Genomic DNA, 112,926 nt, shown 5'->3' on the forward strand with positions numbered 1-112,926 from the left:
GAGCTTCGTGCTTTCCGCTCATTCTTAAGTTCCTGACATTGGCCGCAGGCACACCCCCACTAAGCACAGCCCGGAGCCCGCCAGGCGCGAAGCGCCCCAAAAGGCGAAGGCCCACGCTTTTGAAGCCCCCGAACCCCTCGAACCCCTAAAGAAGCCCCAGCCCCCTCAAGAAGCCCGGAACCCTACAACCCCTGCGCCAACCTGTAATACGCCTGATTCCAGCGCAACTCCTTGCTGAACTGCCGGATCGTGGTGTCCGCGTCGATCACCAGCAGCTCCACCCCCAGCATGTCCGCCAGGTCGGTCAGCTCCTCCGTCCCCACGGCCGTGGACAGCACCGTGTGGTGCGGCGCCCCGGCGGTGAGCCACGCCTCCGCCGAGGTGCGCAGGTCCGGCCGCGGACGCCACACCGCGCGCGCCACCGGGAGCCGGGGCAGCGGGTACGGCGGCGCCACGATGTCGATCTCGTTGGTCACCAGGCGGAACCGGTCGCCCATGTCCGCCAGGCCCGCGACGACGGCCGGTCCCGGCGCGGCGTCGAAGACGAGCCGCACCGGGTCCTCCCGGTTGCCGATGCCCAGCGGGTGGATCTCGCACGACGGGGTGTCCGCGGCGATCGACGGGCACACCTCCAGCATGTGCGCCCCGAGGATGAGCTGCTCCCCCGGCACCAGGTGGTAGGTGTAGTCCTCCATGAAGGACGTGCCGCCCTCGGGCGCCATCGCCTTGAGCGTGCGCACCAGCACGGAGGTCTTCCAGTCGCCCTCGCCGCCGAAGCCGTACCCGTCGGCCATGAGCCGCTGGACGGCCAGGCCGGGCAGCTGGCGCAGCCCGCCGAGGTCCTCGAAGTTGGTGGTGAAGGCCCTGGCGCCGTGCTGCTCCAGGAACCAGCGCAGGCCCAGCTCGATCCGCGCGGCGTAGCGCAGCGACTCGTGGCGCCCGTCCAGCAGCTCGGGCGCCACCCGGTAGCGCTCGCCGTACTCCTTGACCAGCGCGGTGACCTCCGCGTCGGTGGCCGCCTCCACGGCCTGGACCAGGTCGTTGACGCCGTAGGTGTTGACCGAGACGCCGAAGCGCAGCTGGGCCTCGACCTTGTCGCCCTCGGTGACGGCCACGTCGCGCATGTTGTCGCCGAAGCGGACGAGCTTGAGCGTGCGCAGCTCGGCGGCCCCGGCGGCGGCGCGGGCCCAGGCGAGGATGCGCGAGGCCACGGACGGGTCGCTGACGTGCCCGAAGACCGTCTTGCGCGGCACGCCCAGGCGCGTCTGGACGTACCCGAACTCACGGTCGCCGTGGGCGGCCTGGTTGAGGTTCATGAAGTCCATGTCGATGGTGTCCCACGGCAGCTCCAGGTTGGCCTGGGTGTGCAGGTGGAGCAGCGGCTTGCGCAGGGCGTCCAGGCCCGCGATCCACATCTTGGCCGGGGAGAAGGTGTGCATCCAGGCGATCACGCCCGTGCAGGAGTCGTCGGCGTTGGCCTCCAGCATGATCCGGCGGATGGCGGCCGCGTCGGTCAGCACCGGCCGCCAGTCGACGGGCACCGGCAGGGCGTCGGCGATCTGCCGGGACTGCGCCGCCACCTGGGCGAGGGTCTCCTCGCCGTACAGGTGCTGGCTGCCGGTCAGAAACCAGATGGTCAACGCGGGCTCCTCTGTCCATAGACGTTCTGGTAGCGGTCGTAGAGGCGGTCGATGTCGGCCTGCGCGATGGGGATCGGGTCGCCCAGCTGGCGCGCGATGTGGACGGTGCGGGCGACGTCCTCGCACATGACCGCGGCCTTGACCGCCGCGCGCGGGTCCTTGCCGATGGTGAAGACGCCGTGGCTGCGCATGAGGACGGCGGGCGAGCGGTGGCCCTTGAGCGTCTCGACGATGCCGCGGCCGATGGAGTCGTCGCCGATCAGCGCGAACGGGCCGACGGGGATCTCCCCGCCGAACTCGTCGGCCATGGCGGTCAGCACGCAGGGGATGGGCTCGCCGCGGGCCGCCCAGGCCGAGGCGTAGGTGGAGTGGGTGTGCACGACGCCGCCGACCTCGGACATGTTGCGGTACACGTAGGCGTGCGCGGCGGTGTCGCTGGAGGGCGCGTGGTCGCCTTCGACGAGGTTGCCGTCGAGGTCGCAGACGACGATCTTGTCGGGGGTGAGCTCGTCGTAGGAGACGCCCGAGGGTTTGATGGCGAACAGGTCCTCGCCCGGGATGCGGCCGGAGACGTTTCCGGCCGTCCAGGCCACGAGGTTGTTGCGCACCAGTTCGGCGTGCAGGTCGCAGACGATCTCTTTGACGCGGTCTTTCACGCGGTGGCCTCGTTTCTCATCGCGCGCAGGGTGTGCAGGAGCCTTCCGTCGGCGAAGTGGTCGTGCAGGTCGCGGTAGACGGCGTAGAGCCGGTCGTAGGCGTCGGCGCGCGCCGGGTCGGGCAGGTAGGCGTTCTCGGTGCGCTTGCCCATGGCGGCGGCGGCCTGCCGGATGTCGGGGTAGGCTCCGGCGGCCACGGCGGCGTGGACGGCCGAGCCGAGCGCGGGGCCCTGGTCGGAGCCGATCACCGACAGCGGGCGGCGCAGCACGTCGGCGTAGACCTGCATGAGGAAGCGGTTCTTGATCAGCCCTCCGGCGGCCACGAACTCGGTGATCGGCACGCCGGAGCCCTCGAAGGTCTCCACGATGACGCGGGTGCCGAAGGCGGTGGCCTCGATGAGCGCCCGGTAGACATCCTCGGGCCGGGTGGCCAGTGTCTGGCCGACGATCACGCCCGACAGGTGGTGGTCGACCAGGACGGAGCGGTTGCCGTTGTGCCAGTCGAGGGCGACCAGCCCGTGCCGGCCGACCTTCTGCCGGGCGGCCAGCTCGGTGAGCTGCTCGTGGGTGTATCCGGGCGCGTGGGTGCCCACGAACCAGGCGAAGATGTCGCCCACACCGGTCTGCCCGGCCTCGTACCCCCACAGGCCGGGCACGATCCCGTCGCGCACCACCCCGCACATGCCGGGCACCTCGGCCAGGTGGTCGGAGGAGACCACGTGGCAGGTCGAGGTGCCCATGATCGCCACGAGCTGGCCGGGCCGTACGGCGTCCGCCGCCGCGGCGGTGACGTGGGCGTCGACGTTGCCGACGGCCACGGCGATGCCCTCGGGCAGCTTGGTCCACTCGGCGGCCTGCGCGGTGAGGCGTCCGGCGGCGCCGCCCAGGGGGGACAGGACCGGCTCGCCGTCGAAGGTGAGCTTGGCGGTGAAGCCGGCGAAGGCGGGGTTCAGCGCGGCGAGGTAGTCACGCGACGGATACCGCCCATCCTGAAATATCCCTTTGTATCCGGCGGTGCAGACGTTGCGCGTCTCCACCCCGGTCAGCTGCCAGATGATCCAGTCGGCCGCCTCGATCCAGCGCTCGGCCCTGCCGTACGTCTCCGGGTCCTCCTCCAGCACCTGCAGGGCCTTGGCGAACTGCCACTCGGAGGAGATCTTGCCGCCGTAGCGGGGCAGCCAGCTCTCGCCGCGTTCGGCGGCCAGCCGGTTGATGCGGTCGGCCTGCGGCTGGGCCGCGTGGTGCTTCCACAGCTTGGGCCAGGCGTGCGGGCGCTCGGGGGTCAGCTCGCACAAGGGGGTGCCGTCGGCCGTCGCGGGCAGCACCGTGCAGGCGGTGAAGTCGGTGCCGATGCCGATCACCTGCTCCGGGTCGATCCCGGCCGCCGCGACCGCCTCGGGTACGGCGTGGCGCAGCACGTCCAGCCAGTCCTGCGGCGACTGCAGCGCCCAGTCCGGCCCGAGCCGCACGCCGGAGTCCGGCAGGCGCTCCTCGATCACGCCGTTGGCGTACTCGTGGACGGCACTGGCCAGCTCGGCGCCGTCGCCGACCCGCACCACCACCGCGCGGCCGGACAACGTCCCGAAGTCCACCCCCACCACGTATCTGTTAGCGTTCACATCTCTCCTGACGATCACCGGGTACGGCTGCCGCCGCCTACTTCCGCCGGGCGGTGATGAGCCGCTGGAGCAGGATGAAGACGAACAGCAGCAGGCCAATGAAGATCTTGGTCCACCACGAGCTGAGCGTGCCCTCGAAACTGATGATCGTCTGGATCAGCCCGAGGACCAAGACCCCGAGCACCGTTCCGAGGACGAAGCCGCTGCCGCCGGTCAGCAGGGTGCCCCCGATGACGACGGCCGCGATGGCGTCGAGCTCCATCCCGACCGCGTGCAGGCCGTACCCGGACAGCATGTAGAACGACAGCAGCAGGCCGCCGAGGGCCGAGCACACCCCGCTGATCGTGTAGACGGCGATCTTCGTGCGCCCCACCGGCAGGCCCATGAGCACCGCCGACTGCTCGCTGCCGCCGACGGCGTAGACGGTCCGGCCCAGCCGCGTGTAGTGCAGGACGTAGCCCGCGGCCAGCACCACCAGCAGCGCGATCAGCACGCTCGGGGAGATCCACAGGTCGGCCACGAGGTCGATGCGGGTCTGGGCGAGCGCGGTGAAGGCCGGGTCGGTGATGGGCACGGAGTCGGTGCCGATCGTGTAGCACAGGCCACGGGCCAGGAACATCCCCGCCAGCGTCACGATGAACGGCTGGATCTCGAAGTGGTGGATGATGCTGCCCATCGCCAGCCCCAGGGTGGCGCCGACGGCCAGCACCAGCGCCATCACCGGCAGCGGCGGCCAGCCGGCCCGCAGCAGCGTGGCGGCGATCATCGTGGACAGGGCGACGACCGCGCCGACCGACAGGTCGATGCCGCCGGTCAGGATCACGAACGTCATGCCGACGGCGACGACGAGCAGGAAGGCGTTGTCGATGAAGACGTTCAGCACGACCTGGCCGTGGGCGAAGCCCTCGTAGCGCACGCCGCCCGCGACGAACATGGCCGCCAGCAGCGCGCCGGTCACCAGCACGGGCAGGTACTTGCGTGGTACGGCCGGCCGGGCCCTGCCCAGCGTGACGGCGGTCATGCGGGGACCTCGGCTTTCTTCTCGGGCGCGGGCTCGGCGGCGGGCCGGCCGCGGCGGCGGAAGACCTTCGCGCGGAAGGCCGGGGACTGGATCAGGCACACGGCCGCCACGACCAGCGCCTTGAACAGCAGCGTGGTCTCCGGCGGCACGCCGATGGAGTAGACGGTCGTGGTGAGCGTCTGGATGATCAGCGCGCCGAGCACGGTGCCGCCGAGCGAGAAGCGCCCGCCGGCCAGCGAGGTGCCGCCGATGACCACCGCGAGGATGGCGTCCAGCTCGATCCACAGGCCCGCGTTGTTGCCGTCGGCGCTGGAGACGTTGGAGCTGATCATCAGCCCGGCGATCCCGGCGCACAGCGCGGCGAAGGCGTAGACGGTGACGACGATGCCGCGGGAGCGGATGCCGGCCAGGCGGCTGGCCTCGGCGTTGCCGCCGACCGACTCGATCAGCATGCCGAGCGCGAGCCGCCGGGTCAGGAACGCGGTCACCGCCAGCACGGCCAGCACCAGCAGGACGCTGAAGGGGACGGCCAGCAGGTAGCCGCCGCCGATGAGCTTGTAGGAGGGGCTGTTGACGGTGATGATCTGGCCGTCGGTGACGAGCTGGGCCAGGCCGCGCCCGGCGACCATGAGGATGAGCGTGGCGATGATCGGCTGGATGCCGACGCCGGCGATGAGGAAGCCGTTCCACACGCCGAGCGCCAGGGACAGGGCGAGCGCGACCGCCACCGCCGTGAAGACCCCGGCGTCCTGGCTGATCTGCAGGCACGCCAGCGCACCGGAGATCGCCACGACCGAGCCCACCGACAGGTCGATGCCGCCGGTGGCGATGACGAGCGTCATGCCCAGCGAGACCAGGATCAGCGGCGCGCCGAAGCGCAGGATGTCGACGAGGCTGCCGTACAGGTGGCCGTCCTTGATCTGGACGGCCAGGAAGGCGGGGTTGACGGCCACGTTGAGGGCCAGGAGCAGGGCGAGCACCAGCAGCGGCCACAGCAGGCGCCTGGTCATGAGCGGCCTCCGTCCCCACGGTCGTGCCTGCCACTGCCGGGCACGGCTCCCCCTCCGCTGGCGATGGTCTCCATCAGCACCTCCGTCGTGAGCGCCGCGTCGTTGGGCAGCTCGTCGATCAGGCGCCGGTCGCGCAGCACGCCGACCTTGTGGCTCAGCCGCAAGACCTCCTCCAGCTCGGCGGAGACGAACAGCACCGCCATGCCGCCGTCGGACAGCTCGGCCACCAGGCGCTGGATCTCCGCCTTGGCGCCCACGTCGATGCCGCGCGTCGGCTCGTCCAGGATGAGCAGCCGCGGCTCCAGGATGAGCCAGCGGGCCAGCAGGACCTTCTGCTGGTTGCCGCCGCTGAGCGTGCGGACCGGCACGTCGGGGTCCGGCGGGCTGATCCGCAGCGCCTTGACGTACCGGCCGACCAGCTCCTCCTGCTGCTGCCGCGGCACCGGCCGGGTCCAGCCGCGCATGGCCTGCAGGGCGAGGACGATGTTCTCCCTGACCGTCAGGTCGGGGATGAGCCCGTCGGCCTTGCGGTCCTCCGAGCAGAACGCGATCTTGTGGTTCATCGCCGCGTGCGGGGTGCGCAGGTGCACCGGCCTCCCGTCGACCTTCAGCGTGCCGGAGGTGGCGTGGTCGGCGCCGAACAGCAGCCGGGCCAGCTCGGTACGGCCCGAGCCGAGCAGCCCCGCCAGCCCGACGACCTCGCCCTCCCGGATGGTGAGGGAGAACGGCTCGATCGCCCCGGCGCGGCCCACCCCCTCGGCCTGCAGGAGCGTGCCGGTCGTGCGGGCGGGCGGCCGGTCCTCCAGCCGCTCCAGCTCGGCCAGCTCCCGGCCGATCATCTTGCCCACCAGCGCCCGCTGGCTCAGCTCGCTGGTGCGGTACTCCCCCACCAGCCGGCCGTTGCGCAGGATCGTCATCCGGTCGGCGATCTCGTAGACCTGGTCGAGGAAGTGCGAGACGAACAGGATCGCCAGGCCCCTGTCCTTCAGGCGCCGCATGACGCGGAACAGCTGGGCCACCTCGCCCGCGTCCAGGCTGGAGGTCGGCTCGTCGAGGATCAGCACCCGCGCCTCGACGTCGACGGCCCGCGCGATGGCGACCATCTGCTGGATGGCCAGCGAGTAGTCCGCCAGCGGCGCGGTGACGTCGACGTCGAGCTCCAGCCGGGACAGCAGCTCGGCCGCCCGCCTCCGCATCGCCCCCCATTGGATGCGGCCGAAGCGGCGCGGCTCCCGGCCGATGAGCACGTTCTCGGCGACGGAGAGGTTGGCGCAGAGGTTGACCTCCTGGTAGACGGTGCTGATCCCGGCCCGCTGGGCCTCCTGCGGGCCGGCGAAGGCCACCTGGCGCCCGGCCAGCGTGACGGTCCCGGCGTCGGCGGCGTGGACGCCGGTCAGCACCTTGATCAGCGTCGACTTGCCCGCGCCGTTCTCGCCCATCAGCGCGTGCACCTCGCCGGGCCGCAGCCGAAGGTCCACTCCGTCCAGCGCCCGCACGCCGGGGAACTGTTTGCCGATCCCGGTCATCTCCAGGATCGGGGCGGGTTCGGCCATCTCACCTTCTTTTCGTGGCTCTTTTCATGGCTGCGGGTACGGCGCGGCCGCGCGGCCGCGCCGTACGCGCCGGGTCAGTACTGGCGGCTGGGCAGGGCCTGCTTGGCCTGCTCCTGGGTGAAGGTGGTCTCCTCGGTCACCACGCGGGCGGGCACCTGCTCGCCCTTGACGACCTTCTTGGCCAGGTCCATCAGCTGCGGGCCGAGCAGCGGGGAGCACTCGACGATGAAGTTGATCTTCCCGTCGGCCAGGGCCTGCATGCCGTCCTTGACCGCGTCCACGGAGACGATCTTGATGTCCTTGCCTGGTGTCTTGCCCGCGCCCTCGATGGCCTCGATCGCGCCGAGCGCCATGTCGTCGTTGTGGGCGTACAGCACGTCGATGTCCGGGTGGGCCTTGAGGAAGGCCTCCATGACCTCCTTGCCCTTGGCGCGGGTGAAGTCGCCGGTCTGGGAGGCGATGACCTTGAACTTGGGGTCGGCCTGGATGACCTCGGCGAAGCCGGCCTTGCGGTCGTTGGCGGGCGCGGAGCCCGTGGTGCCCTGCAGCTCGACGATGTTGACCGTGCCGGTGGCGTCCTTGAACTCCTCCACCAGCCACTTGCCGGCCTTGCGGCCCTCCTCCACGAAGTCCGAGCCGAGGAAGGTCTTGTAGAGGCTGGTGTCGGGCGAGTCGACGGCGCGGTCGGTGAGGATGACGGGGATCTTGGCGTTCTTGGCCTCCTTCAGCACGGTGTCCCAGCCGGACTCCACGACAGGCGAGAAGGCGATGACGTCGACGCGCTGCTGGATGAACGAACGGATGGCCTTGATCTGGTTCTCCTGCTTCTGCTGGGCGTCGGAGAACTTCAGCTCGATACCGGCGGCCTTGGCGGACTCCTGGACCGACTTGGTGTTGGCGGTGCGCCAGCCGCTTTCGGCGCCGACCTGGGAGAAGCCCATGGTGATCTTGTCGTCGCCGGCGGCGGTTCCGCCGCCGCCTCCGCCGCCGCAGGAGGCCATCGCCATGGCCGTCACGCCGGCCAGGACGAGCATGGAGATCCTCTTCAACACGGGGGGTCGTCCTTCCTTGCTGTGAGCGCTAACAGCGGCGCCCGCGTTCAGCTTCGGTCATGGGATTGTGGGTGCGCCCGTGGCGCGACCCTGGAGCGGCACTCGTGGCCCCCCGAGAGTCACGGGCCTTGGGCAAGACTGTGAACGCTAACAACAGGTGTCGTCAACCGTTTGCCCGGTTACGGTCCGGTTACAGGCCGAGTCTTGACCCGAGACGATGAGAACGCTAACAATCATCCGGACCCAACCTTCCCGGGAGCTCTGCACAGTGCACGAGGCACACATCACCATCGACCCGGCCTTCCGCGTCGCACCGGTACGGCGCCGCACGTTCGGCACGTTCGTCGAGCATCTGGGCCGGTGCGTGTACACCGGCATCTACGAGCCCGGCCACCCCTGCGCCGACGAGGACGGCTTCCGCACCGACGTCCTGGACCTCACCCGCGAGCTGGGCGTCTCCACCGTCCGCTACCCGGGCGGCAACTTCGTCTCCGGCTACCGGTGGGAGGACGGCATCGGCCCGCGCGAGCGCCGCCCGCGCCGCCTGGACCTGGCCTGGCACAGCACCGAGACCAACGAGGTGGGCGTGGACGAGTTCGTCCGCTGGTGCCGCAAGGCCGGCGTCGAGCCGATGATGGCGGTCAACCTGGGCACCCGCGGCGTCGAGGCGGCGCTGGACCTGCTGGAGTACTGCAACATCGACTCCGGCACCCACCTGTCGGACCTGCGCGTGGCCAACGGCGCCAAGGAGCCGCACGGCATCAGGATGTGGTGCCTGGGCAACGAGATGGACGGCCCGTGGCAGATCGGCCACAAGAGCGCCCGCGAGTACGGCAGGCTCGCCGCGCAGACCGCCCGGGCGATGCGCATGCTCGACCCCGGCCTGGAGCTGGTGGCCTGCGGCAGCTCCGGCTCCTCGATGCCGACCTTCGGCTCGTGGGAGGCCACGGTGCTGGAGGAGACCTACGACGTGGTGGACTACATCTCCTGCCACGCCTACTACGAGGAGAAGGACGGCGACCTGGGCAGCTTCCTGGCGTGCGCGACCGACATGGAGCACTTCATCTCCTCGGTCGTGGCCACCGCCGACCACGTGGGCGCCCGGCTCAGGTCGCGCAAGAAGATCCACATCTCCTTCGACGAGTGGAACGTCTGGTACCTGTCCCGCTTTCAGGCCGCCGAGCCGCCCCGGGACTGGCCGGTCGCCCCGCCGCTGCTGGAGGACCACTACCACCTGGCCGACGCGGTGGCCTTCGGCGGGCTGCTGATCACGCTGCTGCGCCACAGCGACCGGGTGGCCGCCGCCTGCCTCGCCCAGCTGGTCAACGTCATCGCGCCCATCATGACCGAGCCGGGCGGCCGGGCCTGGAGGCAGACCACCTTCCACCCCTTCGCGCAGGCCTCCAGCCTGGCCGCGGGCGAGGTGCTGCACCTGGAGCCGGTCTCCCCGCTGTATGAGACGGCCGCCTACGGACAGGTGCCGGTGCTGCACGCGGTGGCCACCCACACCGGCGACCAGACCGTGGTCTTCGCCGTCAACCGATCCACCGACCGGCCGCTGGCGCTGGACGTCGACGCCCGCGCGCTGGGCCCGGTGCGGGTCCTGGAGGCCACCACACTCACCGGCCCGGACGTCTACGCGCGCAACACCGCCGACGACCCCGGCCGCGTCGCGCCCCGCGCCAACCCGGACGTCGAGCAGGACCCGCTGCGCGTGGTGCTGCCACCGGTGTCCTGGAACGTCATCCGGCTGGGCCGCTGACCGTCACCAGCCCGAGGCCGGCCAGCCGGCGCTCCAGGTGGAGCACCCGCGACGTGGCCAGCGCGGGATCCGCCGCGGCGACCGCGATCATGCCCCACCTGCGGGGCACGGACGCGATCACCCGGGCGCACCACCCGTCCGCGGCCTCCTCGACGTGGCGGCCGAGCGTGGCCAGGCACGCGGCGGCGCCCGGCCGCACGACCTTGGTGGCGGCGTACCGGGCGCCGTCGTCACCCGGCCGGTCGCGGCGCGCTTCGGCCAGGAACAGGCGCAGGTATTCGGCGCCGCAGGCCAGCAGGTTGAGGTCCTGCATCGCGACCAGGACGGCGTCGCCGAACCGTCCTCCCACCCGGGTCACGGCGAAGTCGATGCCGCCCTTCACCAGCCGCATGTCCTCGCCCCTGCCGGCGAAGGCGGCCATGAAGAGCGCCATCTGCGATCTGAGGTGCGCGTACCGGTCGCGCGACACGCCGGCACGCTCGCAGACCGCCTCGTCGAAATACACGTTGCCCTGCCAGGCCGTGCCGTTCATGATCTGCAGAGTCGCGCCGTCGGCCGGCTCGCCGCCCTGGATGTGCAGGGACGGCGCCAGGATGAAGGCGTGCCCGCCGAGGGCGTGCCGTACATAGTCGGCCTGCGCCTCCAGGACGTAGTCCTCCTCGCCGTCCGCGGCGGCCTCCTTGCCGAGGCGGGTCAGGAGGGCGTGGTCGTCGAGCGGGAGGCCGGGGCGGATGCGGGCGCCGGTGCCGGCCCTGGCCGGCTTCAGGCAGCCGCGCCGCAGGCCGTAGCGCTCGCGGAGCATGATCGCGGCCCGGACGAGCTGGTCGGAGACGTCGCCGGGCTTCGCACCGGCGGCCTCGACCGTGTACCCCGGCAGCCTCGGGATGCGGAAGCCCAGCTCCATGCTGAAGGGCGTCAGCTCCGTCTCCGCCGCGAGGAGCCGGAAGGGGTCCTCCGGCCCGCCTGCGGCGAGCCGGGAGGCGGTCTCGACGGTGGGATGCAACGGCGCCTTCTGGCTCCACCGGTCCGCCACCTGGCTGCCGTTGGCCTCGACGCGAAGGACGGGAACGCCCGCGGCGCGCCTGAGCCACAGGAGGAAGAGCTTCATCTCGTCGTCGAGGACGTAGACGCGCACGACCGTGTCCGGCGCGGCGCGCAGTTCGCCGATCAGCGTGTCGAGCACGGGGCTGCCCTGCTCGCCGTGCGCGAGCGCCTGCTTCAGCAGGGCGTGGGTCATGTAGTAGTACTCGATCCCCGGTACGGCGAGCGACCGGACGCCCCGGGCCGCCACCGCCTCGCGCCACGGCCGCGTGCGGCCCACGCACAGGTCGAGCGGCCCGGCCAAATTCACGGCACGGGCTTCGATATACGTCGCCACCTCCTCTGGCGCGCCGCCGGCCCTGACGGACGAGAGATCGGCCTCGAAGCATTTCTTCAACGGCGTCGCGCAGTACAGGATCACGGCCGGGCGGTCCTGCCGGCTGACCGACGGTTTCAATTCCCGGCGCACGGCGTCGGGCAACTCCTCCCGGCGGAGCCCCAGCAGGCTCCCGCCGATGGCGTCGATCTCGGACGCGGTCAGGACGACGGGGCCCACGGAGAAGTCACGCCACTCCAGCGGCCTGCCGTCCCGGGGAAGCAGCCGCCACGACGGCCCGGTGTGGCCGCCGCCCGCATTTCGCCCCTCGATCCGCTCGACCTCGAACAATGGATCGCCTCTTCCTCACGAGAAATAGCAAATCCGCACGGCGTGGTTCATCGTATAGCGAGACCGCTCCCTTTCAAATGAGACCTTTGTTACCCTCTATTCGGCCCGTCACTATTCGAATTGACCAATTCCCTTTACGGCCGACTGTTTTTCAAGTTTGCGGCGGATCACTGTCACGCGCGCCGGAGCCGCTCCGTCCAGATAGCGACGGGATCCCGGGGGTAGGAAGACCGCATGCGTCTCGTCGACACCGAATGCGTGCGGAAGCTGCTGGAGTCCACCGATCCGGACGCCACGCTGGTCTTCGTCTGCGGGGAGTGCGTGGTCCTGCCGGGCGGCCAGGTGGACGAACGCCACCAGGCCCTGGTCGTCGCCAGACGCGAGGACCTGGTCTCCCTGCTGTCCGACAGAACCCTCACGGACCGGGATCTGGAGGAGCTGGCGCACCGGCTCGACAACACGGTGCGGGATCTGGGGGCGTGAGATGCGGATACTGGTCACCGGCGGCACGGGCGTCCTGGGCAGGCCGGCCGTGCCCAGGCTGGTGGAGGCCGGCCACGAGGTCAGGGCGATCAGCAGGTCGCCGCGGAGCGGCCGGGCGGTCGACTGGAGGGTGGCCGACCTGGCCTCCGGGCGCGGGGTGCGGGAGGCGCTGGAGGGCGTGGAGGCCGTGGTCCACCTGGCCACGCTCGCCCACCGGGGTCGCAGGACGGCCTCCGTGGACGTCGAAGGCACCAGGCTCCTGCTGGACGCCGCGCACGACGCCGGGGTGGGCCACCTGCTGTTCCTGTCGATCGTCGGCGTCGAGCACGCGCCCGTCGGCTACTTCGGCCACAAGCTCAGGGCCGAGCAGCTGGTCAAGGAGGGCGGGGTGGACTGGACGATCCTTCGGGCCACGCCGTTCCACCAGTGGCTCGACCAGTGGCTCGCCCGCCTGCCCGTGCACCCCGTGGACCGCACGGTGCCCTGGCAGCCGGTCGACGCCCGCGACGTGTCCGGCCACCTGGTGACCCTGCTCTCGCAGGGTCCCAGCAAGACCGTCGAGGAGTACGGCGGGCCGCAGGTCATCGCGACCGACGAGCTCGTCGCCCGGTGGCGGCGGGCCAGGGACAGGCGCCCGCCGGCCCTGATGGTGCGCTGGCCGGGCAGGGTCGCCGCGGCGCAGCGGGCCGGGCTGCTCAACGCCGGGCCGTCGGCGCCCAAGGGGCGGATCACGTGGGCCGAGTACCTGCGCCCCGCCGGGCGTGCCGTACCCGCCGCCGAGGAGGAGCCGGACATCGCCGGGGAGTACGGCGGACCCGACGTGGAGCCGCGGGGCCGCAAGGACCGCGTCTACGGCCAGGACGAGGGCTACCAGCCGCCCACGCAGGTGTAGGCGGTCACTCGCGGGCCCACGGGTCGTAGTCGGCCTCGAGCGGCTCCTGGGGCGGCCGGCGCTCCTCGGGGACGTGCTGGAGGTTGACCCGGATGCGGTACCAGACGCTGCTGCGCCCGCGCATGGCGTCGACCAGCACGTTGGCGGGCGCCAGGAGCGCGGCGACGTCGGGGTGGCGGGCCTTCCAGCGCTCCAGCCCGGCCAGCGCCTCGTCCTTGTGCCGCGCCCTGGCGATCTCGATGACGGGCACGAGCCGCCGGCGGCCTCCGGTGCCCTTGGGCGGCCTGGGCGCGGGACCGAGCCGTTCGGCCAGCTCCAGCAGGCCGTCGAGGGAGCCGGGGTGCCGGTCCATGTCCTCCCAGGGGTCGCCGCGCTCGGCCAGCCGCCTGGGCACCGTCTCGATCGTGTGCTCCTCCGGGCGGCAGCCGGGCACCTCCTCCCAGGTCAGCGGCGTGGAGACGCGGGCGTCGGGGACCGCCCTGACCGAGTAGGCGGACACGACGGTGCGGTCGTAGGCGTTCTGGTTGAAGTCGACGAAGACGCCGTGGCGCTCCTCCTTCCACCAGCGGCTGGTGGCCACGTCGGGAATGCGGCGCTCCACCTCGCGGGCGACCGCCTCGGCCGCCTTGCGCACCTGGGCGAACGGCCGGCGCGGCTCGATACGGGCGTAGATGTGGAAGCCCCGCGAGCCGGAGGTCTTGGGCCAGGCGGTCAGGCCGTGCTCGCCCAGCACCTCGCGGGCCACCTGGGCGGTGGTGAGGATGTCGGCCCAGGCCACGCCGGGCACCGGGTCGAGGTCGATGCGCAGCTCGTCGGGGTGGGCCAGGTCGGCGGCGCGCACCGGGTGCGGGTTGAGGTCGACGCAGCCGAGGTTGATCACCCACAGCAGCTGCGCGAGGTCGGAGACGACCACCTCCTCGGCCGACAGCCCGGAGCGGTAACGCAGCTCGGCCACCTCGATCCAGTCGGGCCGCCTGCCGGGCGCGCGCTTTTGGAAGAAGGCCTCCTCCTGGATGCCGCGCACGTACCGCTTGAGGATCATGGGCCTGCCGGACACCCCGCGCAGCGCCCCCTCGGCGACCGCCTGGTAGTAGCGGACCAGGTCGAGCTTGGTGTGCCCGGTGTCGGGGAAGATCACCTTGTCGGGGTTGGTGATCCGGACCTGCCGCCCGGCGACCTCGATATCCGGCATGTGGTCACCATACGAGGTTTGCCGCGCGTTCACCGTGAACCCCTAGGGTCCCGGCCATGAACCGCCTCTGCGTCGCGCTCGGCGCGATCCTGCTCTCCGGCTGCGTCGTCGCCGGCGGCCTGGCCGCCCCCGCGGCCGCCGACCCCGCCCCGGGAGACCGGGCCGTGCTGACCGGCTTCGCCTCCCTCCCCGCGCTCACCTTCGTGCCCGGCAGCGAGCCGTCCGGCGCGCAGCTGGGCACCTCGCCGATCAACGGCGTCACGCCGCCCTTCTCCGGCCAGCCCGTCCAGGGCTTCAGCGGCGTGGTGCGCAACCGCGACGGCAGCTTCGACGTGCTGTCCGACAACGGCTACGGGGCCAAGGCCAACAGCGCCGACTTCCTGCTGCGGATCCACCGCATCCGGCCTGACTTCCGCACCGGGACCATCACCGTGCCGGGCGGGGTGAACCTGAGCGACCCGCACGGCAAGGCGCCCTTCCCGCTCACCCGCTCCGACCGCACGCTCACCGGCGCCGACTTCGACGTGGAGTCGATCGTGCGCACCTCGGACGGCACGTACTGGATCGGCGACGAGTTCGGCCCCTTCCTGCTCCACTTCGACGGCCGCGGCAGGCTGCTGGAGGCCCCGATCGAGCTGCCCGGCGTGCGCGCGCCGGAGCATCCGAACCTGGGCGGCGAGCAGCCCAACCTGGCCCGGAGCAAGGGCTTCGAGGGCATGGCCCGCTCGGTCGACCAGCGGCGCCTCTACCCGCTGCTGGAGGGCACCGTCGCCGGCGACCCGGCGGGCGACCTGCGCATGTACGAGTTCGACCTGCGCCAGCGCCGATACACCGGCCGCGTGTGGACCTACCGGCTCGACGACCCCGCGCACGCCATCGGCGACGCCGTCGCGATCGGCGAGCGCCGCTTCCTCGTCATCGAGCGGGACAACCTCCAGGGCGACGCGGCGCGGGTCAAGAAGGTGTACCTGGCCGAGATGCGCGGCAAGGAGCTGGTCAAGACCCTCGTCGCCGACCTGCTGGACCTCTACGACCCGCGCGACCCGGCCACGCCGTTCCGCTTCCCGTTCCAGACGATCGAGGACATCGTCCTGCTCGACGACCGGACCATCGGCCTGCTGGACGACAACAACTTCCCGTTCTCCAGCGGGCGCACGGCGGGGCAGCCCGATCCGAACGAGTTCATCACGGTACGGCTGCCGCGCCGCCTCGACGCCGACCGGCGCGCCTACCGCTAGAACGCCCCGTGGCGGCCCTCGCCGGCGGCGAAGCGCCGCGCCCCGCGCAACGCCTCGCCCAGCGAGGCCATGCCGTGGCGCAGCTCACCCGCCATGGCCTCGGCCTCCGGCAGGCCGTCCTGCTCCAGCGCCGACATGCGGTCGCCGCGCAGGCAGGCCTGCGGGAAGCGGGCGATGTCGTGAGCCAAGGCCTCGGCGTGCTCACGCGCGGTCCCGGTGGGCACGAGCCGGTTGGCCAGGCCCCATTCCAGGGCCTCTCGGGCCGAGACGGGGCGGCCGGTGAGGATCATGTCCATGGCGCGCGACAGGCCGATGAGCCGCGGGAGCCGTACCGTGCCGCCGTCGATCAGGGGCACGCCCCAGCGGCGGCAGAACACGCCGAAGACCGCGTCCTCCTCGGCGACCCGCAGGTCGCACCACAGGGCCAGCTCCAGCCCGCCGGCCACGGCGTGCCCGGCGACGGCCGCGACGACCGGCTTGGACAGCCGCATCCTGGTCGGCCCCATCGGCCCGTCGCCGTCCTCGCCGACGTGGTTGTCCATGGCCTTGAGGTCCGCCCCGGCGCAGAACGTGCCGCCCTCGCCCCACAGCACCGCGACGGCCGCGTCGGAGGCCTCGACCTCGCGGAAGGCGGCGGCCAGCGCCTCGGCGGCGGCCCGGTCGACCGCGTTGCGCGCCTGCGGGCGCGAGAGCACGACCGTGGCGACCGGGCCGTCCCGTTCGATCCGTACGGTCATCCGATCCTCCTCACCGCGGCGGCAGCAGCCGGACCGCGTCCAGCGCCAGGGCCAGCTCGACGATGTCGCGCGGACTGGTCAGCGAGCGCCCCGTCAGCTGCTCGATCCGGCGCACCCTGTTGATGATCGTGTTGCGGTGGCAGTACAGCCGCCCCGCGGCTCTGACGGCCGAGCCGTCGCAGGCCAGCCAGGTCTCCAGCGTGGTCAGCAGCGTGTCGCGGTCGGCCGGGTCGAGCGCGAGCAGCCGGCCCAGCACCCCGTCCACCAGGTGGGCGGCGATGTCGGGCTGGCTGACCACCAGGGCCTGCGGGACGCGGCGGTCCAGCCGGGCGATCTCGGGCCCGCCGTCGGCGCAGGTGCGCATGGCCAGGAACGCCAGCTCGTGCGCGGCGCCCAGCTCGGCCAGCCCGTCCACGACCGGGCTCACGCCCGCCACGCCGCCGACCAGGAGGCTCAGCTCCCGGCACAGCTCGTCGAGACCGGCCTCGCCGAGCGCGACCACGGCCACCTCGTGGCCGGTGCGCATCCGCCACAGCAGCCGCGCCGGCCCGACGGCGGCGGGCAGGCAGGCGTCGTCCTGGTCGCGGCGGCGGGGGAAGCGCACGGTCACCACGGCGTAGCGGCCCCGCTCGGGCAGGTCCAGGGCGGCGGCGGCCGAGCGCACGACCCCGGTGTCGGCCGCCCCGTTGAGCAGCGCGTCCAGCAGCGCGTCGACCCGCTCGCGGCTGCGTCCCAGGATCTCCTTCTCGCGCCTGCGGTAGGTCTCGGCGGCCACCATGGCCTGCCGGTCGATGGCGTGCCAGACGTGGCTGGCCGCGCGGACCATCACGCCCAGCCGGTCGGGGCACTCGCGTTCCAGGTGGTCGACCATCGCCGACCAGGTCACCTGGCCGGCCAGCCGGTACATGCGCAGCAGGGAGTCCAGCGGCAGCCCCTGCTCGGCCCGCCGGCGGGCCATGGCCTCGGTGAAGGCCAGGTCGCGGCGCTCGGCACGGTCCTGGAGGATCGCGCTGATGCCCAGCCGCATGCCCTCCAGCGTGCTGTGCCAGTGGTCGTCGAAGGGCACGCGGGCGCAGTAGGCCTCGTCGCCGCCGCGGACCCGCGTGACGAGCTCGTCGGCCAGCTCGGGCAGGCGGTCCAGCAGGGCCCTGGCGGTGGCGCGCAACGTCTGGCGGACGTCGTCGTCCACGGCTGTGGGGGGACGCATTCTCCCGAGGGTGCCACCAGCCGTGACCGCAGAACAAGGTTCTGTAGCGTTTTGTGACTTCCCGTTGTGCGGCTGCACAACGAGCCCGCCGCCGGGGTGGGCACGCGGCTCGATTTCACCCCGCCATCTGGACGGCCGTGCACGCCGGAGGTTGGGTGAGCCTGCATGGGGTCCTGGAAGAACACGCAGAAGGACAGGGCATGGCCGAGCTGACGGTCGGCGATCTCGTGGTGGACTACGGTCCCGTGCGCGCCCTTCGCGGGGTGTCCATGCGGGTGCCGTCCGGCTCGATCGTGGCCGTGCTGGGCGCCAACGGCGCGGGGAAGTCGACCCTCCTGCGCGCCGTCTCGGGAACGCTCCGCTTCCACCGCGGCCGGGTGGCGCGGGGCGAGATCGCCCTGGACGGCACGCGGATCGACGAGCTGGCGGCGGCGGCCGTGGTACGGCGCGGCGTCACGCAGGTGCCGGAGGGGCGCCGGGTGTTCGCCCGCATGACGGTGGAGGAGAACCTGCGCGCCGGCGGCCTGGGCACGCCCCGCCGGGCCGCCGCCCGGGCCAGGGAGCGGGTGCACGAGCTGTTCCCCGTCCTGGCCGAGCGCGCCCGCCAGCGGGCGGGGCTGCTGTCGGGCGGCGAGCAGCAGATGCTCGCCATCGGCCGGGCGCTGATGGCCGAGCCGTCGGTGCTGCTGCTGGATGAGCCCACGCTGGGCCTGGCTCCCCAGATGGCGGCCAGGATCGCCGGCACGATCAAGGCGATCAACGCGGCGGGCACCTCCGTGCTGCTGGTGGAGCAGAACGTCGCCATGGCGCTGGCGCTGGCCTCCCACGCCTACGTGCTGGAGGTCGGCTCGGTGGCGCTGGAGGGACCGGCGGCCACGCTCGCCGACAGCGACGAGGTCAGGCGCCGCTACCTCGGCGTCAGCGACGAGTCGCCCGGGCTGGAGGCCAGGGCGGGCCTGTCGAGGTGGTCCGCGTGACCGGGACATACCAACTGGACGGTATGCCGCCGTTGGAGGTCCGCGACGTGACGGTGCGCTTCGCGGGCCTGACCGCGCTCGACCAGGTCAGCTTCACCGTCGAGCCCGGCACCGTGCACGCGGTCATCGGCCCCAACGGCGCGGGCAAGTCCACCTGCTTCAACGTGCTGTCGGGCGTCTACAAGGCCACCTCGGGCAGCGTCAGGTTCGGCGAGGCCGAGCTCACCGCGCTGCGCCCGCACGAGGTGGCCGCGCTCGGCGTCGCCCGCACCTTCCAGAACATCGCGCTCTCCCCGCACCTGCCGGTGCAGGCCAACCTCATGCTCGGCCGCCACCGGCTGACCCGCTCGGGCTTCCTGTCGGCCGGGCTGCGCCTGCCGGGCGCCCGCCGCGAGGAACGCGCGCACGCCGCCCGCGTCGCGGAGATCGCCGAGTTCGTCGGGCTGACCTCCGTGCTGGCCACGCCGGTCGGGCTGCTGCCGTACGGCGTGCAGAAAAGGGTGGAGCTGGCCAGGGCGCTGGCCATGGAGCCGCGGCTGCTGCTGCTGGATGAGCCGGTGGCCGGGATGAACAGCGGCGAGCGCGTGGAGATGGCCGAGCTGATCGTCTCGGTGAAGGCGAGCCTGGGGATCTCGATCCTCCTGGTCGAGCACGACATGGGCATGGTCATGCGGCTGGCCGACCGGGTGACGGTGTTGGACTTCGGCCGGCGCATCGCCGACGGCACCCCCGCCGAGGTGCAAAGCGACCCCAAGGTCATCGGCGCGTACCTGGGCACGGAGGAGGGCTCGTGATCACGTTCCTGGAGCTTCTCGTCAACGGGATCTCCATCGGGGCCGTCTACGCGCTGATCGCGCTCGGCTTCGTCGTCATCTTCAAGGCGACGGAGGTGGTCAACTTCGCGCACGCCTCGCTGCTGCTGGCGGGCGGCTACGTGGTGGCGCGCCTGCACCCCCACGTCGGGTTCTGGCTCGCGCTGCTGATCGGCGTCGCCGCGGCGGCCCTCATCGGCGCGCTGGTGGAGTTCCTGATCATCCGCCGGTCCAAGGCGAGCTCGCACGGCGTGCTGGCCATCGTGACCATCGGCGTGGACATCGTCCTGACCACCGAGCTCACCCGGCAGATCGGCGCCGAGGTGCTGGCCATGGGCGACCCCTGGGAGTCCGGCGTGTTGCACATCGGCGGCGTCACGATCGCCGAGACCAGGATCGTCGCGCTGGTCACCGCCACCGTGCTGATCGCCGCCTTCCTGCTGGCGTTCAAGTTCACCGGCTGGGGCGTGGCCATGCGCGCCACCGCCGAGGACCCGGAGACCGCCGCCCTCATGGGGGTACGGCTGGGCCGCGTCTCGCTCAGCGCCTGGGCGGTCGCCGGGGCGCTGGCGGCGGTGGCCGCGCTGTTCCTGTGCGTCTTCCCCACGCCGGGCCTGGACCGCAGCTCCTCGCTGGCGGCGCTGAAGGCCTTCCCCGCCGCCATCCTCGGCGGCCTGGACTCCACCACCGGCGCCCTGGTCGGCGGCCTCATCGTGGGCGTCACCGAGGCGCTCATGACCGGCTACCAGGACGACCTGTCCTTCCTGGGCCGGGGCATCGGCGACGTCGCGCCGTTCCTCGTCATGATCGTCATCCTGCTGCTGCGGCCCGCGGGCCTGTTCGGAACCAAGGAGCTGGCCCGTGTCTAGGATCGTCGTCTGGGCGGCCGTGCTGGCCGCCTTCGTGGCCGTCCCCTTCTACCTGGAGGGGTTCTGGCTGCAGACCGGCCTGTTCGCCATGTCGGCGGCGGTCGGCGCGATCGGCATCAACCTGCTGACCGGCGCGACCGGGCAGCTGTCGATGGGGCACGCCTTCTTCCTGGCGCTCGGCGCCTACGCGTACGTGTACTTCGCCGCCGAGCCCACCAGGACGCTGGGCGGCCTGGGCCTGCCCACGCCGCTGGCCGCCGTGCTGGCCGTCCTGCTGGCCGGGGCCGCCGGCGGGCTGTTCAGCCCGATCGCCGGGCGGCTCAAGGGCGCCTACCTCGGCATCGCCACGCTGGCGCTCATCTTCGGCGGCCAGCACGTGCTGTTCAACGCCGAGCCCGTCACCGGCGGGTTCAACGGCCGCGCCGTACCGCCCCTGGAGGTCTTCGGCTTCGTCTTCGCCGACACGCCCGAGCTGGTCGTGCTCGACGTGCCGTTCGGCGTGCTGGAGCGGCTGTGGTTCCTGGGCGGCCTGGCGCTGCTGGGGTCGGCGCTGTTCGCCCGCGGCGTGCTGCGCGGCCGGCCGGGACGCGCCATGAACACCATCCGCGACCACGAGATCGCCGCCGGCGTGATGGGCGTGCCCGTCACCCGCTACCGGGCCGCGGTGTTCGTGCTGTCGTCGATGTACGGCGGGCTGGCCGGCGTGCTGCTCGCCCTGGTCTTCCAGCGGACCGTGCCCGACTACTTCGGCATCCTGCTGTCCCTCGACTATCTGGCGATGATCGTGATCGGCGGGCTGGGCTCGGTCGGCGGCGCGGTGATCGGCGCGGCCTTCGTCTCGCTGCTGCCGCAGCTGCTGACCCGCTACAGCGACGCCCTGCCCCTGGTGGCCCCGCCCGGCTCGGGCGGGGTCTCCCCCGCCGAGGCGGCCCGCATCCTGTACGGCGCCGCCATCGTCGCCGTCGTCCTGTTCCTCCCCGGCGGTCTGCTCGGCCTGCTGCGCTCCCTGCGCCAGAGACTGCCCGGCCTGCGGCTGTCCCCCCTGCCCACCCCGTCTCCCGAAACCAGGAGCTCCCATGTCCGTTGACCGCACCGCCGTCGTCGCCGCCCTCGCGGCGCTGACGCTGGCCGCCACCGCCTGCGCCAGCGACAAGGCCACCGGTGGCGGCCAGGCCCCCGCCACGGCAGCCGCCGGCGGCGACGGCGTCAAGACCGGCCCCGGCGTGACCGCCGGCACCATCACCCTCAGCATGCTCACCGACCTGACCGGCCCCTACGCCTCCTTCGGCAAGAGCCTCACCCAGGCGCAGCAGCTCTACTTCGAGCAGGTCAACCAGGCGGGCGGGATCTGCGGGCGGAAGGTCGAGACCGTGGTGCGCGACCACGGCTACGACGCCCAGAAGGCGATGGCCTCCTACGCCGAGGTCGCCCCGAAGACGGCCGCCATCCCGCACTTCATCGGCTCGCCGATGGTCACCGCGCTGAAAGAGAAGATCACCTCCGACAGGATCCTCACCATCCCCATGGCGTGGGCCACCGGCCTGCTGGGCAGCCAGGCCATCCAGGTCACCGGGACGACCTACGACATCGACATGATCAACGCGGTCGACTTCCTGGTGAAGGAGAAGGGCATCAAGGCCGGCGACAAGGTCGGCCACCTGTACTTCGAGGGCGACTACGGGCAGAGCTCGCTCGACGGCTCCAAGTACGCCACGGGCAAGCTCGGCCTCACCCTGGTCGAGCAGAAGGTCAAGGCGACCGACCAGGACATGACCGCCCAGGTCGCGGCGTTCAAGAAGGCCGGGGTCAAGGCGGTGCTGGTCTCCGTCGGGCCGCGGCAGACCGCCTCGCTCGTCGGCGTCGCCCTCGCCTCCGGCATGGACGTGCCCTTCGTCGGCAGCAACTCCGCCTACAGCCCGCAACTGCTGGCCACCCCGGCCGCACCGGCGCTGCTGAAGGACTTCTACTACGTGACCTCCGGCGCGCCGATCAGCGCGCCGCTGCCCGCCTACGAGAAGCTCATCGCCGACTACCAGGCCAAGTACGCCGGGCAGCCCCTGGACAGCGGCGTCTCGGCGGGCTGGACGGCGGCCCTGATCGTCGGCGACGCGCTGAAGAAGGCCTGCGAGGCCAAGGACCTCAGCCGGGAGGGCATCATCGCCGCCCACCGCTCGCAGAAGGCCTGGGAGGCCGGGCTGGGCGGCTCGCCGATGGACTTCAGCGTCTACGACCGGCCCGCCTCCCGCGCCTCCTACGTCGTCAAGCCGGACAAGGACGCGGTCGGCGGAGCGAAGATCCACAAGGAGGCGGCCGTGTCCGACCTGGCCAAGGACTACACGGTGCCGTCGGCGGGCTGACCCGTGGCGGCATTACTCGAGGTCGACCGGCTCACCATGCGGTTCGGCGGGGTCACGGCGCTGTCGGGCGTCGGCCTCGCCGTCCGCGAGGGCGAGCTCGTCGGCCTCATCGGCCCCAACGGCGCGGGCAAGAGCACGCTGTTCGACTGCCTGACCCGGCGCTGCACGCCACAGGAGGGCTCGATGCGCCTGGACGGCGAGGACCTGGCCGGCCTGCCCGCGCACCAGGTCGCCCACCGGGGCGTCGCCCGCACCTTCCAGAACACCGGCCTGTTCCCGGGCCTGTCGGTGCGGGAGAACGTCATGGCGGGCGCGCACCGGCACGGCCGGGCGGGCTTCTGGTCCGCGGCGCTCGGGCGGGCCGCCGCGGAGGAACGGCGGCTGCGCGGCGTCGCGGACGAGCTGCTGGACCGGTTCGGCCTGGCCGCCTACGCCGACCATCCGGCCGCCGGCGTGCCGTACGGGATGGCCAAACGCATCGAGATCGCCCGCGCGCTGGCGGCGCGGCCGCGGCTGCTGCTGCTCGACGAGCCCGCCGGCGGCCTGGCGCCCGGGGAGGTGCCGGCCTTCGCCGACCTGATCGGGCGCATCCACCGCGAGCGGGGCATCGCGATCATCGTCGTGGAGCACCACATGGAGTTCGTCCTCGCGCTGTGCGGCCGGATCGTCTGCTTCGAGCGGGGCCGCAAGATCGCCGACGGGCCGGCCGCCGCCGTGCGGCACGATCCCGCCGTCGTCGCCGCCTGCCTGGGGGTGGTCTCTTGACCGGCCTGCGGGTGCGGGAGCTGCGGGCCGGGTACGGCGCGGCCCGGGTGCTGCACGGCGTCGAGCTGACCGTGGACGAGGGCGAGGTCGCCGTGCTGCTCGGCCCCAACGGCGCGGGCAAGACCACGCTGCTGCGCGCCCTGTCCGGGCTGGTCAGGGCCCGCGGCACGGCCGGCTTCGACGGCGTGGCGCTCCTGGGCCGCGCCCCCGACGAGATCGCCAGGCTCGGGGTGTCGCACGTCACCCAGGAGGACGGCACGTTCGGCCCGCTCACAGTGGAGGAGAACCTCCGGCTGGGGGCGATGGCCCGCCGCCGGCCGCGGCACGGCGTGAGCGAGGACGTGGCGCGGGTGTTCACCTACTTCCCGGTGCTCCAGGCGCACCTGGGCCAGCCCGCGGGCACGCTGAGCGGCGGCGAGCAGCGGATGCTGGCCATCGGCAGGGCGCTGATGGCCAGGCCCAGGCTGCTGCTGCTGGACGAGCCGACCCGCGGCCTGGCGCCGCAGGCGGCCGTCAGGCTCTTCCGCGTCCTGCGGTCGATCAACAGGCACGAGCGGACCACCATGATCATCGTCGAGCACAACGTGACGGCCGTGGAGCTGGCGCACCGGGCCTACCGCGTCGAGTCGGGCCGGATCGGCGATCTGCGCCGATCGGGGAGGTGGTGACCCGGTGTTCTTCCAGCAGCTGGTGGAGGGCCTGGGCGCGGGCGCCGGGTACGCCGCGCTCGCCCTGGCCCTCGTGCTCACCTACCGCTTCACCGGCATCGTCAACTTCGCCCAGGGCGAGCTGGCCATGCTGGCCACCTACGTGGCCTGGCAGCTGGTGGAGTCCGGCATGCCGTACTGGGTGGCGCTGCCCGTCACCGTCGCCGTCGCGTTCGCGGCCGGGGTCGCGGTCGAGCGGACGGTCATCCGGCGGGTGGAGACGGGGGCGGGCGAGCTGACGCTCGTGGTGACGACGATCGGCCTGTACGTGCTGGTCAACGCGCTCGCCGCGCTGGTGTGGACCTCGGCGCTGCGGGCCTTCCCCAGCCCGTTCCCCGACGCCCCGGCCGGGCTGTCCGCGCTCGGCGCGGCGGGCGTGGCCGGCCTGGTGCTGGGCGCGGTCGCCCTGGTGGTGCGCCACACCGGCCTCGGGCTGGTGATGCGCGCGGTGGCCGCCGACCCGCGCTCGGCGCGGCTGGCCGGCGTCCGCGTCGGCCGGGTGCTGGCGCTGGGCTGGGGCGCCGCCGCGGCGATCGGCGCCCTGTCCGGCGTGCTGCTGGCTCCCACGCTCTTCCTGGAGCCGGCCATGATGACCGGCGTCCTGGTCTACTCCTTCGCCGCCGCCACGCTGGGCGGCTTCGACAGCCCTCTGGGCGCCGTCGCGGGCGGGCTGCTGGTCGGCGTGGCCGAAACCCTGGCGGGCACCTACCTCGGCTTCGTCGGCGCGGACCTGAAGATCGCGGTACCGCTCGCGCTCATCGTGGCGGTGCTGCTGCTGCGACCGCGGGGCCTGTTCGGCTCGGCGCCCGTGGAGCGGGCATGAGCGCGCCATGGGCCGGGCCCGGCGCGGGCGGGCCCGCGGCGGGGCATCGCCGGCTCGCCGTCGGCGAGGTGGCCGGGGACCGCAGGCGGGCCTGGCCGTGGCGGCGGACCGGGCTGGCGGTGCTCGCGGCGCTCGCCCTGGCGCTGCCGTTCGCGCTGCCGCCCTACCGGCTCTTCCAGGCCACGCTCGTGCTGGTGTACGCGGTCGCGCTGCTCGGGCTGGACCTGGTGGTCGGCCACAGCGGGCAGATCTCGCTGAGCCACGGCGCGTTCTTCGGCGTGGGCGCCTACACCGCCGCCGTCATGATCGCCAAGCTCGGCCTGCCGTACCCGCTGACGCTGCCCGCCGCCGCGCTGGTCACCTACGGGCTCGGGCTGGCGGCCGGGCTGCCCGCGCTGCGGCTGCGGGGACTGTACCTGGCCATGGTCACCTTCGCGGTCGCCGTGGTCGTGCCGCCCCTGCTCAAGCGCTTCCCCGCCGTCACGGGCGGGGCCATGGGGCTGCCGGTGCCCACCCCGCGGGCGCCGTTCCTCGACGACGACCAGTGGCTGTACCTGCTGGTGCTGGCGGTGACCGTCGTGGCCTTCGCCGGGGTGCGCAACCTCACCGGCTCGCGGGCGGGCCGGGCGCTCACCGCGATCAGGGAGAACCCCGCGGCGGCCGAGGTGCTCGGCATGCGGCCGGCCACCCACATGACCAGCGCGTTCGCGTGGAGCGCCATGTACGCCGGCGCGGCGGGCGCCCTGTACACCTGGACGGTCGGCTTCGTCTCCCCCGACTCCTTCACCCTGTCCCTGTCGGTCACGCTGCTGGCCGGGGCCGTCATCGGCGGCCTGGCGACCCTGGCCGGGCCGCTGCTGGGCGCCCTGGTGGTGATGGCCGTGCCGGCCGTGGCCCAGGAGCTCAGCCCCGCCGCTCCCGGCATCGTCTCGGGCCTGCTGATCGTGCTCGTCGTCCAGGCCGCGCCCACCGGCCTGGCCGGCCTGCTGCGCAGGGCGGCCTGGAGCCTGGCGGGGAGGCGCGCGTGAGAAGGACGCCAATCGGAAAGACGCCGGTCAGGAAGGCCGCGCTTGGAACGTCGCCGGTCAGGAAGGCTGTGGTGGGAACGTCGCCGGTCAGGAAGGCTATGGCGGCGGCGGCCGTCGCGGGCCTGCTGGCCTCGGGCTGCCGGCTGGGCTCGGCGGAGGTCACGCTCGCCGCTCCGCCGGGCTGCGCCGGCCAGACGGCTACCGGGATCACGCCCGCCTCGGTGAAGGTCGGCGGCATCTACCCGCTGTCCGGGCCCGCCTCCGCCTACGCGGCGGTCGCGCAGGGCGCCCGCGCCTACTTCGATCACGTCAACGAGCAGGGCGGGGTCGACGGGCGGCGGATCGAGTTCCTCGTCCGCGACGACGCCTACCAGCCCGCCCGCGCGGTGGAGGAGGCCCGCCGCCTGGTGCTGCACGACCGGGTGTTCGCGCTGTTCCAGACGCTCGGCACGCCCTCGACCATGGCCGTGCGCGAGTACGCCCACCGGCGGCGGGTGCCACAGCCGTTCGTCGCCACCGGCGCCACCGAGTGGGGCGTGGGCACCGCCCGCCCCTGGACGATCGGCTTCCAGCCCAGCTACGTGGCCGAGGCGCGGGTCTACGCGCGCTACCTCGCCGAGGTCAGGCCCCGCGCCCGGGTCGCCGTGCTGTACCAGAACGACGACTTCGGCAGGGACCTGCTGGACGGCTTCCGCGAGGCGATCGCCGGCACGTCGGTGCGGATCGTCGCGGCCCGCAGCTACGAGGTGACCGACCCCGGCGTGCAGGGCCAGCTGGCCAACCTCGCCGAGTCGCGGGCCGACGTGCTGCTCGACGTCAGCACGCCCAAGTTCGCCGCCCAGGCGCTGGCCGCCGACGCCGCCATGACCGGCTGGAACCCGCTGCACATCCTCAACAGCGTCGCCGCCTCGCCCGCCGTGCTGAAGCCGGTCGGCCACGACAAGGTCCAGGGCGTCGTGACGGCCGGGTACCTCAAGGAGCCGACCGCGCCGGAGTGGGCCGACGACCCCGGCGTGCGCGCGTACCTGGCGGCGCTGGCCCGCCACGCGCCCGGCGCCGACCCCGCCAACCAGCAGGTCCTGTACGGCTGGACGGCGGCACAGGCGTTCGCCGAGACCCTCCGGCGCATGCGCTGCCCCTCCCGCGAGGGGCTGCGTGAGGCGATGCGCAGCCTGCCCGGCGTGAAGCTGGACACGCTGCTGCCCGGGATCACGCTCACCACGGGGCCGGGCGACGGGTTCCCGATCGAGTCGATGCAGCTGGCCCGCTTCAAGGGCGACCGCTGGGTGAGCTTCGGCGACGTCATCGACACGCGCGCCGGGTTCCCTCCGGTGACCGCGCGCCGCCCGTGAGCCTTCCGGACGCCGTCCTCGCCTCTGTTAGCTTGTCGTGTAAAACTCTAAATTCGCGACATTCAGGAGAATGTCGTTTTTCGGCGCTGCGATATACCGGTTTTCGACGCTGCATTTCATGCCCGTCAGCGACTGGAGGCGATGTGGACCTGCGGCAGCTGGAAACGTTCCGCAAGGTCGCCAGCGTGGGGAGTTTCACGCGGGCGGCGGCCGAGCTCAACTACGCGCAGTCCACCGTGACCGCCCAGATCAAGGGCCTCGAGGCGGAGTTCAACGTTTCGCTGTTCCAGAGGAACGGCCGGGGCGTCCAGATCACCGCCGCCGGCAGGCAGCTGCTGCCCTACGCCACCAAGATCCTCGACCTGGCCGCCGAGGCCCGCCACGCCCTGCAGCCCGACCGGGAGCCCAGCGGGATGCTCGTCGTCGGCACGCTGGAGAGCATCACCTCCTACCGCCTGCCGCCGCTGCTGGAGCTGTTCCGGTACCGCTACCCGCGGCTGCGCCTGTCCCTGCGCGCCACCCCTGGAGCCGAGGCGCTGGCGGCGCTGCGCGCCGGAACCTTCGACGCCGCCTTCCTCATGGACGAGCAGTGCGAGCACCGCGGGCTGACCACCGTCGTGCTGCGCGAGGAGCCCCTGACCCTGGTCGCCGCCCCCGGCCATCCCCTGGCCGCCGAGCCTGAGATCACCCTGGACCAGCTGCGGCGCACCGACATCCTCAGCACGGAGCCGGGCTGCAGCTACCGGGACAAGCTCGCGGAGCTGCTGAGCGACGCCGACGGCGAGCAGCTGCCGATGCTGGAGTTCGGCACGATCGAGGCCGTCAAGCGCACCGCGCAGGCCGGTCTGGGCGTGGCGTTGCTGCCGCGGATCGTGGTGGCCGCCGAGCTGGCCGAAGGATCGCTGGTGCGGCTGCCCTGGCGGCCCCCGTTCCGCGTCTACAGCCAGCTGGCCTGGAACGAGAAGGCGTGGCTGTCTCCCGAGCTGCAGGTGTTCGTCTCGGAGGCCATCCGGGTCGTCAACGAGGGCCCGGAAGGCTAGCGGGTCCCGGCCGGCGCGGCCGGGACCCGCCGGTCGTCAGGCCATCACGCGGCGGTCGCCGGTGGTCAGGCGGTAGCGGATGGTCCACAGGCTGCGGCGGACGTAGGTGCGCTGCAGCCACCGGTCGGTGCCGTCGTACCTGGCCGCGAACTGCGACCGGGCGTGCAATCCCTTACGGTTGTTGATCAGCAGGGCGGTGCCGGGCGCCAGCCGTACCTGATGGGCGACCTCACGGCAGGCGGCCTGCAACCGGTCGAACGCCTCCTGCGCCGTGCCGGTCAAGGCGAGCACCCCGTTGGCCGACACCGCGATCTCGGGCGTGTCCTCAGGGCCCGAGATGATCGGCATGGGGTCGGCGTAGACCGGCTCGCCGCCGGCGTGCTCGCGGCAGTAGTTCCCCGGAGCGTTCAGCCGGAACAGCGGCTTGCGCAACACGTCCGTCATCTCGGCGGGCAGGGCGGCCACGACGTCCCGGGCGTCGGCGTAGTAGGTGACGGCCTTGCCGTCCGGGTCCTGCCGCAGGCAGCTGAGCACGAGGAAGTCGGGGTTGGACACGTCGTAGCGCCCGATGGCGTCGTAGACGATGTCGTTGTGGAAGTTGAGGAACACGGCCGAGCCCATGTTGGTCTGGGACGTGGCGCCCGTGGCCACCGGCACCACGTCGTGGACGAACCGGCCGGCCTTCTCGGTGGTGATCCCGACCGGCTCGCCGAGCAGCCCGCTGAGCCCGAGCAGGACCGACTCGGCGACGAAGGTCTTCTTGTCGGCGGCGGGCCCGCCGTCGACGGGCGTGGGCGGCAGCTCGGGGTCGGCCGGCAGGTTGCGCACCAGCGTCACGCCCGGGGTGTCGACGTGGCGGCCGAAGTCGAGCAGCTGCCGCAACTCGTCGACGGGCAGGCGGGCGAAGATCTGGTGTACTCGGGTCATGGAGTAGTCGATGTCGTGCGCCGGGTCCGGCAGCCCGATCAACTCCTCTCCCATCGCGTCACGAACCTGGTCGGGGATCTCCACTTCGGCGAAAGTCTTGACTGTCACTGCTTCCTCCTCTCGGTCACCAGCTTTCGATGCAGTTCGCGGGCCAGCTCCACGCCGGATTCGATGCCGGGCGCCAGGTGCGTCCGGGTGGCGCCGCCGTCCACCTCGGTCACCGGGATCTCCTTGGTGACCTTGCCGGGCAGGTCGTGGTCGGCCAGGAAGCCCTCGGCGTCGACGTGCCCGTTGGCGATGACCACCACGGGCTCGGAGTCCAGGCGCAGCGCCTCGATGCCGGCCTGGCTGAAGGCGGCGTGGGCGCGGTCGGAGTCCAGGGTCGTGGGGAAGCGCACCACCATTGAGCTGGGGTTGACCACCACGGCCGCGACGGGGGCGCCGCTTTCGGTGATGACGGTTCCCGACGCGAAGGGCGGGCGGTTGGCGCGGCAGACGATCGCCACGCCGTGCCTGTGGGCCATGCGGACCGCCCGGCCGTGCAGCACCCGCGCGCCGCGCAGGGACAGCATGCCCACGGTGTCGTAGGAGATCTCGGGCACCAGCCGCGCCTCGGGCACCAGCCGGGGGTCGGCGGTGTAGACGCCGTCGACGTCGGAGTAGATCTCGCACCGGCTGACGCCGAGCGCCGAGGCCGCCGCGATGGCGGTCAGGTCGGAGCTGTTCTTGCCCAGCCAGGTGGGCCGCCCGGCGGCGTCGACGGCCTGGCCGCCGGGCAGGAGCACGACCTCGTGCTCGGCCAGCGCCGCCTCCAGCGGCCCGCGGTCCATCCGCTCCAGCCGCGCCCACATCGGGGAGCCCGCCGTGACGAACCCCATCTGGTGGCCGGCCAGGACGACGGCGGAGCGGCCGGCCGCGCCCAGCGCCCCGGCCAGCAGGTGGGCGCTGATCGTGTCGGCCAGCGTCAGCAGCCCGGCCACCGTCGCCTCGCCGGGCCGGGCGGTCACCTCGTGCAGCCGGCGGCGCAGCTGCTCGGTCTCCCCCGGGGCCGCGCTCACGGTGACCACCAGCCGCTCGCCGGCGGCGACCCGCTCGGCCAGGTGCTCGGCCACGGTCCGGTACGCCGCCGGGCCGGGGAAGCTGGAGCCGCCGAACTTCAGCACGGCCGTGCTCATGGCGTCGCCTCCTCCCGTGGCGTCCAGTCCACCTGGCGCAGGTGCTCGGCGATCTGGATGGCGTTCAGCGCCGCGCCGATGCGCAGGTTGTCGGAGACGAGCCAGAGCCAGAAGGCGCGCGGGTTCTGCGGCGTGACGCGGACGCGGCCGACGTGCACGAGGTCGGCCTCGGCCGCCGTGCGCGGCGTCGGGAACCGGCCGGGCCGCTCCAGGTCGTGCACCTTCACCTCGGGCTGGGCCGCCAGCAGCGACACCAGCTCGGCCCGGTCGACCGGCTCGGCGCACTCGACCCACACGGCCTCGCTGTGGCAGTTCAGCACCGGCACCCTGACGCAGGTCGCGGTGACGTCCAGGTGCGGCAGCCCCAGGATCTTCCTCGACTCCTGCGTCATCTTCTGCTCCTCCAGGGTGAAGCCCGTCTCCAGGAGCCGGTCGATGAACGGCACGACGTTGAACGCCAGCGCCGGCTGGAAGCGCTCGCCCGCCACGACCTCGCCCGGGTCGGCCAGGCTCAGCCGGGTCGTCTCGCGCAGCTCCTCCATGCCGGCCAGGCCGCGGCCGGAGGCGGCCTGGTAGGTGCTGACCACCGCCCTGGTCAGGCCCCAGCGCTCGTGCACCGGGCGCAGGAGCCGTACGAGCGGGATGGTGGAGCAGTTGGGGTTGGCGATGATCCCGCTGCGCGGGCGCCGGGCCAGCTCGGCGGCGTTGACCTGCGGCACGACCAGCGGGGTGGCGGGGTCCATGCGGAAGGCGTTGGTGTTGTCGATGACCAGCGCCCCGGCCCGGGTGGCGACGGGGACCCACTTCTCGCTCACCGTGGTGCCCGCCGAGAAGAAGGCGATGTCGACCGCGGAGAAGTCGAACGCGCTCAGGTCGTGGACCGTGTGCTCGGCTCCCTCCACCTCCAGCCGCCTTCCGGCGGACCGGGAGGAGGCGACCAGGGCCAGCGACCGGTACCGGTAGTCGCGCTCGGCGAACAGCCGCAGCAGGGTCGTGCCGACCGCCCCGGTGGCTCCGACGATCGCCACCCTGGGCGCCGTGGCGTCGGTTGTCGAAGGCATGGCAGTCTCCTCGTCCCTTCTCGTCGTCGTCTCGTGTCGTCGGTTGCCGTCAGCGGGACGCCTGGGCCGGAGCCTTCCGCTCGGCGTCCGGCTCGCTCGCCGGGGCGTCCACGGCCGGGGTCCTGCGGGCCGGCCACAGCCGCCAGCCGAGCGAGATGCCCAGGCTCGCGCCGACGATGAACGGGATGCCGAGCGCCTGGACCAGGCTGATGTGGTGGCCGTAGACCACGAAGTCGGCCAGCATCGCCACCGCCGGGTAGATGAACGACAGCACGGCGATCTTGGACGGCGGGAGCTTCTGGTAGGAGGAGTACATCAGGATGTACATCACGCACGTGTGGATGACGCCGAGCCCGATCAGCCAGCCCCAGCGCATCCCCAGCCCGGCGGTCGCGCCGAACTGGGTGAACGGCAGCAGCAGCACGATGCCGACGAGCACCTGGATCAGCGCCACCAGGTGCGGGCGCACCTCCTTCAGCCGCTTGGCGATGAGCGTGGCGAAGGCGTAGAACAGGGCGGCCGCCAGCGCGAAGCCGACGCCCACCACGTAGCGGTCGTCGCCCCCGGCCCGCAGGTCGTCCAGCGTCAGGCCGGTGACCATGACGAGGCCGACGAAGGCCACCAGCAGCCAGCCGACCTTCTGCGCCGTCAGCCGCTCGCGGAAGATGAGCGCGCCGAGCAGCATCACGTAGAAGGGCTGGGTGTGGTAGACGACGGTGCCGACCGAGATCGACGTGTAGGTGAAGGAGGTGAACAGGAACACCCAGTTGTAGACGATGAAGAAGCCGCCCAGGGCGGCCAGCGCCAGCCGTCCCCAGGTCAGGCCGGAGTCGCGGAAGTAGCCGCGGAGCAGGCAGTACGCTCCCAGGGCCAGCGCGCCGAACAGGCAGCGGAAGAAGACGACGTTGAAGCTGCTCTGCTGTGACTCCACCACGAAGACGCCGATCGTGCCCGACAGCACCATCGCGGCGGTCAGCTCGTAGGCGCCGATCCGCTCCGGCTTGGCCACAGCGGACCCACCGCGGATACCACTGCGGAACATGGCATACCTCCCTTGTCGACGCTGCGATCAGGTCAGCGGCAGCGGGTAGTGCAGCCCTCCGGCGGTCCACAGGTCGTTCAGACCGCGGGGCAGCTTCAGCCGCGACCCGTCGCCGAGATTGCGGTCGTAGATCTCCCCGTAGTCGCCGACGGCGGCCAGGACGCGCCCGGCCCAGGCCGGGTCGAGCCCCAGCGCGGGGCCGTGGCGGCCGGCCGCGCCGGCCAGCGCGAGCCGGCCGTCCAGGCCCTCGGCGCGACGGGCGTGCTCCAGCCCGATGAGCAGCTGCAGCACCCACCGGCACAGGCGGAACCAGGCGGGGTCGTCGTCGCGCACGGTCAGGGCCATCGGCTCGCGCGAGATGGTCTCCTCCAGCAGGCGGTGCGCCGCCGGGTCGGCCAGCGCCTCCCGCTCCCCGGCCAGGGCGACGCGGTCCAGCAGGTAGGCCGCGCACTCCCCCGCCTCATACGCCCTGCGGGCGTCCCCGGGAGTGGGGTAGGCGACCGGGCGGGCGGCCCGGCCGAGGCATCGGGCGAGGTTCGCGGCGCTGGTGGTGCCCTCCTGGACGGCGACCGGCCGGTGGGCCAGGTCGGCCGGCTCCCGCGCCGGGTCGTCGGCGCGGACCAGGAAACCCTCGCCGTCGTAGCAGGTGACGCCGGCGAACAGGACGGGGTGGCCCGCCTCGCGCGCCAGCGACGCCGTGAGGTTGGCGGTGACGACGTCGGCCTCGCCCTCCACCAGCGCGGCCAGCCGGCGCGCCGGGTCCGTCGGGCGGAAGTCCACGGCCTCGGGGTCGCCGACCGCCGCGGCGGCCACGGCCCGGGCGATCTCCACGTCGAGGCCCCGCCAGCGGCCGTGCTCGTCCTGGTGGGACAGGCCGAGGATGCCCCGGCTCACCGCGGCCCGCACGGCCCCGCGGGCCCGCACGGCCGCGAGCGTGGCGCCGCTCATGCCGTCACCTCCATCCGGACGCCGCCGGGCAGCTCGCGGTCGAACCGCCGCTCGTTGAAGCTCAGCCACTCCAGCAGGCGGCCCGACGTGACCGGCGCGGCCCCGTCACGCGGCGCGCTGACCTCGACCGGCATGCTCCCGGCCGCCGCCCACCGCAGCCGCCCGAGGTGGTCGATGGCGGCGCGCGACCGGTTGGCGTTGTCGGCGTGCAGGCAGTACGGCACGTCGAGCAGGCCCCGCTCGAACGCCCGGACCAGGGCCGAGCCGACGTCGTCGGACAGTGCCAGGGTGGCCTCGATCAGGCGGCGCGCCTCGGCGTAGATCAGCTCGGTCTCCTGCTCGACGCGGCCGTGGTCGGCGGCGTCGCCGTACGCGGCCACCGCGTCGGCGAACTCCAGCGCCTCCACGTTCTCCCCGATCGTCGGGATCCGGTGCGCCTCGGCCGCCGTCTTGACGATGAGCCGCTGCGCCCCGCCCGCCTGGGCCAGGTAGACGCTCTGCTCCAGCAGCCGGAACGCGCCCACCGGCGTGCGCGGGTAGACGCCCATGTAGGTGTAGACCACGATGTGCCGGTCCACGTCCGGCAGCCACTCGTCGGCCAGCCGCCGCAGCGCCGCTATGGCCGAGACGTCCTGTTCGGTGTTGGTCTGCTGGGCGTAGCTGAGCGAGATGCTGCGCACGCCGTACTGGCGGAAGAACATGCCCTCCAGCACCGACAGCGCGACCAGCAGGCCGGGCGGGCACAGCTGGCCCAGCATGCAGCCGCCGAAGGTCTCCAGGTGCACGACGTGCCCGGCGTCGGCCGCCTCGGCCAGCAGCGTGCAGCACCGCGCCCATTCGGCGACCGCCTCCTTCAGCCGCACCCTGCTGTAGGGCAGGCAGTAGGAGACCGGCCCGCCCTCGGTGGCGTCGACCCCGGCCTCGACGACGTGCCGGAAGATCTCGTACGGCAGCGCCGAGCCGTGCCGCACCTGGATCGGGAAGTCGTCGGACTGCAGCCCCTCCAGCATGCGCCGGGTGGCCCGCGTGCCGTGCACCACCAGGGGGAAGCCGTTGAGGTCGGCCCCGCCGGCCAGCGCCCGCCGCGCCGAGTCGTGGTCGTTGACCCGGGTGTAGCTGTCGAGCGTGATGGTGCCGACGGCGCGGGCCCGGCAGTCCCGTACGGCCCGCAGCCCGGCGCGCATCTGGTCCAGGCGGCCGAACCCCATGCGTGGCTGCACCACGAGCCGGCCCTGCCGCTGGGCGCGCTCCACGAAGGCGCCCAGCCGTCCCCGCCCGCCCGGCGCCAGCTGCGGGCGCCCGGGAAGGTCGCCCAGCAGAGCCCGGAACCGGTCGACTCCGCTCTCGGCCTCCAGGACCGCGTCGAAGCCGGCGGCGACCAGCTCCTCCAAGTGGCGGACGTTGTCGGCGCCGTGGACGCCGAGCTTGCCGCCCAGGATCACCCTCAGGTCGCGCAGCAGCGGGTCCTGGCGGATCTTGCGGATGAGCCGCCGTCCGTCCAGATGGCCGTGGCCGTTCACCGTGCTGACGACCAGCAAATCGGGGCGCCATCTCCGGCATTCCCCGATAATCACATCGTCGGGAACGCAGATTCCGAGATTGCGAACCTCGTGCCCGCATTCTTCGATGAGCAACTGCAAAAAAATCAAATTCCACATGTGCGCGTCGGATGACGTGGTCGTCAACAACACCCGGGCGCGAGAGGACATGACTGATCCTGCCGCCACTTTCCCTCCCCCGTGGAAGTGAGGATGTCGGCTCGTTCTTTCTTCTCGCAATAGCGGCCTTTTAGAGATTGGCATGATCGTCCGGCGGTCTCAACCGGACTTCAACGCAATTCCCGATGGATGCCATCGGAAGGGCCGATATTTCGGGGAAAGGCGTGGTCAAGGGGGTTGTCAGCCGTGGGTGCGGCGGGCGGCGAGGATGACGCCCGAGCCGTGGGCGAGCTCGGCCGCGACGAGGCCGGGGTGGGTGAGCAGGGCCCGCCGGACGGCGTCCTGCCGGGCGCGGAAGTCGGCCGGCCAGATGGAGCCGGGGTACTCGGCCATGTCGTCGACGACCAGCGTCCCGCACAGGTTGAGCGCGGCGAGGGTCAGGTCGAGGCGTTCCTGCTTGCCCGCCGGCGCGTCGGCGAAGATCAGGTCGAAGCCGCCGAGGGTGGGCAGGAGCGCCAGGGCGTCGCCGGCGCGCAGGCCGACGAAGCCGGGCCAGCCGGCGCCCGCGGCGAGCGCGGCCAGCCCGGGGTCGGCCTCGATCGTCGTCACGGTCGCGTCCCGGCGGGGCAGCAGCCCGGAGGCCAGCCAGGCCGTGCCGACGCCCGCGCCGGTGCCGATCTCCAGGATCCGGCCGCCCGGCGGCACCCGGGCGGCCAGCACGGCGAGCAGCCGCCCGACCGCCGGGTCGCAGGAGTGCGGGAACCCGGCCGCCGCGGCCCGGTCCGCGGCGTGGCGCACCAGGCCGGGCAGCGGATCGCTCATGGCGCGAGCATAACGGCCACGGCAGGCTCGGCGGGGCCGTACCCGGTCAGGGGATGAAGGCGCCGGCTGGCAGGTCGCCGAAGCGGTCGAGGTCCTCGGCCGGGCGATCGAGGCCGCGCAGCGGCCGTGGCCGGCGAGGTGAGGTTCGCGTAGCGGCGGGCAACCGGCGCCTTGCGGTCGCCGCCGAGCTCGCACCGCTCCCACCGGTCTGCTCCCGCGGCAGGGCCGCCGCGTAGACGTCCGCCGTGAACCAACCGGGCCAGCGGGAGCAGCCGGGCTTCGGCCACCGCCTGGCCGAGCACCGGCCAGGCGGTGATCGCCTTGCGCGGGTCACCGACGCGCTCCCCCACCAGGGGCACGGTCGCCGGATCGCCGTCCGGCGCCTGCCCGAGGGCGGCCTGCAGGCGGCCGGGGAACGGCTCGCGCGTCTGCTCCCGCAGCATCGCCCGCCGTACATCCAGGCAAAGGATGTTGTCGCCGGCCTCCCAGATGGGTTGTTTCGGGAGCCCAGCTATCGCCGCCCCGGGCCGGCCAACCAGTCGAGGCATCAAACCCAGCCTGATCTGCGATCTTCATCGTCGCTATCGATCGATCCCCGTCGGAGCCTTTCAGGCCCTGACGGAACAGGCGAGGTCAGCCGTTCACGCTGCATCACGCTGACGACGGATTCGCCGTTCCGGTTGCGCGGCAGCGCAACGTACAGTGCGCTGAGCCCATGCGGAAATGGTCCCCTCTGAATGACCGGCAGTTGAACGTGCTACGGCGAATCGCCGATGACACCGACCCCATAACCGCACGCCAGTCCGAGCTGGCCAATACCGTCTACGCGCTCCGGAACCGCGGATTGGTCGTGACGCCCCGGCAGAACGGCGTCTGGCGAGCAAGAATCACCGAGGCAGGGCGGTTTTATCTTGAGCATGGGCACCATCCCGACCGTCCTACCGCGGAGGAGTCCGACATCAAGTCGGCGCCGAAGGACCTCGCGGCCGACCTCATCCGGAGACTTCAGCTCCAAGAGGGCACCATCCAGTTGGAGAACCCCACCGACGACGTCCGCGGCGCCTATCGCCGGGCCATCAGCGCGGCAAAACGCCGGGGGCTCGTCCCCGAGGGTTTCCAGCTCCTGCACACAGGACGCGACAAAGGCCCTCTGATCATCAAGCTCGCTCCCGCCGGGCGCGACGTCGAGACCGAATGGAACCGGATCCGGCTGGCGGCCCGCAACGAACTCACGGGTGCCGATCTCTTCGCCAAGCTGGACAGGGACGGCGGAGGCATCGAGGTCAGCGACTCGACCCTGCCCCGCGCCAGGCAACTGCTTCACACCCTGTCTCAGGCGGCAGAACGCCGCGGCCATGTGCTCGGCATGTCCCGCAAGACAGGGCGGCTGTACATCCGGGTGCGGGAGCACTTGTACACGATCGGCATCTCCGAGGGTGAGGATCAGGTTCCGCGGCCTCTGGCGCCGGATGACTGGCGATTGCAAGGAGCCTATTCCTGGCAGCGGATCACGCCACGAGAATACGACTCCGTCCCCAACGGCGTGCTGCACCTCACGCTCGGCACTCCACCGAACGTCGACCACAGCTGGAGGGACAAGGAGCGGAGCAAGCTGGAGAACCGGATCAAGGAAATCGTCGACGCAGCGGAGCAGCTGGCCGACCACGCGGACGAACGCCGACGAGAGGCCGAACGCGAACACCGGGAGTGGCGCATCAAGTGCGAGCGTGAGCAGGCTGAGCGTGATCGCCGTGACGCTGAGGTCAGAGCTCGGTGGGAGGCCGCCATGGCCGAAGCGCGAGTCCTCGCCGTGGAGGACCTTCGAAAGAAGGCGTTCGAGGAGGCCCTCGCCGGCTGGCGCGCCGCCGCCGAGATCCGAGCGTTCTGCTCAGCCCTAGAAGAGGCGACGGATGGAACAGCGGCCCACGGCTGGCTCGCCTGGGGCAGAGCCTGGGCGGATCTCCTCGATCCCCTCCGGCACCCAGCTGATTTCCTGGAGAGATTCTCTCCCGAACCCCAAGCAGACGATCTACGTCCACACTTGGGCGAGTGGAGCCCCTACCGACCGGAACGGGAGTGTCGCTCCACACCGCCTCCCGCTCCGAGCGCTAGGAACGTCGCTTCAGAGGCGAGGACTTCAGGCTGGAGATGGGGACGCCAAGGTCCTTTTCCATGGTGGCGGCGATAGCATCCTGGCCACAGCGCCGAAGCTCGCGAATCGCCCTTTCCACAAGGTTCCCGAGGCGGAACACTTCCTTCCTCAGCGCCTCGAGCTCGTCGTGACGCCGGATCGCCTTCACGCCACACCATTTCCGGATCTGCACCATGGCCAGCTCCGACCTGGCACGGCGCTCCTTGGTGTACTCGGGGGGAAGCGTCGTCAGCTCACCGGTCCTGTGGTCGCGAATGGTGCGGCCGTGGACGGCCTCCAGTTTGAGGGCGTACTCCTCGTCGACGACCTTCTCCATGATCGCGTCTCCGTTGAGCTCCGCGACCTGCCGGGCGATCTTGACCGCCAGCGACCACGGCGCGACCACCACACCGTGACGGTCCACGTACGTCAGCGGCTCGGCGAGCAGGGTGTCACGATCCCAGCCGAGCGCCTGGCAGACAACGGTTGGATTCTCGATCTGAACCGAGCAGCATTCACGCCAGTTGTAGCCCAGCTCAATGCCGTCGATCAGCTCCCATTCCACCAGCAGGCGATAGACGGCCTCGTACTGCGGCGTGTCTTCGGCGTGGTAGGAGACTTCGACCACCGCCGCCATCTTGCGCTCGTCCGCCAGCCACGGCTCGCGATCCGCCCAGGGCACGATCAGCCGCCCGCCGGGAACCGTCTCCTGCCGGTCCCCGTCATCGAGAAACCGGACCACGTATTTGTTGACGCCGGCCACCTTCTCGATGATCTCCACCCGCTCGACTGGGCATGCATGGTCCCGCGCCTTGCTTCGGTAGGTCCAGATGTCTCCTGCCTGCATGGCGCTATTCAAAGCTACGCACAACCTCGTGTCCGGCAATCACGGCAACCCGCCGAGCCCCCAAAGGCCCGGCCATCGTTACGGCGCGGCGGGCTGGTCGAGGATCACGCTCGCGCCGCGGAGCAGCTCGGCGCGCAGGTCGTCGGCCGGTACGTCGGTGAGCTGGCAGATCGGGTCGGTGGCCGCGGCGAACGCCTGGGCGGCGCGGACCCGGCGGCGCCAGTCGGGGTCTGGGCCGGCGAGCAGCTCGACGGCCCGGTTGACGACGGCCACCACCCGCGACATCACCTCGGTCGTCTCGTCGCTGTAGACCGAGGCGTCGCGCAGCAGCAGGGCCATCGTCTCGCGGTGGGCGAGCATGACGTCGAGGCAGCCGGCGAGCACGTGCTGCCTGATCTCGGCCGGGGTGGAGCGGGCGGCGGCGTCGGCGACCGCGGCCTCGAGCTGGTCGATCGGCGGCGTCACCAGGCTGGCCAGGATCTCGCTCTTGCTGCGGAAATGGTGATAGAGCGAGGGCTTGGTGATGCCGACCCGCTCGGCGATGTCGCGCATGGAGGCCGCGCGGTACGTCTGCGTGGTGAACAGCTCCCGCGCGGTCTCGAGGATGCGGGTTCGGGTGTCGCCCGACTCGATCGGAGGCAACGACGGTCCTTCGGTACGGTGGCACGAGCCATGACAGGCTACCAGCCTACCTATCGGTCGGTTGCTCCCTTGTACAGCGCCTCGATGAGGCCGCGGACCCGGAAGTTCCGTGGATGTCCATCGTCGTCTCCTCTCGACCTACCGGTCGGTAGGCTGTCGATCGCAGGCTACCTACCGGTCGGTCGGGACGCAACCCGGTGTTCAGTCCAGGACGTTGGCGTGCAGGGCGCGCAGCACCGCGTTCGTCCGGTCTCGCGCCCCCAGCTTGAGCAGCAGCGTCGAGACGTGGTTCTTGACCGTTCCCTCGGCCAGGAACAGCGCCCGGGCGATCTCGCGGTTGCTGTAGCCCTCGGCGACGAGCCGCAGCACCTCCAGCTCCCGCTCGGTGAGCTGCTGGATCGGGGGCAGGTCGGCCTCGTCCGGCGGCCTGCGGCGGCGCATCGCACGCATCAGCCGGGCGGTGATCGACGGCGAGACGAGCGTGCCGCCGCCGGCGAGGACGCGGATGGCCCGCGTCAGCCGTTCCAGCGTCACGTCCTTCAGCAGGTAGCCGCACGCCCCCGCGCGCATCGCGTCCAGCACGAGGGTGTCGTTGTCGAACGTGGTCAGCACGAGCACCGGCGGCGGGTCGCCGGCGCGTTCCCGCAGCGCGTTCAGCACCCAGATGCCGTCGTGGCGCGGCATGCGCAGATCGAGCAGGACGACGTCGGGGGCGTGCTCCTCGATCGCCGCCAGCGCGGCCATGCCGTCGTCGGCCTCCCCGACCACCTCGATGTCGCCGGCCAGGTCGAGCAGGCTGCGGATGCCGTGCCGTACCAGCGTCTGGTCGTCGACCACGATCACCCGGATCATGCGGCGGGCACCCTGGCCGTGACGCGGAAGCCGTCGCTTCCGTCGAGCCGCACGTCGCCGCCGAGGGCGAGGATCCGCTCGCTGAGCCCGCGCAGCCCGTTGCCGGGCCGTATCTCGGGGCTACCGCGTCCGTCGTCGGCGGAGGTGAGCCGCACGCCGTCGTCCGGCGTGCTCTCGATGCGGATGCGCAGCGAGGACGCCTGCGCGTGCCGGATGGTGTTGGTGACGATCTCCTGGACGACGCGGACGAGCGTCAGCGTGACCTCCTCGGAGGGGCGCACGTCGTCGTCGATCCACAGCCGGACGTCGAGGCCGGGGATGTCGCGCACCATGGCGTCCAGCGACTCGCGCAGGTCGGGCGCGCCGGTGCGGAGCTGCCCGACGGTGGTGCGCACATCGCGCAGCAGGTCGCGCGCCACCTTGTCGGCGCGCTCGAGGTGCTCGCGCGCCTGGGGCCCGTCGTGGTGGCGTGCCACCTCCAGCTCCAGGGTCAGCGCCGTGAGCTGGTGCCCCATGAGGTCGTGCAGCTCGCGGGAGATGCGCAGGCGCTCGTGCGCCCGTGCGGTCTCGGCCAGCGCGACGCCGGCCGCCCGTAGCTCGAGGTGCGCCTGGGCGAGCTCGCCGCGCAGTCGCTGCTCCCGGAGCATCGCCGTCGAGCTCAGCAGCGCGGCCGTCTGGATCAGCGCGTACAGCAGTGTGGCGAGGCCGATCTCCCTGAAGGTGGCGCCGGCCAGGCTCACGGACGCCGCGACGACGACGGAGTTGAGCGCGATCACGACCGGGCCCGTCCACCGGGGGGCGACGTAGGCGGACATGGTCGAGGTGAAGACCAGCAGGATCGCCATCCACCCGGCGTCGGGCGCCGTCAGGACCGAGAGCCACCCCAGCACCACGGCCGCGCCGTAGCAGGCCCGCGCCCGGCCAGGCCGGCGCTCCTCCCAGAGGGCGGCGCCCACCAGCGCGGCCATCAGCATCGCGAACAGCCCGCTCCAGACCGGCTGCGGCACCCGTGTCTCGGCCGCGCCGAGCAGTGCCGGGGCGCCCACCGCGAAGCACGCCAGAAGGACAGTCAGCCCAGCCCACGCATCCGGCCGGATTCGCCGCATGTCCTCACAGTACTGGCGCGATGGATCGCCGTGGGGGTGCCGAAAGTCATGGGCGCCGGGCCCTGACCTTCGGCACAGGCGTCCGGAGCCCGCCGCTTCCTAGGGTCGGCGCATGACCCCGACAACGTCGTCGTTCGCCGTCGAGGTGGACCGCCTGCACAAGCGGTACGGCCCCAAGGTGGCCGTCGAGGAGGTCAGCCTGTCGGTCGCGACCGGTGAGATCTTCGGCATCCTGGGGCGCAACGGGGCCGGCAAGACGACCACCGTCGAGCTGATCGCCGGGCTCAGGAAGCCCGACCGCGGCGCCGTCCGCGTGCTCGGCCTGGACGTCCGGCGCGACCGGGCCCGGCTGCGCCAGGTTCTCGGCGTGCAGCTCCAGAACGCCACCCTGCCGTCCGCGCTCACGGTGACCGAGCTGGTCCGCCTGTTCGGCTCCTTCTACCCCGATCCGCTGCCGCCCGGCGAGCTGATCGAGTCGGTGGGCCTGACGGCCTCCGGCCGCACCCGTTTCGAGAAGCTCTCCGGCGGCCAGCAGCAGCGGCTGTCGATCGCGCTCGCCCTGGTCGGACGGCCTCGGGTGGTGATCCTGGACGAGCTCACCACCGGTCTCGACCCGGAGGCGCGCCGCCAGATGTGGGCGACCGTGGAGCGGCTGCGCGAGTCCGGCGTGACCGTCCTGCTCGTCAGCCACGCCATGGAGGAGGTCGAGCGGCTGTGCGACCGGGTCGCGCTGCTCGACGCCGGACGGGTCGTCGCCCTCGACTCGCCCTCGGGCCTCGTGCGCCGGGCCGGCTTCGCCCAGCGGGTCACCTTCCGCACGGCCACGCCCGTGCCGTGCGGCCTGCTGGAAGGGCTCGGCGAGGTCGAGCGGATCCGCGCCGACGGCGACCGGGTCACCGTCGAAGGCCACGGCGACCTGCTCCAGGCCGTCAGCGTCGCGCTGGTGCGCGCGGGCGTCACGGTGACCGAGACCCGCAGCGAGCAGGCCACCCTCGACGACGCCTTCGTCGCCCTGACCGGTCACCGGCTCGACCCCGAGGAGGAGAGGGTCCGATGACCGAGGTACCCCTGCACCGCCCCGGCCCGCGGGCCTGGACCGCCCTGCTGGTCTGCGAGCTGAAGATGGTCTCCCGCGACACCGCCGGGCTGATCGTCCCGCTCGGCCTGCCGATGATCATCCTGCTGATGAGCGCCTCGCAGGGCGGACGGGTGGTCGGGAACGGCCGCACGGTGCTCGACGTGTACGTGCTGCCGCTGGTGTTCACCATGGTCGTGGCCATGACGGCGGTCGTGAACATGCCGAGCTTCCTGGCCTACTACCGCCGCACCGGCATCCTGCGGCGGCTCGGGGTGACGCCCGCCTCGCCCGCGCTGGTCCTGGTCGCCCAGGTGGTCGCCGGTGCGCTGCAGATGGCCGCCGGCGTGGGGGCCGCCTGGCTCGTGGCCCTGCTGGCGTTCGACGCCAACGCGCCGGCGCGCGTCGGGCCGGCGCTCGGCGTGCTGGCGCTCACGGTGACCGCCATGTACGCCGTCGGCATGGTCGTGGCCGCGCTCGCGCCGACCCCGAACTCCGCGATCGCGATCGGCCTGTGCGCCTTCTTCGCCCTGGGCGCCACCGGGGGGATGTTCGGCGGGCGCGACAGCCTCCCGGAGCCGCTGGCGGCGATCGGCGACCGGCTGCCGTTCGGCGCGGGCTCGCAAGCCCTGTCGGCCGCCTGGGCCGGCGCGCCGATCGAGGCCGGGTCCCTGATCGGGCTGTCCGTCACCGTCGTGGTGGGGAGCGTCGTCTCGGCGGCCTTCTTCCGCTGGGAGTAGGGCCCGGGACTCCCCTCGTGCTCCTCCGCGGGACCGGATTCGCCGATCTCAGCCCGCGAACGCCCCCGAGACGAGATCGTCGAAGCGCTCCAGCTCCTCCGCCGGGCGGTCGATGCCACGCAGCGGACCGTGATCCACCAGGTGCCTGTCGGCGTAGAGGCGGGCCACCAGAGCCTTGCGGGAGCCGTACCCGGACCGCTCCTCCCAGCCCGCCTGCTCCAGCAACACAGCCGCCGCGTAGACGTCCGCCATGAACTGGGCCAGCGGGAACAGCCGGGCCTCCGCCACCGGGGCGTCCAGGGAGGACCAGGCGGTGATCGCCTTGCGGAGGTCGTCGATCCTGCCGCGGACCAGATCCGCGGTCGCGGGATCGCCCGGCGGCGCCTGGCCGACGGCGGCCTCCAGCCGCTCCAGGAACGGCTCGTGGGCGCTCTCGCGCAGCATCGCCCGCCGTACGTCCAGGCACAGGATGTTGTCCCCGCCCTCCCAGATGGGGTTGACCTGCGCGTCGCGCAGGAGCCTGGCGACGGGCCACTGCTCGATGTAGCCGTTGCCGCCGTGGATCTCGACGGCGTCGCTCGCCGCGGTGACGCCGAGCCGGGCCGCGCGCAGCTTGATGATCGGGGGCGCGAGCCTGAGCCGGGGCCCGCAGTGGCCGTCGAAGACCAGCGCCTGGGCCGCCTCGACCTCGACGATGAGCTCGGCGAGCTTGCGGCGCATGAGCGGCTGGTCGATGAGGCGCCTGCCGAAGGCCTCGCGCGCGCTCGCGTAGCAGATCGACTCCACCAGCGCCCGGCGGGCCACGCCCACGCCCATCATGGCCACGCCCAGCCGGGAGGCGTTGGTGAGCTTCATCATCGTGCCCAGGCCCGAGCCGGACCCCTCGCCGGCCAGCAGGAAGCCCTCCGCACCGGCCAGCTCGACCTCGGCGGAGGCCACCGAGCGGGTGCCGAGCTTGTCCTTCAGGCGGCGGATCTTCACGGCGTTGCGCGACCCGTCGCGCCGCTCGCGCAGCACCAGGAACGGCTTGATGTCGCCCTCGGGCAGCCGGGCCAGCACGACGAAGGCCGAGCCGCCCGCGTTGGAGGCGAACCACTTCAGCCCGGTCAGGCTCCAGGCGTCGCCGTCCGGGACCGCGGTGGTCTCCAGCGCGGCCAGGTCCGAGCCGCCGGTGCGCTCGGTGAACATCTGAGCGGCCTCGCCGGAGTAGAACCCGTTGGCGAAGATCGCGCGGACCCGGGCGCGGACGTCCTCGGGCGCGTACTTCTCGGCCAGGCCGACCACCATGTCCCCGCCCGTGCCGAGCGCGCAGCCCATCCCGATGTCGGCCTGGTCGAGCAGGTACGTCCAGGCGGCTCCCAGCGCGACCGGGTCCGCGCCGTTGGCCCGGGCCTGGTCGGCGAAGCCGGGCGAGGTGAAGTTGTTCGCCATGAGCGCGTCCCTGGCCCGCTCGAAGGAGGGCGGCATGACGACCTCGCTGACGTCGCGCCCCCACCGGTCGTAACGCTCCAGCCGGGGCGGGTTGCGGTCGGTCTCCTCCGCGCAGCGGGCCACCAGGCCGCCCATGAGCCCGCCCAGCTTCTCCAGGTACGGCTCGGCCCAGGCGTAGCCCTCGCCCAGGTGGCGGCGCATGAGCAGCTGGAGGGCGGGGTCGGCGGTCCACCAGTTGCGCCCGGCCGCGCCCTGGTAGCGCTCAGTCGCGTAGCGATCGCTGCCGTCGAACGGTTCGATGAGATAGCGGCCCATGGCGCGAGTGTTACATATACTCGACACGCGATGGAAGAGCGTAATACCCTCAGTGCCCGCTCGGCCGTGCTCAGCGCGCTGCTCGGCTCCCACCCGCCCCGGCTGAGCGCGCGCCACCTGGTGCGCATCGGCGAGCTGTTCGGCATCGCCGAGGGCACCGTGCGGGTGGCGCTGTCGCGCATGGTCGCCGCGGGCGACCTCGTCCAGGACGACGGCCGCTACACGCTGTCGGAGCGGCTCAAGGAACGGCAGGCCCGCCAGGACGAGAGCCGCGACCCGCACACTCGGCCGTGGGACGGCACGTGGGAGATCGCCATCGTCACCGCCGAGCGCCGGGCCCCCGCGGACCGGGCGGCGCTGCGGGACACGATGACGCGGCTGCGCCTGGCCGAGCTGCGGGAGGGGGCGTGGATGCGGCCGGCCAACCTGGTCAGGTCGTGGCCGGAGATCGTGCCGGCCCAGTGCACGCTGATCGAGGGGCGGCCGCGGCGGGACCCCACGCCACTGCTGTGGGACCTGGAGGGCTGGGCCGCCGAGGCACGCCGTCTGGAGCGCGCCCTGGCCTCGGCCGGCGAGAGCTCGCTGGCCGAGGGCTTCCTGCTGTCCGCCAAGGTCCTGCGCCACCTGCTGAAGGACCCCCTGCTGCCGGCCGAGCTGCTGCCGCCCGGCTGGCCGGGGGCCGAGCTGCGCAGGACCTACGACGCCTTCGACCGCGCCTACCGCGAAGTCCTGGCCCGGCACCTCACGGACTGACCCTCACAGGGGGACGCCTCACAAGAGGACCCCTCACAGGGGGACGCCGAAGATCGCCCGCCGGTTCCTGAACTCGGTCACGCTCCACAGCCGCCCGTCCTGGACCGTGAGGTCCTCCGGCCCGATCACCCACGGCCGCACGGCAGGCGGCTCCCCCGGCCGCCCGACGACCAGCCGCCCGTTCCTCTGGTTGCGCGCGCCCTGGCTCAGGTACCACCTCTCCCCGACCGACACCGCCCCCTGCACCATCTCCACGCCCAGGTGGAAGGCGTCCCGGGGCTCGCCGGAGGCGAGCGTCCCGTCGCCGCCCAGGTCCCACCGCGCCACCCGCCCGTTTCCGTGGCCCTCGCGGTACTCCCCCGACGCCAGCGTGCCGCTGTCGCGGTCCACCCCCACGAAGGAGAAGACGGCGTCCTTGCCCCCGGCCAGCCAGAAGTCGGTCTGCGGGATCACGTACCGGTACCCGAAGGCGTGGAAGCGCCCGCCGTGGCGGCCGACGCGGGCCGGGTCGCCCAGGTCGGGCTGGGCCGTCCGCAGGTCGAGGATGTTGTTCAGGTCGAACACCCGCAGCCCCCGGCCGGTGTCCGCGACGTAGAGCAGGTCGCCGACCCACCCGCAGCCGCCGGCGTGGATGTCGATGGGCCCGTAGGAGCCGTCCGGCTTGGCGTCCACCAGCAGGCAGTGCCGGTACCTCAGCGTCCGCGGCTGGAGGAAGGTGAGGCGGATCCCCCGCTCGGGCACCGGCGGCTGGGGCTTGAAGTACCAGGTCACCGCGAACACCGGCACCCCCGCCTCGCCGGAGTCGGCCGAGCCGGTCAGCCCTTGCGGGTACCAGTCGGCGGTGTCCTGGTCCTCGGCGTCGAAGGCGTACCAGTCCACCGGCCCGGGCTTCATGGTCCCGATGAAGCCGGCCGCGCCCCGCCGCACGGCGGTCCGGTTGGCCTGGGCCACCACCGCCTCCACCGCCGTGGCGCCGATCTCGCCGGCGAGCTTGGCCGCCCCTTCGGCGAAGCCGCCCGTCGCGCGCCGCAGGACGAAGGGCGTCCTGTCGGCCGCGGTCATCCCCGTTGTCGTCATAACCGCTTGGACGGGCCAGGCGGCGGCGAAGTTTCCTCCCCTTCCCCTACCGCCACAGGTGCACCGGCACCCCCGACAGCGCGTTCTCGCGGTAGGCCCGCACCAGCCGGCCGGCGTCGCCCTCGAACCTGCCCTCGAACCTGCGCTGCCAGGCCGCCCCGGTCTGCCCGGTGAGGACCCGCTGCCGGACGGTGTCCAGCGCGCGGTCGACGTCCGAGGGCACCACCCCGGCCTCCAGCAGGGCGGCCCTGGCCTGCGGCAGCAGGGTGAGGATCAGGTCGGGGGCCAGCGTCTCGCCCGTCCGGCCGGGCCAGGAGAGCTTGGCCTCCAGGCCGTGCATCGCGGCGCGGTAGAAGTTCTGGTAGGCCTCGCCGAACCGGTAGACGGTCAAATCGCGCTCGGCCTCCGCCAGCGTGAGCCCGAGCAGGAAGGCCGTGTTCGCGGTCATGTCCGCGCAGGTGGGGCCGGCGGGCAGGGCGCGCATCTCGATCCTGAGGTGCCCGCCGTCCGCCGGGTCGTAGACCGGCCTGTTCCACATCCAGACCGTGCCCATGTGCAGCCGCAGCTCCTCCAGCCGCGGGATGCCGCCCCGCCGTACCCGCTCCCGCTGGTCGGGCGCTTCGGACAGGGCGGGCAGCACGGGCTCGTAGTCGCGCACGCAGCGTTCGAAGACCTCGTGCGCCCCCTCGCGCACCCAGTCGGAGCCGAAGGTGACGCGGCCGTCCTTGCGATACAGGCGGCCCACGTCGCGGTCGTCGGCCGCCTCCTCCATCAGGGCGATCCTGGTCTCCTCCCACAGCTGCCGGCCCAGGAACAGCGGCGAGTTGCCCGAGGCCGCCAGCACCGGGCCGATGGCCAGCTGGGCGGCGTTGTACAGGCGCGCGAAGCGCTCGGGCGGGGTGCGCAGGTGCACCTGCCAGGAGGTGTTGGCGGCCTCGAGGATCACGTCTTCGACGACCAGCTCCAGATCGTCGATCCTGACCACGAACGGCTCCAGCCGCACCCGGCGGATGCCGCGGCTGAGCGCCCGGTAGCGGGCCTCGTCGGTCATGGTCTGCTGGGTGAAGTCGCCGGTGCCCAGCGTGGGCAGGATGCCGATCGGCAGCGCGCCCCCGCCCAGCCCGCCCGCCACCCGGTCCACCAGCCGGACGATCTCCTGGCTCTCCGCGCCCAGCCGCTCGAAGGGGGCGCCCGCGAGCGGGACGGGCGTGAGGTTGGCCTCGACGTTGAACCGGCCGAGCTCCACGGTCAGCCGGGGGTCGCCGGCCGCCTCCAGCAGCTCGCGGTTGCGCGGCAGCGGCTGGCCCGCCGCGTCGACGAGGAACAGCTCCAGCTCGGCCCCGACCGTCGGCGGCCCCTGGCCGAAGCCCGGCCGGTCGAGCAGCTCACGCAGCGCTTCGAGCTGCTCCTCCAGCCGTTCGCCGAAGCGGGCGAACTCCGCCTCGGAGAAGCGTTCTCTGTCCAGCTCCTGTCCCATGCCTCCCCTCTGTCCCCACGGAGGGCGTCGACACCTACCAGGGCAAAGAACCGTCGTCCTGCAGGTAGGCACCGGTCGGGCCGTCCTCGTCCAGGGTGGCCAGCCGTACGGCTATCGCGGCCCCCTGGGCGGCGGTCCGGTGGCCGCTGTGGCCGTTGAGGTCGGTGGCGCAGTAGCCGGGGTTGGCGGCGTTGACCTTGATCGAGGTGTCCCACAGCTCCTTGGCGTAGGCGACGGTGATCATGTTGAGCGCCGACTTGGAGGAGTTGTAGGCCATGTAGTTGTGCGGCCACCAGGGGGATTCGGGGTCGCGCGCCAGCGTCAGCGACCCGAGCTCGCTGGACATGTTGACGATCCGCGCCGCCGGGGCCCGGCGCAGCAGCGGCAGCGTGGCGTTGGTGACGGCGACCACGCCGAAGACGTTGACGTCGTAGATCTGCCGCAGGACGTCGACCGGCGTGGCGCTGGGCCGGGGATCGTCCTGCCAGACGACGATCCCGGCGTTGTTCACGAGGATGTCGAGCTTGCCGTACTCGGCCTCCAGCCACTTGGCGGCGGCCTCGACGGTGGCGGGGTCGGTGACGTCGAGCCGGACGTACGGCTGGCCGAGCCGTCGCGCGGCGTCCCGGCCCCGCTCCTCGTCGCGCGCTCCGATGACGGCGGTGATGCCGAGCTCGCCGAGCTGCCGCGCGATCTCGAAGCCGATGCCCTTGTTGGCGCCTGTGATGAGAGCTGTCTTCATGCCTTCGAGGCTGCGGGCGGGGCGAGCGGACCGGGAGAGACCCGCTCATGCTGGGATCGGCGGTACCACCCTCGCGGGGTGCCCGCGGCGCATCATGGAGTCATGAACCGTCAGGAACTGGCCGCCTTTCTCCGCAGCCGCCGGGCCCGGCTCCGCCCCCGGGATGTCGGGCTGCCCGAGCAGGGGAACCGGCGCACCCCGGGCCTGCGCCGCCAGGAGGTCGCCCAGCTGGCGGGCATGTCGATCGACTACTACATCCGGCTGGAGCAGGGCCGCGGCCCGCAGCCGTCGCGTCAGGTGCTCAACTCCCTGGCCCGCGCGCTGGTGCTCACCCAGGACGAGCGGGCCCACCTGTTCCGCGTGGCCGGGCAGCCGGTGGAGTCCACCACGCGCCGCCGCGACGTCCCGCCGAGCGTGCTGCACCTGATCTCCTTCCTGGAGGAGGTGCCCGCCTACGTGCTCGACGCCGCCTACACCATCGTCGCGGCCAATCCCATGGCGAACGCGCTCATGGACGGCGTGATGGAGCAGCCGATCGAGCAGCGCAACGTCATCCGCTGGTGCTTCATGGCGCCCGACATCGCCGCCCACCTGGACGACGAGGAGCGGGGCCGCTTCGCCCGAGCCTCGGTGGCCGACCTGCGCGTGGCCGCCGGCCGCTATCCGGACGATCCGGAGATCCAGGTGCTGGTGGCCGAGATGCTGGCGTTGAGCCCGGAGTTCGCGCGGCTGTGGGCCGAGCATGAGGTGGAGGTCCGCAGGATGCAGCGCAAGACGATCCACCACCCGGCGGTCGGCGAGATCCACGCGATCTGCCAGGTGCTGCCCGTCCCCGACCGCGACGACCTGCGCCTGGTCCTCTACACCACCGAGCCGGGTTCGCCCTCGCACCTGGCGCTGCGCAGGCTCCGTGAGCTGATCGCGGCACGCTGACCTCTACGCTCGTCCCATGCGCGCTGTGGTGTTCGACCGTTTCGCCGGCGATCTCGACGTCCGTGAGGTGCCCGAGCCCTCCCCCGCCCCGCACGGCGCGGTCATCCGCGTGGAGGCCACGGGGCTGTGCCGGAGCGACTGGCACGGTTGGCAGGGCCACGACCCCGACATCACCTCCCTGCCCCACGTGCCCGGCCACGAGCTGGCGGGCGTGGTGGAGGCGGTCGGCCCGCTGGTGCGCGGCCGGCGTCCCGGCGCCCGGGTGACCGTCCCGTTCGTGTGCGCCTGCGGGTCCTGTACGGCCTGCGCCTCCGGCGACCAGCAGGTGTGCGAGCGGCAGACCCAGCCGGGCTTCACGCACTGGGGGTCCTTCGCCGAGTACGTGGCGATCGACCACGCCGACGTCAACCTCGTCGAGCTGCCGCAGGACATGCCCTTCGCCACCGCGGCGGCGCTGGGCTGCCGCTTCGCCACGGCCTTCCGCGCCGTGGTCCAGGTGGGGGGCGTCCGCCCGGGCGAGTGGGTGGCCGTCCACGGCTGCGGCGGCGTGGGCCTGTCGGCGGTGATGATCGCGGCGGCGGCCGGCGCCCGCGTGGTCGCCGTGGACGTCAGCCCCGAGGCGCTGGAGCTGGCCCGGCAGGCGGGGGCCGCGCACCTGCTCGACGCCGCCGACGGCCACGCCGCCGACCGGGTGCGGGAGCTGACGGGCGGCGGCGCGGACGTCTCGATCGACGCGCTGGGCAGCGCGCCCACGTGCGCGGCGTCCATCCTCGGGCTGCGGCGGCGCGGCCGGCACGTCCAGGTCGGCCTGCTGCCGGGCGGGCAGACGCCGGTGCCCATGGACCGCGTCATCGGCTACGAGCTGCGGGTGCTCGGCAGCCATGGCATGGCCGCGCACGCCTACGGGCCCATGCTGGAGCTCATCCGGGCCGGGACGCTCCACCCCGAGCGGCTGGTCACGCGCACGATCGGGCTGGCGGAGGCAGGCGAGGCGCTGGCGTCGATCGGGTCGGTGCCCGGGGTCACGATGATCCTCCCCCGGGCCTGACGATCAGGGCCGGTACGGCGGGGCGACACCCCAGCCCCAGCGGGGCACCGGCGCGTCCTTCACGACGGCGGCGCCGGGCTGGGAGTTGTGCAGGGCCAGCCGGGTGCCCCATTCGACGTAGCCGGCGAAGGCGGCGCGGAACTCGGGGTCGCCCGGCAGGCCGGCCTCGTCGGCGGCGTCCATGAGGAGGTCGACCCAGCGGCGGCGCTGCTGCTCGGTGATGGCCTTGCCCAGGTGCTTGGCGAGCATGTGCGGGTAGCCGCCGCGCTCCCTGGTGTAGCGGTCGGGGCCACCGAACACCTCGCCGAGCCACATGGCCACGTAGCGTGGGTGGTCGGGGTCCATGTGCGCGAACAGCGGCCCGACCAGCTCGTCCTGCTTGACCTTCGCGTAGAACGCCTCGGTGAGCCGCTCGAACGCCTGCGCGCCGCCCGCCCACTCGTACAGCGTCGGCACCGGTTCATTGATCATGTAATTATGTAATCATCCTCATGGCCGTGGCCGCAAGGCCGCAAACGCCGTCACCTGGTGATCCCACGGGAGGTCATGGGTATGCCCCCAAGCATGATCTTCTGGAGGCGCTTGGTGGAAATAGCGGTCATGACCCTTCTCGCCCTTCCCGTCACCGCCGTCGCCACCTCCCCGGCGGCGGCCGAGCCGCGCAAGCAGCGCCAGGCCGAAGCCGCCGCGCTCGCCCGGCGCATGCTGGCCCAGCTGAAGGTCTCCCGGCCGCTGTCCATCCGCGGCTACAGCCACCGGCGGTTCCAGCCCCGGTGGGCGCACCACAAGGGCAGGTGCGACGTGCGGGAGGTGGTGCTGGCCCGCCAGGGCCGGGGCGTGCGCAGGAACGCGAGCTGCCATCCGGTCAAGGGCCGCTGGTACAGCCCGTACGACGGCAAGTGGCTGAAGAGCGAGAAGCTGGTCGACGTGGACCATGTGGTGCCGCTGTCCTACGCCTGGCGCTCGGGGGCCAGCAGGTGGAGCCAGGCGCGGCGGCGGGCCTTCGCCAACGACCTGACCCGCCCGGAGCTGGTCGTGGTCAGCCACTCGGCCAACATCGCCAAGGGTGGCCAGGGCCCGCAGAGCTGGCGGCCGCAGCGCCGGCGGTACTGGTGCCGCTACGCCGTCTCATGGATCACCGTGAAGCACCACTACCGGCTCTTCGTCACCCGAAAGGAGAAGGTGGCGCTGCTCAACATGCTCCGCACCTGCGGACGGTAGCGGCCCTCGCGGCTACAGCGTGATCGCGTTCTTGGCGTGCTCGAGGGGCTCGTCGAGGCCAGGCCGCGCGTCGTCGCGGCGGCCATGGAGCAGGCCCAGGCGGCCACCGGGCAGCCGGACCAGGAGCGGGCCGACGCCCAGATGGGCGCCGTGGACCCGCGGCGGCTGCCGACCTTCGCCGAGGTGCCGGCGAGCCTGCCGGCCGAGGGCTACGACCTGGACCTGGACGAGTTCTTCGAGTTCGGCCTGCGGCCGCTGCTCGACGGCGTCGAGGCGCTCATCGCGCGACGCGGAACCACAGGTTGACCGCGTGCGGCGCCTGGGTCACGGCCAGCCGTTCGAGCCTGACGGCGGTCCCGCCGGGGTGGTCGAACAGGCGGACGCCGTCGCCGAGAAGGACGGGGGCGACGCACACCAGAACCTCGTCCAGCTCGCCCGCCTCCAGGCACTGCCGGGCGACGTCGGCGCCGATGACGTTGACGTACCCGCCGCCGGCCGCGGCCTTCGCCGTGTCGATGGCGGCGCGCAGGTCCGTGGCGAAGGTCACGCCCGGCACCGGGCCGGCCGGCGGGCGGTGGGTGAGCACGACCTGCGGCCCCTCCCAGCCGCCGCCGAACGCCTTGCCCTCCCGGCCGGGCTCGCCCTTGTAGGCGTCGTCGCCGCGGAAGCTCCGGTTGCCCACGAGGAGGGCGCCGACCTGGGGGACGAGGTCGTCGACCGTGGGGTTGGGGCCGAGGTGCTCGCGCAGCCACGCCATGGAGCCGCCCGGCCCGGCGATGAACCCGTCGAGCGACATCGTGGCGGAATACAGCAGCTTGCTCATGATGGACCCTCCGTCTGTTCAGGCAGCTACGAGCAGTCCTCCATGTGACGGCGGGCCGGGCGGAAACTCATCGGTCTCATCGGCTGGTCTCATCGGTGCGGGCTCTGCCACCCCGGCGGCAGGCCGAAGAGCGCGAACAGCCGGGGTTCGTGGAAGGCGACCGCCTCCGCGACGAGGTCGCTCTCGATCCGCAGCACCGAGATCGCGAAGGCCCGGTGGCCGGGGTCGTGCCGGCCCCGCACGTAGGCCGCCACCGCCGGCTGCCCGTTGGCCCGGGTGGGGACCATGCGGAAGCGGCCCACGTAGTCGGGCGAGCGCGGATCCCAGCCGGCCGCCAGGGCCGCCAGCACCGCCTCGCGCCCCTGGAACCACACCGGCCAGGGCGGCATCGAGGTCCGCACGTCCTCGGCCAGCAGGGCGGCGACCGCGGCCAGGTCCGCGCGTTCCATCGCGGCCATGTAGCGTCTCAGCACCGCGCGCTCCCGGTCGGTGGGCCGGGCGGCCGGCGCCCAGTCCGCGCGGCGCTCGGGAAGGCGTTCCCGCAGCGTCGCCCTGGCCCGCTGCAGGGCGCTGGTGACCGAGGCCACGCTGCTGTCCAGCAGGTCCGCGACCTGCCTGGCGGGCCAGCCGAGGACGTCGCACAGGATCAGCGCCGCGCGCTGGCGGGGCGGCAGGTGCTGGATCGCGGCCAGGAACGCCAGCTCGATCGTCTCCCTGGCGACGATCGCGGCCTCCGGCTCGCTGTCGCCGGGTTGCCACAGCCGGTCGGGAAACGGCTGCACCCACGCGACGCCGGAGCGGGCCGGCAGGGGCGCGAGCGGATCGGACGGCCCGGACAGGTCCTGGGGAAGCACCCTGCGCGCCCGGCCGTCCAGGGCGTCCAGGCAGGCGTTGGTCGCGATCCGGTACAGCCATGCCCGGAAGGTCGAGCGCCGCCTCGTCGCCCGCCGCCGCCGCGGTCAGCAGGGCGTCGTCGTCCTGGACGGAGGAACCGTGCGTGGAGCCCACCTCCCCATCCTCCCAGGGGACCGGGGTCCTCCACGAAAAACGCTTGCCCCGCCCGGACGCCGCTGACAGCATCTCCGCCATGCCTGTCTTCTCCGCCCACGACGGAACCGGCCTCGCCTACCACGTGCTCGGAGAGGGCGCGCCGGTGGTCTGCCTCCCGGGCGGTCCCATGCAGGACTCGGACTACCTCGGCGACCTCGGCGGCCTGTCGGCCCACCGGCGGCTGATCATGCTGGATCCCCGGGGCGCAGGCGGCTCCGCCGTACCCCAGGACACCGCCTCCTACCGCTGCGACCGGCTCGTCGGCGACGTCGAGGCCCTGCGCGAGCACCTCGGCCTCGACCGGATCGACCTGCTCGCCCACTCCGCGGGAGCCAACCTCGCGGTGCTGTACGCGGCCCGGCACCCCGAGCGCGTCGGCAGGCTCGCCCTGATCGCGCCCAGCACCAGGGCCGTCGGCATCGAGGCCGACGGGGAGTCGCGGCTGGCGGTCGCGCGGCTGCGCGAGGGCGAGCCCTGGTACGGCGCCGCCTTCGCCGCCCTGGAGGCGATCATGTCCGGCAACGCCACCGGCCACAGCCGCAAGGCCATCGAGCCCTTCTTCTACGGCCGATGGGACGCGGCGGCCCAGGCCCACCAGGCGGCCCAGGACGGCCGCCGCAACGAGGAAGCCGCCGCCGCCTTCGGCGCCGAGGGCGCCTTCGACCCCGCCGCCACCCGCGCGGCCCTGGCCGGGCTGGCCGCGCCGGTGCTGCTGCTCGCCGGAGAGGTGGACCTGAACACGCCGCCGAGCGCCGCGGCCGGCTTCGCCGCGCTGTTCCCGGACGCCGAGTTCGTCGTCCAGCCGGGGGCCGGGCACTTCCCGTGGCTCGACGACGCCGATCGGTTCGTGGCGACGACCGCGAGGTTCCTGGGATAGGGCCGCCCGGTTCGCCGTCGGCGGTGAGCGGACGGGCGACGGCTACTGGCACCTCCTCCTCAGACCGGCGGCACGTGCGTGAGTCAGGCCCGAGCCGGGCCGAGGATCGCCTGGAGGGCCCGAGACAGCCGGGCCGACGGGTCGGTGTCGTCGAAGGCGCGCCAGGCGACGACCCGGTCCGGGCGGACCAGGACCGCGCCGTGCGCGGGATGGCCGCGGTGGCGCGTCCAGGTGGAGCGCGGGTCGAGCAGGTCGCCGTCCAGGTGGCCGACGCGGACGGCGTCCAGCGGCCATGTACCGGACAATTTGCCCGCGGCTGCGCACCAGTCCTGGCCGTCTTCGCCCGCGATGAGCAGGAAGCGGCCGGGCCGCACGAGGTCGTGGGTGGACAGGCGGCGGCCGTCGTCGTCTTCAAGCCAGGCGTGCGGCAGTGGATGGCCGGGGCGGGCGCACGGCTGGTAGAGGCGGATGGGGTCGGGGTTGTCCGGGTCCGGGGTGCCGTCGGGGACGACGGCGGCCGAGGCGTAGGTGTAGCCGTACTCGATGTTGTGCTCGTTGAACTCCATCGACTGGCCGGCGATGGCGCGGCGGACCCGGCGGGCGTGCCCGGCGTCCTCGGGCAGGCCGCTCCACAGGCGGCGCATGTGCCGCCAGTTCGTCTCGGCGTCGGCGCCGGAGGAGATGCCGGCGGTCTGGGCGGTGACGATGTGGTTGAGCGCGTTCTCGACCGAGCGTTGCACGTTGCGCGCGGCAACCGGCCTGCGTTCGGGCTCGTAGGTGTCCAGCAGCCGCTCGCCGGCCTGGCCGAAGACCACGAGAGCGAGCTTCCAGGCCAGGTTGGCTGCGTCCTGGATGGCGGCGTTCAGGCCCAGGCCGCCGGTGGGCGGGTGGCGGTGGGCGGCGTCGCCGAGCAGGAAGACGCGGCCGTCGCGGAAGCGGTCGGCGACCACGCCCTCGATGGACCAGCGGGTGACGAGGTGCACGGCAAGCGGATGTTCACCCAGGCCCAGCGCGGCGCGCAGGTCGGCGATCACTTCCTCGTCGTCGAGGCCGCGCGGGTCGTCGCCGGCATAGTTGAGGTGGACGACCCACTCCTCGGAGTCGGGGCCCCAGCGGCCGGGGCCCATGGGGACCATGGTGGCGCCGCCCCCTGTGTGCGGGAGGACCAGCCAGCGGATGAGCACCTCGGGGTCGCGGGCCCAGGCCGACAGGTCCGCCGTCAGGTGGACGGAGACGATGCGGGCCAAGTCGCGGGCGCCGTCCATGCGGATGCCGAGGTGCCTGCCGACGGTCCTGCCGCCGTCGCATGCCAGCAGGTAGCGGGCGCGCACCTGGTAGGACCGGCCGCTGTCGCGGTCCAGGACGGTGGCGGTGACCCCGTCGGCGTCCTGGGTGAAGACGGTCAGTTCGTGGTGGAAGCGGACGCGGCCGGGGGCGAGTTCTTCGGCGCGGGCCTTGAGGACGGGCTCCAGCCTGATCTGCGGCAGGTTGGTCGGGCGCTGCGGGCTGGCGGCGGCCCAGTCGGGGGACAGGCCCCCGCAGCCCCAGGATTCGATCAGGCCGAAGCGCCTGCCGTAGTCGTCGGCCGGGCCGGCGAGACCGGCGTACCAGCCGGAGTAGCGCATGTGCTCCGGCGGGGTGCCGCGCTCGTAGACGGTCTCGGCGATGCCGAGGGCGGCGTAGATCTCCATGGTTCGCTGGTTGAGCAGGTGGGCCTTGGGCAGCGCCGAGGTGGTCGGCAGCGCACTGACGAGCAGCGAGTCGACGCCGAGGCGCGACAACAGCATGGAGGCGGTCAGGCCGGCGCCACCGCCGCCCACGATCAGCACGTCATGCATGGGGTGTCTCCTTGAGACGGGGGAAGAGCGCGTGGGCGTTGCGGTGGTTGATGTCCGCGTCGTCGGCCCAGGTGGTGAAGTAGGCGACGGCCGGTTCCGGCGCGAAGGGCCAGTCGCTGCCGTACAGCACGTGACCGGGCTTGGCGAAGGCCAGCAGGGAGGGCAGCGCGGCGGGGCTGGAGGACAGGGCCGTGTCGAAGTAGAAGCCGCTCAGGTCGTCCAGGATCTGGTCCAGGTCGCGGCCGGTCTCGGCGAACAGGGTGATCGCCAGCCGGTGCGCGGCGTACGGGACAAAGCCTCCGGCGTGGGAGAGGATGAAGCGGATGTTCGGGAAACGCCGTGGCACGTCATGCCTGACCAGGGTGAAGGCGGCACGGGTGGTGTCGAGCAGGAAGTCGGCGGCGAACGGCGGGATGCCCTCCATCACCGGCCCGGGCAGCTGGGCGGGGTGGACGAAGGCGACGGCGGCGTGCTCGTCCAGCACGGCCATGAGCGGATCGAAAGCCGGATCCCCCAGATAGACACCTTGGCTGTTGGCCAGCAGCATGACCCCGTCGGCCGCCAGCTCGCCCAGCGCGTGCCGCGCCTCGGTGATGGCGGCCGCGACGTCCGGCAGGGTGAGCGTGGCGAAGAATCCGAACCGGCCGGGATGCTCGGCGGCAAGCCGTGCGCCGCATTCGTTGGCCTGCCGGGCCACCGACGCGGCGTCGGCGCCGTCGTCCAGGTACGCGCCCGGCGTGGTGAGCGACAGGATGGCGGTCGCGATGCCCTGGCGGTCCATCAGCTCTAGCGCCTCGGCCGGGCTCCACCCCGGCAGCGGCCGGCCGCCGGGCGCGTCGACGCCGTGAGAGCGCAGCCACCGCGCGTACGGCTCGGGAATCATGTGCTGATGCACGTCGATCCGTGCTGTCATGTCTGCTCCAGGTAGCTCGCGCCGTAGACGCGCTCGACGGTGATCTCCAGGACGACACGGTTCATGGTGGCCAGGTCCGCGTCGCTCATCAGCTCGACCGGCCGCCCACCGATGCGGGACCAGACGAGGGCGGTGTCGGCGCCGATGCCTGTGCTCCGGATCCGGGCGGCGCCCTCCAAGGTCACCGAGGGGTACGGCGCAGCCGTGCCGACCACGCACAACGAGGCGCGGCCGGCGCGTTGCACGTCCCCGGCCTTGCCCCGCGCGGGTTCGGTGGAGATGAGCAGGCGGTTGCCGTCCAGCGCGAAATAGACGACCGACTGCCGCACCCCGCCACCGGGCCGGGTGGTGGCCAGCACGCCTACCGGGCGCCGGGTGAGGAAGTCGCGGACGACGGGTTCGATGTGGCAGGTCATGAGCCGTGCGCTCCCGCCATGAGCGCGGCCAGGTCCTCCGGTTCGATGAACGACGGCGGCACCGGCGGCCCCCAGCTGTAGAGGATGCGCATGTCTTCGAAGACCTCGGGCTTCCAGATCGCGTCGTCGACCACGCAGTCCAGGTCGCTGTAGTACTCGGAGAAGGTGCCGGCGGGGTCCTTGAGGTACCAGAAGAAGTTCGAGCCGATGTGGTGCCTGCCCAGGCCCCAGACGTGGCGCTCCGGGTGACCCTCCAGCATGCGGTGCGCGCCACGGCCGATCTCGTCGACGTCCTCGACCTCCCAGGAGGTGTGGTGCAGATACGGCACGGGCGCGGGCTGCACCAGGAGGTTGTGGTGGTCGGCCGAGCAGCGCAGGAAGGCGGCGATGCCCGGCACCTCGTCGCTGACCTTGAAGCCGAGGCCCTCGGTGAACAGGCGCCGGCTGGCCTCCTGGTCGGTGGAGCCGAGCACGACGTGGCCGAGTTTGCGGGGCCGTACCGGCTCTTCCCGGAGTACGGCGGGCGCGCGGGCGTCCACGCGCTCAGCCCGGCCGGGGCCGTTGAAGGCGGGCGCCGGCGCGGGCTCGCGGCTGATCCGCCCGGCGACCGACACCCGCACGCGCACCCTCGTGCCGGGGTCCGTGACGCAGCCGTCGGCGTCCAGCGCGAGGTCCAGCCGGGCCAGGCTCGCGGTGATGCGGCCGATGTCGTCGGGGTCGTCGACGCCGACGCCCAGCTCGACCAGTCGGCGGGTGGATGCGTGCACCAGGCGCAACTGCTCGCCGCCGTCGACGGTGGCGAAGGCGTTCCCGCCCGTGGGGGTGAGGCCGAAGTCGGCGTAGTAGGCGGCGGTCTCGGCGAGGTTCGATACGCCGATCGTGACGGTCGTCAGGCGGTGAAGTGCCATGTCAGGCTCCTGCGAAGGTGGTGCGGAGGGTGCCGATGCCCTCGATCGTGCTGTGCAGGCGCTCGCCGGGGGCCAGGAAGCGGGGCGGGGTGCGCGTGCCGCCGATCCCGCCGGGCGTGCCGGTGAAGATCACATCTCCGGGGAGGAGCGGGGTGACGGCGGAGAGCTTTTCGATCAGCTCGGGGACCGAGAAGATCATCTGGCTGGTGCGGGCGTGCTGCACGCGCTCCCCGTTCAGGTAGCAGGCGATCTCCAGGTCGCCGGGGTCGTCGAACTCGTCCGGGGTGACCAGCCACGGGCCCGTCGGGCCGAAGCCCGGATAGGACTTGCCGAGGGAGAACTGCGGCGGCTGGGGCGGCGAGAGCTGGGTGATGCGTTCCGACAGGTCCTGGCCGACCGTCAGCCCGGCCACGTGCTCCCAGGCTTCGGCGGCGCGCACGGCGTAGCCGTACCGGCCGATCACCACGACGAGTTCCGCCTCCCAGTCGGTCAGACCGCCCTCCGGCAGCGTGACGACGGCGTCCTGGCCGGTCAGGCAGGAGGCGAACTTGGTGAACACCGGCGGCCGGGACCCGGGCTCGATCTTCGACTCCTCGGCGTGGTCGCGGTAGTTCACCCCGATCGCGAACACCTGGCGCGGTGCCGGAGCGGGAGCCTCCAGGTCCGCCTCCTCGAACGGAACCGGCTCGGCGTCGGTGCTCCAGGACCGCAGCTCCTCCCAGCGCTCGAACAGCGCCCGCGGGTCGGCGGGCAGGCGCCCACCACCGGCCTTCCCGATGTCGATCGCGCCGCCGCCGGTCAGCAGCACCGCCCGCCCCGCGAGGTTGGCAACACGCATGAGCTCCCCTTGTGTCATCGGCTCGATGAGCCGATTCAACGGGGCGCCGCGATCGGCGGCTTGGGCTCACAGCCCAAAACCGCCGGTGGAGATTGGGCCGGGCGCGGACGCGCTTGGGCTCAGCGCAGCGTCCGGGCGATCTCCAACGCCAGCCGCAGCTCCAGCAGGTCGCCCGCCAGCGGCCTGCCGAGCATCTCCTCGGCCCGCTTGACGCGGTAGCTCACGGTGTTGCGCGACAGGTGCAGCAGCTCGGCCGCCCGCTGCGGGCTGCGCCCAGAAGCCAGGTAGACCCGCAGCGTCTCCCGCAGCTCCGCCGTCCGCTCCTGCCCGCCGGCCAGCCCGCCCAGCGTCTCCTCGGCGAACCAGCGAGCCCGCTCCCCCGCCACGGCCAGCAGCGACCGCACCCGGATGTCGGCGTGGCGGCACAGCCGGGTCTCGTGGAGGAAGTCCCGCGCCTCCTGCGCGCCCAGGTGGCTGCGCCGGAATCCCGCGACCCCGTGCGCGGGCGGCCCCACCGCCAGCCGCAGCCCCTCCGGCACGCCGACGTCCGGCACCGGGGTGGGACGGGACGGCCAGGCCGTCCACGCCCACACGTCCGACGGGCCCGCCTGGACGGTCAGCACGCCGTGCCCGCCCACCGACCGGGCCACCTCCCCCGCGAACCGGCGCAGCACCTCAGCCGGGGTGTCCGGCGCGTCGGCCACGACGATGAAGGCCAGGTGGTGGCGGGCCAGCTCGTAGCCCAGGGTCTGACCGGCCGCCTCCCGGTCGACCCGCCGCCCGGCCAGGATGTCCTCCACGATCCCGCGCCGCGCCGCCTCCGTGCTGGCCTGCCAGCGGTCCCGCTCGGCGATGTACTCCTCGGCCATGCGGCTGGCGTGCACATCGGCGTAGGCGAACAGCAGCTCGCTGACCCGGTGGCTCTCGGCCAGCCGTATCGGCTCCGGCTCGGCGTCGAGGGCGTCCATCAACACCCGGTGCAGGCACGCGTGCCCGATGCGGACGCCGCGTAGCACCTGGTCGAGCGGCACGCCCCGCCGTACCAGCTCCGCGTTGCCCTCCACCGCCTCCACCGGCACCAGCTCAGGTATCGCCTCGGCGTCCCGGACCAGCCCGGACAGCGCCGCGAGCACGGTGGCCTCCACCGAACGCCGCAATGTCTCGACCGCCGTCCGGCCGCCGCCGTAGCCGGGCACCTGGCGGACGATCTCCTCCGCCATCCAGGCGGCCGTCTCCACCGCCCACCCGACCGGGCCGTCCCCGAGCGTCTCGCGCGCGACGGCCAGCGTGGCGGGCGGGGCGGCCGGTGGGCGGCCGTCGCCCTTGCCGCGAAGGCCAAGCAGCCATCGGTACGGCACGCCACCCCACCTCCTGATCGTGCTCCGGACCCGGCGAGAGCATTGTGCTGGGCCTTACAGCGAATCGTCACCGGCTTTCAAGCGGGCCCGCCTACCGTCGTCTCCCGAGAGATTCCCTACCACCGGCCGAGACGATGACGACCACCACGCTCACCGCGACCACCGCGACCACCGCGACCGCACCCGTGCCCGGGCCGAAGGCCCCGGCACGCGCCGGCGAGCCGGCCCGGCGGCGCGAGCCGTACCTGGACAACGTCAAGTTCGTGCTGATCGCGCTGGTGGTGACCGGGCACTCGCTCGTCCCCACGCTGAGCGCGCACCCCTCGCGGGCCGCGTACCTGTTCATCTACGTCTTCCACATGCCGCTGTTCGTGATCGTCAGCGGCTACCTGTCGCGGACCTTCTGGAACTCCGACGCCAAGACGACCAAGCTGGTCGACACCTTCCTGGCGCCCTACGTCGTCGTCGAGATCGGCTACGCCGCGCTGCGTTTCGCGCTCGGGCAGAAGTGGAGCCTGACGATCACCGATCCGGCCTGGCTGAACTGGTACCTCATCGCGCTGCTGCTGTGGCGGCTGACCACGCCGGTGTGGCAGCGCATGCGGTTCCCGCTGCCGATCGCCGTCGCCGTCTGCCTGCTGGCCGGGTTCTCCCAGCTGCCCAGCGACTTCAGCATGGACCGCCTCTTCGGCCTGCTGCCGTTCTTCGTGGCCGGCCTGATGCTCAGGCCCGAGCACTTCGAGCTGCTGGACCGGCTGTGGGTGAAGGTCGCCGCGGCGGTCACGCTGCTGGGCGCGGCCGTCGTCGCCGTGCTGGTCGCGCCGGCGGTCGACCTCGGGCCGATCTACTACAAGAACAGCTTCCAGCAGCTCGGCATGCCGTGGTGGACCGGGATGGGCGTCCGGGCGGGCCTGCTGGTCGCCGCGCTGGCCATGTCCGCGGCCGTGCTGGCGTTGGTCCCCCGCCGCCGGACGTGGTTCTCCGGCCTGGGCACCCGCACGCTGTACTGCTACCTCCTGCACGGCGTGCCCGTGCTCGTCGCCAAGGAGATGGGCTGGCTCGGCGCGCCGTGGCTGCACGGCCCACTCGGCGTCGTGGCCATCGCGGGCGGCTGCCTGGCGCTGTCGATCGTGCTGTGCCTGCCGGTGACCCGCGCGGCGGGCAGATGGCTGCTGGAGCCCCGCCTCGCATGGCTGTACCGCCCGCGCCCCGCCCACGCCATCGCCCGCGCCCGGGTAATTGAGGTGCGAAGCCGCGGGTGATTCGTCACCCTGGAGACCGTGCAGGCGATCGTGACCGTGACTCCCGCGCAGCTCCCCGAGGTGCTGCTGCATGTGGCGGTCGTGCGCCCGGTCTTCCTGTGGGGCGCGCCCGGCATCGGCAAGAGCTCGCTGGTCCGCCAGTTCGCCGGCTCGCTCGGCCTGGAGTGCGTGACGCTGCTCGGCACCCAGCTGGCGCCGGAGGACCTCATCGGCGTGCCGGAGCTGGCGGGCGGCAAGAGCCGCTTCGCGCCGCCCGAGACGATCGCCAGGGACGAGCCGTACTGCCTGTTCCTGGATGAGCTCAACGCGAGCCCGCCCGAGGTGCAGAAGGCCTTCTACTCGCTCATCCTGGACCGCAGGATCGGCGCCTACGAGCTGCCGGAAGGGTCGGTCGTGATCGGCGCGGGCAACCGGGCCACCGACAACGCCCTGGCCAGGCCGATGGCCTCCGCGCTGGTCAACCGGCTGGTCCACGTGCACCTGCGGGCCTCGGCCGACGACTGGCTGGCGTGGGCGGCCGGCAGCGGCATCCACCCGTGGGTCCTGCAGTACCTGGTGCAGCGCCCCGACCACCTGTGGAGCCCGCCGCCGAAGACCGAGGAGCCGTTCTCCTCCCCGCGCGCCTGGCACATGCTCAGCGACGTCATCCACTCCTACGGCGACGACATCGACGACGAGACGCTGGCCGTCCTCGCGTTCGGCACGCTCACCAGGAACCACGCCTCGGCCTTCCGCGCCTACGTCAAGACCGTCCGGCACGCCTTCGACCTGGACGCGGTGCTCAAGGGCGAGGTGTCCTGGCCGCGCGAGCCGGAGCAGCGGGACCTGCTGTACTTCCTGTCGGAGACCTTCCGGGCCCGCCTGATCAAGGAACTGCCCGCCGACCGGCGCGGGGCTTCCGCCCGCGGCCGTGACCTCGCCTTCCGCGCCAAGGCGCTGCTGGTCGAGCTGGCCGAGATCTCGCTGGAGTGCGCCCAGCTCGTCATCGCCAACGACGACGACGGCGCGCCCGCACTGCCCGCCTGGTTCCTCGTCGAGGTGGGCCGCGACCTGCCGCGCCTGGCGGCGGCACGCTCATGAGGGGCAGGAAGAAGAAGGCCGATCCCTGGCGGGCCGAGGTGCACAAGGCCTGGGAGACGGTCACGGCCAGGCCGCTGTTCCGTGTCTTCCACCCCTACCTGCATGAGGACGAGAACCTGGGGCCGGACACCTGGGCGGTGATCAGCGAGGACGGCGACGTCTTCCACCATCCTGCCCGCCGCGCCCCGGCGGAGGAGTGGGCGTGGGTGTTCGCCCACCTCCTGCTCCACCTGGGCTTCGGGCACGCGGAGGCCCGCTCGTGCGCGCCGGCCGACCTCGGCGAGGTGGTGGCCAGGCGGTGGGGTGAGCGGGTGCACCTGCCCCACCCCGCCTACCGGGCCGCCTGCTGCCTGGCGGTCGACCGTTTCCTGGGCACCCTCAAGATCGGCCGGTGCCCCTGGCCGCTGCCCGAGCCGATGCCCGCCGAGGACGAGCTCACGCTGGCGGAGCGCTGGCGGCGGCTCGGCCTGCCCGCCGAGGTCGCCCCGCCCGGCGAGCCCGACTTCCGCATCGGCACGGCGGAGCAGTCCTACACCGAGCAGTTCGCGATCGGCATCGCCGACGCCGCCACGGCCGCGCTGGACGAGGTCGGCGGCGTGGCCGGCCAGGACGGCACGCGCCGCGAGCAGAAGCCGTGGGAGCGGGCCCTGGGCTGGTTCGTGTCGAGCTACCCGCTGCTGGGCGCGCTCGCGGCCGGCATGAAGATCGTCGCCGACGCGGAGCTGGCCCGGGCCTGGGACATCTCAATCGCGGCGGTCAGCGCGCAGGCCGGCGAGATCTACGTCAACCCGCTCGTGAGCCTGTCGATCGAGGAGTGGCGGTTCGTGCTGGCCCACGAGATGCTGCACGCCGCCCTGCGGCACGGCGAGCGGGTGGCCTGGCGCGAGCCGTACATCTGGAACGTGGCCTGCGACTACGTCGTCAACGGCTGGCTCGTGGAGATGGGTGTGGGCGAGATGCCGGAAGGGCTGCTGCACGACCAGTCGCTGCGCGGCATGTCCGCGGAGGCAGTCTACGACCAGATCGTCACCGATCTGCGGCGGCTGCGGAAGCTGGCCACCCTGCGCGGCCGCGGGCTCGGCGACGTGATGGACCGGCCGCTGGGCCAGGGCGGCTGCGTGGACCTCGACGAGTACTACCGCAACGCGCTGTGCCAGGGGCTGGCCTACCACCAGGCCGCCGGCCGCGGTCTCGTCCCCGCGGGGCTGGAACAGGAGATCCGGGCCCTGGACCAGCCGCCGCTGCCCTGGGACGCGGCGCTGGCCCGCTGGTTCGACGAGCACTTCACGCCGATGGAGCGGCGGCGCTCCTACGCCCGCGCCTCCCGCCGCCAGGCGGCCACCCCGCACATCCCGCGCCCCGGGTGGGTGCAGCCGGAGGAGCGGGTACGGCATGCCACCTTCGGCGTGGTGCTGGACACCTCCGGCTCGATGGACGTGAAGCTCCTGGGCAAGGCGCTGGGGGCGATCGCCTCCTACGCGACCGCCCGGGACGTGCCCCGCGCCCGCGTGGTGTTCTGCGACGCCGCGGCCTACGACGCCGGCTACCTGCCGGTGGAGGAGATCGCCGGGAAGGTCCGGGTGCGCGGCCGGGGCGGCACGGTCCTGCAGCCCGGCATCACGCTGCTGGAGCGGGCCGGCGACTTCCCGCCCGACGGGCCGATCCTGGTCATCACGGACGGGATGTGCGACGTCGTGCGGATCCGCAGGGAGCACGCATTCCTGGTGCCGGCGGGCGCCGGCCTGCCGTTCCGCCCGCGCGGCCCCGTCTTCCGCATGTCGTGATCTTCCGTGACCCGGGCCGTCAGAGCCGGTGGATCTTGAGCTTGTCCTCCCACCGGGCGATGGCCTCCTCGTCGGCGAACGCCAGCGCGCGCATCATGTTGCCCCCGTCCGACCGGCGCACGTTGCGCTCCAGCCGGGCCTTCAGCTCGGGCGACAGCTTCGTCGTCCCCGCCTCGACGGTGTCCCCGTAGTGGGGCGCGAAGGCCACCCCCGCGAAGCCCGTCTTGCGCAGCAGCGTGGGCAGCGTCTTGCTGGAGTAGAACATCAGGTGGTTCTTGGTGAACCCGCTCCACTTGTCGCCGTAGGCCTTCAGCAGCAGCGACCGCGCGTTCACCGTGAGGATCATGAGCAGCCCCCCGGGCGCCAGGAGCTCGCGGAACTGCTTGAAGTCGTCCAGGGGCCGCGGCAGGTGCGCGAGCACCGACCACAGCGTGATGATGTCGAAGCCTCCGGCCGCGATCTCCGGCACGTCCCGGGGCGAGCCGAAGTACGCCCGCGCCTTGCTGCACCGCTGGTTGGCCTGCTCGACCGAGTCGGGCGACAGGTCCACGCCGACGGCGTCGAACCCGCGCTGCTCGGCCAGCTCCAGGAACAGCCCGGCGCCGCAGCCGAAGTCGAGCAGCCGCCGTCCCTGCCCGTCGTCGAAGACCGGCGAGAACGAGTCCATGACGAGGCGGTAGCGGCGCTGCCGGTTCTCGGCGTAGTTCCCGGTGAGGAACTTGCTGTAGCTGTTGGCGTACAGGTCGCCGAGCCGTTCGGGCCGGATGTTGGGGTTGCGGTAGAGGAAGCCGCAGGAGGGGCAGCGGACGACGCGGTAGCTCCAGTTCTTGTCGCTGGGCTCGAACAGCGGCTGCTGGCGCGTCTCCCCGCACAGCGTGCAGGCGATGAACTCCTCGATCTCCCCCAGCGGCGTCCGCCGGCGGTACTCCTCCAGCGACATGACCGGCGCCCGCCGCAGCCGCCAGCGCCATTGCAGTTCGCGGGCATAACGCTCACCGGGCCGGACATAGACGCGCTGGCCCCACGGCACCCGGTCATAACGCGTGCCGTACACCAATCGATACAGCCGTCTGCGGGGCGAGAACATACGCGGGCACCTCACCAACGTAGGAGATGCCTCCAGACTTGCCCGGAGTGGCGCCGACTATGCACACAGAATGGCACTCTAGAGACATATTTCGGACCAAGGGCGACCCGGGTTTATGTAACAGCTGGCTTTTCAGCCATTGACTAATTAGTCAGGATGTAGTCGACAAGTCACGCTGAGAACCCAGAGGACCACAGTGATCCGAACGTTGCTCGCGGAGGACATGGATCTCGTGCGCGGCGCCCTCGTCGCCCTCCTCGCCTACGAGGAGGACATCGAGATCGTCGCAGAGGTGGACAGGGGCGATCGCGTGCTGGCCGCCGCGCAGGCCAGCAGGCCGGACGTGGCGGTGGTCGACCTGGCCATGCCCGGTCAGGACGGGCTGGAGGTGGCCAGGGAGCTCCACGAGGAGCTGCCCGCCTGCGGGGTGCTGATCCTGACCGGGGTCGGCACGCCCGGGGCGCTCAAGCGGGCGCTCGAGGTCAACGTCCGCGGGTTCCTGGCCAAGGACGCGCCGCCCGCGCAGCTGGCCGACGCCATCAGGAAGATCGCCGACGGCGGGCGCGTGGTCGACTCCTCGCTCGCGATCGCCGCCATGACCGGCCCCGAGGCGCCGCTCACCCCGCGCGAGCTGGACGTGCTCGGCGCGGCGGCCGAGGGGTCGTCGATCGAGGAGATCGCCAGGTCGCTGTTTCTAGCCCGGGGCACGGTCCGCAACTACCTGAGCCGCACGCGGACCAAGCTGGGGGCGCGCAGCCGCATCGACGCCATCCGCATCGCCAGGGAGGCCGGGTGGATCTGACAGGCCGGTGTGCGCGGCGAGGAAGGCGAGCGCGTCGGCCGCCAGGTCGACCGACCGGCTCACGGCGCGCGCTCCGTGCCCCACGTCGGGCTCGTGCCGCAGCAGCACCGGGCGCGGCGAGCCCGCCCACTGCAGCGCCGCGCACATCTTGCGCGCGTGCATGGGGTCCACCCGCGTGTCGCCGCCCGCGACGGTGAACAGCGTGGCCGGGTACGGCACGCCGCGCCGTACCCGGTGATAGGGCGAGTACGCCAGCAGCCAGGCCAGCTCCTCGGGCACCTCGGCCGAGCCGTACTCGCCGCGCCAGGCGGCGCCCAGTCCGAAACGCTCGTAGCGCACCATGTCCAGCAGCGGCGCGGCGCACACGCACGCGGCGAACAGTTCCGGCCGCTGGGTCAGCATCGCGCCCACGAGCAGCCCGCCGTTCGACTCACCCCACAGGCCCAGCTGCGCCGGGGTGGTCCAGCCGTCGGCGATGAGCTTCTCAGCGGCGGCGGCGAAGTCGTCGAAGGAGTTCTGCTTGTGCTCGCGCATGCCCTGCCGGTGCCAGGCCTCGCCCTCCTCCCCGCCGCCACGGATCCCGGCGACGGCCAGCACGCCCCCGGCCTCCACCCACGCCAGGGAGTCGGCCGCGTACCCGGGCGTGAGGGGGACGCCGAAGCCGCCGTAGCCGGTGAGGATCGCCGGCCGCGGGCCGCCGGTCCAGGGCCGCGCCACCACGATCAGCCGCACCCGGGTCCCGTCGGCGGACACGCACGTCAGCTGGCGGCTGTCCACCTCCGGCAGCCGCGCGTCGCCCGGCGGAGCCGCCCACGGCGTCGTGGTGTTCTCGCGGGCGTCGTACCGCCACACGCCGGGCGGGGTGACCGCGTCGGTGTAGGTGAACCACGCCTCATGCCCGCCCTCCGGCCGGACGGTCAGCGACCCCACGCTCCCCTTGCCGGGCAGCTCGACGCCGCCGACGCGCCGCCCGGTCGCCAGGTCGTGCACGCCGATCTCGGCGACCGCGTGCCGTACCCGGGACACCAGCAGCCTGTCCTCCAGCACCGTGAAGGCCCGCGCCACGGAGCCGGGATCCTCGGGGACGAGGTCGTGCCAGGTCCGCGGGTCGCCGAGGTCGGCGACGCACAGGCGGCCCCGGGGGGCGTCGCGGTCGGTGAGCACGTACAGGCGGCCGTCGTGGCCCACCGCGGCCGCGCTGCGCGCGACCCCCGCCTCCTGCACCGCGCGCAGCTCGCCGGTGGACGGGTGCAGCAGCCACAGCTCGTTGGGGGCGGACGGCCCGGGAGCGGCCGACACCGTGAGCCATTCGCCGCCCGGACCGGCGCCCAGGCCGTAGGAGGCGCCCGGGTGCGAGGCGAACAGCAGCTCGTCGTCCGGCTCGCCGACCCTGTGGAGGAAGACGCCCTCGCGGAAGCGCACGTAGCAGAACGCCCGGCCGCCCGGCAGCCACGCGACCGGCGAGTAGCGGCAGCCGTGGACGGGGCCGTCCACGCGGGTGCCGCCGGCGACGTCCATGACGTACAGCTCGGCGCGCTCGTCCCCGCGCCGCGACACCTGGTAGGCCAGCAGGCGGCCGTCGTGGTCGGGCTGCCACTCGTCCAGCGTCGTCAGCCCGGTGGGGTCCAGGCGCATGGGGTCGAGCAGGACGTCCTCGTCCAGGTGCAGCACCGGGTGTTCCTGCCCGGCGGTACGGCGCAGCCAGAAGCGGCGTCCGCCGCGCCACACGGGCGGGGTGACGGCGCCGACGGCGCCGAGCTCGGCGAGCCTGCGGCGGAAGCGGTCACGCCAGGGCAGGGTGCGGGCGTGGGCCCGCCACAGGTCCTCCTGCGCGGCCAGCCAGGCCAGGGTCTCGGGGGCGGCGGGGTCCTCCAGCCAGCGGTAGGGGTCGGGGACGTCGTGGCCGTGCAGGGTGGTGACGACGGGCAGGCGAGGGGCGTGCGGACAAGTCATGAGACGGGCTCCCGGTGGCCGGTGAGGTCGGCGTAGAGGGGGACGGTCGAGACGAGCTCGTCGTGGGTTCCGGCGACGGCCCGCCCGCCGTCGACCAGCAGGACGCGCCCGGCCCGGCGGGCCGAGCCCAGCCGGTGGGCGATGACGACGAGCGTGCCGCCGCGCCGGGCGAAGGCGCGTTCGACGCGGGACTCCAAGGCGGGGTCGAGGTGGCAGGTGGCCTCGTCGAGGATGACGAGGGGCGCGGGGCTGAGGTAGGCGCGGACGAGCGCGACCAGCTGCCGCTCGCCCGCGGACAACCGCCCGGGGTCGACCTCGGCGTCCAGGGCGGCGCTTCGCCGTGCCGCCACCACGTCGAGGAGGGGGTGCGCGCCGAGCTCCTCGACGGCCGCCATCACCTCCCGATCGGTCGCGGGGGCGAGGTAGGCGAGGTTCTCCCGCAGGGTGCCGCGGAAGACGTACGCCTCCTGGGGGATCAGCACGCGCGCCGCCGGGCCGGCGCGGTCGGCGGGGACGCCGCCGACGAGCACCTCGCCCTCGCCGGGCCGCAGGAGCCCGGCGACGAGCGCGGCGAGCGTCGACTTGCCCGCCCCGCTCGGGCCCACCACGGCGAGGTGCTGCCCGCGCGGGACGGCCAGGTCCAGGTTGCGGACCACCGGTTCGGCATGCGGGCCGTACGCGAAGGTGACGCCCCGCAGCTCGATCGCGGGGCTGTCCGAGGCGGCGGTACGGCCCGGCGACGCCAGGGATCTCGCCGACGCCGGCGAGCCGGCTGACGCGGTACGGCCCGCCGACGCCGTACGGCTGGGCCGCTCCCTCGGCGTTGCGCGATCGGGCCGCAGGATGCGGTCGAGCGCCGCGACCAGGCGGACCCCGCTGACGCCCACGCCCTCGACCAGCCCGCCCAGCGCGGGGGCCAGGGACTGGGTGACGTACGCCAGCGCCCCCACCACGGTCCCCACGCCCACGCCGTTCCGCAGGAGCGTGGGCATGGCGGCGAGGACGAGCACGACCGGCAGCCAGGCGCCGAGGGCGAGCGCCGCCGTGCGGACCGCGGTGACGCGCGCCACCGCGCCCGCCGCGGCCACCTGGGCCGTGATGCGGCGCTCGACGTCGGCGCCGACGCGCTCCTCGGCCCCGCACGCCGTGATGTCGCGCAGCCCGTGGGCGACGGAGGTCAGCAGCTCGGTGGTCGCCTCGTCGGCCATGAGGTACGCGCGCTGCCTGCGGGCGAGCGCGGGCAGGGAAGCGGCGAAGACGGCGACCCCGGCGGCGAAGGGCGCGAGCACGAGCCCGGCGAGCGAGGGCGCGAGGGTCAGCAGCCCGGCCCCTGCGCTGACGAGCGTGAACGCGAAGCCCCTCACCACGCCGACGAGGGCGGCGAAGGCGTCCCTGGCCAGCTCGACCTGGAGCGTGGCGCGCGCGACCGCGGCGCTGCCGGCTCGCGGCGCGCAGGCGGAGGCGACGGCGTGGCCGAGCACGCCGCGGACGACCCGCTCCAGGAGGTCGTCGCGGAACGGCTCGGCCACGGCGGCGACAGCCAGGACGACCTGGCGGGCGGCGCCCGCGGCGGCCAGCCAGGCGGCTCCCAGCAGACCCAGCCAGGCCAGCCCGAGCAGGGGCGCGCCCGCGGCGAAGCCGTCGACGGCGCGGGCGACGGCGTGGCCGATGAGGAAGGCGGGGGCTACCTCGACCAGCGACCAGGCCGCGATCCTCGCCAGCGCGCCCGGCCGCCGTCCCAACGCCGCCCGCACCACGGCACCGGGCCGGAGGGCGGGGGTGAAGGATGACGGCATGCCGCCCAGGGCTTCCGGCGAGGAAAGCGGTGGCAAAGAAGGCAGTGGCGAGGAAGCCGGTGGCGAAGAAGGCGGTGGCGAAGAAGGCGGTGGCGAAGAAGGCGGAGGCGAAGAAGGCGGAGGCGTCGAGGTCATTGCCGCTCCTCGAAGTGCCGCTCCTCGAAGACGGCCCGGTACTCCGGCTCGCTCCACAACTCCCCGTGCGTGCCCACGGCCCGCACCCGCCCGTCCTCCATCCACACCACCCGATCGGCGCGAGCCGCCGTCGCCACCCGGTGCGTCACGACGAGCCGCGTGCACCCGCCGTACTGCTCGGTCAGCGCCCTGCTCACCTGCCGCTCGGTCACGGTGTCCAGGCTTGAGGTGGCGTCGTCCAGCACGAGCAGCCGCCGCGCCCGCGCGAAGGCCCGGGCCAGTCCCAGCCGCTGCCGCTCCCCGCCCGACAGGGGCGCCGACGCCAACGCCGTCCCATATCCCCGCGGCAACCGCCCGATGAAGCCGTCGGCTCCCGCCGCCCGAGCCGCCCGTTCGGCACCTCCGCCGTCGATCCCGCCCATCCCGATGGCCGCCCCGACCGTCTCCCCCAGCAGCACCGGACGCTCGAAGGCGTATCCCACCGCCGCTCGCAGCTCCTGGCGCGACAGCTCGGGCAGCGGCACCCCGTCCAGCAGCACGACGCCCGTCGCCGGGTCCCTCAGCCGCCCCGCCAGCTCCGCCAGCGCGCTCTTGCCCGACCCCGAGCGCCCGGCGACCGCCGTGACCGACCCGCCCGGCACCACCAGGTCCCCTACGGGCGTCCCCCGCAGCTCCAGCGTCCCGTCGCCCTCCGGCAGCCGCCGCGTGCCGTACCCGAGGACCGGCACGTCGAGCACCTCGGCGACCCGGCCCGCGGCCGACCGGGCCCGCGCCAGCTGCCCGACGTAGCCCAGCGCGCCGCTCAGCGCCGCGCCCAGGACCGCGTACCGCGCCGCCGCGTACAGCTCCCCGATCGTCAGCCGTCCCCCGGCCAGCAGCCACCCCCCGCACGCCAGCACCGCCACCTCCAGCACCGGCACCATGACCCCCGCCCGCACGCCGGCCGTGGCCGTGGCCCGCCACAGCTCCGCGCCGTGCGCCCGCAGCCGCGGCAGCGGCTCCAGCACCCGCCGGGCCTCCCGCTCGACGGTCCCGGCCGCGGCGATCGTGCGCGCGCCGCCGAGGGCGTCCACCAGCCGCGCGGCGATGTGTCCCTGGGTCTCCTGGTAGGCGCCGGACAGCGTGCCCCCGGCCCGCAGGAAGGCGCGCAGGACCAGGAGGATGGCGGCGACCCCCGCGCCCAGGGCCAGCGTCAGCAGCGGGTCGATGAGGGTCAGCGCGACCAGCGCCCCGGCCGTGGGCACGAGCAGGGCGACGGCGCTCACCAGCGCCTCCGGCGCCCGTCCCACCTCTTCCGCGTTCATTCCCGCGCGCGTGACGAGCTCGCCGGGCGGGAAGCGGCGCGTCATGTCCGGCCCGGCGCCCAGCAGCCGCCGTACGACCGCCCGCCGCACCCAGGCCGAGGCCCGCGCGCCGGTCAGCCCGCGTGCCCACACGGCCAGGCACTCCCCGCCCAGCACGACCGCGACGGCCGCCAGGCACGCGCCCAGCCAGCCGGCCGCGCCGCGGCTGTCGATCGTCCCGCCGATCAGGGTCGGCAGGGCCAGCTCGCCGGCCGCCGCGGCGGTCGCGCCGGCCGCCAGCAGCACCGGCCACGGGCCGCCGCGGCGCGCGGCACGCGCCGCCAGCCGATCGGCCAAGCGCATCATGTCCTCCACATGACGGGGCCGGGTGGCCGCGTGGGCCACCCGGCCGTCGGTCACCGGATGAGGGACACCCGGATCAGTGGCACAGAGCGACGCTGAGGTTGCTCGGCTTGCCGGAGTGGCACGTGAGGGCCGTGAGCGTGCTGCCGCCGCTGGCGACGTCGCTGCTCGCGGGAGCCTCCAGACCCTGCAGGTCGAGAAGGACCATTCGTTCACACCTCCCTTCGCTCGTCGAGGAAAGGCAGGCCGGCTCGGGGCCCGGCGTGCGCCGAGGCCAGGGCGAGCAGGACGCCTGCCGTACCGGTGGCCAGGTCCATGGACAGGCGGAGGAGCTGGTCGCCGGGGAAGGCCAGCCCGCCGCCGTACGGCAGCGCGTGCCAGCGCAGCCCCGCGGCGCCTGAGCCGAAGGCGGCGACGATGCCCGCCCGCCCGGTGAACAGGCCGGACTGGACGAAGAAGCCGGAGCGCGCGACCAGGCGCAGCCGCGCCAGCGCGTCCGCCAGCTCCTCGTGGGGTCTGTGGGTCAGGTGGCGCGCCAGGACCATGGCGATGCCCGCCGAGCCCTCGTCGAGGTACGGCAGCAGCCGCCAGCCCTGGTTGACCTGGAGCGAGCCGTCGTCGGCCCGCCTGCAGCGGCGCAGGTCCTGCCGGAGCGCGGTCTCGGCCAGGTCGAGCAGCGAGCCGTCGCCGGTGCGCTCGTAGGCGTGCAGGAACAGCAGGGCCGGGCCGCTGGAGCCGTACATGAGCCCGGCGCGCGGGCGGGAGCCGCCGCTGAGCTCGGGCACGTCCTCGACGCCGCCGAGCCGGTCGGCGCAGATGTCGACCACGCGGGCGGCCAGGTCGTCGCGGCCGAAGTGGTAGAGGGTCAGCCCGATGCCCGGCAGGCCGGACAGCAGCGCCGACTCCAGCCGCTCGTAGTCCTCGCGCAGGCAGATCTCCAGCACGTCGAGGGCGTCCTGCCGGTGGCCGAGCACGTCCAGGACGTAGGCCACGCCGGCAAGGCCGTCGTACAGGCCGAGGCCGGAGCCCTGCCGGGGGTGTTTGGCGTGCCGTGCCAGCCAGCCGGCGTGCACCGGCTCGCAGCCCGCCCGCGCCAGCGCGTAGAGCACGCCGGCCGCGCCGTAGGCGAGGCTGAGCCCGCGCCCAGGCTGGAACTGGGCGATGTCGCCGGGGAAGAGCCGGTCGTCGCGATCGGGCGTGGCGCTCGCGACGATCGCGCGGGCCATCGCGTCGCGCAATTCGGGCCAGGAGGCCTCGCCCGGCATGGGCGGCGGCTCCCAGGCGGCCCGGCCCGCGATGGTGTCGACGTCGCGGCGGATGACCTGGGGCGGCACGGGGAAGACGTCCGTGACGATCTCGCCCAGGTGCCTGGCCTTGGCGCGGTGCAGGGGCTGCATGATCGTGCACTGCGGGGCGAACAGGCCCAGCCGTAAGCAGGCGAGGGCGTAGCGGTCCACCTCCACGCCCTGCCGGTCCGCCGGGGCGGCGAAGGCGGGATGGGCCAGCGCCGAGCGGGCCTGCTCGTCGGCGAGGGTGGCGACCTCGTAGTCGATGAGCACCACCCGGCCGCTCTCGGTGAGCAGCACGTTGTCGGGGTGCAGGTCGCCGAAGACCACGCCGCGCCCGTGCAGGGAGTCCACCGCCCGCTCCACCCGCTCGGCGGTCTCCAGCGCCCACGCGGCGTACTCCTCCAGGTCCCGGCGGGTGCAGGTGGCCTTGGTGAGCGGGAAGCGGTGCACCAGGCGGCGCTGCAGGGTCACGCCGTCGACGAACTCCTGCACCAGGAAGCTGTGCTCGCCGAGCGTGAAGTCGTCGATCAGCTCGGGGACGGCGGGCAGGCCGGCCAGGCGGCGCATGATGTCGCGCTCGTGCGTCAGGCGCGCCACCGCGTCCCGCCCGGCCGCGTCCAGCCCGGCGTGCGGCCTGGCCTCCTTGAGGACCACGCGCCTGCCGGTGCGCAGGTCCTCGGCCAGGTAGACGCCGCCCCCGTTGGAGAAGTGCAGCACCTTCTCGATCTTGTACGGCAGGCCCTCGGTGGTGACCGCGTTGCGGGCCGCCAGGTGGGGCTGGAGGAACTCCGGCAGCGTGGTCCACGGCGGCACGGAGAAGACCGCGTGCCGCACGTCCGGGACTAGCCGGCCCTGGCCGTCCTCCACCGCGAGCACCCGCTCGCCGGCCTCCGACAGGCAGTGGCGCTCGGCGAAGCCGCCGTACCTGACGTACAGGGGGCCGTCGCCGTAGCGCAGGTCCGACAGGATGTAGGGGCCCTCGACGCCGCGCAGCAGCTCGTTGAGGTCCTTCAGCGCCAGCTCCAGCTGGGCCTCGTCGCGCGGGTAGACGGTGACGAGCTTGCCGCTGGAGGCGCGCGAGGCCGCCTTGGAGCCGAGCATCACCAGGACCGGGACGCCGCGCAGGAACTTGAAGGCGATGCCGCGCGGCACGCAGTAGTCCCAGACCGTGGCCACGGCCCGCTCGGCGTGGTCGACCTTCGCGGAGACGTGGATCTTCCAGCCCTGAAGCGGGAGCGGCTCCCCCTCGGGCGCGTAGTACATCCACGTGTCGGTGGCGTGATGGGACCAGCCGTCGGGGACGGGACGCCGCGCGGCCGCGAACGTCGCCTCCGCCGTCTTGTCGTGGAGCACGTCGTAGAACAGCGGATCCGCGAGACAGTAAAGCTCATACTGATCCATCGAGCCCGGCCCCTCTCTCAGGTCACCCCCAAGAGAATGTCGGGCTAGCCGGAAGGATGGCTAGTTACAGGGTTAATCAACCCTCGTGATCATATGTACAGCGTTTTGTGAAAAAGTAACCATAGGTTGTGGACGGCGATTTGGACGCTATTTTTGCGGAATACAGGCGATCAGATGGAAATGTCCATCCAAGCTTCGCCACGTCTCGATATATCCGTCTAATTCGGTGATGCGTTCACGCAGGTTGCGCAACCCCCGCCCGTGCCCGTCCCGCCCGTGCCCGTCCCGCCCGTGCCCGTCCCGCCCGGCCTTGACCCCGTCGTTGGCCAGGGACAGCCGGATCACCCCGTCGCTCTCGGCGAGGCGGATCTCGCACTCCCTCGCGGTGGCGTGCCGCAGGATGTTGGTCACGCCCTCCCGCGCCACCAGGGCGAGCACCCTGTCGACCGCCTCGGGAAGGTCCCCGCAGCCCACCTCGACGTGGCAGCGGGCGCCCGCCGACTCCAGGATCGCGCGCGCCGACAGCAGCTCGTCCTGCAGCGACGGCGCGACCTGGCCACGCGCCACCGCGCGCACCTCGCCCGTGATGGCGCGGACCAGCGCGAGCGCCTCCCCCAGCTCCAGCGCGGCCTTCACATCGCCGCTCTCCGCCAGCCGCTGCGCCAGCTCCATCTTCAGCACCAGGACGGCCAGGCGGTGCCCCACCAGGTCGTGCAGGTCGCGGGTGAGCCGGTGCCGCTCGGCCTCGGCCGCCCGCCGTACCTCCTCGGCGCGCAGCACGCCCAGGCAGTGCGCGCGGACCGTCAGGCTGATCACCGCGTACTCGGCCATCCCCGCGGCGGGCACCGCCAGCGCCAGCCCCCACAGCCGCGGATCGGCGCCCAGCACCAGCAGCGGGCCGCACGCCACGGCCGGCGGCACCGGGACCCAGGTCCGTAATCGCTCGGCCAGCACGAGCAGGCTCGCGGTCAGCAGGGAGGCGACCGGCGCCCAGGCCGCCCCCAGCACCGTCCACGGCGCCACCGTGAGCACCGCCTGCCCGGCCAGCGGCCACCAGACGCGGCCACGGCGCCTGATCGCCCGCAGGACGGCCATCGCGTGCAGGCAGAACACCGCCGCCAGGCACGCCGCCCCGCCCAGCGGCGCGGCGGTGCCGTACGCGGCCAGGTACGCGGCCGACGCGTGGGCCACTGCCGCCACCAGCCCCAGCCGGCCGGCCGCCAGCGTGAAGCCGCCCAGCCACAGCGGGGACAACGATGCCAGCCGTACCGAGCGCAGCCAGGGTGGGCGCACCATGAACCCTTCGTGTGGAGGCGGGAGCCATCATCTTCTCCCCTGGAGGAGGGCGCCTCTAACCCCGCGTCCCGAAACGGACGCACCCAGCGACTGTCGATCAGTGGCACCGCTCAGCATGCGCGGGGGCGGCGTCGTTCCAGCCAGCCGGAAGGTGGGGAGATCACCGCGCCGCCGTGCCTGGCAAAGGGCGCGATGGGGCGGGGACGGAGGCGGGTGGGCCGGGCCGTTCCCCGGGGTGACCCGCGGTTCGGGGTCAGAGGAGGTGGAAGGGTCTTCCCGGGGCGCAGTTCGCGGGGTCGTTGTTGCCGCTGACGGCGAAATCGGCGCACGTGAGGAACAGGTGATTGAACTTGCCGAGCAGGAAGGCCAGCACTCCCACGACGATCGTGACCCCGATGGCCCTCAGGCGGTGCGGTACGGGAAGCGCCGCGTAGTCGGGCAGGAGGACGCTCGTCAGCAGCCATGTCAGCAACGGGGCTCCCACCAGGGTGAGCACCACTTCGAAGTAATGGAGGAAGGGGAAACCTGGGCTCCTGCGCGTCACGATAGCCAGGACGATCCAGATCGAGGGCAGTGCCAGGGCGATCCAGCCGCCCCAAGGTATCGCGCCTCTGCTGCGCATGGCCACGCCCGAGAGCAGCACCGCCGTGCCCACCGCCCAGAGCGCCAGCACGGTGTCGAAGAAGATGGCGCTGTACGCGCCCAGCGTGAACGCCGGCCATCAGATGACCAGTGTTCCCGCCGCCGACGCGGCCGCGACACCACGCAGAGTGGGATGGATCTCGGGCAGGTTTCGCTTCCCTTTTCTCCTCGGATCGGGAGGCGTTCCACCGGCCATTCTTCGTTCTACCCCTTGCCAGAATTCCCATGACGGCGGGCCGCTCCGCGCCCGCCCGGACACCATGCCCCGACCCCGACGACCCTATAGCGGGACGCTTCCCCCGCACGGCAACCGACGCTCCGCGAAAGGTAAATGACGCCGCATCCGTGCTATGGACGAACCTGACCGTGTCGCCCGACGGCAGGACCACGGCGAACGCCCTGCTGCCAACGGTTCTCGACGAGATTTACGCCGGGCTGCCGGTCTCGCCCTCACCATCCCCTGCCACCACCAGGTGATCGGGTCATGCGGTCCGGCATGCCATCAGCCGGGCGGCCGCCCCCGCGCCTGCGCGATCAAGCCCTAAGCTGAGCCCATGGCACGGGCAAACGAGGAGGCGGCCGCCGCGCTGCAGGAGTACGCCGAGCTGTTCGCGCTGACCGGAGGCGACGCCTTCCGGGTGCGCAGCTACCAGAAGGCCGCCAAGGCGATCGCCGGGTTCCCCGAGGACATCTCGACGGTCGACGTGCGCAGCGTGCCGGGGGTCGGCGAGGCGATCGCGCTGAAGATGGAGGAGTTCCTCGAGCGTGGCAGCTTCCGCCAGCTCGACGCGCTGCGCGAGAAGGTTCCCGCCGGGGTGCGCAGCCTGACCAAGGTGCCCTCCCTCGGGCCGAAGACGGCGATCATGCTGTTCGAGGAGTTCGGCATCGACTCCCCCGCCGCGCTGGCCGAGGCGATCACCTCCGGGCGGCTCGACGGGGTCAGGGGCCTGGGCGCCAAGACGCTGGCGAACCTGCTCAAGGGCGTCGAGCAGCTGGAGCAGGCGGGGCGGCGGGTGCACATCGGCATCGCCATGGCGCTGGCCGAGCAGGTGATGTCCTCGCTGTCCGCCGAGCGCATCGCCTACGCCGGATCGCTGCGGCGCATGAAGGACACGATCGGCGACATCGACATCCTCGCCGTGGCGCCGGACGAGATCATGGCGGAGTTCCGTGCCCAGCCGTACGTCGCCGAGGTCATCGCGGCGGGCGAGAAGAAGACCTCCGTGCGCACCACCACGGGCCTCCAGGTGGACCTGCGGGTGGTGCCGGCCGCGTCGTGGGGCGCGGCCATGCAGTACTTCACCGGCTCCAAGGAGCACAACGTCACCGTCCGCGAGATCGCGGTGAAGAAGGGCTGGAAGCTGTCGGAGTACGGCCTGTTCGAGGGCGAGCGGCTGATCGCCGGGGCCGAGGAGGAGGAGATCTACGCGGCGCTGGGCATGCAGTGGGTGCCGCCGCCGCTGCGCGAGGACGGCGGGGAGGTCCAGGCGGCGCTGCGCGGCGAGCTGCCCGAACTGGTGGTGCTGGAGGACCTGCGGGGCGACCTGCACACGCACACGAACCTGACCGACGGCGTGGCGTCGCTGGAGGACATGGTGGCGGCGGCGCACGCGCGTGGGTATGAGTACTACGCGGTGACGGACCACGCGCCGGACCTGGTGATGCAGCGGATGACGCTGGACAAGGCGCTGGAGCAGCGGGAGCGGCTGGCGGAGCTGCAGGCGGACTACCCGGGCATGCGGCTGCTGCACGGCACGGAGCTCAACATCGCGCCCGACGGGTCGGTCGACTGGCCGGCAGAGGTTCTGGAGGGCTTCGACGTGTGCGTGGCGAGCGTGCACTCGCACTTCGGGCAGTCGCGGGAGGAGATGACGCGGCGGTTCATCGCGGCGTGCGAGAACCCGCACGTGCACATCATCGGGCACCCGACCACGCGCAAGATCGGCAAGCGGGAGGGCGTGGACGCCGACTGGGACGCCGTCTTCCGCGCCGCCGCGCGCACCGGCACGGCGCTGGAGATCGACGCCTACCCCGACCGGTCGGACCTGCCCTCCGACCTGGTGCGCCGGGCCAGGCACCACGGGGTGAAGTTCTCGATCGACAGCGACTCGCACGCGGTGCCCCACCTGGCGCACCAGCGCTACGGCATCGGCATCGCGCAACGGGCGTGGCTGACGGCCGACGACGTCATCAATACCTGGCCCTTGGAGCGGCTGCTGGCCTTCCTCAAGAGGGCCTAGCACCTTCGCGCCCGGGTAGGGCCCCTGTGAGCCTCGGGAGCACGGCGGGGCGCCGAGATTAAAGGGTTTGCAAGTAGGGAATATCGGGTTCATGACGACCCATGCCGTGGCCACGATCGTCAAGCCACTGCCCCCGCACCTGTTCATCCGGCGCGAGACCGGCGCCGAGATGCGCTGGGAGGCGATGGCCGGACAGGGCTACCACACGCCCGTCGACCGGTTCTTCGTCCGCAACCACACCGCCACCCCGCTCCTGGACCCCTCCACCTGGCGGCTGCGCCTCCACGGCGACGGCCTGCGCCGGCCCCTCACGCTCACCTACGGCCAGTTGCTCGCCATGCCGCCTGCCACGATCGACGCCGCCGTCGAGTGCGCCGGCAACGGGCGGCGGTTCTACGGCACGCAGCAGCACCAGCCCGTGGAGGGCACGGCGTGGGGGCTCGGCGCGATCGGGGTGGCCAGGTGGCGCGGGGTGCCGCTGCGGCACCTGCTGCAGCTGGCCGGGCTGCGCGAGGACGCCGTGGACGTGGTGGCCGAGGGCCTGGACGCCCCGTTCGAGGACCACGGCCACGTCCGGCGGCCCCTGCCGGTGTCCAAGGCCCTGGCCGACGTCCTCGTGGCGTACGAGATGAACGGCCGGCCCCTGCCGCCCGACCACGGCTTCCCCGCCAGGCTCGTGGTGCCCGGCTGGGCGGGCACCGCCTCGATCAAGTGGCTGGGCGACATCGAGGTGTCCACCCGCCCCGTCGCCACGCCGTGGACCACGGCCTTCTACCGCGACGTGTCGGTGCAGCCGGTCAAGAGCGCCTTCGAGCTGCCGTGGGAGGCGACGTTCGTGCGCGGCCGGCCGTACATCCTGCACGGCAGGTCCTGGTCGGGCGCCGGGCGGATCGTCGAGGTCGAGGTGAGCTTCGACGGCGGGGCGAGCTGGCGCGCGGCCGAGCACCACGGACGCCGCCTGGCGCGCGCCTGGCTGCCGTGGCACATCGGCTGGTCGCCCCGGGAAACCGGCGACCACGTGCTGCTGGCCCGCGCCACGGACGAGCACGGCGCCGTCCAGCCGCTCCTCGCCCCCTGGCACCCGCAGGGCTACCACTTCGACGCCGTCGTGCAACACCCCATCCGCGTGACGGCCGGGTAGAGAAATCTCACCACCGCGCTGACCTGCGTGTCCGTCCGGACCAGTCGATTTCATCTGAAAGACTCTCGCGGAAACCCCGGAGAAACGAAGCCACGTCACCATCGGCTCATCGGCGACACGCGAGGGAGGCGCGATGACCCAGCTGACCGCGCTCGACGCCCAGTTCCTCAACATCGAGTCCGCGACCACCGCCGCGCACGTGGCGGGCGTGGCGATCCTCGACGCGACCGGGGGCGCGGTCACCAGGCAGGCACTGGCCAGGCTGGTGACGCAGCGCATGCACCTGTCCCCCGCGCTCAGCCAGCGGCTCGTGGAGGCGCCGCTCGGGCTGGACCGGCCGTACTGGACCGAGGACACCTCCTTCGACGTCGACCAGCATGTCTTCGAAACGACGCTGCCCGCGCCGGGGGACGACGAGCGGCTGGCCGAGGAGGTCGCCCGGCTGCACGCGCGCCGCCTGGACCGAAGCCGCCCGCTGTGGGAGATGCACCTGATCAAGGGGCTGACGGGCGGCCGGGTGGCCGTCTACACCAAGGTCCACCACGCCGCGATCGACGGCGTGTCGGGCGCGGAGACGCTGGCGGCGCTGCTGGACCTGTCCCCCGAGCCGCGGGCGGTCGAGCCCGCCGAGCGCCCGCGGGCCACGCCGCCCTCGCCGGCGGAGATGCTGGCCCGCGCCGCCGCGCGCACGGTGAAGCACCCTTTCCGCGCGCTGCGGTCGCTGGCGCGGACCGCGGCGGAGCTGGACGCGGTGCCGCTGGTGTCCGCGCTGCCGGGCGCCGGTCTGGTGGCCCAGGCGGTACGGCAGGCGGCCGGCGGCCGGCGTCGCGTGCCGCCGTTGCCCCCGCTGGCCGCGCCGCGCACCCCGTTCAACGGGCCGATCAGCGGCGAGCGCCAGGTGGCGTTCGGCTCGGTGCAGCTCAAGGACGTCAAGCGGGTCGGCAGGGCGTTCGGCCTGACCGTGAACGACGTCGTCATGGCGTTGTGCGCCTCCGCCCTGCGGGCCTGGCTGCGCGAGCTGGCGGCGCTGCCGGACCGCCCGCTGGTGGCTGCGGTGCCGGTCGCGGTCCGTACGGCCGGCGCCCTGGAGCGGGCGGGCAACCAGATCTCCGCCATGGTCGTGCCGCTGGCCACCGACGTGCCGGGCGGCGTCGAGCGGCTCCGGGCCGTCAAGCGGGCGATGGACACCGCCAAGCGCCGCTTCGCGCTGGCGCCGGCCGGCTGGCCGGTGGAGGCGTCGGAGCTGCTGCCCCCGCCGCTGGCCGCCCTGGCCATGCCGGCGCTGTTCCGCCTGGCGTCCCTCGGCCCGGCCCCGGTCAACCTCATCGTGAGCAACGTGCCGGGGCCGCAGTTCCCGCTGTACCTGTGCGGCGGCCGGGTGCTGGCCTACTACCCGCTGTCGGTGGTGAGCGACGCCACCGGCGGCCTGGCGATCACGTGCCTGTCCTATGACGGCATGCTCGACTTCGGCCTGGTGGCCTGCCCGCGGCGCGTTCCGGACGTGTGGCGGCTGATGGACCACCTGCATGCGGCCATGGCCGGGTTCCTGGCGCTAGAGGAGACCGCCGGCGATGAGTTCCGCGACGGCGTCGGGGTCGATCCGGTGGCCGGTTAGCTGGGTCAGCGTCTCCTGGTACAGCAGCACGGCGGCGAAGGTCGCGGCGGCCACCTCCAGCCGGGCCGCGTCGCCGCGCGCGGTAGGCAGGGCCAGCTCCAGCGCGAAGCGGGCCCGCCTGATGAGCTCGCCGTTGAGCCGGCTCAGCCGTTCGCGCACCGACACGTGCGTGTCGGCCTCGCGGAACAGGATGCGGCGCATCGCCGGCGAGGCGCGCAGCGGCAGCCGCCTGGCCAGCCGGGACAGCGTGCCCGCCGGGTCGCCCGGCACGGCCTCGACGTCCCTGTCCTCCTCGACCAGGGTGCGCTCGTCCACCAGCGTCACGAGCACGTCGATCTTGCGCGGGAAGTAGTGGAACACCAGCCCCTTGGGCACGTTCGCCAACTTGGCGATCATGGAGGCCGGCGTCGCCTCGTACCCGCTGGTCGCGAACAGCTCCTCGGCCGCGTCGAGGATGCGCGTCCGTGCGTCCCCGATTCTCACAGCATGACGATAGCCCTCCGGCCGCCTCATCGCCTAGACTGAGACAGTGATGTATCAATCTAGACGGAGTTGTCGCACATGGTTGTGAGCCGAGAGCAGATCGCCGCCGCCGCGCTCCGCCACCTCAACCAGTCGCCCACCGCGTCGATGGAGGAGATCGCGCGGGCCGCCGGGGTCAGCCGCGCCACCCTCCACCGGCACTTCGCCACCCGCGACGAGCTGGTGTCGGCGCTGGGCTGGCGGGCGATGGAGTACTGGGAACGCGCGCAGAAGCAGGCGGGCGTCGCCGAGGCGATCGAGTCCGGGGACCCCAGGACGCTGGAGGCCGCGCTGCACGCCCTGGTGATCGGCCAGGCGGAGATCGCCGATGAGCACGGCTTCACGCTGACCGCGAACTCCCTGCTCGACGACGCCGCGCTGATGCGGCGGATCGATGAGCTGGAGGAGCTGGAGCTGAAGCTGTTCGCCGCCTGCCAGCGGGCCGGGATCCTGCGCGCCGACCTGCCCGTGCGCTGGATCAGCAACACCCTCTACGGCCTGCTCGTGGCCGCCGTCGAGAGCCTGCGCCGCGGCGACGTGGCGCGCCGCGACCTGAGCCGCCTGCTGCTGGAGACCTTCCTGCGGGGGACGGCGTGACCGTCACCGAAACCCCCTCCGCCACCCGGCGCTGGGCGGGCCTGGCCGTCCTGTCGGCCGGCCTGCTGCTGGTCGTGATGGACATGACGATCCTGAACGTGGCGCTGCCCGCCATCGCCGCCGACCTGCGGCCCGACGCCATCTCCCAGCTGTGGATCGTCGACGTCTACTCCCTGGTCGTCTCCGGCCTGCTGGTCGGCGCCGCCGCGCTGGGCGACCGGTGGGGGCGCAGGCGCGTGCTCATCCTGGGCTTCGTGCTCTTCGGCACGGCCTCGACGCTGGTCCTGTGGGCCGAAAGCCCGGCCGCGGTGATCGCCGTGCGCGCGCTGCTGGGCGCGGGCGGCGCCATGATCATGCCCTCGACGCTGTCGATGATCCGCACGCTGTTCAGCGATCCGCGCGAGCGGGCGACGGCGCTGGGCGTGTGGTCGGCGATGGCGGCCGTGGGCGCGGCGCTGGGCCCCGTCCTGGGCGGCCTGCTGCTGGAGCACTTCTCCTGGCACGCGGCGTTCCTGGTGAACGTGCCGGTCATGGCGGTGGCGATCGTCGCGGGCCTGCTCCTGCTGCCCGAGTCGCGCAACCCCCGGCCCGGCCGCTGGGACGCCGTGGCGACCGTGCTGTCCATCGTCGGCATGGTGGCGCTGGTCTACGCGATCAAGCACCTGAGCGAGGGCGGCCTGGCCGAGCCGGGCACGCCGATCGCCCTCGTCGTGGCGGCCGTCACGCTGGGCTGGTTCGCCGCGCGCTGCCTGCGCCGCCCGGACCCGCTGCTGGACCTGCGGCTGTTCGCCGGCCGGCCGTTCACCGCCGGCGTCGTCACGGCGCTGGCCACGGCGATCTCCATGGCGGGCGTGCTGTTGCTGCTGACCCAGTGGATGCAGCTGGTGCGGGACTACTCGCCGCTGGAGAGCGGCATCCGGCTGGTGCCCGCCGCGCTGGCCGCCGCCGTCGCCTCGCCGCTCGCGCCCGCCCTGGCCGCGAGGATCGGGGCGCGCGGCGTGGTCGCGGGCGGGCTGGCGGTCACCGGGCTGGGGTTCCTCGCGCTGGTCGCGGCCCCGCTGGGCTACCTCGCCGTGGCGGCGGGCCTGACGTTCATCGGGCTGGGGCAGGGCTCGCTCGCCATCGCCTCGGCCATGATCATGGCGGGGGCGCCGCCGGAGCGGTCCGGCAACGCGGCGGCCATGGAGGAGACCAGCTACGAGCTGGGCGGCGCGCTGGGCGTGGCCGTCCTCGGAAGCGTGGCGGCCGCCGTCTACCGGGCCGGGCTGCCGTCCCACGCCCCCGCCGCGGCCCGGGAGTCCCTCGCCGGGGCGCTCGGCGGTCCGCTGGCCGTACCGGCGAGGCAGGCCTTCGAGCAGTCGCTGGCCGTCGCCGGGGTGTGCGGCGCGGTCCTGATGCTGGTCACCGCGGCGGTCGTGTGGCGGCTGGCGCCACGGCGGCTCTCAGCGCAGCACTGACCTCAGCGCAGCACTGACCTCACCGCAGCGCCGACAACAGCATCGGGTAGGCGCGGTGCAGCTCGCGCTGCCAGGTGTCGTGGTTGTGGCCGCCGCGGGTGAAGTGGGTCCGCACGTCGATCCCCTCCTCGCGCGCCCGCTCGGCGAAGGCCCGGGCCGCCCGGTTGGCCAGTTGCTCGACCAGGTCGCCGTCGCCCGCGGCGACGTAGAGGCGGACACCCCGGAGCCTGGCGACCTGGTCGTAGGGGTTGTGCGCCCGCCAGATCGCGCGTTGCCGCTCGGGGTCGCCCCAGATGCGCCTCCAGTCCGTGCCGAAGCAGCCCAGCGCCGTCCCGGCCATCACCGCCTGGGGCACGCCGGGCTGCAGGATGTGCAGGGCGCCGCTGAAGGAGGCCGCGGCCTTGAAGTGGCCCTTGGCGGCATACAGCATGGCGCCCTGGCCGCCCATGGAGTATCCGGCGACCGCCCGCCGGGGTCCGGCCCGGTACCTCGCCTCCAGCAGCGGGAGGAGCTCCTTGAGGTGGTAGGTCTCCCACCGCGGCGGGCCGCCCCGGCCGCCGTTCCACCAGTCGGAGTAGCTGCCGCACCTGCCGCCGTCGGGCATCACCACGATCACGTCGTCGCCCCTGGTCAGCCGGTCCACGTCGGTCTTGGCCGTCCACGCGGTGTAGCCGTCGAGCCCGCCGTGCAGCAGCCACAGCACCGGCCAGGTACGGCCGGCGTCCTTGGACCAGCCCTCGGGCAGCAGCAGCCGCACCCCCGTCTCGGCCTCCAGCGCCTGCGAGCGCAGCCGCAACTCCATCCTGCGCTCGTCCAGGCGCTTTTCCTCCAGCACCCGCAGCGCCCGCGGCGAAGGGCTGGGCGCCGGGGACGGCGGCGGCTCGCCGCCGCGGCGCAGGAGGACGGCCGTGGCCACCGCCACGACCAGGACGGCCAGGCCGCCCGCGACCACCGCGCCGATCAGGCACCCGCGCACCCTGGCCGCCATGCCCGCCCTCCTTGTTGGACAAAGCGGATAATAACCAGCCCTCTGGCGTCCTGCGCCAGGAATTCGATCAAGATATGAGGCGAGGCGTCCGAAAATCTCGTCGGCGGTCCCGGTCCAGACGAATGGCCTGGGGTCCTGGCTCCAGGTCTTGATCCCGTCGCGGATGTCGTTCTCCGGGGCCCGCAGCGTCTTGTGCACACCGCGCGGCCGGCTTCCGAGGTGCGGCCGGACGCGGCGGCCCGATCCTTGGTCATCCTCTGACCAGCGGCTCAGCAGCAGCAGACCATCCCGCCGTCACGGTTTGCTACCCTATGCAACAGATCGGCTACTTTTCGCTACCAAGGGGGGTCGCGTGAAGGTCGCTTGTGTCGGCGGCGGTCCCGCCAGTCTGTATTTCTCGGTCCTGATGAAGCGGGCGGACCCGTCCCATGACATCACCGTCTACGAGCGGAACCCGGCCGGGGCAACGGACGGCTGGGGCGTGACCTACTGGGACGAACTGCTCGAGAACCTCTACCGCGCCGACCATGAGTCGGCGCAAGCCATCAGCGCGAACTCGGTCCACTGGGACAGTTGGGTCGCGCACGTCGGCGACAGCGCGCCGGTGATGGTGGATCACTGGGATGAGGGCTTCGGCATCGGCCGGCGGGAGTTGCTGGGCATCCTCGCCGACCGGGCCGGCTCCCTCGGCGTGAACATCGAGTTCGAGCGGGAGATCGCCGGCGAGGACGAGGTGGCCGGCGCCGACCTCGTCGTCGTCGGCGACGGCGTCAACAGCGTGCTGCGAGAGCGCCACGCCGACCATTTCGGCACCGAGGTCGTGGTCGGGCGGAACATGTACATCTGGCTCGGTACGACCAAGGTCTTCGATTCCTTCACCTTCGCCTTCGTCGAGACCGCGCACGGCTGGATCTGGTGTTACGGCTACAGGTACGACACGAACCACAGCACCTGCGTCGTCGAGTGCTCACCCGAGACCTGGAAGGGGCTCGGTTTCCACGAGGCGAGCGAGACCGGCTGCCTGACCCAGCTGGAGAAGCTCTTCGCCGGCATTCTGGACGGCCACCCGCTGATCGGCCGGGCGCACGCCGGCGGCAGCGCGCGCTGGCGCAACTTCCGCACCCTGACCAACCGGAGGTGGTCCCGCGGCAACCTCGTGCTGGTCGGGGACGCCGCGCACACCACGCACTTCTCCATCGGCGCGGGCACCGCCCTCGCGCTGGCGGACACCGCCGTCCTGGTCGCCGCGCTACACGAGAGCACCACGCTCGAGACCGCCCTCGCCCGCTACGAGCGGGCACGCAAGTCCGCGCTCCGGCCCGCCCAGAGGGCGGCTCGCTACAGCGCGCGTTTCTACGAGAATCTCCCGCGCTATCTCAGCCTTCCGCCGGAGCAGATGTTGGCGCTGATCAGCCGGCGCCACTCCCGGCTGCTCCCGCACGTCCCGCCGCGGCTGTACTACCGGGTCGACCACGCGGTCGGACGGCTCGTCCTGGGGCTGGACCGGCACGGGGCCGGCTGACACGAGCAGGGCCCGGCCCCACACGAGGGAGCCGGGCCCAGCCGTACCGGATCAGTGCCGGACCAGCGCCGGATCAGTGCTGGACGGCCTTCTCCGCGCCCACTCCGGTGAGGGAGCGGACCTCGATCTCGGCGTACTTGGAGGCGTTGTACTCCTTGCTGAGCACGGTGCCGAGCCAGCCGAAGAAGAAGCCCAGCGGGATGGAGATGATGCCGGGGTTGGACAGCGGGAACCAGGCGAAGTCGGCCGTCTTGAACAGCGCCGCGTCCGAGCCGGACACCACCGGCGAGAAGATCACCAGGATGAGGGCCGACAGCAGGCCGCCGTAGATGGCCGAGACCGCGCCGGCCGTGTTGAACCTCCTCCAGAACAGGCTGTAGAGGATCGCGGGCAGGTTGCCCGAGGCGGCGACGGCGAACGCCAGCGCCACCAGGAAGGCGACGTTCTGGCCCTGGGCCAGGATGCCCAGGCCGATGGCGATCGCGCCGATGACCAGGGCGGAGATCCGGGCGACCACGACCTCCTCGCGCTCGGTGGCGTTGCCGCGCTTGAACACGTGCGCGTACAGGTCGTGCGAGAAGCTGGAGGAGGAGGCCAGCGTGAGCCCGGCGACCACGGCCAGGATCGTCGCGAAGGCGACCGCGCCGATGAGGGCCAGCAGGATCGTGCCGCCGACGTTGCCCATGAACGCCTCGCCGATGGACTGGGCCAGCAGCGGCGCCGCGGTGTTGCCCGCCTTGTCGGCCGCCGCGATCGCCTTGCTGCCCACCAGGGCCGCGGCGCCGAAGCCGAGGACCAGCGTGAACAGGTAGAACACGCCGATGATGCCGATGCCCCACAGCACCGACTTGCGGGCGTCCTTGGCGGTCGGGACGGTGTAGAAGCGGATGAGGATGTGCGGCAGGCCGGCCGTGCCCAGCACGAGGGCCAGGCCGAGGCTGATCAGGTCGATCTTGCCCGCCAGGCCCTGGGCCTCGGTGCCGTACTTCAGGCCGGGGATGAGGAAGTTGCCGCCCTTGCCGCTCTGCGCGGCGGCGTCGCCGAGCAGGCCGGACAGGTTGAAGCCGTACTTGCCGAGGACCAGCAGGGTGACGAGCCCGGCGCCGGTCATGAGCAGCACGGCCTTGACGATCTGGACCCAGGTGGTGCCCTTCATGCCGCCGAAGACGACGTAGACGATCATGAGGATGCCGACGCCGACGATCGTCCAGGCCTTGCCCGCCGGCGAGGTGACGCCGAGCAGCAGGCCGACCAGCGCGCCCGCGCCGACCATCTGGGCGATCAGGTAGAAGATGCTGACCGTGATCGTGGACACGCCGGCGGCGGTGCGCACGGGGCGCGGGCTCATCCGGAAGGCCAGCACGTCGGCCATGGTGAACTTGCCGGAGTTCCGCATCAGCTCCGCGACCAGCAGCAGCGCCACCAGCCAGGCGACGAGGAAGCCGATGGAGTACAGGAACCCGTCATAGCCGGACAGCGCGATGATGCCCGCGATGCCCAGGAACGAGGCGGCCGACATGTAGTCGCCGCCGATGGCCAGGCCGTTCTGCACGCCGCTGAAGGAGCGGCCGCCGGCGTAGTAGTCCGCGGCCGTCTTGGTCTGCCGGCTCGCCCAGAAGGTGATGCCGAGGGTGGCGGCCACGAACAACAGGAACAGGATCGCCCCGAGTGCCTGTGAGCTCACTTGGCCTCCTCCTCGATCTCGTGGCGGATCTTGTCGGCCAGCGGGTCGAGCTTCTTCTCGGCGTGCCGGGCGTAGGCCCAGGCGATGAGGAACGTCGAGGCGAACTGCAGCAGGCCGAAGACCAGCCCCACGTTGATGTTGCCCAGCAACTTGATGCCCATGAAGTCACGGGCCCAGCCGGAGAGCACCACATACAGCAGGTACCACGCGAGGAAGGCCACGGTCATCGGGAACGTCCACGCGCGGAAGCGCCGCCTGAGGTCCTGGAACTCGCTGCTTTCCTGGACTCGTTCGTAGACGGATGCGTCATGTTCTCGGGTTGTCACGAAGCCTCCCGGTTATGTGATGCAGATCACGCACACCGTAGGAGGGGAAACTACCCTCGGTGGAGGGGCGGACTCGCCTTCTTCGGCGAGTCGCCGCCGTGCCGCGGTTAGTTGGGGAAGCCTTGCGGTGAATGGTCGGAATTGTGCGACCAGCGGTCGCTTGCTCGGGAACGGGCGGGCCCGCCGCCGCTCAGCCCTTCACCGCCCCGGCCGTCAAGCCCTCGACGATGTAGCGCCTGATGGCGGCGAACATGACCAGCGTCGGGATCACCGACACGACGGTCGCCGCCGCCATGGACCCCCAGTCGATGTCGTACTGGGTGATGAAGGAGTTCATCGCCACCGGGATGGTCTTGGCGTCCTCGCTGTCGATGAACGTGATCGCCAGGAACAGCTCGTTCCAGCACTGGACGAACGCGAAGATGTAGGTCGCCGCGATGCCGGGGAGCATGACCGGGATCACCACGCGGACCATCGCGGCCAGCCGCGAGGCCCCGTCGACCTGGGCCGCCTCCTCCAGCGCCACCGGGATCCGCTCGTAGAAGCCGCGCATGATCACCGTGGAGAACGGCACGAGCATCGCGACGTACACCAGCATGAGCCCGGCCAGCCGGTTGAGCAGGTCCAGGTCCGACATCAGCAGGTACAGCGGGCCGAGCGCGATGAACAGCGGGATCATCTGCGTCACCAGGAAGGCCAGCATCAGCGCTCCCCGGCCGGGGAAGGAGAAGCGGGCCAGCGTGTAGCCGCCCAGCACGCCGATCGCCGTGACCGCCGCCGCGGCCGCCAGTGACACCAGGAGGCTGTTGACCAGGTAGGTGCCGAAGTCGGCGAACTCGAACAGCTCCCGGTAGTGCTCGAAGGTCACCCGCGAGGGCCAGTAGCGCAGCGGCATCGAGAAGATCTCGCTCTTCGGCTTGAGCGAGGTGACCAGGATCCAGTACAGCGGGAAGACCGTGATCAGCAGCCAGGCGGCCAGCACCGCCGTCTTAGCGAGACGTCTCATCGGACCTCGTCACGGTGAGGTAGAAGATGGCGAAGGCCAGCAGCAGGCCCAGGACGAGCAGGCCCACCGCGCCCGCCCGGCCGTAGTCGCCGCCCGTGACCTGCTGGATGAGGAAGGTGGTGACGATGTCGGTGCCGCCCGCCGGCCCGCCACCGGTCATCGAGTAGATCAGGTCGGGGAAGTTGAGGATCCAGATGATCCGCAGCAGCACGATGAGCGTCAGCGTGGGGCGGATGTGCGGCAGCGTGACGTGCCAGAACTGCCGCACTTTGGAGGCGCCGTCGACCGCCGCCGCCTCATACAGCTCCCTGGGCACCGACTGGAGCGCAGCCATGATCATGATGGCGAAGAAGGTCACGCCGTACCAGACGTTGGCGATGATCACCGAGGTCATGGCCCAGCCGGGGGTGGCGAGGAAGCCGATGCGCTCCTCGATCACCCCGGCCTTGAGCAGCAGGTCGTTGATCACGCCGAACTGGCCGTTGAACATCCACCGCCACAGCAGCCCGATCAGGAAGCCGGACATCGCCCACGGGAAGAACACCCACGCCTGGTACAGGCCCCTGCCGCGGAAGTGCCTGCGCAGCAGCAGGGCCAGGCCGAAGCCGAGGAGGAACTGCAAGGCCAGCGACACCCCGACCCAGGTGCCGGTGTTGCGCAGCGCCGTCCAGAACCTCGGCTCGGCCAGCACCGCTCGGAAGTTCTCCAGGCCCACGAACGGGGTCTCGGTCAGGTCGAAGAGGTTGTAGCGCTGGAAGGCCATCACGCTGCCGCGCACCATCGGCCAGTAGGTGAACAGCGCGACGAACGCCACGCCGGGGAGCAGGCACAGCGCGACGAACAGGGCCTTGCGTGGGGTGAAGGCGGGACGGGCGGAAACGCTCACTCGCCCACCTTGCGCGCCTGGTCGGTCCAGAAGGCGTCCCACGACTTGAGCACCTCGGCCACCGTGGTCTTGCCGGTGAGCAGGGACTGGACGTCGCGGTCGGAGTCGACGAGGAACTGGCTCCAGCCCGGGTAGTCGACCGGCCGGATGGTGATCACCTGCTTGGGGTCCTGCTGCGCCTCCAGGTAGGCCTTCCAGGCGCCCTGCGAGAACTGCGGGTCGCTCTGCGCCCGCTTGGCGATGGGGATGAGCGAGTTGCCCTTGGCGAAGCGGATGCTCTGGGCCGGCTCCGACAGGAACTGCACCAGCTTGGTCGCCTCGGCCTTGTGCCGGGTGAAGGAGGTGACGCCCCACCCGGCGTAGCCGACGGGCTGGAAGGCGTAGCCGGTCGGGCCCTTGGGGATGGGCGCGGTCGACCAGTTCCGCAGCCCGCTCTCCTCCACGGTCTTGATGACCTCGGGGTCCTGGATGAGCATACCGGTGACGCCGGAGGCGAAGCCCTGCACCATCTCCGGGTAGCCCCACGAGACCGAGTCGGGCGGCGAGGCCTCCTTGAAGATCTTCACGAAGAGCTCCAGCGCCTGGGCGGCCTGCGGGGTGGAGAAGATGGTCCGCTTGTCCTTGAGGTAGAAGGACTTCTCCGGGTCGAGCGCCTCGCCGTTGTAGGCGCTGATCATCTGGACGGCGTAGTCGGCGCCGCCCTTGCCGCCGCGGAAGGAGTAGCCGTACCGGCCGTCGCCGGTCATCTTCCTGGCCGCCTCGTACAGCTCCTGCCACGTGGCGGGCGGCGCGCTCATCCCCCAGTCGGTCCGGTAGAACAGCGCCCGCTGGTAGAAGCCGTAGGGGATGAGGTACGGCTTGCCGCCCACCTCCACGGCCTTCTTCTGGGCCAGCGGGGTCAGCTCGGCCCAGCCGGGCCAGGCGGTGGTGGGCAGCTCGGCCAGCCAGCCGTTGTTGGCGAAGGACTTGGCCGTGTGGTCGCGGACCTCCAGCACGTCCAGGCCCTTCCCGGTCTGGAGGATCTGAGTGATCTTCTGGTCGGCGCTGTCGAGCGGCGGGGAGACGAGCTCGACCTTCACGCCGGGGTTGGCCTTCTCGAAGTCCGCGAGCAGGCTCTTGATCAGCTTGGTGCGGTCCGGGCTCGTCAGGCTCTCGATCATGCGGAGCCGTACCTCCCCGCCGGAGGAGGACGACGAGCCGGACCCGCATCCGGCGAGCACGAGGGTCGTGGCGGACAGGGCCGCGAGGACGGCAGATCTCACGGGAGCCTCCTTGCTGTGACAGCGCTGACAGCGCTGTCATCACGCTAGGCGACGGAGCCCCTTCAGCGCTAGAGCCAAATCCTCGATCAGCGCCTCGGCCGGCTCCAGCCCCACCGAGAGCCTGATGAGCCCCACGGGGATGCCCATGGTGGCCCTGACGGACTCCTCGGTGGTCAGCGCCGGGGCGTTGACCAGGCTCTCGAAGCCGCCCCAGGAGACGGCCACGCGGAAGTGGCGCAGCCGGTCCAGGAACTCCGCCACCGCGCCGCGGTCGTCGGTGTCCAGCTCGAAGCTGAACAGGCCGGAGAAGCCGCGCAGCTGGCGGCGGGCCAGCTCGTGGCCCGGATGGGAGGGCAGGCCGGGGTGGTTGACGCCGCGCACGCCGGGGTGGCCGGCCAGGAAGGCGGCCACGGCCAGGGCGCGCTCCTGGTGGGCGGCCATCCGGACGGGCAGCGTGCGCAGCCCCTTGACGACCTTGGCGGCGTCGTGGGGCGACATGGCGGCGCCGTAGAGCATGTACTCGGTCCTGGCGATCGGCCGCACCAGCGCCGCCGGCCCGCAGACCACGCCGCCGACCAGGTCGCTGTGCCCGCCGATGTACTTCGACAGCGAGTGCAGCACCAGGTCCACGCCCATGGTGACGGGCTTTTGGAACAGCGGCGTCGCCCAGGTGTTGTCCATCACCGTCACCAGGCCGCGCGAGCGCGCCCAGGCCGTCACGGCGGGGATGTCGAACAGCTCGTACCGCATGTAGGAGGGCGACTCGAAGTACAGTAGTCGCGTGGTCTCGTTGATAGCGCTGTCAGCTCCGGCCAGATCGCCCACGTGCGTATGCGTGACGCCGAACTTCTCCAGGTAGCGCAAGAACTGCGTGGTCGGCCCGTAGACCGCGCCCAGCACCAGCACGTGGTCCCCGGCCGACACCAGCGAGGAGATCGTCGCCGCGATGGCGCCCATCCCCGAGGCGAAGCACTTGGCCCGCTCGGCCCGCTCCAGCGCCGCCAGCTTGCGCTGGGCCAGGTCCACGGTCGGGTTGGTGCCGCGCCAGTAGACGTACCGCTCGTCCTCGTCCTTCAGCGCCGCGCCGAGCTCCTCGGCCGTCTCGAAGGCGAAAATGGAGTTCTCGAACACCGGCGGGTTCACCGCGCCCAGCAGCCAGGGCTCGTCCTCGCCGAGACGGCCGCAGATCCACTCGTCATCCATGGAGGCAGACTATGACACTGCGCAAGCCGGGCCTGCGCAAGCCGACCATGGCGGACGTGGCCCGGCACGCGGGCGTCAGCCTCAAGACCGTCTCGCGGGTGGTCAACCAGGAGCCGCACGTCAGCGCCGCCGTCCGGCAGAAGGTCCAGGCCTCGATCGCCGCGCTGGGCTTCCGGCGCAACGAGGCCGCCGCCCGGCTCGCCCGCGGGGCGGCCATGCTGACCATCGGCCTGGTGATCGAGAACATCTCCAACGAGTTCTACTCCCGCCTGGCCAAGGCGGTGGAGTCGGCGGCGGCCGAGCACGACGCGCTGGTGGTGTTCGGCTCCTACGAGGAGCGGCCCGACCGCGAGCGGATGCTGGTGGAGTCGATGTACGCCAGGGGCGTCGACTCGCTGATCATCGTCCCGTCGGCCGGAGACCACTCGTGGCTGGCGGGCGGCCCGCGCACGGTCTTCCTCGACCGGGTGCCCGCCGGCCTGGAGGAGGCCGACGTGGTGCTGCTGGACGACCTGACCGGCGGCCGGATGGCCACCGAGCACCTGCTGGCCCGCGGCCACCGCCGCATCGCGCTGGTGTCCGACGACGTACGGCTGAGCTCGGTCCACGACCGGGCCACCGGGTACCGCCAGGCGCTGGGCGGCCGGGTGGACGAGTCCCTGGTCGTGCACGGCGTCTTCGATCCCTGGCTGGTCGCGCAGGAGGTCGCGCGCCTGCTGGACGGCGAGGACCCGCCGACGGCGTTCTTCGCCACCAACAACCGCGCCGCCATCGGCATCCTGCACGCCCTGCGCGAGCGGCCCGAGCGCCCGGCGTTCGTGGGGTTCGACGACTTCGCCCTGGCCGAGGTGTTCAACCCGGGCGTCACCGTGGTCCGCTACGACACCGCCCGGCTGGCCCGCACGGCGGTGGACCTGCTGCTGGCCCCGCCCGGGCGGCCCCGGCGGGTGCGCGTCCCGGTGGAGCTGGTGGCGCGCGGGTCGGGCGAGATCGCCCCGGCTGCCTAGCCTCTGGGCCGCCAGGCGCCGCGGTCCAGCGCCAGGTTCTCCGGGGTGTGCAGCCGCACCATGATCGTGGCCAGGCCCCGCGGCACCTTGCCGGGCGTCAGCACCGACACCCCGGCCATCACCGCGAACGCGATCGGCACCGTCCAGGCCGCCGGCTGGCTCACCAGCGCGCCGACCAGCCCCTCGAAGGGCCCCGCGGTGATCTGCGCGAGCACCGCCAGGCAGGCCAGCCCGCCCCCGCACAGCAGCCCGGCCAGCGCCCCGGTCGAGGTGAGCCCGCGCCACCAGATGCCCAGCACGAGCAGCGGGCAGAACGACGAGGCCGCGACGGCGAAGGCCAGCCCCACGACGTCGGCGATCGACAGCGCCCGCGCCCCCAGCGCCAGGGCCAGCGGCACGGTCACCGCCATGAGCGTGGCCATCCTGAAGGCCCGCACCCCGCCCTTGAGCAGGTCCTGCGCGATCACCCCGGCCACCGACACGGTCAGGCCGGAGGAGGTGGACAGGAACGCGGCGAACGCCCCCGCCGTGACCAGGGCGGTCAGGACGTCCCCGAGGGTGCCGCCGATCATCCGCCCGGGCAGCGTCAGCACCACCGTGTCCGGCCGCGCCAGGTCGGGCGTGTAGATCCGGCCCAGCCAGCCGTACACCGCGGGCAGCAGGTAGAACGCGCCGAGCAGCGACAGGACCACCAGCGTGGTACGGCGGGCGGCCCGGCCGTCGGGGTTGGTGTAGAAGCGGACCAGCACGTGCGGCAGGCCCATCGTGCCCAGGAACGTGGCCAGGATCAGCGAGTAGGTCGAGTACAGGCCGTACTCCTCCTCGCCGGTCAGCGGCAGCTCCCAGGCCGGGTCGCTCACCTGCGGCGCGCCGTCGCGCTGCCAGGCCAGCAGCAGGAAGATCACGGGCACGGCGAGCGCGGTGAGCTTGAGCCAGTACTGGAAGGCCTGGACGAACGTGATCGAGCGCATCCCGCCCGACAGCACGTTGAGCACCACCACCATGGCCACCAGCAGGCCGCCCACCCAGGACGGGGCGCCGGTGAAGGTGCGCAGGACCAGCCCGGCGCTCTGGAACTGCGGCATCAGGTACAGCCAGCCGATCAGCACCACCAGCACGCTCGCGGTGCGGCGCACGGTCATGGACTCCAGCCGGGCCTCGGCGAAGTCCGGCAGCGTGTAGGCGCCCGAGCGCCGCAGCGGGGCCGAGATCAGCACCAGCAGCACCAGGTAGCCGCCGGTCCAGCCGACCGGAAGCCACAGCATGTCCGCGCCCTGGGTGAGGATCAGCCCGGCGATGCCCAGGAAGGAGGCGCCCGACAGGTACTCCCCGCCGATGGCCGAGGCGTTCCACAGCGGGCTGACCGTGCGGGAGGCGACGTAGAAGTCGGAGGTGGTGCGCGACAGCCGCAGGCCGAACGCGCCGATGAGCACCGCGGCCACGACCACGACGACGACCGCGGTCAGGTTCATCGGCGCTCCACCAGGTCGGCGAAGTGCCGCTCGTTGCGTTCGGCCTGGCGGACGTAGTACCAGGCGCCGGCCACCAGCGCGGGGTAGATCAGCCCGGCGAGGATCACCCACGGCAGCGGGATGCCGGCCACGCGGAGCTCGGTCAGCTCCGGCAGCAGCAGGAACAGCAGCGGCAGCCCGCCCACCACGCAGGCCAGCATCGTGCAGATGAGCATGGCCAGGCGGAACTGGGTGCGCAGCAGCGAGCGCATGTAGACCTCGCCCACGCGGGTCTGCTCGTCGATCTCGCGGGTGGCCGGGTAGCGGCGGCGGCGCGCGGCCGCGGTGCGCGGGCTGGTGACGGTGACGCGGCGCGGGGTCATCGGATCACCGCCTGGCCCGCCTGACGAGCAGGTCACGCAGCTCGCGGGTGTGGCGGCGGCTGACCGGGATCTCGGCGCCGCCCACGCGGATCGTGCAGCGCCCGGAGTCGATGTGGAGCTCCTCGATGTGCTTGACGGCGACCAGGTGGCTGCGGTGCACGCGGATGAAGCCGGCCGAGGCCCAGCGTTCCTCCAGCGTGGCCAGCGGGATGCGGACCAGGTGGCTGCCCGTGGGCGTGTGCAGGCGGGCGTAGTCGCCCTGCGCCTCCACGTAGACGACGTCGGCGCTGGAGACGAAGCGGGTCACGCCGCCCAGCTCGACGGGGATCGTGTCGGACTCGGCCTCGTCGGAGGGCACGTCGCTGGAGACGCACACGCGCCGGATGGCCTCCCGCAGCCGCTCCGGGCGCACGGGCTTGAGCAGGTAGTCCTCGGCCTTGATCTCGAAGGCGTCGACCGCGTGCTCCTCGTAAGCGGTGACGAACACCACCCGCGGCGGGTTGGCCAGGCGCGACAGCAGCCGGCCGAGCACCACGCCGTCCAGGCCGCGCATGCGGATGTCGAGGAAGACCGCGTCGACCGGCCGTCCCTCGGCGATGGCCCGGTCCAGCAGGCGCAGCGCCGCGGCGCCGTCCCTGGCGGTCAGCACCTCGCCGATCCGGGGGTCGGCACGCAACAGGTACGACAGGTCTTCCAGAGCGGGAAGCTCGTCGTCGACGGCCAGAACGCGGAGGGCCATAGAAAGCGATGAAACAGACATATGACCCGGAGGTCAACGGGCCGAGACGCCCGGGTGATACTTCGGCAACCTCACGTTGACCTTCGTGCCCGCGCCCTCCGCCGTCTCGATCACCAGGCCGTACTCGTCGCCGTAGACCTGCCGCAGCCGCTCGTCCACGTTGGCCAGCCCGACCCCCTCGGTCTGGTCCCCGGCCAGGATGCGGCGCAGCCGCTCGGGGTCCATGCCGATGCCGTCGTCCTCGACGCTGATGCCGCACTCCGAGCCCAGGTCCTCGGCGATGATCGTGATGCGGCCCACGCCGTTCTTGCTCTCCAGGCCGTGCCGTACGGCGTTCTCCACCAGCGGCTGCAGGCACAGGAACGGCACGGCCACCGGCAGCACCTCGGGGGCGATGCGCAGGGTGACCTGGAGCTGGTCGCCGAAGCGGGCGCGCTCCAGGATCAGGTAGCGGTCGATCGAGCGCAGCTCCTCGGCGAGGGTGGTGAAGTCGCCGTGGCGGCGGAAGGAGTAGCGGGTGAAGTCGGCGAACTCCAGCAGCAGCTCGCGGGCGCGTTCGGGGTCGGTGCGGACGAAGCTGGCGATGGTGGTCAGGGAGTTGTAGATGAAGTGGGGCGAGATCTGCGCCCGCAGGGCCTTGACCTCGGCCTCCATGAGCAGGTGGCGGGAGCGGTCGAGCTCGGCCAGCTCCAGCTGGGAGTCGACCCAGCGGGCCACCTCCTCGGCGGCGCGGACCAGCCCGGCCGAGGCGTGCGGGCTGTAGGCGGCCAGCGCGCCCACCACGCGGTCCTCGGTGGTGAGGGGGACGACGACCGCGTGGCGGATGGGGCACTCCAGGAGCTCGCAGTCGAGCGTGAGCACCTGGATGCGGCCGGTGTTCAGGGTCTCCTTGGCGTGGGAGAAGGCGTCGGCGGCGTGGTGCTCGCCCAGGCCCTCGTAGACGAGGAGCCGCTCGCCGTCGCTGATGGCGAGCGCCGGGGAGTCGAGGAGCTCGCGCAGGTGCCGGGAGGCCTTCTGGGCGCCCTCCTGGGTGAGGCCGGCCCGCAGGGGCGGGGCGGCGAGGGAGGCGGTGTGGAGGGTTTCGAACGTCGCCCTCTCGGCGGGCCCGGCGCCCAGCTCGCGCCGGCCCCGCAGCACGCGCCACAGCACGAGCGCCGGCACCCCGACGAGCAGGGCCAGCAGGAGCACGACGACCAGGGGGTCCACGTTTCCGCAGCCTACTGGCCCGCGGGCCGTTCGCCCCCGAAAGCAGCCCTACAGGGCCTTGCGTATCGCCTCCGCGAAGCCCTCCGCCTCCTCCTGCGAGGCGTACTTGGTCCGGGGCCAGAAGAAGCCGCGCAACCCGTCCTTGCGGTTGCGCGGCACCACGTGGACGTGCAGGTGCGGCACGCTCTGGCTGACCCTGTTGTTGAGCGCCACGAACGTCCCGCCGGCCTCCAGCCCGGTCTCGACGGCGCGCGCCATCGCCTGGACGCGGGTGAACAGCGGCCCGACCTCCTCCAGGTCCCCCAGCGTCTCGACATGCGCGCGGGGCACCACCAGCACGTGCCCCTTGAACACCGGCCGGGCGTCGAGGAAGCAGACCGCGACCTCGTCGGCGTGCACCACCACCGCGGGCGCCGATCCCGCGACGATCTCGCAGAACAGACAGCTCACCAGCCGACTCTAGCGGCTCCCTTGAGCAGCTCCCGGGCGATCACCAGGCGCTGCACGTCGTTGGTCCCCTCACCGATGGCCATGAGCGGCGCGTCCCGGTACAGCCGCTCGACGACGAACTCCTGGGAGTACCCGTAGCCGCCGTGCACCCGCATGGCTTCCATGGTCGCCCGCAGCGCCACCTCGGAGGCGAAGTACTTGGCCATGGCCGCCTCCGCCTTGACCCCGCCGGACGCGCTGCGCGAGGCCGCCCAGTACGTCATCAGCCGCGCGGCCTGGATCTCGGTGGCCATGTCGGCCAGCTTGAGCTGGATCGCCTGGAAGTCGCCGATGGGCCGGCCGAAGGCGTGACGCTGTCTGGCGTACTGCAGGGCCGCGTCGTAGGCGCACTGCGCCACCCCGACGGCACGCGCGGCGATGTTGATGCGGCCCAGCTCCAGCGCCGACAGGGCCTGCTGCAGGCCGCGCCCCTCGACCCCGCCCAGCAGCCGCGAGGCGGGCACCCGCACGTCGGCCAGCGAGATCTCGCACGTCTCGGTGCCCTTGTAGCCGAGCTTGGGCAGGTCCCGGCTGACGGTGTAGCCCGGGGTGTCCGCGTCGACGAGGATGATCGACATGCCGCGGTGGGCGGGCGTCTCGACCGAGGTCTTGACGAGCACCGGCATGGGGTCGGCGTGCCGGGCGTTGGTGATCCACGTCTTGGTGCCGTTGATGACGTAGTGGTCGCCGTCGAGGACGGCGCGCGTCTGGATGCCCTGCAGGTCGGTGCCCGCGCCGGGCTCGGTGAGGGCGATGCCGGTCCGCCGCGCCCCGCTGGCCAGGCCGGGCAGGTAGCGGTCCTTCTGCTCGGCCGTGCCGTACCGGGCGATCATCCACGTCGACAGCGAGTGCGAGCCGAGCACCCCGGCCACGCCCATCCAGCCGCGGGCGATCTCCTCGAAGACCAGCGCGAACGACACGCGGTCCAGCTCCAGCCCGCCGTACTCGGCCGGGACCGTCATGCCGAAGAGGCCGAGCTCCTTGAACCGCTCGACGATCTCGGTGGGATACCGCCCGGTCCGTTCCCACTCCGGGGCGACCGGGACGATCTCCTTGTCCACGAAGTCCCGCAACGTCCGGCGGAACAGCTGCTGGTCCTCATTGAGCTCGAAGTCCACCCGACCACGCTAAGGACCAGAGCTTTCTTCGGTCAATCGGTGACGGTGATCTCGAAGATCGCCTCGCCGGAGTTCTGCCTGCTCGTCTCGTCGGCGGGGGTACGGCTCGCGCCGCAGCGCCAGCAGTTGAACAGCCGTACCTGGGTGACGCCCGGCCGCTTGGCGTTGAAGACGAAGTAGGCGGTGCCGCCCGAGCCCGGCGCGTCGGACTCGGCGCGGCGCTCCTTGCTGATGAACGCGGCCACCTTGGCGTCGGGCAGGGCGACCAGCTCCCAGCTGTCGCCCACCGAGGGGTTGTCCTGGACCGCCAGCGAGAAGCGCTGCCCCTTGCCGACCTGCACCTGGACGGTGCTCCCCTTCGCCCCGGACACGACGGTGCCCAGGTTGCTGACCGCGGATCCGCCGCCGCATCCCGCGATCGCCAAGAGCGCGACGAGGACCAGAAGACGAGTCATTCCGGCAGCGTATCGGGCTCGGGCGGATCTCCCGGCACGCCGCCGGGCCGGCGGACGTCGGGGGCGGCCCGGCACAACACGACCAGGAGGCCCGCGACGGCCACCAGGCCCGCCGTGCGCCCGCTCCGCTGCACGCTCTGCGCGGGAGGTCTCCCGGCGTGCGCGGCGGCGTCGCCTCACTACCTCCCGCGGATCACCATCGTGTCGCGCTTGACCGTCACGCCGGGCATGAACGTCCTGCCCCGCCTGAGCATGCCACCTCGCTTGAGCACGCTGCCGGGTCCGTGCGTCATGCCGCGCCCGAGCATGCCGCGCCGCCCGAACATCGTCCGACGCCCGAACAACGACCGCCGCCCGAACAACGACCGCCGCCCGAACATCCCGCGTCGTCCGAGCATGGTGCCGCGGCCGGACATCATGCGCCGTCCGAACACCGTGCGTCGTCCGAACATCGTGCGTCGTCCGAACATCGTGCGCCGTCCGAAGATCGGGCCACGCCCGAACATCGCGCGCTTCCTGAACGCGGCGCCGCCTCCCAGCAGCCCGCCGCGCCCGAACATGCCCCGGCGGCCCATGAGCCCTCGGCGCGACATCATGCCCTTGTGCGGCATCATGCCGCCGCGCGGCATGACACCCTTGTGCGGCACGACGCCCCGGCGCCGCATCGGCGCCCCGCGCCGCGTGATCGCCGCGTGCCGTGTGGTCGTCCCGCGCTTGAGCATCCTGCGCACGACGAGCGCCGCGAGGACCCCGGCGGCCGCGACGCCGGCCGCGAGCCCCGGACGCCGCCGCGTCTCGGTCGTCAGCTTGTCGGCGGCCTCCCTGACCGGCTCGGGGGCGGCGGTCCGCACCTTCTCGGCCACCGCGACCACCCGGCCCTTCGCGGTCTCGACCGCCTCGCCGGCCCGTGCCTTGACGTCCAGCCTGCCGGCCAGTTCCTCGACGGTCTGGCCCAGCCGTTCGCGGGTCTCCTCGATGTCTCTACGCACCAGTTCCTCCTCACCGACCGCGCCGACCCCGCCCCTGGACCCGGCCGCGCCCGTGGGCGGCGTCACCGGCTCCCCGGCGGACCGGCGGCCCGGCTCCGTCATCGACGTCTCCACGCCCTCGCGGACGCTCTCCCGCGTGCCAGGGGCCGGCGGCTCCGCGCGGGCCGCGCCTGTGCCGACGCGGTCGTCGGGGACCGGGGCCTCGGGGACGAACGTCTCCTCGGGCGCGCGCTCACGCTCGGCCGCCCTGGCGTTCTCGGCGGCGCCCGGCCGCGTCGGCGGCACGTTGATGGACTCGGGGTCGGTCGGCTCGCCGACCGTCGCCCGGCGCGCGCCGACGTCGCCGGCATGCTCCTCGGTGTGTCCCGACCGCGGGTCTGTCTCTGTCATGGTCGCGTCGTCTCCCTCGTCACAGCGGGCGGGAGCGGGCCGTACGGCTCACGCCCTGTGGTGGGCGGCCCGCTCCCGCACCTCGTCGATGTCGGCCTTGACGCTCGCGACTGCCTCCTCGGGCATCGGCGGCGTGGCCTTCTTCACCTGGTTCTTGCCGACCAGCCCGAGGACAGCCGCCACGATCAGCAAAACCCCGGCCACGATTCCGGCGGCCGCCCACGCGGGCAGCACAAGGGCAAGCAGCATCACGACGGCGGCGATCAGCGTGGCACCGCCGAAGAAGGCGGTCAGCCCGGCCGCGCCGAACATGCCCGCGCCGAACCCGGCGCGCTTGCCCTTCTCGGCCAGCTCCAGCTTCGCCAGCCGCAGCTCGTCCCTGACGAGCCTGGACACCTCACGCGAGAGCTCGGTCACGAGCTCCGCGGTGCTCTTGTCGTTCATGGAGTGGTCGCCTCCTCCCAGACGAGGGGGCGACTACCCCGCTATCGCTTCGGCAAGCGCAGAAGGAAATCGAAAACCTTGGTCACGGGGGATTCGGGGACCTCGCACCAGTTGTCCGGCTTCCTGGGGCGCTCGAACGGCGAGGGCAGCTCGCACCCGGGCCGCGGGGGACGCGGCCGCTCACACCAGTCTCCTGGACGCTCCATGATTCCAGGCTAACCCGGAAGGCGGCCGATTAGCGGTCCTCGAACGATTCGGGCACCATCACGCGCACGCCGTTGGGCACGACGCGGAGGGTCAGCGGCGTGATGAGCCGGACCTCGCCGTCGACGTCGGCCGCCATCGGCGGGTCGGTCTCCAGGTGCATCTCGCGGCCGGTCACGAACGGGCCGCCGGCCAGGCTGCGCCAGCGGCCGGTGGTGGCGCGCACCAGCGTCTCGCCGAGCAGCCGCAGCTTCTTGCCCGAGCCCAGCTGGTAGGCCACGAGCAGGCCGTTGTCGATGCTGATGTCCCTGGCCACCTGCCAGCCGCCGTGGAAGCGGCCGTTGGCGATGTTGAGCTGGTGGGTCAGCAGCTCGTGGCGCTTGCCGTCGACGGTGATGAACGCGCGGAAGGGGCGGTGGCCGGGCAGGACGGTCAGCGCGGTCAGCGGGTAGGCGGGGCGGCCGAGGATGCGCTTGAGCCACGGCTTGACCCGCTGGGCCACCTCGACCGAGACGCCGAAGCTGGCCAGGTTGGCGAAGGGCCGGTCGCCCGCCACGCCCATGTCGATGTCGGCCACCTTGCCGGTCGCGAACACGCCGATCGCGCCCGCCAGGTCGAGCGGCAGGCCGAGGCTGCGGGCGAAGTTGTTGGTGGTGCCCAGCGGCAGCACGCCCAGCGCCACGTCGCGGTGGGCCACGTGGCGCACGGCCGAGGACAGGGTGCCGTCGCCGCCGCCGACGATCAGCAGGTCGGGCCCCAGCGCCAGCGCCTTGTCCAGGATCTCGCGCAGCCGCTTGGGGTTGACCACCGAGAACTCGCCGAGCGGCTCGAAGCCCAGCCGGTGGAGCTCGTCGAGCACCTCGAAGTAATGCCGCCTGCCGCGGCGCGAGCGGGTGTTGACGACCACCGCCACGCGCCGGTCGCGCCGGATCGCCTCGGTGTGCTCGGCCTTACTCCTCATGATGGGCACCTCATGATGGACATCGTAGGGCCGTCAGCCCGCCCTTCCGGCGGGCGTCACCCTGACCAGCGCCCCCCGCCCGCCGGGCAGGGTGGCGACCACCGCGATCCGCACGCCGTGGGCGGCGGCGCCGGGGTCGCCCGTGCCCAGCCGGTGGCCGTTGCCGAGGTCCCTGCCGTAGAAGGCGGTGGCCGGGGTGCCGTCGGGGTTGACCACGCGCGTGCCGTACGGTCCCCTGGCCGGGACCACGACGGAGGCGTCGAAGTCGCGGTAGTGCAGCTGCCCGTCCCTGACCTCCAGGCCGGGGTACCAGGTCCTGGCGTCGGTGAAGGCGGGGACGCCCTTCTGCGGCTCGCGGCCGGGCAGCGCCGGCGTCGGCCGCGTGCCGAAGGCGGCGTTGGAGCTCTGCGCGCGTGCCGGCAGGTTCTCCCCGTCGCTGCGGCGCAGCGGCTCGAAATGGGAGTCGACGAGCAGCAGGCCGCCCTTGGGGCCGATGCTGGGCGGCAGGTCCAGGGTCGGGATGAGGACATTGCCGGTGTGGGCGGAGTCGCGCAGCCACACCAGCAGGCCGGGCGCGTTGTAGCGGATCCTGCCGACCCGCCAGCCGCCCTGCGTGGACACCGTGGTGTAGGCGTGCCGCAGCCCCGGGTCGGCCCGCCATTCGGCCAGGTAGAAGCGCGTCAGCTCGCGCGTGCCGTCGTTGCGGGTCCACCTGCCCCTGCCGCTCGCCGTCCAGCCGCCGGCGCCGGACTCCACGTCGTCGCGCCAGACCTCGGCGCCGTCGGCGGTCAGGCGCAGGTCGTCGACGTGCCAGCCGCGCTCGGTGTGGGCGCCGTCGGTCCGGTAGGCCAGGCGCAGCTTGATGGCCTTCCCGGCGTAGGCGGTCAGGTCGACGTAGTCCTCGCGCCAGCCGTACGTGATGCCGGTCAGAGCCAGGTCGTAGGTGACCTCCTCCCCCTCGCCGGTGAAGACCCGCTGCCTGGCCCAGGTGGCGCCGCCGTCGGCCGACACCTCGACGAAGCCGCGGTCGCGGTCGAACTCCATCTCGTAGGAGTTCCACATCCACAGGCGCACCCGGGCCGCGCGGGGCAGGACGAGGTCGCGGGTGAGCCCGGCGTCGGCGCGGTCCTGCCCCATGCCCGACCACCAGGCGAAGGCGCCGCTGTGCGGCTGGAGCATGGGGACCTTCTCGGCCGGCAGGTCGACCTTGACCCCCTCGCCGGGGCGCAGGGTGAGCAGGCGAAGCGCGGAGCCGGGCCGCAGGGTCCGCGGCCTGGCCCAGCCGAGGACCCATCGGGCCCACAGGCCCAGGTGCGCGGGCATGGACTGGTAGAGCGGGCCGGTGTGCGAGCCGCTCGCCATGAGGTCCCAGAACTCCACGTCCGGGCTGGAGGTGCCGGTGGGGTCGTAGAGGTCGGGCAGGCCGAGGTCGTGGCCGTACTCGTGGGCGAAGATGCCCACCCCGGCGTCCTCGGGCACCATCATGTAGCCGGAGACGGCCTTGCCGCCGACCTTGAGCGGGCGGGGCAGGACGCCGGAGTGGCTCCAGATCGCGTAGGTGCCCTCGGCGCCGCCGCCGGCGGAGCGGTCCTTGCCGGCGTGCACGATCACCAGGTGATCGATGACGCCGTCCGGCTCGGCGTGGTCGCCGTCCCCGTCGGCGTCGGCGACGTCCTCGGCGTCGTAGTCGGCCCACGGGAAGCGGGGGCCGAGGGCGTCGGCGGCGTCGGCGACGAGCCGCGCGACGCCGTCCGGGTTGGCGGGGTGGCCGGTCATGTCCTGCGCCGCGCGCCCGCAGGCGGCCGCGCCGTACCAGGCCTCGGAGTGGGGCACGCGCACCCATCCGGCGACGGCGCCGGTGATGGTGTGGGCGCCGCCGGACATCTGCCGGTAGTAGCGCCTGAGCGTCTGGCCGGACACGTCGACGCCCCTGCGGCCGTCGCGCGGGTCGCGCAGGTCGGGGCGGACGCGCTTGGTGAGGCCCCGGTCGGTGAACAGCAGGCTGCGGTAGTGGGCGGGGCTGAAGTCGGGCACCCAGAAGGAGTTGTTGTCGCCGGTCCCGGCCGGGTCGGGGATGCGGTTGTGGAGCGGGCCGTTCATGCGGGTGCCCGGGGGCTCGGTCACGCAGTCGTAGGGGTCGCCGCCGACGACGCGGGGCCGCTCGAACCCGGAGAAGTCGTCATTCGCCCGGTCGTCGAACTCGACGAGGACGGCCAGCACCTTCGCGGTCCGCGGCCGCCTGCCGGCCAGGGCGGCGGGGTCGCGGCCGGTGCGCAGCGCCTCCTGCTCGCGGGCGGCGAGCACGCGGGCGGCGGCCGGGTCGCCGGGCACGGCGCCGGGCAGGCCGCCGGGCACGGCGGCCCTGGCGTGGCCGGCGGGGCGGGGGTCGCGGGGGTCCCGCTCGTCGCGCGGGGGTGACAGGGCGAGCCGGTACGGCGAAGCGGCCCGTGACGGGCGTGCTTGTGACGGGCGTGCTTGTGACGGCGGCGCGGCCTGCGGTGAGGGAGCCGCCTGGGATGGGAGAGCTGCCCGGGGTGGCGCGACGAGGGACGAGGCCGCCAGGAGCAGAACGGCGAGACGGTGTCTGATCGGCACGAGTCCGGACGCTAGGGACTCACTCCATGCGGTGCCGTTATGTCTGCTATTTCGGCATAACTCGGAATATCACCGGAACAACAGCAGGACGGCCAGCACTCCCCCGGCCACCGCTGCCCCATAGCACACGACCGCGATCAGCACGTCGGCGCGCGCGATGCCGAGCAGTTCCTCGCTGGTGAACCGGATGCGGTGCGCCGCGTGGAACAGGCACAGCACGACGACCACGACCAGCGCCAGCCGTACCAGGACCGGATCCAGCAGGGCGCGCACCTGCCCGGCGGTCGGCCAGTCGAGCACGCCGAGCGGCATGAGCACCCCGAACAGCAGCACCAGCACCGGCAGCACGAGCGCCGCCACCACGCCGCCGCCGCTGAACAGCAGCCACAGGTACGGCTCGGCCGTACGCCTGCGGGCCATCACACCCCCCTGAGCACGAAGTAGGCGATGATCCCCGAGACCAGCAGCCACAGCGTGTGGTTGCCGCCCTGGATGAGGAAGGCCGGCACGCGCCAGCCGTCCAGCCGCACGACCGTGGCCTTGGGGGCGAGGTTGAGGAACGTGACCGAGTGGAAGGCGGTGGCCAGGAAGGCCAGCGTGTTGAGGGCGACCATCCAGGGCCGGCCGGCCAGGGCCGTGAAGCGCTCGTAGGTCCCGTTGAGCGCGGCGTCGGCGAGCAGGAGCAGGAACACGATCGTCCACGCCACGAAGACGCTGGTCAGCTCCCGCAGGACGAACACCGTGTAGGCGGGCCTGCGGGCGAACCACAGGAAGTCGCGCGGCGCGCGGTACGGCTTGGCCGGGGCGCTCATCGGCGGCCTCCCGCGCGCCTGCTCCACGGCAGCACCGACCGCATCGCGGCGGTGACCTTGTAGCGCTGGATGGCCTCGGCCGGATCCACGTGCTTGGGGCACACGCGGGTGCACTCCCCCACGAACGTGCAGCCCCAGACCGCCTCCTCCAGGTTGAGCACGTCGAACCGGTCGTCCTGGTCGCGCGAGTCGAGGTTGTAGCGCTGGGCCAGGGCGATCGCCGCCGGGCCGAGGAAGTCGGGGTCCAGCACGTAGACCGGGCAGGCGGAGTAGCACAGCAGGCAGTTGATGCACATCGAGTACTGCTTGTAGGCCTCCAGCTGCTCGGGCGTCTGGGCGTACTCGGCGGTCAGCGGCAGCTCCTCCCCCTCCCTGACCAGCCAGGGCCTGACGTGCCGGAGCTTGGCGAGGAAGCCGTCGATGTCCACGACGAGGTCCCTGATCACCGGGAAGCCCTTCAGCGGCTCGATCCTGATCGGGCCGTCCCCGAACTCGGTGAGGAACGTGCCGCAGGTCAGCCGGGGTTCGCCGTCGACGGTCATGCCGCAGGAGCCGCACACGCCCATGCGGCACGACCAGCGGAACGACAGCGACCCGTCGAGCTGGTCCTTGACGTAGTTCAGGCCGTCGAGCACCGCCCAGTCGTCCATCCGCGGCACCTCGAAGCTCTGGAAGGCCGGCTCGGCGTCCTCACCGGGGCGGTAGCGGGCCACCTCCAGCCGGATCGTCCTGGCCGGGGCCGCCTGCCGTACTCCCTCCGCTGTGTCAGTCACGTCCGTAAACCCTTTCGCCGGGGGGCCAGCGGGTGATCGTCACGGGGAGCAGCCCGACCGAGGGCGTGCCGTCCGGCGCCCGGTGCACCAGGGAGTGGGCCAGGAACTCCTCGTCGTCGCGGGCCTCGAAGTCGGTGCGCTGGTGGGCGCCGCGCGACTCGCGCCGGTTGAGCGCGCAGGCGACGATCGTCTCGGCGACCTCCAGCATGCAGCCCAGCTCCAGCCAGGTCAGCAGCTCGGTGTTGAAGGCCGTGCTGGAGTCGTCGAGCCTGGCCTCGGCGGCGCGTTCCCGCAGGTCGGCCAGCGTGTCGGCGGCCTTGGCGAGCACGTCGCCGGTGCGGTAGATGCCGGCCGCGCCCTCCAGGGTGTGCTGCATCCGCTCGCGCAGGTCGGCGATCCGCTCGCCGGTGCGGGTGCCGTCGCGCAGGTGTTCCAGCCGCCGCCGCTCGTCGTCGCCCTGCGACCGTACGGCAGGCGACTCCCCGTCGCGGTGGGAGCGGGCGAACTCGGCGGCGGCCGTCCCCGCCCTCCTGCCGAAGACCAGGCACTCGGGCAGCGAGTTGGAGCCCAGCCGGTTGGCGCCGTTGATGCTGACGCAGGCGGTCTCGCCGGCGGCGAAGAGGCCCGCGATGGGGGTGGCGCCGTCCATGTCGGTGTGGACGCCGCCCATCATGTAGTGGACGACCGGCCGGACGGGGATGAGGTCGGTGGCCGGGTCGAGGTTCTGGTAGCTGCGGCACAGCTCGCGGACGAACGGGATGCGCTCGTCGATCTTGGCCTCGCCGAGGTGGCGCAGGTCGAGGTAGACGACGGGGCCGTAGGGGGTGTCGACCGTGCGGCCCTTGTGCTGCTCGTGGACGAACGCCTGCGACAGGCGGTCGCGGGGGCCGAGCTCCATGCTGCGCAGCCGGGGCGTGGGGGTGGGCTTGCCGAGGTCGTAGTCCTGCAGGTAGCGGTAGCCGTCCTTGTTGACCAGCCAGCCGCCCTCGGCGCGGGCCGCCTCGGTGATGAGGATGCCGGTGAACGGCAGGCCGGTGGGGTGGTACTGGACGAACTCCATGTCCTTCAGCGGCGCGCCCGCGCGGTAGGCCAGGGCCATGCCGTCGCCGGTCTTGATGGCGGCGTTGGTGGTGAAGGGGAAGACCCGGCCGCAGCCCCCGGTGGCCAGGATGACCGTGCGGGCGGGGATGGCCTCGATCCTGCCGGTGCGGATCTCGATGGCCGTGACGCCGTGGATGCGGCCGTCGTCGACGATCAGCTGGGTGACGTACCACTCGTCGAACCGCTTTATTTCCTGATATTTCAGGGTTGTCTGGAACAGAGTGTGAAGAAGGTGGAACCCGGTCTTGTCGGCGGCGTACCAGGTGCGCATCTTCTTCATGCCGCCGAACGGCCGGACCGCCACCCGGCCGTCCGGCTCCCGGCTCCACGGGCAGCCCCAGTGCTCCAGCTGGACGAGCTCGCGCGGCGCCTCGGCGACGAACGCCTCCACCGCGTCCTGGTCGCACAGCCAGTCGCCGCCCGAGATGGTGTCGTAGCAGTGCTCCTCGAGCGTGTCGCCGATGCCGATCACCCCGGCCGCGCCGCCCTCGGCGGAGACGGTGTGGCTGCGCATCGGATACACCTTCGACACGACCGCCACCTCAAGCGAGGGGTCGGACTCCGCGACGGCGATCGCCGCCCGCAGCCCGGCCCCGCCTCCCCCGACGATGAGCACGTCGATCATGTGGTCAGCTCCCGTGGTCGGCGGCGGAGGGCTCCGTCACTCGTTTGCCGTCGTGCCGGATGGAGGCGATGTGGATGCTGCCGTCGTGGTACTCGTGGCGGATCCTCCGGCAGCCGCACTCGAAGTACTGGTCGCGGATCAGCAGGCCGTACCCGTCGTCGTCGACCAGGCGCTCGCCTGCGGACCTGCGGCCACACGGGGCGGTCTCGGGGCTGAAGGGTGTGCGCGTGCCTGACATCGGCCGCCTCCCTGTCTGGCTGGGTGAGTCGGGGGGCTCAGGTCTCGGGCACCGGCCCCTGGGGCTCGTCCTCCGCCGCCTCGGAGCGCCGCGGCCCGGCCTCCACCGCCGCACGGGGGTAGTGCAGGTCGAAGGCGGGCCGCTCGGAGCGGATGGACGGCATGGTCACGAAGTTGTGCCGGGGCGGCGGGCAGGAGGTGGCCCACTCCAGGGAGTTGGAGAAGCCCCACGGGTCGTCCACGGTGACCTTCGGAGCCCGCCGCGCGGTCTTGTAGACGTTGTAGAGGAACGGCAGCGTCGAGGCGCCCAGCAGGAAGGCGCCCACCGACGAGATGAGGTTCAGCTCGGTGAAGCCGTCGGCGGCGCTGTAGTCGGCGTAGCGGCGCGGGAAGCCGATCGCGCCGAGCCAGTGCTGCACCAGGAACGTGGTGTGGAAGCCGACGAACAGCGTCCAGAAGTGGACCTTCCCGAGCCGGTCGTCCAGCATCCGGCCGGTCATCTTCGGCCACCAGAAGTAGAAGCCGGAGAACATCGCGAACACCACGGTGCCGAACACCACGTAGTGGAAGTGGGCCACGACGAAGTAGGTGTCGCTGATGTGGAAGTCCAGCGGCGGGGAGGCCAGGATGACGCCGGTCAGGCCGCCCAGCAGGAAGGTGATGAGGAAGCCGACCGCGAACAGCATCGGCGTCTCGAAGGTGAGATGGCCGCGCCACATCGTGCCGATCCAGTTGAAGAACTTCACGCCGGTCGGCACGGCGATGAGGAACGTCATGAAGGAGAAGAACGGCAGCAGCACCTGGCCGGTGGGGAACATGTGGTGCGCCCACACCGTCATCGACAGGCCGGCGATGGCGATCGTGGCGCCGACCAGGCCGATGTAGCCGAAGATCGGCTTGCGGCTGAAGACCGGCAGGACCTCGGTGACGATGCCGAAGAACGGCAGCGCGATGATGTAGACCTCGGGGTGGCCGAAGAACCAGAACAGGTGCTGCCACAGCATGGCCCCGCCGCTGGCGGGATCGTAGATGTGGGTGCCGAGCTTGCGGTCGGCCTCCAGCGCCAGCAGCGCGGCGGCCAGCACCGGGAAGGCCATCAGCACGAGCATGCTGGTCAGCAGCGTGTTCCAGGTGAAGATCGGCATCCGGAACATCGTCATGCCCGGCGCGCGCATCCCGATGATCGTGGTGATGAAGTTGACGCTGCCCAGGATCGTGCCCAGGCCGGACAGCGCCAGGCCCATGATCCAGAAGTCGCCGCCCGTGCTGGGCGAGAAGATCGCGGTCGACAGCGGCGTGTAGGCGAACCACCCGAAGTCCGCCGCGCCGCCCGGCGTGACGAACCCGGCCATCGCGATCAGCCCGCCGAACAGGAACATCCAGTACGCCACGGCGTTCAGCCTCGGGAACGCCACGTCGGGCGCGCCGATCTGCAGCGGCATGACGACGTTGGCGAACCCGGCGAACAGCGGGGTGGCGAACAGCAGCAGCATGATCGTGCCATGCATCGTGAAGAGGGCGTTGTACTGCTGCTGCGTCACGGCCTGCAGGCCCGGCTGGGCGAGCTCGAAACGGATGACCATCGCCATGATTCCGGCGATGAGGAAGAAGACAAATGAAGTGATCAGATACAGGTAACCGATCACTTTGTGATCTGTCGTGGTCAGCCAGGAGACGATCACGGTGCCCGTGCGTCGCCGTCTCACCTGCTCGAACGAGGTCTCGCGAACGGTCGTCACGGCTGCTCCCCTCCAAGGCGGAGTACGGCCCCCGTCTACCCCATTTCACGCCAAGGGGATCGCCGTGAAAACCCATGGCGCGGATATTCTCGGGATCGATTTCCTCTCCTGGCCGCCTCCGCCCCACCCGTTGCGCGTCTGATTTCTTTGCCGCCTCCGCCCACCCGTTGCGCACCTGGACTCCTGCGCGCCTGATGCCCGCCCCGGTAGACGGTCCTCGCTGGGGGGCGCTTCGCGCCTTGGCGGCTCGGGCTGTCTGGTTCCAGTCGCGCCGGGGGCGCGACCCCCGGCGGCCCTCGCTTCGCTCGGCCGCCTTCGCTGAAGGCGTGGCCTGGCGCCACGCGACACCGTCAGGCGCTTGCCGACAGGGGATGGCGAGGCGGTCACCTCAGCTCCCAGCGGCCTAGAAGGTGCCTTCGATCCCTGTAAGTGATCTTCCTCGACCTCATCGGTCCTCGACCTCATCGGGGCGTGCTCCCTGTTCGCGGCCTCGATCGGCCGGATTCCGCCGCGGCTTCGCGACCACCGCTTCACCGACGACGAGCGCGCCGCGGTGGCACGTAACGTGGCAGGCGTCCGGGCAACGGCCGATTGGCTGGAGGCGGCGATCGAGCCGGGCGGACGTGAGCCTCGATGAGAGCCTGGCCCGGCTGCCACGCGGCGAGTGGACCATGCCCTCCAGGGGCTTGGCGGCCAACGTCGGCGGGGAGCAGGTGCGCCTGGCGCTGCCGGAAGCCCGCCCGGCCAGGCTTACCGCCCGGCAACTCGCGGCCGCCACCGGGCTGAGCCTCTATCACGTGCGCAAGGGCATCCTCTACACCCGCGAGGTCTCGGCGATGGCGTCGGCTGGATCGCCTACGAACGCTCGCGGCTGCGCACCGATACGAGCGGCTGCCGCCGTACTCCGGGCCGCGTGACGTGGGCCGCGATCACGCTTATGACAAGGTGCCTGACGAGGAAGAACGTCACGCCGGCAGGGAACAGATGACGGCCCGTCTCGCCGCGGGTTGCCGGACTGAGTCCCGTTGACGCCGGTTATGGG

The 112,926-nt window shown here is 72.5% G+C and carries 104 protein-coding genes and 2 pseudogenes; 37 read left to right on the top strand and 69 right to left on the bottom strand.

Annotation, left to right across the window (positions count from 1 at the left end; genetic code table 11):
- Positions 1-182: 182 nt before the first annotated feature.
- The 7 genes from araA to BSB02_RS18705 form a co-directional block, all read right to left on the bottom strand.
- Entirely contained in the window at positions 183-1,640 is a 1,458-nt protein-coding gene (gene araA, locus BSB02_RS18675; protein WP_084960286.1) for an L-arabinose isomerase, read from the bottom strand.
- A complete protein-coding gene (locus BSB02_RS18680) occupies positions 1,637-2,296 on the bottom strand; it encodes an L-ribulose-5-phosphate 4-epimerase (protein ID WP_084960287.1) in 660 nt (219 codons plus the stop codon). Before BSB02_RS18680 ends, araA begins: the two co-directional genes overlap by 4 nt.
- Positions 2,293-3,897: a ribulokinase gene (gene araB / locus BSB02_RS18685; RefSeq protein WP_084960288.1), complete on the bottom strand. Its 1,605-nt coding sequence runs from the start codon at positions 3,895-3,897 to the stop codon at positions 2,293-2,295. The genes BSB02_RS18680 and araB overlap by 4 nt, the downstream gene beginning before the upstream one ends.
- Positions 3,898-3,952: 55 nt before the next feature.
- Positions 3,953-4,936 (bottom strand): galactofuranose ABC transporter, permease protein YjfF, encoded by a 984-nt coding sequence (yjfF, locus tag BSB02_RS18690; protein WP_084960289.1) that lies wholly within the window; start codon positions 4,934-4,936, stop codon positions 3,953-3,955.
- Positions 4,933-5,946: an ABC transporter permease gene (locus tag BSB02_RS18695; RefSeq protein WP_084960290.1), complete on the bottom strand. Its 1,014-nt coding sequence runs from the start codon at positions 5,944-5,946 to the stop codon at positions 4,933-4,935. Before BSB02_RS18695 ends, yjfF begins: the two co-directional genes overlap by 4 nt.
- Positions 5,943-7,499 carry a sugar ABC transporter ATP-binding protein gene (locus tag BSB02_RS18700; RefSeq protein WP_084960291.1) on the bottom strand — a complete coding sequence of 519 codons (1,557 nt, stop codon included), beginning with the start codon at positions 7,497-7,499 and terminating at the stop codon, positions 5,943-5,945. The genes BSB02_RS18695 and BSB02_RS18700 overlap by 4 nt, the downstream gene beginning before the upstream one ends.
- A gap of 74 nt (positions 7,500-7,573) precedes the next feature.
- A complete protein-coding gene (locus BSB02_RS18705) occupies positions 7,574-8,551 on the bottom strand; it encodes an ABC transporter substrate-binding protein (RefSeq protein WP_206184775.1) in 978 nt (325 codons plus the stop codon).
- A 268-nt stretch (positions 8,552-8,819) separates the two neighbouring features.
- Between BSB02_RS18705 and arfA the strand changes: the two genes are divergently transcribed.
- Positions 8,820-10,313, top strand: coding sequence for an arabinosylfuranosidase ArfA (gene arfA, locus BSB02_RS18710; protein WP_084960293.1), 1,494 nt, complete (start codon positions 8,820-8,822; stop codon positions 10,311-10,313).
- Here arfA and BSB02_RS18715 read toward each other — a convergent pair.
- Positions 10,294-12,021, bottom strand: a complete 1,728-nt coding sequence (locus tag BSB02_RS18715) for a hypothetical protein (RefSeq protein WP_084960294.1) — start codon at positions 12,019-12,021, stop codon at positions 10,294-10,296. The two genes, arfA and BSB02_RS18715, sit on opposite strands and share 20 nt — an antisense overlap.
- Positions 12,022-12,255: 234 nt before the next feature.
- Between BSB02_RS18715 and BSB02_RS18720 the strand changes: the two genes are divergently transcribed.
- Together BSB02_RS18720 and BSB02_RS18725 are read left to right on the top strand one after the other, a co-directional pair.
- Positions 12,256-12,504, top strand: coding sequence for a hypothetical protein (locus BSB02_RS18720; RefSeq protein ID WP_084960295.1), 249 nt, complete (start codon positions 12,256-12,258; stop codon positions 12,502-12,504).
- 1 nt (position 12,505) lies between these two features.
- On the top strand, positions 12,506-13,396 hold the full coding sequence (locus BSB02_RS18725) for an SDR family oxidoreductase (RefSeq protein ID WP_084960296.1): 891 nt from the start codon (positions 12,506-12,508) through the stop codon (positions 13,394-13,396).
- Positions 13,397-13,400: 4 nt separating this feature from the next.
- Here BSB02_RS18725 and ligD read toward each other — a convergent pair whose 3' ends face one another.
- Positions 13,401-14,588: a non-homologous end-joining DNA ligase gene (gene ligD / locus BSB02_RS18730; RefSeq protein ID WP_084960297.1), complete on the bottom strand. Its 1,188-nt coding sequence runs from the start codon at positions 14,586-14,588 to the stop codon at positions 13,401-13,403.
- A gap of 56 nt (positions 14,589-14,644) precedes the next feature.
- Between ligD and BSB02_RS18735 the strand changes: the two genes are divergently transcribed.
- Positions 14,645-15,826, top strand: a complete 1,182-nt coding sequence (locus BSB02_RS18735; protein ID WP_084960298.1) for an esterase-like activity of phytase family protein — start codon at positions 14,645-14,647, stop codon at positions 15,824-15,826.
- On the opposite strand, the gene BSB02_RS18740 is transcribed toward BSB02_RS18735, so the two are convergent.
- A complete protein-coding gene (locus tag BSB02_RS18740; protein WP_084960299.1) occupies positions 15,823-16,563 on the bottom strand; it encodes a crotonase/enoyl-CoA hydratase family protein in 741 nt (246 codons plus the stop codon). The two genes, BSB02_RS18735 and BSB02_RS18740, sit on opposite strands and share 4 nt — an antisense overlap.
- A gap of 10 nt (positions 16,564-16,573) precedes the next feature.
- A complete protein-coding gene (locus BSB02_RS18745) occupies positions 16,574-17,770 on the bottom strand; it encodes a PucR family transcriptional regulator (protein WP_169729406.1) in 1,197 nt (398 codons plus the stop codon).
- A gap of 200 nt (positions 17,771-17,970) precedes the next feature.
- Between BSB02_RS18745 and BSB02_RS18750 the strand changes: the two genes are divergently transcribed.
- The 11 genes from BSB02_RS18750 to BSB02_RS18800 all read left to right on the top strand — a co-directional run bounded on the left by BSB02_RS18750 (position 17,971) and on the right by BSB02_RS18800 (position 28,500).
- Positions 17,971-18,747 carry an ABC transporter ATP-binding protein gene (locus BSB02_RS18750; RefSeq protein WP_084960301.1) on the top strand — a complete coding sequence of 259 codons (777 nt, stop codon included), beginning with the start codon at positions 17,971-17,973 and terminating at the stop codon, positions 18,745-18,747.
- A 23-nt stretch (positions 18,748-18,770) separates the two neighbouring features.
- Positions 18,771-19,541: an ABC transporter ATP-binding protein gene (locus tag BSB02_RS18755; protein ID WP_084960302.1), complete on the top strand. Its 771-nt coding sequence runs from the start codon at positions 18,771-18,773 to the stop codon at positions 19,539-19,541.
- The gene (locus BSB02_RS18760) at positions 19,538-20,428 is read left to right on the top strand and encodes a branched-chain amino acid ABC transporter permease (RefSeq protein WP_084960303.1); all 891 of its coding nucleotides are present in this window, start codon (positions 19,538-19,540) and stop codon (positions 20,426-20,428) included. The genes BSB02_RS18755 and BSB02_RS18760 overlap by 4 nt, the downstream gene beginning before the upstream one ends.
- Positions 20,421-21,515, top strand: coding sequence for a branched-chain amino acid ABC transporter permease (locus BSB02_RS18765; RefSeq protein WP_084960304.1), 1,095 nt, complete (start codon positions 20,421-20,423; stop codon positions 21,513-21,515). Before BSB02_RS18760 ends, BSB02_RS18765 begins: the two co-directional genes overlap by 8 nt.
- Complete coding sequence (locus BSB02_RS18770) at positions 21,505-22,785, top strand: ABC transporter substrate-binding protein (RefSeq protein ID WP_084960305.1); 1,281 nt, start codon at positions 21,505-21,507, stop codon at positions 22,783-22,785. The genes BSB02_RS18765 and BSB02_RS18770 overlap by 11 nt, the downstream gene beginning before the upstream one ends.
- Before the next feature lie 3 nt (positions 22,786-22,788).
- Positions 22,789-23,550 carry an ABC transporter ATP-binding protein gene (locus BSB02_RS18775; RefSeq protein WP_084960306.1) on the top strand — a complete coding sequence of 254 codons (762 nt, stop codon included), beginning with the start codon at positions 22,789-22,791 and terminating at the stop codon, positions 23,548-23,550.
- Complete coding sequence (locus BSB02_RS18780; RefSeq protein ID WP_084960307.1) at positions 23,547-24,218, top strand: ABC transporter ATP-binding protein; 672 nt, start codon at positions 23,547-23,549, stop codon at positions 24,216-24,218. The genes BSB02_RS18775 and BSB02_RS18780 overlap by 4 nt, the downstream gene beginning before the upstream one ends.
- Before the next feature lie 4 nt (positions 24,219-24,222).
- Entirely contained in the window at positions 24,223-25,080 is an 858-nt protein-coding gene (locus tag BSB02_RS18785) for a branched-chain amino acid ABC transporter permease (RefSeq protein WP_084960308.1), read from the top strand.
- Positions 25,077-26,108 (top strand): branched-chain amino acid ABC transporter permease, encoded by a 1,032-nt coding sequence (locus BSB02_RS18790; protein ID WP_084960309.1) that lies wholly within the window; start codon positions 25,077-25,079, stop codon positions 26,106-26,108. The genes BSB02_RS18785 and BSB02_RS18790 overlap by 4 nt, the downstream gene beginning before the upstream one ends.
- A gap of 71 nt (positions 26,109-26,179) precedes the next feature.
- Positions 26,180-27,460: an ABC transporter substrate-binding protein gene (locus BSB02_RS18795; protein WP_240506508.1), complete on the top strand. Its 1,281-nt coding sequence runs from the start codon at positions 26,180-26,182 to the stop codon at positions 27,458-27,460.
- A gap of 143 nt (positions 27,461-27,603) precedes the next feature.
- Complete coding sequence (locus tag BSB02_RS18800) at positions 27,604-28,500, top strand: LysR family transcriptional regulator (protein ID WP_084960311.1); 897 nt, start codon at positions 27,604-27,606, stop codon at positions 28,498-28,500.
- A 36-nt stretch (positions 28,501-28,536) separates the two neighbouring features.
- Here BSB02_RS18800 and BSB02_RS18805 read toward each other — a convergent pair whose 3' ends face one another.
- From BSB02_RS18805 to BSB02_RS39735, 8 genes are all read right to left on the bottom strand, one after another.
- On the bottom strand, positions 28,537-29,535 hold the full coding sequence (locus tag BSB02_RS18805) for a TauD/TfdA family dioxygenase (RefSeq protein ID WP_240506509.1): 999 nt from the start codon (positions 29,533-29,535) through the stop codon (positions 28,537-28,539).
- Positions 29,532-30,602: an amino acid kinase family protein gene (locus tag BSB02_RS18810; protein ID WP_084960312.1), complete on the bottom strand. Its 1,071-nt coding sequence runs from the start codon at positions 30,600-30,602 to the stop codon at positions 29,532-29,534. Before BSB02_RS18810 ends, BSB02_RS18805 begins: the two co-directional genes overlap by 4 nt.
- Positions 30,599-31,663: an aspartate-semialdehyde dehydrogenase gene (locus BSB02_RS18815; RefSeq protein WP_084960313.1), complete on the bottom strand. Its 1,065-nt coding sequence runs from the start codon at positions 31,661-31,663 to the stop codon at positions 30,599-30,601. The genes BSB02_RS18810 and BSB02_RS18815 overlap by 4 nt, the downstream gene beginning before the upstream one ends.
- Before the next feature lie 49 nt (positions 31,664-31,712).
- Entirely contained in the window at positions 31,713-32,705 is a 993-nt protein-coding gene (locus tag BSB02_RS18820; RefSeq protein WP_206184776.1) for a DMT family transporter, read from the bottom strand.
- Between the two features lie 27 nt (positions 32,706-32,732).
- Positions 32,733-33,653, bottom strand: coding sequence for a transporter substrate-binding domain-containing protein (locus BSB02_RS18825; RefSeq protein WP_084960314.1), 921 nt, complete (start codon positions 33,651-33,653; stop codon positions 32,733-32,735).
- The gene (locus BSB02_RS18830) at positions 33,650-35,455 is read right to left on the bottom strand and encodes a cobalamin-dependent protein (RefSeq protein WP_084960315.1); all 1,806 of its coding nucleotides are present in this window, start codon (positions 35,453-35,455) and stop codon (positions 33,650-33,652) included. The genes BSB02_RS18825 and BSB02_RS18830 overlap by 4 nt, the downstream gene beginning before the upstream one ends.
- Positions 35,456-35,551: 96 nt before the next feature.
- Positions 35,552-36,133, bottom strand: coding sequence for an O-methyltransferase (locus tag BSB02_RS18835; protein ID WP_084960316.1), 582 nt, complete (start codon positions 36,131-36,133; stop codon positions 35,552-35,554).
- Positions 36,130-36,681, bottom strand: a complete 552-nt coding sequence (locus BSB02_RS39735) for a hypothetical protein (protein ID WP_143590867.1) — start codon at positions 36,679-36,681, stop codon at positions 36,130-36,132. The genes BSB02_RS18835 and BSB02_RS39735 overlap by 4 nt, the downstream gene beginning before the upstream one ends.
- A gap of 200 nt (positions 36,682-36,881) precedes the next feature.
- Between BSB02_RS39735 and BSB02_RS39740 the strand changes: the two genes are divergently transcribed.
- Positions 36,882-38,321, top strand: a complete 1,440-nt coding sequence (locus BSB02_RS39740) for a hypothetical protein (RefSeq protein ID WP_206184777.1) — start codon at positions 36,882-36,884, stop codon at positions 38,319-38,321.
- Here BSB02_RS39740 and BSB02_RS18845 read toward each other — a convergent pair.
- The 4 genes from BSB02_RS18845 to BSB02_RS18860 form a co-directional block, all read right to left on the bottom strand.
- On the bottom strand, positions 38,242-39,045 hold the full coding sequence (locus tag BSB02_RS18845) for a hypothetical protein (protein WP_084960318.1): 804 nt from the start codon (positions 39,043-39,045) through the stop codon (positions 38,242-38,244). The genes BSB02_RS39740 and BSB02_RS18845 overlap by 80 nt on opposite strands.
- Before the next feature lie 144 nt (positions 39,046-39,189).
- Positions 39,190-39,753, bottom strand: a complete 564-nt coding sequence (locus tag BSB02_RS18850; RefSeq protein WP_084960319.1) for a TetR/AcrR family transcriptional regulator — start codon at positions 39,751-39,753, stop codon at positions 39,190-39,192.
- Positions 39,754-39,954: 201 nt separating this feature from the next.
- A complete protein-coding gene (locus BSB02_RS18855) occupies positions 39,955-40,605 on the bottom strand; it encodes a response regulator (protein WP_084960320.1) in 651 nt (216 codons plus the stop codon).
- Complete coding sequence (locus BSB02_RS18860) at positions 40,602-41,711, bottom strand: sensor histidine kinase (protein WP_084960321.1); 1,110 nt, start codon at positions 41,709-41,711, stop codon at positions 40,602-40,604. Before BSB02_RS18860 ends, BSB02_RS18855 begins: the two co-directional genes overlap by 4 nt.
- A gap of 112 nt (positions 41,712-41,823) precedes the next feature.
- Here BSB02_RS18860 and BSB02_RS18865 point away from each other — a divergent pair, with 112 nt between their 5' ends.
- Positions 41,824-42,768: an ABC transporter ATP-binding protein gene (locus BSB02_RS18865; RefSeq protein WP_084960322.1), complete on the top strand. Its 945-nt coding sequence runs from the start codon at positions 41,824-41,826 to the stop codon at positions 42,766-42,768.
- Positions 42,765-43,526, top strand: coding sequence for an ABC transporter permease (locus tag BSB02_RS18870; protein WP_084960323.1), 762 nt, complete (start codon positions 42,765-42,767; stop codon positions 43,524-43,526). The genes BSB02_RS18865 and BSB02_RS18870 overlap by 4 nt, the downstream gene beginning before the upstream one ends.
- 48 nt (positions 43,527-43,574) lie before the next feature.
- Here the strand turns inward: BSB02_RS18870 and BSB02_RS18875 are convergent, their stop codons facing one another.
- The gene (locus tag BSB02_RS18875; RefSeq protein WP_084960324.1) at positions 43,575-45,272 is read right to left on the bottom strand and encodes an acyl-CoA dehydrogenase family protein; all 1,698 of its coding nucleotides are present in this window, start codon (positions 45,270-45,272) and stop codon (positions 43,575-43,577) included.
- A 30-nt stretch (positions 45,273-45,302) separates the two neighbouring features.
- On the opposite strand from BSB02_RS18875, the gene BSB02_RS18880 reads away from it, so the two are divergent.
- The gene (locus BSB02_RS18880) at positions 45,303-46,025 is read left to right on the top strand and encodes a PaaX family transcriptional regulator C-terminal domain-containing protein (RefSeq protein WP_084960325.1); all 723 of its coding nucleotides are present in this window, start codon (positions 45,303-45,305) and stop codon (positions 46,023-46,025) included.
- Positions 46,026-46,058: 33 nt separating this feature from the next.
- On the opposite strand, the gene BSB02_RS18885 is transcribed toward BSB02_RS18880, so the two are convergent.
- The 3 genes from BSB02_RS18885 to BSB02_RS18895 all read right to left on the bottom strand — a co-directional run bounded on the left by BSB02_RS18885 (position 46,059) and on the right by BSB02_RS18895 (position 49,321).
- The gene (locus BSB02_RS18885) at positions 46,059-47,087 is read right to left on the bottom strand and encodes a hypothetical protein (protein WP_084960326.1); all 1,029 of its coding nucleotides are present in this window, start codon (positions 47,085-47,087) and stop codon (positions 46,059-46,061) included.
- 61 nt (positions 47,088-47,148) lie between these two features.
- Positions 47,149-48,579 (bottom strand): glutamate-cysteine ligase family protein, encoded by a 1,431-nt coding sequence (locus BSB02_RS18890; RefSeq protein ID WP_084960327.1) that lies wholly within the window; start codon positions 48,577-48,579, stop codon positions 47,149-47,151.
- Positions 48,580-48,613: 34 nt separating this feature from the next.
- On the bottom strand, positions 48,614-49,321 hold the full coding sequence (locus BSB02_RS18895; RefSeq protein ID WP_084960328.1) for an SDR family oxidoreductase: 708 nt from the start codon (positions 49,319-49,321) through the stop codon (positions 48,614-48,616).
- A gap of 102 nt (positions 49,322-49,423) precedes the next feature.
- Here BSB02_RS18895 and BSB02_RS18900 point away from each other — a divergent pair, with 102 nt between their 5' ends.
- Together BSB02_RS18900 and BSB02_RS18905 are read left to right on the top strand one after the other, a co-directional pair.
- Positions 49,424-50,254, top strand: a complete 831-nt coding sequence (locus BSB02_RS18900; protein WP_084960329.1) for a helix-turn-helix transcriptional regulator — start codon at positions 49,424-49,426, stop codon at positions 50,252-50,254.
- Between the two features lie 16 nt (positions 50,255-50,270).
- Entirely contained in the window at positions 50,271-51,302 is a 1,032-nt protein-coding gene (locus tag BSB02_RS18905; RefSeq protein ID WP_084960330.1) for a zinc-dependent alcohol dehydrogenase family protein, read from the top strand.
- Positions 51,303-51,305: 3 nt separating this feature from the next.
- Here the strand turns inward: BSB02_RS18905 and BSB02_RS18910 are convergent, their stop codons facing one another.
- Positions 51,306-51,773: a group II truncated hemoglobin gene (locus BSB02_RS18910; protein WP_084960331.1), complete on the bottom strand. Its 468-nt coding sequence runs from the start codon at positions 51,771-51,773 to the stop codon at positions 51,306-51,308.
- 129 nt (positions 51,774-51,902) lie between these two features.
- On the opposite strand from BSB02_RS18910, the gene BSB02_RS18915 reads away from it, so the two are divergent.
- On the top strand, positions 51,903-52,523 hold the full coding sequence (locus tag BSB02_RS18915) for an HNH endonuclease family protein (RefSeq protein WP_240506511.1): 621 nt from the start codon (positions 51,903-51,905) through the stop codon (positions 52,521-52,523).
- Between the two features lie 36 nt (positions 52,524-52,559).
- Positions 52,560-52,829: a TetR/AcrR family transcriptional regulator C-terminal domain-containing protein gene (locus tag BSB02_RS18920; RefSeq protein ID WP_084960333.1), complete on the top strand. Its 270-nt coding sequence runs from the start codon at positions 52,560-52,562 to the stop codon at positions 52,827-52,829.
- Here BSB02_RS18920 and BSB02_RS18925 read toward each other — a convergent pair.
- Positions 52,801-53,346 (bottom strand): dihydrofolate reductase family protein, encoded by a 546-nt coding sequence (locus tag BSB02_RS18925; RefSeq protein WP_084960334.1) that lies wholly within the window; start codon positions 53,344-53,346, stop codon positions 52,801-52,803. The genes BSB02_RS18920 and BSB02_RS18925 overlap by 29 nt on opposite strands.
- Positions 53,347-53,435: 89 nt before the next feature.
- Positions 53,436-54,272, bottom strand: a pseudogene (locus BSB02_RS18930) (RNA polymerase subunit sigma-70); the annotation flags it as partial.
- Between the two features lie 161 nt (positions 54,273-54,433).
- On the opposite strand from BSB02_RS18930, the gene BSB02_RS18935 reads away from it, so the two are divergent.
- The gene (locus BSB02_RS18935) at positions 54,434-55,273 is read left to right on the top strand and encodes an alpha/beta fold hydrolase (RefSeq protein WP_084960559.1); all 840 of its coding nucleotides are present in this window, start codon (positions 54,434-54,436) and stop codon (positions 55,271-55,273) included.
- 83 nt (positions 55,274-55,356) lie between these two features.
- Here BSB02_RS18935 and BSB02_RS39750 read toward each other — a convergent pair whose 3' ends face one another.
- The 6 genes from BSB02_RS39750 to BSB02_RS43035 all read right to left on the bottom strand — a co-directional run bounded on the left by BSB02_RS39750 (position 55,357) and on the right by BSB02_RS43035 (position 61,544).
- Positions 55,357-57,111 (bottom strand): FAD-dependent monooxygenase, encoded by a 1,755-nt coding sequence (locus tag BSB02_RS39750; protein ID WP_143590873.1) that lies wholly within the window; start codon positions 57,109-57,111, stop codon positions 55,357-55,359.
- The gene (locus BSB02_RS39755; protein ID WP_143590875.1) at positions 57,104-58,024 is read right to left on the bottom strand and encodes an amidohydrolase family protein; all 921 of its coding nucleotides are present in this window, start codon (positions 58,022-58,024) and stop codon (positions 57,104-57,106) included. Before BSB02_RS39755 ends, BSB02_RS39750 begins: the two co-directional genes overlap by 8 nt.
- Positions 58,021-58,440, bottom strand: coding sequence for a pyridoxamine 5'-phosphate oxidase family protein (locus tag BSB02_RS18945; RefSeq protein ID WP_084960336.1), 420 nt, complete (start codon positions 58,438-58,440; stop codon positions 58,021-58,023). Before BSB02_RS18945 ends, BSB02_RS39755 begins: the two co-directional genes overlap by 4 nt.
- Entirely contained in the window at positions 58,437-59,348 is a 912-nt protein-coding gene (locus BSB02_RS18950) for a VOC family protein (protein ID WP_084960337.1), read from the bottom strand. The genes BSB02_RS18945 and BSB02_RS18950 overlap by 4 nt, the downstream gene beginning before the upstream one ends.
- Before the next feature lies 1 nt (position 59,349).
- Positions 59,350-60,186 carry a fumarylacetoacetate hydrolase family protein gene (locus BSB02_RS18955; protein ID WP_084960338.1) on the bottom strand — a complete coding sequence of 279 codons (837 nt, stop codon included), beginning with the start codon at positions 60,184-60,186 and terminating at the stop codon, positions 59,350-59,352.
- Positions 60,187-60,305: 119 nt separating this feature from the next.
- A complete protein-coding gene (locus BSB02_RS43035; RefSeq protein WP_084960339.1) occupies positions 60,306-61,544 on the bottom strand; it encodes a PucR family transcriptional regulator in 1,239 nt (412 codons plus the stop codon).
- Positions 61,545-61,678: 134 nt separating this feature from the next.
- Here BSB02_RS43035 and BSB02_RS18965 point away from each other — a divergent pair, with 134 nt between their 5' ends.
- Genes BSB02_RS18965 through BSB02_RS18975 form a run of 3 tightly spaced genes read left to right on the top strand, consistent with a single transcriptional unit; the run spans position 61,679 to position 65,670 of the window.
- Positions 61,679-62,806 carry an acyltransferase family protein gene (locus BSB02_RS18965; RefSeq protein WP_084960340.1) on the top strand — a complete coding sequence of 376 codons (1,128 nt, stop codon included), beginning with the start codon at positions 61,679-61,681 and terminating at the stop codon, positions 62,804-62,806.
- 18 nt (positions 62,807-62,824) lie between these two features.
- Positions 62,825-63,886 (top strand): AAA family ATPase, encoded by a 1,062-nt coding sequence (locus tag BSB02_RS18970; RefSeq protein ID WP_084960341.1) that lies wholly within the window; start codon positions 62,825-62,827, stop codon positions 63,884-63,886.
- Entirely contained in the window at positions 63,883-65,670 is a 1,788-nt protein-coding gene (locus tag BSB02_RS18975) for a vWA domain-containing protein (protein WP_084960342.1), read from the top strand. The genes BSB02_RS18970 and BSB02_RS18975 overlap by 4 nt, the downstream gene beginning before the upstream one ends.
- A 19-nt stretch (positions 65,671-65,689) precedes the next feature.
- Here the strand turns inward: BSB02_RS18975 and BSB02_RS18980 are convergent, their stop codons facing one another.
- Positions 65,690-66,757 (bottom strand): class I SAM-dependent methyltransferase, encoded by a 1,068-nt coding sequence (locus tag BSB02_RS18980; protein WP_084960343.1) that lies wholly within the window; start codon positions 66,755-66,757, stop codon positions 65,690-65,692.
- Between the two features lie 196 nt (positions 66,758-66,953).
- On the opposite strand from BSB02_RS18980, the gene BSB02_RS18985 reads away from it, so the two are divergent.
- Entirely contained in the window at positions 66,954-67,559 is a 606-nt protein-coding gene (locus tag BSB02_RS18985; protein WP_084960344.1) for a response regulator transcription factor, read from the top strand.
- Here the strand turns inward: BSB02_RS18985 and BSB02_RS18990 are convergent.
- From BSB02_RS18990 to BSB02_RS19015, 7 genes are all read right to left on the bottom strand, one after another.
- The gene (locus BSB02_RS18990) at positions 67,452-69,512 is read right to left on the bottom strand and encodes a prolyl oligopeptidase family serine peptidase (protein WP_084960345.1); all 2,061 of its coding nucleotides are present in this window, start codon (positions 69,510-69,512) and stop codon (positions 67,452-67,454) included. The two genes, BSB02_RS18985 and BSB02_RS18990, sit on opposite strands and share 108 nt — an antisense overlap.
- Positions 69,509-71,308, bottom strand: a complete 1,800-nt coding sequence (locus BSB02_RS18995) for an ATP-binding cassette domain-containing protein (protein ID WP_084960346.1) — start codon at positions 71,306-71,308, stop codon at positions 69,509-69,511. Before BSB02_RS18995 ends, BSB02_RS18990 begins: the two co-directional genes overlap by 4 nt.
- A gap of 131 nt (positions 71,309-71,439) precedes the next feature.
- Positions 71,440-73,092: an ATP-binding cassette domain-containing protein gene (locus BSB02_RS19000; RefSeq protein WP_240506512.1), complete on the bottom strand. Its 1,653-nt coding sequence runs from the start codon at positions 73,090-73,092 to the stop codon at positions 71,440-71,442.
- A 73-nt stretch (positions 73,093-73,165) separates the two neighbouring features.
- Complete coding sequence (locus tag BSB02_RS39765; protein WP_143590877.1) at positions 73,166-73,297, bottom strand: SapB/AmfS family lanthipeptide; 132 nt, start codon at positions 73,295-73,297, stop codon at positions 73,166-73,168.
- 4 nt (positions 73,298-73,301) lie between these two features.
- The gene (lanKC, locus tag BSB02_RS19005; protein ID WP_084960347.1) at positions 73,302-75,779 is read right to left on the bottom strand and encodes a class III lanthionine synthetase LanKC; all 2,478 of its coding nucleotides are present in this window, start codon (positions 75,777-75,779) and stop codon (positions 73,302-73,304) included.
- A 147-nt stretch (positions 75,780-75,926) separates the two neighbouring features.
- Positions 75,927-77,075 carry a histidine kinase gene (locus tag BSB02_RS19010; protein WP_084960348.1) on the bottom strand — a complete coding sequence of 383 codons (1,149 nt, stop codon included), beginning with the start codon at positions 77,073-77,075 and terminating at the stop codon, positions 75,927-75,929.
- 253 nt (positions 77,076-77,328) lie between these two features.
- Positions 77,329-77,748, bottom strand: coding sequence for a hypothetical protein (locus tag BSB02_RS19015; RefSeq protein WP_084960349.1), 420 nt, complete (start codon positions 77,746-77,748; stop codon positions 77,329-77,331).
- Positions 77,749-78,271: 523 nt separating this feature from the next.
- Between BSB02_RS19015 and polX the strand changes: the two genes are divergently transcribed.
- The 3 genes from polX to BSB02_RS19035 all read left to right on the top strand — a co-directional run bounded on the left by polX (position 78,272) and on the right by BSB02_RS19035 (position 82,713).
- Positions 78,272-79,957 (top strand): DNA polymerase/3'-5' exonuclease PolX, encoded by a 1,686-nt coding sequence (gene polX / locus BSB02_RS19025; protein ID WP_084960351.1) that lies wholly within the window; start codon positions 78,272-78,274, stop codon positions 79,955-79,957.
- A gap of 91 nt (positions 79,958-80,048) precedes the next feature.
- Complete coding sequence (locus tag BSB02_RS19030) at positions 80,049-81,098, top strand: sulfite oxidase (protein WP_084960352.1); 1,050 nt, start codon at positions 80,049-80,051, stop codon at positions 81,096-81,098.
- A gap of 133 nt (positions 81,099-81,231) precedes the next feature.
- Positions 81,232-82,713, top strand: coding sequence for a WS/DGAT/MGAT family O-acyltransferase (locus BSB02_RS19035; RefSeq protein WP_084960353.1), 1,482 nt, complete (start codon positions 81,232-81,234; stop codon positions 82,711-82,713).
- On the opposite strand, the gene BSB02_RS19040 is transcribed toward BSB02_RS19035, so the two are convergent.
- The gene (locus BSB02_RS19040; RefSeq protein WP_240506513.1) at positions 82,651-83,196 is read right to left on the bottom strand and encodes a TetR/AcrR family transcriptional regulator; all 546 of its coding nucleotides are present in this window, start codon (positions 83,194-83,196) and stop codon (positions 82,651-82,653) included. The two genes, BSB02_RS19035 and BSB02_RS19040, sit on opposite strands and share 63 nt — an antisense overlap.
- 78 nt (positions 83,197-83,274) lie before the next feature.
- Between BSB02_RS19040 and BSB02_RS19045 the strand changes: the two genes are divergently transcribed.
- On the top strand, positions 83,275-83,832 hold the full coding sequence (locus BSB02_RS19045; protein ID WP_084960355.1) for a TetR/AcrR family transcriptional regulator: 558 nt from the start codon (positions 83,275-83,277) through the stop codon (positions 83,830-83,832).
- Positions 83,829-85,289, top strand: coding sequence for an MFS transporter (locus BSB02_RS19050; protein ID WP_240506514.1), 1,461 nt, complete (start codon positions 83,829-83,831; stop codon positions 85,287-85,289). The genes BSB02_RS19045 and BSB02_RS19050 overlap by 4 nt, the downstream gene beginning before the upstream one ends.
- Positions 85,290-85,308: 19 nt before the next feature.
- Here the strand turns inward: BSB02_RS19050 and BSB02_RS19055 are convergent, their stop codons facing one another.
- Positions 85,309-86,277, bottom strand: a complete 969-nt coding sequence (locus tag BSB02_RS19055) for an alpha/beta hydrolase (protein WP_084960356.1) — start codon at positions 86,275-86,277, stop codon at positions 85,309-85,311.
- Between the two features lie 352 nt (positions 86,278-86,629).
- On the opposite strand from BSB02_RS19055, the gene BSB02_RS19060 reads away from it, so the two are divergent.
- Positions 86,630-87,799: an FAD-dependent monooxygenase gene (locus BSB02_RS19060; protein WP_084960357.1), complete on the top strand. Its 1,170-nt coding sequence runs from the start codon at positions 86,630-86,632 to the stop codon at positions 87,797-87,799.
- Between the two features lie 73 nt (positions 87,800-87,872).
- On the opposite strand, the gene BSB02_RS19065 is transcribed toward BSB02_RS19060, so the two are convergent.
- The 6 genes from BSB02_RS19065 to BSB02_RS19090 form a co-directional block, all read right to left on the bottom strand.
- A complete protein-coding gene (locus tag BSB02_RS19065; protein ID WP_084960358.1) occupies positions 87,873-89,483 on the bottom strand; it encodes a solute symporter family protein in 1,611 nt (536 codons plus the stop codon).
- A complete protein-coding gene (locus BSB02_RS19070) occupies positions 89,480-89,809 on the bottom strand; it encodes a DUF485 domain-containing protein (RefSeq protein ID WP_084960359.1) in 330 nt (109 codons plus the stop codon). Before BSB02_RS19070 ends, BSB02_RS19065 begins: the two co-directional genes overlap by 4 nt.
- Positions 89,810-89,999: 190 nt before the next feature.
- Entirely contained in the window at positions 90,000-90,815 is an 816-nt protein-coding gene (locus BSB02_RS19075; RefSeq protein WP_084960360.1) for a carbohydrate ABC transporter permease, read from the bottom strand.
- Positions 90,799-91,701, bottom strand: a complete 903-nt coding sequence (locus BSB02_RS19080) for a carbohydrate ABC transporter permease (RefSeq protein WP_206184778.1) — start codon at positions 91,699-91,701, stop codon at positions 90,799-90,801. The genes BSB02_RS19075 and BSB02_RS19080 overlap by 17 nt, the downstream gene beginning before the upstream one ends.
- Positions 91,698-92,963 carry an ABC transporter substrate-binding protein gene (locus tag BSB02_RS19085; RefSeq protein WP_084960361.1) on the bottom strand — a complete coding sequence of 422 codons (1,266 nt, stop codon included), beginning with the start codon at positions 92,961-92,963 and terminating at the stop codon, positions 91,698-91,700. The genes BSB02_RS19080 and BSB02_RS19085 overlap by 4 nt, the downstream gene beginning before the upstream one ends.
- Positions 92,964-93,002: 39 nt before the next feature.
- The gene (locus tag BSB02_RS19090) at positions 93,003-94,166 is read right to left on the bottom strand and encodes a trans-sulfuration enzyme family protein (protein WP_084960362.1); all 1,164 of its coding nucleotides are present in this window, start codon (positions 94,164-94,166) and stop codon (positions 93,003-93,005) included.
- A gap of 11 nt (positions 94,167-94,177) precedes the next feature.
- On the opposite strand from BSB02_RS19090, the gene BSB02_RS19095 reads away from it, so the two are divergent.
- Entirely contained in the window at positions 94,178-95,173 is a 996-nt protein-coding gene (locus tag BSB02_RS19095; RefSeq protein WP_084960363.1) for a LacI family DNA-binding transcriptional regulator, read from the top strand.
- Here BSB02_RS19095 and BSB02_RS19100 read toward each other — a convergent pair.
- From BSB02_RS19100 to ctaD, 17 genes are all read right to left on the bottom strand, one after another.
- Positions 95,170-96,645, bottom strand: coding sequence for a sodium/solute symporter (locus BSB02_RS19100; RefSeq protein ID WP_084960364.1), 1,476 nt, complete (start codon positions 96,643-96,645; stop codon positions 95,170-95,172). The genes BSB02_RS19095 and BSB02_RS19100 overlap by 4 nt on opposite strands.
- The gene (locus BSB02_RS19105) at positions 96,642-97,007 is read right to left on the bottom strand and encodes a hypothetical protein (protein ID WP_143590879.1); all 366 of its coding nucleotides are present in this window, start codon (positions 97,005-97,007) and stop codon (positions 96,642-96,644) included. Before BSB02_RS19105 ends, BSB02_RS19100 begins: the two co-directional genes overlap by 4 nt.
- 4 nt (positions 97,008-97,011) lie before the next feature.
- A complete protein-coding gene (locus BSB02_RS19110; RefSeq protein ID WP_084960366.1) occupies positions 97,012-97,746 on the bottom strand; it encodes a LytR/AlgR family response regulator transcription factor in 735 nt (244 codons plus the stop codon).
- 33 nt (positions 97,747-97,779) lie between these two features.
- Entirely contained in the window at positions 97,780-98,952 is a 1,173-nt protein-coding gene (locus BSB02_RS19115; protein ID WP_084960367.1) for a histidine kinase, read from the bottom strand.
- Between the two features lie 48 nt (positions 98,953-99,000).
- Entirely contained in the window at positions 99,001-99,402 is a 402-nt protein-coding gene (locus tag BSB02_RS19120) for an HIT family protein (protein WP_338064351.1), read from the bottom strand.
- Complete coding sequence (locus tag BSB02_RS19125; protein WP_084960369.1) at positions 99,399-100,559, bottom strand: acyl-CoA dehydrogenase family protein; 1,161 nt, start codon at positions 100,557-100,559, stop codon at positions 99,399-99,401. Before BSB02_RS19125 ends, BSB02_RS19120 begins: the two co-directional genes overlap by 4 nt.
- Positions 100,560-100,591: 32 nt before the next feature.
- Positions 100,592-101,014, bottom strand: a complete 423-nt coding sequence (locus tag BSB02_RS19130; RefSeq protein ID WP_084960370.1) for a protease inhibitor I42 family protein — start codon at positions 101,012-101,014, stop codon at positions 100,592-100,594.
- Positions 101,015-101,193: 179 nt separating this feature from the next.
- A complete protein-coding gene (locus BSB02_RS19135; protein ID WP_143590881.1) occupies positions 101,194-102,393 on the bottom strand; it encodes a DUF3618 domain-containing protein in 1,200 nt (399 codons plus the stop codon).
- Positions 102,394-102,441: 48 nt separating this feature from the next.
- Positions 102,442-102,837: a phage holin family protein gene (locus BSB02_RS19140; RefSeq protein ID WP_084960371.1), complete on the bottom strand. Its 396-nt coding sequence runs from the start codon at positions 102,835-102,837 to the stop codon at positions 102,442-102,444.
- Between the two features lie 235 nt (positions 102,838-103,072).
- On the bottom strand, positions 103,073-104,002 hold the full coding sequence (locus BSB02_RS19145) for a diacylglycerol/lipid kinase family protein (RefSeq protein ID WP_084960372.1): 930 nt from the start codon (positions 104,000-104,002) through the stop codon (positions 103,073-103,075).
- A 33-nt stretch (positions 104,003-104,035) separates the two neighbouring features.
- A complete protein-coding gene (locus tag BSB02_RS19150) occupies positions 104,036-106,597 on the bottom strand; it encodes an immune inhibitor A domain-containing protein (RefSeq protein ID WP_143590882.1) in 2,562 nt (853 codons plus the stop codon).
- A gap of 69 nt (positions 106,598-106,666) precedes the next feature.
- Positions 106,667-107,017, bottom strand: coding sequence for a fumarate reductase subunit FrdD (frdD, locus tag BSB02_RS19155; RefSeq protein ID WP_084960373.1), 351 nt, complete (start codon positions 107,015-107,017; stop codon positions 106,667-106,669).
- Complete coding sequence (locus tag BSB02_RS19160; protein WP_084960374.1) at positions 107,017-107,409, bottom strand: succinate dehydrogenase/fumarate reductase transmembrane subunit; 393 nt, start codon at positions 107,407-107,409, stop codon at positions 107,017-107,019. The genes frdD and BSB02_RS19160 overlap by 1 nt, the downstream gene beginning before the upstream one ends.
- Positions 107,406-108,182: a succinate dehydrogenase iron-sulfur subunit gene (gene sdhB / locus BSB02_RS19165; protein ID WP_206184779.1), complete on the bottom strand. Its 777-nt coding sequence runs from the start codon at positions 108,180-108,182 to the stop codon at positions 107,406-107,408. Before sdhB ends, BSB02_RS19160 begins: the two co-directional genes overlap by 4 nt.
- Positions 108,175-109,908 (bottom strand): fumarate reductase (quinol) flavoprotein subunit, encoded by a 1,734-nt coding sequence (frdA, locus tag BSB02_RS19170; protein ID WP_084960375.1) that lies wholly within the window; start codon positions 109,906-109,908, stop codon positions 108,175-108,177. Before frdA ends, sdhB begins: the two co-directional genes overlap by 8 nt.
- A 4-nt stretch (positions 109,909-109,912) precedes the next feature.
- Entirely contained in the window at positions 109,913-110,146 is a 234-nt protein-coding gene (locus BSB02_RS19175; protein ID WP_084960376.1) for a hypothetical protein, read from the bottom strand.
- Positions 110,147-110,183: 37 nt separating this feature from the next.
- Positions 110,184-111,884, bottom strand: coding sequence for an aa3-type cytochrome oxidase subunit I (gene ctaD / locus BSB02_RS19180; protein WP_084960377.1), 1,701 nt, complete (start codon positions 111,882-111,884; stop codon positions 110,184-110,186).
- Between the two features lie 454 nt (positions 111,885-112,338).
- Here ctaD and BSB02_RS43600 point away from each other — a divergent pair.
- Positions 112,339-112,521, top strand: a pseudogene (locus tag BSB02_RS43600) (DUF6192 family protein); the annotation flags it as partial.
- Positions 112,508-112,801 (top strand): hypothetical protein, encoded by a 294-nt coding sequence (locus BSB02_RS19185; RefSeq protein WP_084960378.1) that lies wholly within the window; start codon positions 112,508-112,510, stop codon positions 112,799-112,801. The pseudogene BSB02_RS43600 and the gene BSB02_RS19185, both read left to right, overlap by 14 nt.
- Positions 112,802-112,926 lie beyond the last annotated feature (125 nt).

The organism is Thermoactinospora rubra, from assembly GCF_002093975.1.
GTDB lineage: Bacteria > Actinomycetota > Actinomycetes > Streptosporangiales > Streptosporangiaceae > Nonomuraea > Nonomuraea rubra_A.

Bases quoted from the DNA above. Each gene is read 5' to 3' on its own strand.
- BSB02_RS39750 (WP_143590873.1), bottom strand. From the start codon at position 57,111: ATGCATGACGTGCTGATCGTGGGCGGCGGTGGCGCCGGCCTGACCGCC.
- BSB02_RS18870 (WP_084960323.1), top strand. From the start codon at position 42,765: ATGACCGAGGTACCCCTGCACCGCCCCGGCCCGCGGGCCTGGACCGCC.
- BSB02_RS19035 (WP_084960353.1), top strand. From the start codon at position 81,232: ATGACCCAGCTGACCGCGCTCGACGCCCAGTTCCTCAACATCGAGTCC.
- BSB02_RS18905 (WP_084960330.1), top strand. From the start codon at position 50,271: ATGCGCGCTGTGGTGTTCGACCGTTTCGCCGGCGATCTCGACGTCCGT.
- BSB02_RS18955 (WP_084960338.1), bottom strand. From the start codon at position 60,186: ATGCGTGTTGCCAACCTCGCGGGGCGGGCGGTGCTGCTGACCGGCGGC.
- BSB02_RS18745 (WP_169729406.1), bottom strand. From the start codon at position 17,770: ATGCGTCCCCCCACAGCCGTGGACGACGACGTCCGCCAGACGTTGCGC.
- BSB02_RS19075 (WP_084960360.1), bottom strand. From the start codon at position 90,815: ATGAGACGTCTCGCTAAGACGGCGGTGCTGGCCGCCTGGCTGCTGATC.
- BSB02_RS19175 (WP_084960376.1), bottom strand. From the start codon at position 110,146: ATGTCAGGCACGCGCACACCCTTCAGCCCCGAGACCGCCCCGTGTGGC.
- BSB02_RS18875 (WP_084960324.1), bottom strand. From the start codon at position 45,272: ATGGGCCGCTATCTCATCGAACCGTTCGACGGCAGCGATCGCTACGCG.
- BSB02_RS19135 (WP_143590881.1), bottom strand. From the start codon at position 102,393: ATGACAGAGACAGACCCGCGGTCGGGACACACCGAGGAGCATGCCGGC.
- BSB02_RS39765 (WP_143590877.1), bottom strand. From the start codon at position 73,297: ATGGTCCTTCTCGACCTGCAGGGTCTGGAGGCTCCCGCGAGCAGCGAC.
- BSB02_RS18860 (WP_084960321.1), bottom strand. From the start codon at position 41,711: ATGCGGCGAATCCGGCCGGATGCGTGGGCTGGGCTGACTGTCCTTCTG.
- BSB02_RS19010 (WP_084960348.1), bottom strand. From the start codon at position 77,075: ATGGTGCGCCCACCCTGGCTGCGCTCGGTACGGCTGGCATCGTTGTCC.
- BSB02_RS18725 (WP_084960296.1), top strand. From the start codon at position 12,506: ATGCGGATACTGGTCACCGGCGGCACGGGCGTCCTGGGCAGGCCGGCC.
- lanKC (WP_084960347.1), bottom strand. From the start codon at position 75,779: ATGGATCAGTATGAGCTTTACTGTCTCGCGGATCCGCTGTTCTACGAC.
- BSB02_RS18700 (WP_084960291.1), bottom strand. From the start codon at position 7,499: ATGGCCGAACCCGCCCCGATCCTGGAGATGACCGGGATCGGCAAACAG.
- BSB02_RS18835 (WP_084960316.1), bottom strand. From the start codon at position 36,133: ATGAGCGATCCGCTGCCCGGCCTGGTGCGCCACGCCGCGGACCGGGCC.
- BSB02_RS18830 (WP_084960315.1), bottom strand. From the start codon at position 35,455: ATGCCAATCTCTAAAAGGCCGCTATTGCGAGAAGAAAGAACGAGCCGA.
- BSB02_RS19055 (WP_084960356.1), bottom strand. From the start codon at position 86,277: ATGGCGGCCAGGGTGCGCGGGTGCCTGATCGGCGCGGTGGTCGCGGGC.
- BSB02_RS18890 (WP_084960327.1), bottom strand. From the start codon at position 48,579: ATGGGACAGGAGCTGGACAGAGAACGCTTCTCCGAGGCGGAGTTCGCC.
- BSB02_RS39755 (WP_143590875.1), bottom strand. From the start codon at position 58,024: ATGACAGCACGGATCGACGTGCATCAGCACATGATTCCCGAGCCGTAC.
- BSB02_RS18885 (WP_084960326.1), bottom strand. From the start codon at position 47,087: ATGACCGCGGCCGACAGGACGCCCTTCGTCCTGCGGCGCGCGACGGGC.
- yjfF (WP_084960289.1), bottom strand. From the start codon at position 4,936: ATGACCGCCGTCACGCTGGGCAGGGCCCGGCCGGCCGTACCACGCAAG.
- ligD (WP_084960297.1), bottom strand. From the start codon at position 14,588: ATGCCGGATATCGAGGTCGCCGGGCGGCAGGTCCGGATCACCAACCCC.
- polX (WP_084960351.1), top strand. From the start codon at position 78,272: ATGGCACGGGCAAACGAGGAGGCGGCCGCCGCGCTGCAGGAGTACGCC.
- BSB02_RS18950 (WP_084960337.1), bottom strand. From the start codon at position 59,348: ATGGCACTTCACCGCCTGACGACCGTCACGATCGGCGTATCGAACCTC.
- BSB02_RS18935 (WP_084960559.1), top strand. From the start codon at position 54,434: ATGCCTGTCTTCTCCGCCCACGACGGAACCGGCCTCGCCTACCACGTG.
- BSB02_RS19045 (WP_084960355.1), top strand. From the start codon at position 83,275: ATGGTTGTGAGCCGAGAGCAGATCGCCGCCGCCGCGCTCCGCCACCTC.
- BSB02_RS18815 (WP_084960313.1), bottom strand. From the start codon at position 31,663: ATGCCTTCGACAACCGACGCCACGGCGCCCAGGGTGGCGATCGTCGGA.
- BSB02_RS18915 (WP_240506511.1), top strand. From the start codon at position 51,903: ATGACCCTTCTCGCCCTTCCCGTCACCGCCGTCGCCACCTCCCCGGCG.
- BSB02_RS19160 (WP_084960374.1), bottom strand. From the start codon at position 107,409: ATGAGCGCCCCGGCCAAGCCGTACCGCGCGCCGCGCGACTTCCTGTGG.
- BSB02_RS19100 (WP_084960364.1), bottom strand. From the start codon at position 96,645: ATGAACCTGACCGCGGTCGTCGTCGTGGTCGTGGCCGCGGTGCTCATC.
- BSB02_RS19030 (WP_084960352.1), top strand. From the start codon at position 80,049: ATGACGACCCATGCCGTGGCCACGATCGTCAAGCCACTGCCCCCGCAC.
- frdD (WP_084960373.1), bottom strand. From the start codon at position 107,017: ATGGCCCGCAGGCGTACGGCCGAGCCGTACCTGTGGCTGCTGTTCAGC.
- BSB02_RS19140 (WP_084960371.1), bottom strand. From the start codon at position 102,837: ATGAACGACAAGAGCACCGCGGAGCTCGTGACCGAGCTCTCGCGTGAG.
- BSB02_RS19110 (WP_084960366.1), bottom strand. From the start codon at position 97,746: ATGGCCCTCCGCGTTCTGGCCGTCGACGACGAGCTTCCCGCTCTGGAA.
- BSB02_RS19095 (WP_084960363.1), top strand. From the start codon at position 94,178: ATGACACTGCGCAAGCCGGGCCTGCGCAAGCCGACCATGGCGGACGTG.
- BSB02_RS39735 (WP_143590867.1), bottom strand. From the start codon at position 36,681: ATGCCTCGACTGGTTGGCCGGCCCGGGGCGGCGATAGCTGGGCTCCCG.
- BSB02_RS18770 (WP_084960305.1), top strand. From the start codon at position 21,505: ATGTCCGTTGACCGCACCGCCGTCGTCGCCGCCCTCGCGGCGCTGACG.
- BSB02_RS19145 (WP_084960372.1), bottom strand. From the start codon at position 104,002: ATGAGGAGTAAGGCCGAGCACACCGAGGCGATCCGGCGCGACCGGCGC.
- BSB02_RS18855 (WP_084960320.1), bottom strand. From the start codon at position 40,605: ATGATCCGGGTGATCGTGGTCGACGACCAGACGCTGGTACGGCACGGC.
- BSB02_RS18995 (WP_084960346.1), bottom strand. From the start codon at position 71,308: ATGCCGTCATCCTTCACCCCCGCCCTCCGGCCCGGTGCCGTGGTGCGG.
- BSB02_RS19090 (WP_084960362.1), bottom strand. From the start codon at position 94,166: ATGGATGACGAGTGGATCTGCGGCCGTCTCGGCGAGGACGAGCCCTGG.
- BSB02_RS18825 (WP_084960314.1), bottom strand. From the start codon at position 33,653: ATGAGCGGCGCCACGCTCGCGGCCGTGCGGGCCCGCGGGGCCGTGCGG.
- BSB02_RS18965 (WP_084960340.1), top strand. From the start codon at position 61,679: ATGACGACCACCACGCTCACCGCGACCACCGCGACCACCGCGACCGCA.
- BSB02_RS18695 (WP_084960290.1), bottom strand. From the start codon at position 5,946: ATGACCAGGCGCCTGCTGTGGCCGCTGCTGGTGCTCGCCCTGCTCCTG.
- BSB02_RS18945 (WP_084960336.1), bottom strand. From the start codon at position 58,440: ATGACCTGCCACATCGAACCCGTCGTCCGCGACTTCCTCACCCGGCGC.
- BSB02_RS18990 (WP_084960345.1), bottom strand. From the start codon at position 69,512: ATGACTTGTCCGCACGCCCCTCGCCTGCCCGTCGTCACCACCCTGCAC.
- BSB02_RS18980 (WP_084960343.1), bottom strand. From the start codon at position 66,757: ATGTTCTCGCCCCGCAGACGGCTGTATCGATTGGTGTACGGCACGCGT.
- BSB02_RS19105 (WP_143590879.1), bottom strand. From the start codon at position 97,007: ATGACCCCGCGCCGCGTCACCGTCACCAGCCCGCGCACCGCGGCCGCG.
- BSB02_RS18790 (WP_084960309.1), top strand. From the start codon at position 25,077: ATGAGCGCGCCATGGGCCGGGCCCGGCGCGGGCGGGCCCGCGGCGGGG.
- BSB02_RS19130 (WP_084960370.1), bottom strand. From the start codon at position 101,014: ATGACTCGTCTTCTGGTCCTCGTCGCGCTCTTGGCGATCGCGGGATGC.
- BSB02_RS18750 (WP_084960301.1), top strand. From the start codon at position 17,971: ATGGCCGAGCTGACGGTCGGCGATCTCGTGGTGGACTACGGTCCCGTG.
- BSB02_RS18755 (WP_084960302.1), top strand. From the start codon at position 18,771: ATGCCGCCGTTGGAGGTCCGCGACGTGACGGTGCGCTTCGCGGGCCTG.
- frdA (WP_084960375.1), bottom strand. From the start codon at position 109,908: ATGATCGACGTGCTCATCGTCGGGGGAGGCGGGGCCGGGCTGCGGGCG.
- BSB02_RS18910 (WP_084960331.1), bottom strand. From the start codon at position 51,773: ATGATCAATGAACCGGTGCCGACGCTGTACGAGTGGGCGGGCGGCGCG.
- BSB02_RS18895 (WP_084960328.1), bottom strand. From the start codon at position 49,321: ATGAAGACAGCTCTCATCACAGGCGCCAACAAGGGCATCGGCTTCGAG.
- BSB02_RS18810 (WP_084960312.1), bottom strand. From the start codon at position 30,602: ATGAGCACGGCCGTGCTGAAGTTCGGCGGCTCCAGCTTCCCCGGCCCG.
- BSB02_RS18900 (WP_084960329.1), top strand. From the start codon at position 49,424: ATGAACCGTCAGGAACTGGCCGCCTTTCTCCGCAGCCGCCGGGCCCGG.
- BSB02_RS18880 (WP_084960325.1), top strand. From the start codon at position 45,303: ATGGAAGAGCGTAATACCCTCAGTGCCCGCTCGGCCGTGCTCAGCGCG.
- BSB02_RS18925 (WP_084960334.1), bottom strand. From the start codon at position 53,346: ATGAGCAAGCTGCTGTATTCCGCCACGATGTCGCTCGACGGGTTCATC.
- BSB02_RS18820 (WP_206184776.1), bottom strand. From the start codon at position 32,705: ATGTTCCGCAGTGGTATCCGCGGTGGGTCCGCTGTGGCCAAGCCGGAG.
- BSB02_RS18735 (WP_084960298.1), top strand. From the start codon at position 14,645: ATGAACCGCCTCTGCGTCGCGCTCGGCGCGATCCTGCTCTCCGGCTGC.
- BSB02_RS18975 (WP_084960342.1), top strand. From the start codon at position 63,883: ATGAGGGGCAGGAAGAAGAAGGCCGATCCCTGGCGGGCCGAGGTGCAC.
- BSB02_RS18740 (WP_084960299.1), bottom strand. From the start codon at position 16,563: ATGACCGTACGGATCGAACGGGACGGCCCGGTCGCCACGGTCGTGCTC.
- BSB02_RS19000 (WP_240506512.1), bottom strand. From the start codon at position 73,092: ATGATGCGCTTGGCCGATCGGCTGGCGGCGCGTGCCGCGCGCCGCGGC.
- BSB02_RS18720 (WP_084960295.1), top strand. From the start codon at position 12,256: ATGCGTCTCGTCGACACCGAATGCGTGCGGAAGCTGCTGGAGTCCACC.
- BSB02_RS18865 (WP_084960322.1), top strand. From the start codon at position 41,824: ATGACCCCGACAACGTCGTCGTTCGCCGTCGAGGTGGACCGCCTGCAC.